109 protein-coding genes, 3 tRNA genes, 3 pseudogenes and 1 riboswitch (2 of these 116 only partly in view) are annotated in these 115,343 nt (G+C 47.0%); of the genes and pseudogenes, 48 read left to right on the forward strand and 67 right to left on the reverse strand.

Going from position 1 to position 115,343, the window contains the following annotated elements; all coding sequences use genetic code 11:
• Positions 1-1,510, forward strand: the 3' portion of a protein-coding gene (locus tag AR383_RS14205) for a diguanylate cyclase domain-containing protein (protein WP_055733726.1). It extends 218 nt beyond the left edge of the window; the window shows 1,510 of its 1,728 coding nt (coding positions 219-1,728); the start codon falls outside the window, past its left edge; it ends in the stop codon at positions 1,508-1,510.
• On the opposite strand, the gene AR383_RS14210 is transcribed toward AR383_RS14205, so the two are convergent.
• From AR383_RS14210 to AR383_RS14250, 9 genes are all read right to left on the reverse strand, one after another.
• Positions 1,507-1,968: a hypothetical protein gene (locus tag AR383_RS14210; RefSeq protein WP_055733727.1), complete on the reverse strand. Its 462-nt coding sequence runs from the start codon at positions 1,966-1,968 to the stop codon at positions 1,507-1,509. The genes AR383_RS14205 and AR383_RS14210 overlap by 4 nt on opposite strands.
• Before the next feature lie 119 nt (positions 1,969-2,087).
• Positions 2,088-3,266, reverse strand: coding sequence for a sugar ABC transporter permease (locus tag AR383_RS14215; RefSeq protein ID WP_055733728.1), 1,179 nt, complete (start codon positions 3,264-3,266; stop codon positions 2,088-2,090).
• A 5-nt stretch (positions 3,267-3,271) separates the two neighbouring features.
• Positions 3,272-4,795 carry a xylose ABC transporter ATP-binding protein gene (locus AR383_RS14220; protein ID WP_055733729.1) on the reverse strand — a complete coding sequence of 508 codons (1,524 nt, stop codon included), beginning with the start codon at positions 4,793-4,795 and terminating at the stop codon, positions 3,272-3,274.
• Between the two features lie 74 nt (positions 4,796-4,869).
• A complete protein-coding gene (xylF, locus tag AR383_RS14225; RefSeq protein WP_055733730.1) occupies positions 4,870-5,862 on the reverse strand; it encodes a D-xylose ABC transporter substrate-binding protein in 993 nt (330 codons plus the stop codon).
• Between the two features lie 353 nt (positions 5,863-6,215).
• The gene (gene menC, locus AR383_RS14230; RefSeq protein ID WP_055733731.1) at positions 6,216-7,136 is read right to left on the reverse strand and encodes an o-succinylbenzoate synthase; all 921 of its coding nucleotides are present in this window, start codon (positions 7,134-7,136) and stop codon (positions 6,216-6,218) included.
• A 190-nt stretch (positions 7,137-7,326) separates the two neighbouring features.
• On the reverse strand, positions 7,327-8,172 hold the full coding sequence (menB, locus tag AR383_RS14235; protein ID WP_055733732.1) for a 1,4-dihydroxy-2-naphthoyl-CoA synthase: 846 nt from the start codon (positions 8,170-8,172) through the stop codon (positions 7,327-7,329).
• A complete protein-coding gene (gene menH, locus AR383_RS14240) occupies positions 8,169-8,960 on the reverse strand; it encodes a 2-succinyl-6-hydroxy-2,4-cyclohexadiene-1-carboxylate synthase (RefSeq protein ID WP_055733733.1) in 792 nt (263 codons plus the stop codon). Before menH ends, menB begins: the two co-directional genes overlap by 4 nt.
• Positions 8,950-10,680 carry a 2-succinyl-5-enolpyruvyl-6-hydroxy-3-cyclohexene-1-carboxylic-acid synthase gene (gene menD, locus AR383_RS14245; RefSeq protein WP_055733734.1) on the reverse strand — a complete coding sequence of 577 codons (1,731 nt, stop codon included), beginning with the start codon at positions 10,678-10,680 and terminating at the stop codon, positions 8,950-8,952. The genes menH and menD overlap by 11 nt, the downstream gene beginning before the upstream one ends.
• The gene (locus tag AR383_RS14250; RefSeq protein ID WP_055733735.1) at positions 10,673-11,995 is read right to left on the reverse strand and encodes an isochorismate synthase; all 1,323 of its coding nucleotides are present in this window, start codon (positions 11,993-11,995) and stop codon (positions 10,673-10,675) included. The genes menD and AR383_RS14250 overlap by 8 nt, the downstream gene beginning before the upstream one ends.
• Before the next feature lie 133 nt (positions 11,996-12,128).
• Here AR383_RS14250 and AR383_RS14255 point away from each other — a divergent pair, with 133 nt between their 5' ends.
• From AR383_RS14255 to AR383_RS14295, 9 genes are all read left to right on the forward strand, one after another.
• On the forward strand, positions 12,129-13,025 hold the full coding sequence (locus tag AR383_RS14255) for a 1,4-dihydroxy-2-naphthoate polyprenyltransferase (protein WP_232304745.1): 897 nt from the start codon (positions 12,129-12,131) through the stop codon (positions 13,023-13,025).
• Positions 13,026-13,126: 101 nt separating this feature from the next.
• Positions 13,127-14,314 (forward strand): outer membrane beta-barrel protein, encoded by a 1,188-nt coding sequence (locus AR383_RS14260; RefSeq protein WP_055733737.1) that lies wholly within the window; start codon positions 13,127-13,129, stop codon positions 14,312-14,314.
• Positions 14,315-14,436: 122 nt separating this feature from the next.
• Positions 14,437-14,552, forward strand: a riboswitch (TPP riboswitch).
• A gap of 107 nt (positions 14,553-14,659) precedes the next feature.
• Positions 14,660-16,597, forward strand: a complete 1,938-nt coding sequence (thiC, locus tag AR383_RS14265; protein ID WP_055733738.1) for a phosphomethylpyrimidine synthase ThiC — start codon at positions 14,660-14,662, stop codon at positions 16,595-16,597.
• Positions 16,587-18,122: a thiamine phosphate synthase gene (gene thiE / locus AR383_RS14270; RefSeq protein WP_055733739.1), complete on the forward strand. Its 1,536-nt coding sequence runs from the start codon at positions 16,587-16,589 to the stop codon at positions 18,120-18,122. The genes thiC and thiE overlap by 11 nt, the downstream gene beginning before the upstream one ends.
• 10 nt (positions 18,123-18,132) lie before the next feature.
• Positions 18,133-18,921, forward strand: coding sequence for a HesA/MoeB/ThiF family protein (locus AR383_RS14275; protein ID WP_055733740.1), 789 nt, complete (start codon positions 18,133-18,135; stop codon positions 18,919-18,921).
• Positions 18,918-19,121 carry a sulfur carrier protein ThiS gene (thiS, locus tag AR383_RS14280; protein ID WP_055733741.1) on the forward strand — a complete coding sequence of 68 codons (204 nt, stop codon included), beginning with the start codon at positions 18,918-18,920 and terminating at the stop codon, positions 19,119-19,121. The genes AR383_RS14275 and thiS overlap by 4 nt, the downstream gene beginning before the upstream one ends.
• A gap of 11 nt (positions 19,122-19,132) precedes the next feature.
• Complete coding sequence (locus tag AR383_RS14285) at positions 19,133-19,897, forward strand: thiazole synthase (RefSeq protein ID WP_055733742.1); 765 nt, start codon at positions 19,133-19,135, stop codon at positions 19,895-19,897.
• A gap of 12 nt (positions 19,898-19,909) precedes the next feature.
• On the forward strand, positions 19,910-21,022 hold the full coding sequence (gene thiH, locus AR383_RS14290) for a 2-iminoacetate synthase ThiH (RefSeq protein WP_055733743.1): 1,113 nt from the start codon (positions 19,910-19,912) through the stop codon (positions 21,020-21,022).
• Between the two features lie 109 nt (positions 21,023-21,131).
• Positions 21,132-21,665 carry an ATP-dependent zinc protease family protein gene (locus tag AR383_RS14295; RefSeq protein WP_055733744.1) on the forward strand — a complete coding sequence of 178 codons (534 nt, stop codon included), beginning with the start codon at positions 21,132-21,134 and terminating at the stop codon, positions 21,663-21,665.
• Between the two features lie 85 nt (positions 21,666-21,750).
• Here AR383_RS14295 and AR383_RS14300 read toward each other — a convergent pair whose 3' ends face one another.
• From AR383_RS14300 to xylB, 8 genes are all read right to left on the reverse strand, one after another.
• A complete protein-coding gene (locus AR383_RS14300; protein ID WP_083481624.1) occupies positions 21,751-22,434 on the reverse strand; it encodes a DNA ligase in 684 nt (227 codons plus the stop codon).
• Positions 22,404-22,598, reverse strand: coding sequence for a hypothetical protein (locus AR383_RS21330; protein ID WP_083481625.1), 195 nt, complete (start codon positions 22,596-22,598; stop codon positions 22,404-22,406). Before AR383_RS21330 ends, AR383_RS14300 begins: the two co-directional genes overlap by 31 nt.
• Before the next feature lie 408 nt (positions 22,599-23,006).
• Positions 23,007-24,329, reverse strand: coding sequence for a xylose isomerase (xylA, locus tag AR383_RS14305; RefSeq protein WP_055733745.1), 1,323 nt, complete (start codon positions 24,327-24,329; stop codon positions 23,007-23,009).
• Positions 24,330-24,584: 255 nt separating this feature from the next.
• The gene (locus AR383_RS14310; RefSeq protein ID WP_055733746.1) at positions 24,585-25,181 is read right to left on the reverse strand and encodes a type 2 periplasmic-binding domain-containing protein; all 597 of its coding nucleotides are present in this window, start codon (positions 25,179-25,181) and stop codon (positions 24,585-24,587) included.
• 357 nt (positions 25,182-25,538) lie between these two features.
• A complete protein-coding gene (gene tkt, locus AR383_RS14315) occupies positions 25,539-27,542 on the reverse strand; it encodes a transketolase (RefSeq protein ID WP_055733747.1) in 2,004 nt (667 codons plus the stop codon).
• A 21-nt stretch (positions 27,543-27,563) separates the two neighbouring features.
• A complete protein-coding gene (gene tal / locus AR383_RS21585) occupies positions 27,564-28,523 on the reverse strand; it encodes a transaldolase (RefSeq protein WP_055733748.1) in 960 nt (319 codons plus the stop codon).
• A 460-nt stretch (positions 28,524-28,983) separates the two neighbouring features.
• A complete protein-coding gene (locus tag AR383_RS14325; RefSeq protein WP_055733749.1) occupies positions 28,984-30,198 on the reverse strand; it encodes a XylR family transcriptional regulator in 1,215 nt (404 codons plus the stop codon).
• Positions 30,199-30,297: 99 nt separating this feature from the next.
• Positions 30,298-31,749, reverse strand: a complete 1,452-nt coding sequence (xylB, locus tag AR383_RS14330; RefSeq protein ID WP_055733750.1) for a xylulokinase — start codon at positions 31,747-31,749, stop codon at positions 30,298-30,300.
• A gap of 278 nt (positions 31,750-32,027) precedes the next feature.
• On the opposite strand from xylB, the gene AR383_RS14335 reads away from it, so the two are divergent.
• Both AR383_RS14335 and AR383_RS14340 read left to right on the forward strand, forming a co-directional pair.
• Positions 32,028-33,218: a XylR family transcriptional regulator gene (locus AR383_RS14335; protein WP_055733751.1), complete on the forward strand. Its 1,191-nt coding sequence runs from the start codon at positions 32,028-32,030 to the stop codon at positions 33,216-33,218.
• 104 nt (positions 33,219-33,322) lie between these two features.
• The gene (locus AR383_RS14340) at positions 33,323-34,213 is read left to right on the forward strand and encodes an aspartoacylase (protein WP_055733752.1); all 891 of its coding nucleotides are present in this window, start codon (positions 33,323-33,325) and stop codon (positions 34,211-34,213) included.
• Positions 34,214-34,260: 47 nt separating this feature from the next.
• Here the strand turns inward: AR383_RS14340 and AR383_RS14345 are convergent, their stop codons facing one another.
• The 7 genes and pseudogenes from AR383_RS14345 to AR383_RS14375 form a co-directional block, all read right to left on the reverse strand.
• The gene (locus AR383_RS14345; protein ID WP_055733753.1) at positions 34,261-35,232 is read right to left on the reverse strand and encodes a magnesium transporter CorA family protein; all 972 of its coding nucleotides are present in this window, start codon (positions 35,230-35,232) and stop codon (positions 34,261-34,263) included.
• A gap of 15 nt (positions 35,233-35,247) precedes the next feature.
• Positions 35,248-36,618 carry a magnesium transporter gene (locus AR383_RS14350; protein ID WP_055733754.1) on the reverse strand — a complete coding sequence of 457 codons (1,371 nt, stop codon included), beginning with the start codon at positions 36,616-36,618 and terminating at the stop codon, positions 35,248-35,250.
• Positions 36,619-36,674: 56 nt separating this feature from the next.
• The gene (locus AR383_RS14355; protein ID WP_055733755.1) at positions 36,675-37,100 is read right to left on the reverse strand and encodes an ATP-dependent zinc protease family protein; all 426 of its coding nucleotides are present in this window, start codon (positions 37,098-37,100) and stop codon (positions 36,675-36,677) included.
• 1 nt (position 37,101) lies between these two features.
• On the reverse strand, positions 37,102-37,635 hold the full coding sequence (locus AR383_RS14360) for a mechanosensitive ion channel domain-containing protein (protein WP_055733756.1): 534 nt from the start codon (positions 37,633-37,635) through the stop codon (positions 37,102-37,104).
• A gap of 1 nt (position 37,636) precedes the next feature.
• Positions 37,637-38,658: pseudogene (locus tag AR383_RS14365) on the reverse strand (succinylglutamate desuccinylase/aspartoacylase family protein).
• A 299-nt stretch (positions 38,659-38,957) separates the two neighbouring features.
• Positions 38,958-39,863 (reverse strand): 30S ribosomal protein S6--L-glutamate ligase, encoded by a 906-nt coding sequence (gene rimK / locus AR383_RS14370; RefSeq protein ID WP_055733757.1) that lies wholly within the window; start codon positions 39,861-39,863, stop codon positions 38,958-38,960.
• A 33-nt stretch (positions 39,864-39,896) separates the two neighbouring features.
• Entirely contained in the window at positions 39,897-40,259 is a 363-nt protein-coding gene (locus AR383_RS14375) for a MaoP family protein (RefSeq protein WP_055733758.1), read from the reverse strand.
• Positions 40,260-40,414: 155 nt separating this feature from the next.
• On the opposite strand from AR383_RS14375, the gene AR383_RS14380 reads away from it, so the two are divergent.
• The 3 genes from AR383_RS14380 to AR383_RS14390 all read left to right on the forward strand — a co-directional run bounded on the left by AR383_RS14380 (position 40,415) and on the right by AR383_RS14390 (position 44,729).
• Positions 40,415-41,305: a LysR family transcriptional regulator gene (locus tag AR383_RS14380; RefSeq protein WP_055733759.1), complete on the forward strand. Its 891-nt coding sequence runs from the start codon at positions 40,415-40,417 to the stop codon at positions 41,303-41,305.
• A 220-nt stretch (positions 41,306-41,525) separates the two neighbouring features.
• Positions 41,526-43,352: an ABC transporter ATP-binding protein gene (locus tag AR383_RS14385; protein WP_055733760.1), complete on the forward strand. Its 1,827-nt coding sequence runs from the start codon at positions 41,526-41,528 to the stop codon at positions 43,350-43,352.
• A 120-nt stretch (positions 43,353-43,472) separates the two neighbouring features.
• Positions 43,473-44,729: a sensor domain-containing diguanylate cyclase gene (locus AR383_RS14390; RefSeq protein WP_055733761.1), complete on the forward strand. Its 1,257-nt coding sequence runs from the start codon at positions 43,473-43,475 to the stop codon at positions 44,727-44,729.
• Between the two features lie 127 nt (positions 44,730-44,856).
• On the opposite strand, the gene yegD is transcribed toward AR383_RS14390, so the two are convergent.
• The 8 genes from yegD to AR383_RS14430 form a co-directional block, all read right to left on the reverse strand.
• Positions 44,857-46,116, reverse strand: a complete 1,260-nt coding sequence (gene yegD, locus AR383_RS14395) for a molecular chaperone (RefSeq protein WP_157051751.1) — start codon at positions 46,114-46,116, stop codon at positions 44,857-44,859.
• 540 nt (positions 46,117-46,656) lie between these two features.
• Positions 46,657-47,199 carry a cupin domain-containing protein gene (locus AR383_RS14400; RefSeq protein ID WP_055733762.1) on the reverse strand — a complete coding sequence of 181 codons (543 nt, stop codon included), beginning with the start codon at positions 47,197-47,199 and terminating at the stop codon, positions 46,657-46,659.
• 26 nt (positions 47,200-47,225) lie between these two features.
• Entirely contained in the window at positions 47,226-48,071 is an 846-nt protein-coding gene (locus AR383_RS14405; protein ID WP_055733763.1) for an ABC transporter permease subunit, read from the reverse strand.
• Complete coding sequence (gene potH / locus AR383_RS14410) at positions 48,071-48,997, reverse strand: putrescine ABC transporter permease PotH (RefSeq protein WP_055733764.1); 927 nt, start codon at positions 48,995-48,997, stop codon at positions 48,071-48,073. The genes AR383_RS14405 and potH overlap by 1 nt, the downstream gene beginning before the upstream one ends.
• Complete coding sequence (gene potG / locus AR383_RS14415; protein ID WP_055733765.1) at positions 48,994-50,133, reverse strand: putrescine ABC transporter ATP-binding subunit PotG; 1,140 nt, start codon at positions 50,131-50,133, stop codon at positions 48,994-48,996. The genes potH and potG overlap by 4 nt, the downstream gene beginning before the upstream one ends.
• Before the next feature lie 60 nt (positions 50,134-50,193).
• On the reverse strand, positions 50,194-51,303 hold the full coding sequence (locus AR383_RS14420; RefSeq protein ID WP_055733766.1) for an extracellular solute-binding protein: 1,110 nt from the start codon (positions 51,301-51,303) through the stop codon (positions 50,194-50,196).
• Positions 51,304-51,350: 47 nt separating this feature from the next.
• Entirely contained in the window at positions 51,351-52,706 is a 1,356-nt protein-coding gene (locus tag AR383_RS14425) for an aspartate aminotransferase family protein (RefSeq protein ID WP_055733767.1), read from the reverse strand.
• A gap of 33 nt (positions 52,707-52,739) precedes the next feature.
• A complete protein-coding gene (locus AR383_RS14430) occupies positions 52,740-54,074 on the reverse strand; it encodes a glutamine synthetase family protein (RefSeq protein ID WP_055733768.1) in 1,335 nt (444 codons plus the stop codon).
• Between the two features lie 233 nt (positions 54,075-54,307).
• Here AR383_RS14430 and AR383_RS14435 point away from each other — a divergent pair, with 233 nt between their 5' ends.
• The 3 genes from AR383_RS14435 to AR383_RS14445 all read left to right on the forward strand — a co-directional run bounded on the left by AR383_RS14435 (position 54,308) and on the right by AR383_RS14445 (position 58,194).
• Positions 54,308-55,678 (forward strand): glutamine synthetase family protein, encoded by a 1,371-nt coding sequence (locus AR383_RS14435; RefSeq protein WP_055733769.1) that lies wholly within the window; start codon positions 54,308-54,310, stop codon positions 55,676-55,678.
• Positions 55,679-55,769: 91 nt separating this feature from the next.
• On the forward strand, positions 55,770-57,047 hold the full coding sequence (locus AR383_RS14440) for an NAD(P)/FAD-dependent oxidoreductase (RefSeq protein WP_055733770.1): 1,278 nt from the start codon (positions 55,770-55,772) through the stop codon (positions 57,045-57,047).
• A 175-nt stretch (positions 57,048-57,222) separates the two neighbouring features.
• The gene (locus tag AR383_RS14445) at positions 57,223-58,194 is read left to right on the forward strand and encodes an aldo/keto reductase (protein ID WP_055733771.1); all 972 of its coding nucleotides are present in this window, start codon (positions 57,223-57,225) and stop codon (positions 58,192-58,194) included.
• A 16-nt stretch (positions 58,195-58,210) separates the two neighbouring features.
• Here AR383_RS14445 and AR383_RS21335 read toward each other — a convergent pair whose 3' ends face one another.
• Both AR383_RS21335 and AR383_RS21340 read right to left on the reverse strand, forming a co-directional pair.
• A complete protein-coding gene (locus AR383_RS21335) occupies positions 58,211-59,041 on the reverse strand; it encodes an MATE family efflux transporter (protein WP_083481626.1) in 831 nt (276 codons plus the stop codon).
• Positions 59,041-59,529: an MATE family efflux transporter gene (locus AR383_RS21340; protein ID WP_083481627.1), complete on the reverse strand. Its 489-nt coding sequence runs from the start codon at positions 59,527-59,529 to the stop codon at positions 59,041-59,043. The genes AR383_RS21335 and AR383_RS21340 overlap by 1 nt, the downstream gene beginning before the upstream one ends.
• A 343-nt stretch (positions 59,530-59,872) precedes the next feature.
• Here AR383_RS21340 and AR383_RS14455 point away from each other — a divergent pair.
• The 11 genes from AR383_RS14455 to AR383_RS14500 all read left to right on the forward strand — a co-directional run bounded on the left by AR383_RS14455 (position 59,873) and on the right by AR383_RS14500 (position 66,573).
• A tRNA-Arg gene (locus tag AR383_RS14455) sits at positions 59,873-59,949 on the forward strand.
• A gap of 30 nt (positions 59,950-59,979) precedes the next feature.
• A tRNA-His gene (locus AR383_RS14460) sits at positions 59,980-60,055 on the forward strand.
• A gap of 177 nt (positions 60,056-60,232) precedes the next feature.
• Positions 60,233-60,309: transfer RNA gene (locus tag AR383_RS14465), tRNA-Pro, on the forward strand.
• Between the two features lie 298 nt (positions 60,310-60,607).
• Complete coding sequence (locus AR383_RS14470) at positions 60,608-61,501, forward strand: substrate-binding periplasmic protein (RefSeq protein ID WP_083481628.1); 894 nt, start codon at positions 60,608-60,610, stop codon at positions 61,499-61,501.
• A 261-nt stretch (positions 61,502-61,762) separates the two neighbouring features.
• Positions 61,763-62,797, forward strand: coding sequence for a galactose-1-epimerase (gene galM, locus AR383_RS14475; protein ID WP_055733773.1), 1,035 nt, complete (start codon positions 61,763-61,765; stop codon positions 62,795-62,797).
• 91 nt (positions 62,798-62,888) lie between these two features.
• Entirely contained in the window at positions 62,889-63,434 is a 546-nt protein-coding gene (locus tag AR383_RS14480) for a YSC84-related protein (protein ID WP_055733774.1), read from the forward strand.
• A 153-nt stretch (positions 63,435-63,587) separates the two neighbouring features.
• Positions 63,588-64,031, forward strand: coding sequence for a LysR family transcriptional regulator (locus tag AR383_RS21785; protein ID WP_198150155.1), 444 nt, complete (start codon positions 63,588-63,590; stop codon positions 64,029-64,031).
• 11 nt (positions 64,032-64,042) lie between these two features.
• Positions 64,043-64,492, forward strand: a complete 450-nt coding sequence (locus AR383_RS21790; protein ID WP_257720947.1) for a substrate-binding domain-containing protein — start codon at positions 64,043-64,045, stop codon at positions 64,490-64,492.
• 98 nt (positions 64,493-64,590) lie between these two features.
• The gene (locus AR383_RS14490) at positions 64,591-65,670 is read left to right on the forward strand and encodes a linear amide C-N hydrolase (RefSeq protein WP_055733775.1); all 1,080 of its coding nucleotides are present in this window, start codon (positions 64,591-64,593) and stop codon (positions 65,668-65,670) included.
• 77 nt (positions 65,671-65,747) lie between these two features.
• A complete protein-coding gene (locus tag AR383_RS14495; protein ID WP_055733776.1) occupies positions 65,748-66,236 on the forward strand; it encodes a DUF1993 family protein in 489 nt (162 codons plus the stop codon).
• A complete protein-coding gene (locus AR383_RS14500) occupies positions 66,229-66,573 on the forward strand; it encodes a DUF4056 domain-containing protein (protein WP_055733777.1) in 345 nt (114 codons plus the stop codon). The genes AR383_RS14495 and AR383_RS14500 overlap by 8 nt, the downstream gene beginning before the upstream one ends.
• A gap of 227 nt (positions 66,574-66,800) precedes the next feature.
• Here the strand turns inward: AR383_RS14500 and codA are convergent, their stop codons facing one another.
• The 6 genes from codA to AR383_RS14525 form a co-directional block, all read right to left on the reverse strand.
• Positions 66,801-68,054 carry a cytosine deaminase gene (gene codA, locus AR383_RS14505; RefSeq protein WP_055733778.1) on the reverse strand — a complete coding sequence of 418 codons (1,254 nt, stop codon included), beginning with the start codon at positions 68,052-68,054 and terminating at the stop codon, positions 66,801-66,803.
• An 8-nt stretch (positions 68,055-68,062) separates the two neighbouring features.
• The gene (locus AR383_RS14510; protein WP_055733779.1) at positions 68,063-69,244 is read right to left on the reverse strand and encodes a PucR family transcriptional regulator; all 1,182 of its coding nucleotides are present in this window, start codon (positions 69,242-69,244) and stop codon (positions 68,063-68,065) included.
• 8 nt (positions 69,245-69,252) lie between these two features.
• On the reverse strand, positions 69,253-69,558 hold the full coding sequence (locus AR383_RS22160) for an SLC5/6 family protein (protein ID WP_232304747.1): 306 nt from the start codon (positions 69,556-69,558) through the stop codon (positions 69,253-69,255).
• Between the two features lie 2 nt (positions 69,559-69,560).
• On the reverse strand, positions 69,561-70,511 hold the full coding sequence (codB, locus tag AR383_RS14515) for a cytosine permease (RefSeq protein ID WP_232304748.1): 951 nt from the start codon (positions 70,509-70,511) through the stop codon (positions 69,561-69,563).
• A gap of 304 nt (positions 70,512-70,815) precedes the next feature.
• Complete coding sequence (locus tag AR383_RS14520) at positions 70,816-71,613, reverse strand: ABC transporter permease (RefSeq protein ID WP_055733780.1); 798 nt, start codon at positions 71,611-71,613, stop codon at positions 70,816-70,818.
• 82 nt (positions 71,614-71,695) lie between these two features.
• Complete coding sequence (locus AR383_RS14525; RefSeq protein WP_055733781.1) at positions 71,696-72,820, reverse strand: GGDEF domain-containing protein; 1,125 nt, start codon at positions 72,818-72,820, stop codon at positions 71,696-71,698.
• Positions 72,821-73,113: 293 nt separating this feature from the next.
• Here AR383_RS14525 and AR383_RS14530 point away from each other — a divergent pair, with 293 nt between their 5' ends.
• Entirely contained in the window at positions 73,114-73,749 is a 636-nt protein-coding gene (locus AR383_RS14530) for a YceH family protein (RefSeq protein ID WP_055733782.1), read from the forward strand.
• Positions 73,750-73,842: 93 nt separating this feature from the next.
• Here AR383_RS14530 and AR383_RS14535 read toward each other — a convergent pair whose 3' ends face one another.
• The 6 genes from AR383_RS14535 to AR383_RS14560 form a co-directional block, all read right to left on the reverse strand.
• Positions 73,843-74,985: an HlyD family secretion protein gene (locus tag AR383_RS14535; protein ID WP_055733783.1), complete on the reverse strand. Its 1,143-nt coding sequence runs from the start codon at positions 74,983-74,985 to the stop codon at positions 73,843-73,845.
• Positions 74,985-75,371, reverse strand: coding sequence for a DUF3302 domain-containing protein (locus tag AR383_RS14540; RefSeq protein WP_055733784.1), 387 nt, complete (start codon positions 75,369-75,371; stop codon positions 74,985-74,987). The genes AR383_RS14535 and AR383_RS14540 overlap by 1 nt, the downstream gene beginning before the upstream one ends.
• Positions 75,372-75,554: 183 nt before the next feature.
• Positions 75,555-76,556, reverse strand: coding sequence for a DUF2860 family protein (locus AR383_RS14545; RefSeq protein WP_055733785.1), 1,002 nt, complete (start codon positions 76,554-76,556; stop codon positions 75,555-75,557).
• A gap of 217 nt (positions 76,557-76,773) precedes the next feature.
• Positions 76,774-77,232 (reverse strand): aspartate carbamoyltransferase regulatory subunit, encoded by a 459-nt coding sequence (gene pyrI / locus AR383_RS14550; RefSeq protein ID WP_055733786.1) that lies wholly within the window; start codon positions 77,230-77,232, stop codon positions 76,774-76,776.
• A 2-nt stretch (positions 77,233-77,234) separates the two neighbouring features.
• Positions 77,235-78,164 carry an aspartate carbamoyltransferase gene (gene pyrB, locus AR383_RS14555; RefSeq protein ID WP_055733787.1) on the reverse strand — a complete coding sequence of 310 codons (930 nt, stop codon included), beginning with the start codon at positions 78,162-78,164 and terminating at the stop codon, positions 77,235-77,237.
• A gap of 105 nt (positions 78,165-78,269) precedes the next feature.
• Complete coding sequence (locus AR383_RS14560) at positions 78,270-78,629, reverse strand: TraR/DksA family transcriptional regulator (protein ID WP_055733788.1); 360 nt, start codon at positions 78,627-78,629, stop codon at positions 78,270-78,272.
• 305 nt (positions 78,630-78,934) lie between these two features.
• On the opposite strand from AR383_RS14560, the gene AR383_RS14565 reads away from it, so the two are divergent.
• Positions 78,935-80,032: an extracellular solute-binding protein gene (locus tag AR383_RS14565; RefSeq protein WP_373869480.1), complete on the forward strand. Its 1,098-nt coding sequence runs from the start codon at positions 78,935-78,937 to the stop codon at positions 80,030-80,032.
• 60 nt (positions 80,033-80,092) lie between these two features.
• On the opposite strand, the gene AR383_RS14570 is transcribed toward AR383_RS14565, so the two are convergent.
• The 19 genes and pseudogenes from AR383_RS14570 to hslR form a co-directional block, all read right to left on the reverse strand.
• Positions 80,093-80,494, reverse strand: coding sequence for a hypothetical protein (locus AR383_RS14570; RefSeq protein WP_055733790.1), 402 nt, complete (start codon positions 80,492-80,494; stop codon positions 80,093-80,095).
• Between the two features lie 123 nt (positions 80,495-80,617).
• A pseudogene (locus AR383_RS21345) lies at positions 80,618-81,535 on the reverse strand (IS5 family transposase).
• Between the two features lie 181 nt (positions 81,536-81,716).
• On the reverse strand, positions 81,717-82,346 hold the full coding sequence (locus AR383_RS14580) for a serine O-acetyltransferase (RefSeq protein ID WP_083481630.1): 630 nt from the start codon (positions 82,344-82,346) through the stop codon (positions 81,717-81,719).
• A gap of 67 nt (positions 82,347-82,413) precedes the next feature.
• Positions 82,414-83,163, reverse strand: coding sequence for a heparin lyase I family protein (locus AR383_RS14585; RefSeq protein WP_055733791.1), 750 nt, complete (start codon positions 83,161-83,163; stop codon positions 82,414-82,416).
• Positions 83,141-84,181, reverse strand: a complete 1,041-nt coding sequence (locus AR383_RS14590) for a glycosyltransferase family 4 protein (protein ID WP_055733792.1) — start codon at positions 84,179-84,181, stop codon at positions 83,141-83,143. Before AR383_RS14590 ends, AR383_RS14585 begins: the two co-directional genes overlap by 23 nt.
• Positions 84,182-84,184: 3 nt before the next feature.
• On the reverse strand, positions 84,185-84,742 hold the full coding sequence (locus tag AR383_RS14595) for a serine O-acetyltransferase (protein ID WP_055733793.1): 558 nt from the start codon (positions 84,740-84,742) through the stop codon (positions 84,185-84,187).
• Positions 84,735-85,835, reverse strand: coding sequence for a glycosyltransferase (locus AR383_RS14600; RefSeq protein ID WP_055733794.1), 1,101 nt, complete (start codon positions 85,833-85,835; stop codon positions 84,735-84,737). The genes AR383_RS14595 and AR383_RS14600 overlap by 8 nt, the downstream gene beginning before the upstream one ends.
• On the reverse strand, positions 85,819-86,793 hold the full coding sequence (locus tag AR383_RS14605) for a glycosyltransferase family 2 protein (protein ID WP_055733795.1): 975 nt from the start codon (positions 86,791-86,793) through the stop codon (positions 85,819-85,821). Before AR383_RS14605 ends, AR383_RS14600 begins: the two co-directional genes overlap by 17 nt.
• Positions 86,774-88,093, reverse strand: coding sequence for an oligosaccharide flippase family protein (locus AR383_RS14610; protein ID WP_055733796.1), 1,320 nt, complete (start codon positions 88,091-88,093; stop codon positions 86,774-86,776). Before AR383_RS14610 ends, AR383_RS14605 begins: the two co-directional genes overlap by 20 nt.
• Entirely contained in the window at positions 88,086-89,321 is a 1,236-nt protein-coding gene (locus AR383_RS14615; protein WP_083481631.1) for an O-antigen ligase family protein, read from the reverse strand. Before AR383_RS14615 ends, AR383_RS14610 begins: the two co-directional genes overlap by 8 nt.
• An 8-nt stretch (positions 89,322-89,329) precedes the next feature.
• On the reverse strand, positions 89,330-89,824 hold the full coding sequence (locus AR383_RS14620; RefSeq protein WP_055733798.1) for a glycosyltransferase: 495 nt from the start codon (positions 89,822-89,824) through the stop codon (positions 89,330-89,332).
• Entirely contained in the window at positions 89,821-90,264 is a 444-nt protein-coding gene (locus AR383_RS14625) for a glycosyltransferase family protein (protein WP_055733799.1), read from the reverse strand. Before AR383_RS14625 ends, AR383_RS14620 begins: the two co-directional genes overlap by 4 nt.
• A gap of 10 nt (positions 90,265-90,274) precedes the next feature.
• Entirely contained in the window at positions 90,275-91,126 is an 852-nt protein-coding gene (locus AR383_RS14630) for a CpsD/CapB family tyrosine-protein kinase (RefSeq protein WP_157051752.1), read from the reverse strand.
• Between the two features lie 155 nt (positions 91,127-91,281).
• A complete protein-coding gene (locus AR383_RS14635; RefSeq protein WP_055733801.1) occupies positions 91,282-92,469 on the reverse strand; it encodes a GumC family protein in 1,188 nt (395 codons plus the stop codon).
• Positions 92,470-92,493: 24 nt separating this feature from the next.
• Positions 92,494-93,021 (reverse strand): polysaccharide biosynthesis/export family protein, encoded by a 528-nt coding sequence (locus AR383_RS14640; protein WP_055733802.1) that lies wholly within the window; start codon positions 93,019-93,021, stop codon positions 92,494-92,496.
• Positions 93,022-93,038: 17 nt separating this feature from the next.
• Positions 93,039-94,451 carry an undecaprenyl-phosphate glucose phosphotransferase gene (locus AR383_RS14645; RefSeq protein WP_055733803.1) on the reverse strand — a complete coding sequence of 471 codons (1,413 nt, stop codon included), beginning with the start codon at positions 94,449-94,451 and terminating at the stop codon, positions 93,039-93,041.
• 702 nt (positions 94,452-95,153) lie between these two features.
• Positions 95,154-96,782 (reverse strand): phosphoenolpyruvate carboxykinase (ATP), encoded by a 1,629-nt coding sequence (gene pckA, locus AR383_RS14650; RefSeq protein WP_055733804.1) that lies wholly within the window; start codon positions 96,780-96,782, stop codon positions 95,154-95,156.
• 177 nt (positions 96,783-96,959) lie between these two features.
• Positions 96,960-97,841, reverse strand: a complete 882-nt coding sequence (gene hslO, locus AR383_RS14655; RefSeq protein WP_055733805.1) for an Hsp33 family molecular chaperone HslO — start codon at positions 97,839-97,841, stop codon at positions 96,960-96,962.
• A gap of 11 nt (positions 97,842-97,852) precedes the next feature.
• Positions 97,853-98,248, reverse strand: coding sequence for a ribosome-associated heat shock protein Hsp15 (hslR, locus tag AR383_RS14660; protein ID WP_055733806.1), 396 nt, complete (start codon positions 98,246-98,248; stop codon positions 97,853-97,855).
• Positions 98,249-98,550: 302 nt separating this feature from the next.
• Between hslR and gspC the strand changes: the two genes are divergently transcribed.
• The 12 genes and pseudogenes from gspC to AR383_RS14720 all read left to right on the forward strand — a co-directional run bounded on the left by gspC (position 98,551) and on the right by AR383_RS14720 (position 109,801).
• Positions 98,551-99,381, forward strand: a complete 831-nt coding sequence (gspC, locus tag AR383_RS14665) for a type II secretion system protein GspC (RefSeq protein ID WP_055733807.1) — start codon at positions 98,551-98,553, stop codon at positions 99,379-99,381.
• Positions 99,382-99,399: 18 nt separating this feature from the next.
• Complete coding sequence (gene gspD, locus AR383_RS14670) at positions 99,400-101,475, forward strand: type II secretion system secretin GspD (protein WP_055733808.1); 2,076 nt, start codon at positions 99,400-99,402, stop codon at positions 101,473-101,475.
• Positions 101,475-103,013 carry a type II secretion system ATPase GspE gene (gene gspE, locus AR383_RS14675; RefSeq protein WP_373869478.1) on the forward strand — a complete coding sequence of 513 codons (1,539 nt, stop codon included), beginning with the start codon at positions 101,475-101,477 and terminating at the stop codon, positions 103,011-103,013. The genes gspD and gspE overlap by 1 nt, the downstream gene beginning before the upstream one ends.
• Before the next feature lie 8 nt (positions 103,014-103,021).
• A complete protein-coding gene (gene gspF, locus AR383_RS14680; RefSeq protein WP_055733809.1) occupies positions 103,022-104,239 on the forward strand; it encodes a type II secretion system inner membrane protein GspF in 1,218 nt (405 codons plus the stop codon).
• Between the two features lie 28 nt (positions 104,240-104,267).
• The gene (gene gspG, locus AR383_RS14685) at positions 104,268-104,708 is read left to right on the forward strand and encodes a type II secretion system major pseudopilin GspG (protein WP_229711210.1); all 441 of its coding nucleotides are present in this window, start codon (positions 104,268-104,270) and stop codon (positions 104,706-104,708) included.
• A 10-nt stretch (positions 104,709-104,718) separates the two neighbouring features.
• Positions 104,719-105,300, forward strand: coding sequence for a type II secretion system minor pseudopilin GspH (gspH, locus tag AR383_RS14690; RefSeq protein WP_188407484.1), 582 nt, complete (start codon positions 104,719-104,721; stop codon positions 105,298-105,300).
• Positions 105,297-105,659 carry a type II secretion system minor pseudopilin GspI gene (gene gspI, locus AR383_RS14695; protein WP_055733811.1) on the forward strand — a complete coding sequence of 121 codons (363 nt, stop codon included), beginning with the start codon at positions 105,297-105,299 and terminating at the stop codon, positions 105,657-105,659. Before gspH ends, gspI begins: the two co-directional genes overlap by 4 nt.
• The gene (gene gspJ, locus AR383_RS14700) at positions 105,659-106,495 is read left to right on the forward strand and encodes a type II secretion system minor pseudopilin GspJ (protein ID WP_055733812.1); all 837 of its coding nucleotides are present in this window, start codon (positions 105,659-105,661) and stop codon (positions 106,493-106,495) included. Before gspI ends, gspJ begins: the two co-directional genes overlap by 1 nt.
• Positions 106,496-106,540: 45 nt before the next feature.
• Positions 106,541-107,383, forward strand: a pseudogene (gspK, locus tag AR383_RS14705) (type II secretion system minor pseudopilin GspK); the annotation flags it as partial.
• Positions 107,380-108,582, forward strand: a complete 1,203-nt coding sequence (gene gspL, locus AR383_RS14710) for a type II secretion system protein GspL (protein ID WP_055733814.1) — start codon at positions 107,380-107,382, stop codon at positions 108,580-108,582. The pseudogene gspK and the gene gspL, both read left to right, overlap by 4 nt.
• Entirely contained in the window at positions 108,579-109,049 is a 471-nt protein-coding gene (gene gspM / locus AR383_RS14715; protein ID WP_055733815.1) for a type II secretion system protein GspM, read from the forward strand. Before gspL ends, gspM begins: the two co-directional genes overlap by 4 nt.
• On the forward strand, positions 109,046-109,801 hold the full coding sequence (locus AR383_RS14720) for a type II secretion system protein N (RefSeq protein WP_055733816.1): 756 nt from the start codon (positions 109,046-109,048) through the stop codon (positions 109,799-109,801). The genes gspM and AR383_RS14720 overlap by 4 nt, the downstream gene beginning before the upstream one ends.
• 27 nt (positions 109,802-109,828) lie before the next feature.
• On the opposite strand, the gene yrfG is transcribed toward AR383_RS14720, so the two are convergent.
• Entirely contained in the window at positions 109,829-110,491 is a 663-nt protein-coding gene (gene yrfG / locus AR383_RS14725) for a GMP/IMP nucleotidase (protein ID WP_055733817.1), read from the reverse strand.
• A gap of 75 nt (positions 110,492-110,566) precedes the next feature.
• On the opposite strand from yrfG, the gene nudE reads away from it, so the two are divergent.
• The 3 genes from nudE to AR383_RS14740 all read left to right on the forward strand — a co-directional run bounded on the left by nudE (position 110,567) and on the right by AR383_RS14740 (position 112,500).
• Complete coding sequence (gene nudE / locus AR383_RS14730; protein ID WP_055733818.1) at positions 110,567-111,133, forward strand: ADP compounds hydrolase NudE; 567 nt, start codon at positions 110,567-110,569, stop codon at positions 111,131-111,133.
• A gap of 1 nt (position 111,134) precedes the next feature.
• Positions 111,135-111,950, forward strand: coding sequence for a 3'(2'),5'-bisphosphate nucleotidase CysQ (gene cysQ / locus AR383_RS14735; protein ID WP_055733819.1), 816 nt, complete (start codon positions 111,135-111,137; stop codon positions 111,948-111,950).
• 136 nt (positions 111,951-112,086) lie between these two features.
• On the forward strand, positions 112,087-112,500 hold the full coding sequence (locus AR383_RS14740) for a c-type cytochrome (protein ID WP_229711208.1): 414 nt from the start codon (positions 112,087-112,089) through the stop codon (positions 112,498-112,500).
• 76 nt (positions 112,501-112,576) lie between these two features.
• Here AR383_RS14740 and ylqF read toward each other — a convergent pair whose 3' ends face one another.
• The gene (gene ylqF / locus AR383_RS14745) at positions 112,577-113,509 is read right to left on the reverse strand and encodes a ribosome biogenesis GTPase YlqF (protein ID WP_055733821.1); all 933 of its coding nucleotides are present in this window, start codon (positions 113,507-113,509) and stop codon (positions 112,577-112,579) included.
• A 234-nt stretch (positions 113,510-113,743) separates the two neighbouring features.
• Here ylqF and AR383_RS14750 point away from each other — a divergent pair, with 234 nt between their 5' ends.
• Positions 113,744-114,445 carry a hypothetical protein gene (locus tag AR383_RS14750; protein ID WP_055733822.1) on the forward strand — a complete coding sequence of 234 codons (702 nt, stop codon included), beginning with the start codon at positions 113,744-113,746 and terminating at the stop codon, positions 114,443-114,445.
• Positions 114,446-114,525: 80 nt separating this feature from the next.
• Positions 114,526-115,343 carry the 5' portion of a M14 family metallopeptidase gene (locus AR383_RS14755; RefSeq protein ID WP_055733823.1) on the forward strand. 307 nt of this gene lie beyond the right edge of the window, so the window shows 818 of its 1,125 coding nt (coding positions 1-818); it begins with the start codon at positions 114,526-114,528; its stop codon lies off the right edge, out of view.

Here is a 115,343-nt window from a genome sequence, read left to right on the forward strand (position 1 = left end):
CGCTAAAACAGTATTCTCAGCCGACAATAGTCCCTTGGCGGCCCAGCATATGGCGGACATTTTCAAGCAAAAGCTACGTTTAAACCAAAGCTATTTTCAGCTGCGCTTAATTGGCGCGGCTAATTATGGCAGAGAAGTGGTCAGGGTAGAGCGCTCGGGCGCGGGCCTGCGCGAGGTGGAGCCAAGTGAGTTAGAAGAAAAATCTCACTACCCTTATGTGTTTCGCAGCCTACGTTTGCCACCAAATGGCAGTTATATCTCCGAGGTAGATGTACATAGTGAACAAGGTGTGAAGCTTGGCCAGCATCAGCCGACCTTAAAAATCGCCGCCCCGGTGTATGTTGACGATTTAGCGGTGGGGGTTGTCGTGGTCAACCTAGGTTTGGCTTCCCTATTTAGCCAACTGCAAGCCGACTTGCCAGAAGGGGTAGAAATCTACTTGGCTAACCAGCAAGGCGACTACTTACTGCACCCTGATCCGGAAAAACAGTTCGGTTTTCATTTTGGCCACCGCTATTTAATACAGCAGGATTTTCCTAAGTTAGCTGGCTTATTTGATGATTTAAGACCCCGAAGTTATGTGCTGGAAGCCTCTAGTGAGGTTGGGCATCAGCGGGCGGTATCGTTCATTCCGGTATTCTATGGGCCAGAGCAACAGTCGAAAATGGCAGTACTAGGTTTGGCCAGTCCGCTGCCAAGTTTAAGGCATATTATCGACAGTTTGGCTGGCTCCATGATCAAGGTGAGCTTGGGTTTAAGTTTAGCGGGGTTACTCACCTCATTATTGTTTGCTAAGTTTCTTTCCCAGCCTATTCGTAACATGGTGTTGGCGGTGAAATCCTTTTCCTCCGAGCAGGCCAGCAATACCCATTTACTACCCCGTCATCGGAACGATGAACTGGGTTTGTTGGCGCGCAGTTTTGAGGCAATGTCGTTACAGATTAATCGACAAATCAGTGAGCTTAAACGCAACGAAGCCAACCTCAGTTATATGGCCAATCACGACAGTCTAACCGGTTTGCCAACCCGTGCTTTGTTTATGGAACAGCTGCGTAAATTGATTGCCAAAGCGGCGGCGCAAAAGACTAAGCTGGCGGTGGTTTTTATTGATTTAGATAACTTTAAGCAGGTTAACGATAGCTTGGGCCATGAAGCAGGCGACCGCCTACTGCAAGAGGTCTCCAAGGTTTTGCATGAAACAATAAGGGTGGGTGACTTGTTAGCTCGCTTCGCCGGTGATGAGTTTTTGTTGGCTTTGGAAGATATCGGCGAAACTCAGCAGGCTGACGAGGTAGTCAATGCCGTATTACGGCGCTTGGCCAAAGAAGTGAATTTGGGGCTACACATTCAGCCGGTTTATGCCAGCGTTGGTATCAGCCTGTATCCCGATGACGGAGTGGAAGCCCAAGAGCTGATCCGTAAGGCCGATCATGCTATGTACAAGGCAAAATCCAATGGCCGAAATCAATTTAGTTATTATCAATTGCCTTCTTCGTCGTCGCTGGCCTAGGCGACTTTTTCAAAGTGACGTTGGATCATGCTGGGTTTGTGTTTCACGAAACAGAGTTTTTCAGCGCAACTAAAACCTTGTTCGCTGAGCCATTGGCTGGCTAAGTTAACGTCTTTAAAAACGCGCTTAGTATAACGCTGTTCATCGGGCAGCATTCGCTCTAATTGGTATTGTTTTAGCGGCGAGAAACTAAATACTTGAGCAACGTGGCTCATGCCTCGTTCGACACACCATTGTTGTAAGTGAGTAATGTGTTGCTCTGCTTCTGGAACGGTTAATTCCCATTGTTCTAACATCACAAGATGTGCCCAAGGTTTAACCAGCGGTTTTCCCAGTTGTGTAAACTCTTGGCAAAATTGTTTTATGAGCTCCAGATTGCAGCTGCCTTGCACACTGGCTAACAAAATATTGTTGTAGCGAAATAGTTGGTAGGCGCCATGAAGCCTTGCTGTGTTCATCGCTGTGCTAATTTGCCATCGGGTAGTATAAGCCTAGTGAATCGGTGGCTTGGTTGGCAAATAATATAGTGGAATAAAAAGTGGAAAAGAGTTGCTCCGAGGAGCAACTCTAGACGGTATTATGCGCGTTTTTTACTGGCCACATCCATCCATACAGCAAGTAGCAAGATGCTGCCTTTGATGATTGATTGCCAGTAGGTGGGAACGTCCATCATGCTCATGCCGTTATCAAGGCTAGCCATAATGAAGGCACCCATTACTGCGCCAAATACGGTACCCACACCACCAGCTAAACTGGTGCCACCAATAACACAGGCGGCAATTGCATCCAATTCGGCGATATTACCCGCTGAAGGAGAACCAGCGCCTAAGCGAGAGGCTAGGATGAGGCCGGCAACCCCTACCAATAAGCCATTAATTGCAAATACGCTAAGTTTAGTGCGCTCTACGTTAATCCCAGATAAACGGCTGGCTTCTAAGTTGCCACCAATGGCGTAGATACGACGACCGAAGGCGGTTTTCTTGGCCATGAAGGCAAAGGCAAACATCAATACCACTAATACCAATACCGGAGCAGGAACGCCGCGGTAATCGTTGAGTAGTAGCACTGAGCCCAAGGCAACAATGGCAATCAGGCCAAATTTTAAAATGTCGCTGCTAACCGGGGTATTGCTTAAGTTATGGGCGGTACGAGATTTACGCAGTTTACCCTGCCAAGCGAAGAACACCGCAAGCGCGCCCACGGTGGCAACCATTGAGAACATGTCGGGTAGGTAACTTTGACCAATCACGCCCATTTCTTGGCTGGTGGGAGCAACTGTGCTACCACCTGTAATACCGATCAAGATGCCACGGAAGGCAAGCAAACCGGCTAAGGTCACGATGAAAGAAGGCACTTTACGGTAAGCAACCCACCAACCGTTCCATAAACCCAGTAACAAGCCTGCGGTTAGAGTCAGCACTATGGTGAGTGGCAGAGGCAGTTGCCACCAAACGTCCATAATCGCCGCTGCGCCGCCTAATAGCCCCATCATCGAACCGACTGAGAGGTCAATTTCAGCAGAAATAATCACAAATACCATGCCTATGGCCAAAATTCCGGTAATCGCGGTTTGGCGTAATAGGTTAGAGATATTACGTGGGGTTAAGTAGCTGCCATCGGTGGCAAAGTAAAAGAACAGCATGATGACGGCGATGGCCGCAAACATTACTAGTACTTGTAGCTTCATTTTTTTCAGGCTGTCGATCAAACTGAGCTTGATCTCGGGGTTGTTTACTGTTGTATCTTGACTCGACATGGTTATTACTCCTCGGCCAACGCGCAATCCATTACCATCTCTTGGGTAAGATTTTGGTTGTCTAATAGGCCTTTTAATTTACCTTCATGCATGACTAAAACGCGGTCGCTAATGCCCAATACTTCAGGGAGTTCGGAAGACACCATGATGATACTGATCCCTTGTTTTACCAGTTGATACATCAGCTTGTAGATTTCATATTTGGCGCCAACATCAATGCCTCGAGTAGGTTCATCCAAAATAAGAATGCGTGGTTTTAGTAATAGAAATTTTGCTAGAATCGCTTTTTGCTGATTACCGCCGCTGAGGCTTTTGATTGCCAATTCAGGAGTGGCGGTTTTCACCTTAAGCCGTTTTATCGAATCGTTGATAGCCGTTTGTTCGGCCGATTCGTTGAGTGTTTGTCCCAAACCGATGAAGTGGTTTAAACCTGCCAAGGTAATGTTTTGGCCTACTCCCATAATCGGTACAATACCATGGCGTTTACGATCTTCAGGAACCATGGCAATACCATAGTTGAGAGCATCACGGTTGTGGCGGATCTTGATCGGTTTGCCGTCTAGCTCAACAGGGCATTGGTAAACACCTTCGTAAGAGCCAAATAGGCATTGCATCAGCTCGGTTCGACCGGAGCCTACCAAGCCAGCAACCCCTAATATTTCGCCTTTACGTAGGCTAAAGCTGAGGTTGTCGACTTGCTTAAGGTTTGCTGATTTGCTGATTTTGGCATTCACTGGGCCGACTTTTAGGAATTCCTCCCCAATCGGATGCTCCTCTCGCGGAAATAGCTGTTTAAGTTCGCGTCCTACCATCATGCCGATAATGTCATCGGTGCTCATGCGACTAGCTTCTTGAGTACCAATATGTTCACCGTCGCGAATGATGCAGATACGATCAGAAATTTCCTTTACTTCGTTGAGCTTGTGAGAAATGTAAACACAACTCACCCCCTCTGTACGTAGTTGCTTAACGATGTCTAATAGCACACGGGTTTCTGACTCGGTTAGGGGAGCACTAGGCTCATCTAATACTAATACTTCGGCGTTTTTAGACAGGGCTTTGGCAATCTCAACCAATTGCTGCTGGCCAACCCCGAGTTCTTTAATCACGGTATCGGGTGAAATATCCAGTTTTACTCGTTTTAACAATTCCGCGGTTTGTTTATACATGGCGCTATGGTCGAGTACGCCATAAGAGCTGATTTCGGCACCAAGAAAGATGTTTTCCAGAATGCTTAGTTCCTTCACCAGAGTGAGCTCTTGGTGAATAATTGCGATGCCCTTTTCTTCGCTGTCGCGCACGCTACGTGATTGCAGCGGCTCGCCTTTGTAAATAATTTGTCCTTCGTAACTACCATAGGGATGAACACCGGTGAGCACCTTCATTAAGGTGGACTTACCTGAACCATTTTCGCCGCAAAGCGACACGACTTCGCCGCGCTCCAGGCTGAAATTAACCCCATTAAGCGCAATCACGCCGGAGAATTTTTTAACGATGTCTGACATCGTTAATAAGCTACTATCGCTCATAAATACTCCTGATAAAGGGCGGCCTTAGCTCGCCCTTAATACTGCTGTTATGAATTTACTGTGGATACGTAGGCTTATTGGTAAACGTCGGCTTTGCTATGGAAACCGTCGGCAATAACGGTTTGATCGATATTGGTTTTATCGACAGCAATTGGCGTTAATAGGTAAGCGGGTACGTCTTTGGTGCCGTTGTTTAAGCTAGCGTTAGATGTCGGGGTTTGGCCTTTACCCAGTTGCACAGCCAGTTCGGCAGCGGTGGTAGCAAGCAGTTTAATTGGCTTGTAAATAGTCATGGTTTGGGTGCCTTCAACCACGCGGCGAGCGGCGGCTAGGTCGGCATCTTGACCTGAAATATAAACTTTACCGGCTAAACCTTGTGCTTCTAAGGCCTGAATGGCACCGCCAGCGGTAGAGTCGTTAGACGCCACTACTACATCGATGTCGTTGTGGTTTGCAGTTAAAGCATTTTCCATAATTTTTAATGCGTTTTCAGCTAACCAGCCATCAACCCATTGGTCACCCACTACTTTAATGTCGCCTTTGTCGATTAGCGGTTGTAGTACGTTCATTTGACCTTGACGGAATAGCTTGGCGTTGTTATCAACTGGCGAACCGCCCATTAAGAAGAAGTTACCGCTGGCTTTGTGCTTAATTAAGGCTTCAGCTTGCAGTTCACCTACTTTCTCGTTGTCGAAAGAAAGGTAGAAGTCGATATCGGCATTATTAATTAAACGGTCATAGGCCAATACCTTAATGCCTTCTGCTTTCGCTTCTGCGATCACGTTGGCCAGCACCATGCCGTTGTAAGGGATGATGACTAAGACATCGACACCGCGTGAAATCATGTTTTCAATTTGGGAAATTTGCGCCGTTTCGTTACCGTTGGCCGATTGAACGAAAACATCAGCACCTAGCTCTTCAGCTTTACCAACAAAAAAGTCTCGGTCTTTTTGCCAGCGCTCTAAACGAAGGTCGTCAATTGCCATACCAATTTTTACCGGTTTGGCAAAAACAGGTGCGGAAACCGCAATGGCTAGGGCGCACAGTAGGGTAGTCAGTTTTTTCATTATTAGCTCCTTGCTATTCAGCTTGTTATATATTTTTGGCTAAGGTTGGGGCGTTTAGGCCACCCCATAAATCATTCCTCGGCAACAGATTAGGCGCTAATGCAAAGCTGACCAATGATGCTTTTTCGTACACTTATGATGTTTATTAATTATGCTTCTCACTCTGTGAACCAGCGCAAGAAAACGTTTTCCTAAAGGTGTCGATTTTGAATTTAGTGCCATAGTTGGCATTATTGTTGAACAAGAAATGTTAGCGGAATGAGGCTTTTTGCGAGCCGGATGAAACTGACTAAAATGTTATTAAGGCGCCTTGGAATGACGCCGTTACGGTTCTCACCCAGTACTTTGCCACCTTAACTATTATGTTGAAAATGTTGGATAATTTCTATCTCTGGAGGCGCTTCGCTAAAGGCTCTAAGGGTGTCTAAACCGGCGGGCTGGTTCGGCGTATATTGTTGCGCCAGCGCCTTAATCCAGCTCAGCCCTAAGCGGCTTTCGTAAGCCGAGCTAAATACACAGGCTACTTGATCGGCGTGGGCTTGCTCCAATAAAGATAAACAGCGATGCCATGGCCCTAGCAAACTGGGTTTCATAATCAATGCTTTTAATCCCTTGAAGTAGCGATAGCGATAATTGCTGTCTTGCAAACTTTCATCAAGACCAATGCCCACACCGGTACGCTCGGCCAGCATGGCAGATTGTTGTGGGTTGTTTAGTGGCTCTTCGATGTATTCGATACGTGATAAATCGATATTCTCGATAATAAAGATCGCCTGATTCCAAATCCAACTGCGGTTGGCGTCTAGGCGCAGACGTAACTGGGGATAGTGTTTTTGTAGGGCTTGAATTAATTCAATATCTTGTTTTGGCGATTGTCGAGCGACTTTTAGTTTGGCTAAATCGCTAGGCTGTTGTTCTAGAATTTGCTGGCAGTGTTGCCAATCGCCTTTTAGCAGTAAGCAACTGTCGTTGAAGTTGGCTTCGGGAGGCTCTCCGGCCATGGCACAATCAAGGCCAAAGGCGACGCTGGGGTAGAGTCGATGTTGAGGATGGCCTTGCAGGCAGGCAATCACTTGCTGTTCAGCCTGAGCAAGTGTTTCTTCGCTGAAGCCGGGTAATGGAGCGATTTCACCACGGCCAAGGCGACCGTCTTGGAAACGTAATTCAAGGTATAGTCCCTGCCGCTGCTGTAACTGAAAGTTACCCAGTTGTAGTGGCTGAGCTAGTTGTTGAGTGTAACGGCTGAGAGTCGCACTGTGCCAATCGCAGAGCATGTCAGCTCCTTATTCATCGAAGATAAATACAAGTTACCCGATAAATCTATCACTTAGCCGTAGGCTGCTGCAATAGGCAATAAGTCTAGCGTAACGAGGTTTTTCTCTACTTTGCACACTGTTGGCTTAGCCAACAGTGTGTTGATGTCGAGTCAAATCCAGTTAGCTGGAGCCAAGCCGCAATTGCAAACTAGGGGTTACGTTTAAACTTATTAAATTCAGGAGGGCGCTTCTCATTGAAGGCGTTACGCCCTTCTTGACCCTCTTCTGTCATGTAAAACAGCATGGTGGCATTGCCAGCGAGCTCTTGAAGACCAGCTTGTCCGTCACAGTCGGCATTTAGCGCCGCTTTTAAGCAGCGCAGCGCCATTGGGCTGTTTTGCAGCATTTCTCGACACCATTGCACGGTTTCTTTCTCTAGCTCGGCGTAGGGCACCACGGTATTCACTAAACCCATGTCCAGCGCTTCTTGGGCATTATACATGCGGCATAAAAACCAAATTTCGCGGGCTTTTTTCTGACCGACGATGCGCGCCATATAGCTGGCACCCCAGCCTCCGTCAAAGGAACCCACTTTGGGGCCAGTTTGGCCAAACTTGGCGTTATCGGCAGCAATGGTTAGATCGCACATCATGTGTAATACATGGCCGCCGCCCACCGCATAACCAGCTACCATGGCCACTACTGGTTTAGGGCAGGTGCGAATTTGTCTTTGAAAATCAAGCACATTTAAATGATGAGTGCCTTGTTCATCTTGGTAGCCACCATAGTCGCCGCGAACCGATTGGTCACCGCCGGAACAGAAGGCCAATTCGCCTTCGCCGGTAAGAATGATTACCCCGATGTCGGGGTCGATGCGGGCATCGTTTAAGGCGTGCATCATTTCCTGTACGGTGAGTGGACGAAAGGCGTTGCGCACCTGCGGTCGGTTAATGGTAATTTTGGCGATGCCACACTCAGACTTATGGTAGCGAATATCTTGGTAGTCTTGGTTGGCGTCATGCCAAATTACGGCGGAACGGTCAATGTTAGTCATGGCTTTCTCTTTGTTGTTGCTAAGACACTGGACAATAGCTGAAGAAACAGTGTCGGTTGTTCAAAATGGCAGTTGTGGCCGGCTTGTTCGATGCTGTGCCAACGTAGACGCGGATGCTGCTGTTGTAGCCGTTTGGCTAAACCTTGGTATTTATTGTCTAGGCTACCACCGATAAAATCCAGTGGCATTTTTAGCTGCTCCAGCTGAGCGCTGAGGTCACTTTGTAAGCCTAGGCTACAGGCACGTAGTGTGGCGGCTAGGCCTGAGCGCTCTTGTTGGGCTCGGCGTTTAATGAGTTGTTGACGTTGCGCCGCAGTCAGGTTGGCAAATACTGGCTGTTGATACCACTCTTGCAGCAGTTCATCTAAGGGTTCTTTTAGCCAACGGTCGGCCCAACGGTTGTCGTGCACTAGGCGTTGTTGGCGGGCGTCGGGGTCGCTTAAGCCAGGGTGGGCCGACTCGATAATTAAGTGCTGCAGGCCTTTGGGTGCATATAAGGCGTGATGCAGCGCCAAGCGGCCACCAAGGCTGTAGCCCAGCAAGTAATACTGGTTGATCTTAAGGCGCTTTAAACACTGGCTTAACTGCTGGCTAAAGTCTTTAAAGGCATGTCGTGGCTTAAGGCCTTGCCGGGCACTCATGCCATGTCCGGGAATATCTACGGTGACACAATAATAGTGTTGGCTGAGCTGGCTGATCAGCTCCTGCCAATCACGGCCGCAGCCAAGGAAGCCGTGCAATAACACTAGGCAGGGGTGTTGAGCTTGTCCATAAACACTACAGTGCATCTTGCTGAATAACCTGATTAATTAAGCTTTGGTAGCGGGCGCTGGCATCGCCAGAGGGCACACAAACTTCAATTAAGTAGCTTTGCTTGCTTTGCTGAGCCAGCTTGAAGGCATCGCTAAATTGTTGTTTATCTTCTACTTTGGCATAGGCTAAACCAAAACAGGCGGCAGCGCTGGCAAACTGGGTTTGATGGGGTAACTGGAAAAAGTCCCGCGCCAGCTGTTGATGTTGTTCGCCGCTGGTTAAACGAGGCAGCAAATTAAAAATTTCACCGCCGTTGTTATTGATCAGCACAATGGTTAGTGCCTGACTGCTTTGTGCAACTAAGCTCAGCGAGTTTAAGTCGTGCAATAGCGAGGTATCGCCAATAACGAGGGTACAGCGTTGTTGCAGTCCTTCGGCCACTCCGCAGCTGCTCGCCACCAAGCCGTCGATGCCTGAGGCGCCGCGATTAGCTAAATAATGGCTGGCACGACAAGGCCGCCCGAGTAACTCAAATAGCCGTACACTCATGCTATTGCCCATAAATAGGGCTGTGTTTGGTGGCTGTAATGCTGACACTTGCGCCACAATTGCCAACTCTGAATAGTCGCTTATGGCTTGCTCTACTAGCGGTGCTAACTGCTGCTGGGCGTGTCGCCATAACGCAAAATAGTGGTTCTCAGCATTTGAAACAGCTAGTGGGTGAGCTTGCAACCAAGCTAGAGCAGCACAGTGCCAGCGTTGCTGAATGCGGTGAGAGGGGTTAATCACCTGGTGATGAGGGTCGATTAACCAATGCTCGGCTTGAGTGTCTGCCAGATATTGGCCAAGCCGTTTAGACACCAACTTACCCCCAAATTGAATCACCAGCTTGGCTTGACTGTTGGCGGAAAACCCAGGGTTGGCGAGCAGCAATTCTGCTTGGCTAATCATTTGCTGTTGAGAAGACAGCGCCTGCCAGTGGCTTTGGCAGTCGACTAACACCGGTAGCCCCGCCTGTTGCGCCCAATCGACAATTGCCTGGCTTTGCGCTAACGCTTGTTGGCCAAGCACTACCAAAATTTGTTGCTGCTGGCGCAGGGTTAACCAAGCGGGATGTTGCTGGCAATTTATCGTTTGAGCTTGCACGCGATAATATGCGTTATCGCTGGCTAGCCAAGCCAACAAGGGACGTGCGTGTTCACTTAAGTCTTGTTTAACTTGTTCTGGGTAAAAGGGCTCGCGATAAGGACAGTTGAGATGAATCGGCCCCGCTTGCTGCTGTTGTTGGGCCAAGGCATGGCCTAAGTGGGTGAGCATGGTTTGTGGCGGGCTGGCTAAACTGGGCTCGCTTAATTGCGCTTGATAGACCGGATAGTGGCTAAAAATGCCCTGCTGTTGAATCGCCTGATTGGCTCCCATGCCAATTAACTCGCTGGGGCGGTCGGCACTTAAAATCACCAAGGGTACGCCATTTTGCCTCGCTTCCACCACCGCCGGGTAAAGGTTGGCAACGGCACTGCCAGAGGTGGTGATAACGACCACCGGCTGTTGTTTGGCGCGGGCTAGCCCTAGGGCAAAAAAGCCTAAACCGCGTTCATCAAAATGACAATGGCTAATACAGTCGGGGTGCTGAGCCACCGCTAGGCTTAAGGGGGCTGAACGAGAACCGGGGGCGAGGCAAAAGTGCTTTATACCATGGCGAACACAGTCTTCTATTAGCCATTCGGCCCAAGCGATATTAATGTTTTTAATCAAGCAGTGCGTCCTCATCCACTAATTGCAAAATAGTGGCTATTTTGTGGTTTAGCTCTTGCCACTCTTGGGCTGCTTGCGAGCCCGCCACAATGCCCGCGCCAGCAAAACTACTGAGTTGCTGGGGGCTGACTAAGGCGCTACGGATGGCCACCGAAAATTCACTTTGAGCGCCGCTTAGCCAACCTACGGCGCCGGCATACCAGCCGCGGGCATAACCTTCATTTTTAAGAATAAACTCTACCGCAGAAGAACGCGGTAGGCCACCCACAGCTGGGGTTGGGTGCAGTGCTTGTAGTAGTGAACGGTCGGCTAGGGCGGGACTGATGCGCGCCTGAATGCGGCGTTTTAAATGCTGGACTCGGTCTAGTTTCACCAGCTCCAGTTGTTCTAGAGCATTAACATGCAGGCTTAACTCTTGCAGGCGGCGGCTTAAATCTTCTACCACCAATTGGTTTTCCAGTTGATTTTTCGCATCTTCCAGCAACAGTTGACCCAGCTGCTGGTCTTGTTCTGGGCTGACGCCTCGCGGCGCAGTACCAGCCAGCGCTTCGCTAACCAGTTGACTGCCTTCGCGTGAATATAAACGCTCTGGGCTGCAACCGAGAAAGCTGTTAATGCCATCAAACTGAAATAGAAAGCTATAACATTTAGGCTCCTTTTGCTGCCATTGTTGCAGCAGAGTAAAGGGGTTAATCTCGCCATTTAATTGAATAGAAGTTTGCCGTGACAAGACCACTTTGGCGGTGTGCTGCTGAAATTCATCACTGGTGACTTCATCAACCAGCTTTTGCCATTGTTGGGCATTGGGTTGATCTTGGCGGCTCAGCGCCTTGGTGGCATTTTCGGGTAAGGGGCGGCTGGGGCGCAGCGCAGCAAAGGCTTGTTTAATGCGCTGATATTCTAATTCGGGTTGTTGCTGGAAGTTGGCGTTAACGAACAGCCGCGTGTATTCACCATCACAGCGGATCTCAAAGCGCGGAAGAATGAAACGATGCTGCGGAAAGCTTGGCCACTGGGCACTTTGTTGGGAAAAGGCGATGCCACCGTAAAAGCGTAATTGGTTATTACTTTTATCTAGCTGCTCACTCACCGCTTGCAGTTGTTCAAGGTCTAATACCGATTTTGCCGCGCCAATAAAAGCAACTTGCTGGCGGTGTTTGTTCTTCCAATAGCCGCGGGTAGTGTGTTGTTGCTGATTTAACCAAGCCAGCAGATCAAGCTTGTTGAGCTGAATACAAGCTTGCTGAAAACCTTGTTGCGGTGCTTGCCGAAGCTGGTCAATTAAGAATTGAAATTGGCTAGCCGATAGTCTCACTTAAACCATTCCTGCGGGAGATTAGCGTTTCAATGTAGCGGTTTTTAGCGCAACATTATAGTTAGATTTGGCTCTGCCTTGATGCTGAGCAATAATAGGCGCTAAGTTGTTATCGTTAATGTTGAATATTACTTTGAAATCATGGCTTCATGCGGCTCGTTTACGAACTCTGCCTTTGGCGAGCGCTTCGATTATTTTGGGTTCGGCTTTGGCCTATGCTCAACAGCAGTTTTTTTGGACGGTACTGGTTTTGGCCTTAGTCACCGCCTTGTTGCTGCAAATTTTATCCAATCTCGCTAACGATTACGGTGATGCCGAAAAGGGTCTCGACGACGATACTCGGCTTGGTCCCCAGCGGGCAATCCAAGCAGGCTTGTTATCGCGCCAGCAGATGCTGCGGGCGATTATTAGCGTGGCGGGCTTATCCATCGTTGCTGGCTTAGCGCTACTTAGCGTCAGCTTGGGTAACAATGTTACCGCGTGGTTAGGTTTTATCGGACTAGGTGGGCTTTCCATCATTGCGGCCATTGCCTATACCATGGGTTCTAAGCCCTACGGCTATCGCGGTTTTGGCGACATTAGCGTATTTATCTTCTTTGGTTTGCTGGGCGTGTTGGGTAGCTATTATCTACATACTCACCAGTTTGACCAGCGGGTGTTGATGCTGGCCGCGGCTAACGGCTTGTTAGCTACCGCGGTGCTAAATATTAATAATCTACGAGATTTCAAACCCGACCAACAAGCTGGCAAGCATACTCTAGCGGTACGTTTAGGCGAATACCGAGCCCGCTGTTACCATTTGGCCTTGGTGTACTTTGCCCTAGTATTGTTTGCACTGGTCACTTGGTTGCAGGCTCCCCTTAGCTTGGCTTGGTTATTCATCTTGCCTGCGCTGGCCTTAATTAAAGTGAGCCATGCGGTGTTTGTGGGTTATCAGGCGCAAGATCTTGATCAACAGTTACAAGCCACCGCAAAGTTGAGCTTTATCATTGCCTTAGTGTTTAGCGCCGGGATTCAAATCAGCTGGTAGCTAACTAAGCTGTGAGCTTATTTGCGCACTATAAAGAAAAAGCATTGAGCCAAGTCCTATAGCTTTGCTAAGGTAGTGACAGAGACTTGGGAGGATCGCCAATGCGCAAGATAGGGAGTGTCTTGTTGCCAGCGTTGTTATGCTCGGTTCCGGTTATGGCGGCTATTCAGCCGGCAAAATGGTATACCGCAGATGGCGTTGGCATTGTGCCCAGCATCGAAGTGATGGGCTTGTACGACAGCAATTTGACCAACAGGGAAAGCGATCAAATAGCCTCTTGGGGAACCATCGTTTCCCCGGCCATTAGCGCTATTTCCGAACAACAAAAAAGTGCCTACTATGCCAGTTACCGCCTGATTTGGGGGGACTACGCCGACAGTAGCGCGGATAATTTTGTTGACCATAAGTTCGGTTTAACCGGTGACTGGAAGTTTAGCGTCAGGCATCACTTGAATCTGCGTTATGACTTTCAGCGCAACCATGACCAACGTGGTGAGGGTATATCCTCAGGGGTGGGTGGCACCATCGACGAGCCAGTACGTTACCGCTTAAATGCGCTGCGTGGCCTTTATGACTTTGGTGCAGCCAGCGCTAGCGCTCAAGTCCAGCTAGAGGCGCTGCTGCGGCGTATCGACTATGAAAATTTCCGCGACTTCACTCAATTCCGAGATCGTAATGCCCTGCAAGGCAATGCCCGCTTTTTCTATCGGCTCTCTTCGGCGACGCGAATACTGGCCGAGCTGGGGGCGCTTAGCAGTGACTACCAACAACAGCAGGCTGGCGTAGCCAGTCGAGACTTTAACGACCTAGCCGGGTTTGTGGGAGCCGACTGGGAAATCAGCGGTAAAACTAAGGGGCGAGCCAAATTAGGTTGGCAACGGCGTAAGTTTGATCAAGGCGAGCGGGAACAGTTTAGCGGCTTGAGTTGGTCGCTGGCGGCCGACTGGTCACCACGCAGTTATTCCCATTTCACTCTGGCAGGGAGCCGTCAAGCTAAGGCGCCAGAGCAAGGCGGCGATGTTATCGACAATGACAAGCTGAGCGTTGATTGGGAGCATTATTGGTTACAGCGCTTAGCCACCGATCTCACCTTGACTTACAGTAATGACGATTATGTCGGCTTAGAGCGTAAAGATACAGTCTACGAAGGACGAGTGGGAATTCGCTATCAATTTCGCCGCTGGTTAGAAGTGTCCTTATGGCAATTATGGCGCGATAAAGACTCAAACCAGAGCGGTGTGAGTTACGACAAGCAAGTCACCAGCTTAAAGATTCGCATGAGTTTATAAGCTAGGTGTAACTCAAGCGGCAAGCCGCGGCGGCTAACAATGCTTAGCCTTGGTGGGTTAGTTTTATCGCGCCGTTTGTGAGATTTCGCTATTGTGGTTTAGTTTTATAGCTCCTATACTCGGCTCTCTTGTCGGAGTGCCGAAAGGCTGAGACCGCGGTTAGTAATAGCTACGTAGTGCGGGATCCGTATAACTTGATCAGGGTAATGCCTGCGCAGGGAACAAGATGAGTAATCCTATCTGTTTACTTTAGTTGCATCGCTTTTTGCTTAATGCAGCAGAGTGTCCGATTACTTTTCCTACATCCGACAAGCCTCATTGTTAAATTTTATTAAGAGGCCAGTCATGTCAAGACGCGAAAATCGAGCTGCAGCAGAGCAATACATCAATAATCTGCAAGGCCAACCCTTTCCTAATTCAGAAAAAATCTATGTTCAAGGTAGCCGAGACGATATTCAAGTGGCAATGCGCCAAATCAATCTCTCCGACAGCTTAGTCGGCGGTACCAAAGAGCAACCTCAATTTGAAGCCAACGAACCGGTACGAGTATATGACTCTTCAGGCATTTACAGCGACGAGCAGGCCGAGCTAGACGTACATAAGGGCTTGCCGCAGTTGCGTAAGGCTTGGATTGACGAGCGCGGCGATACTGAAGAACTCAGCGGCTTAAGTTCTAAGTTTTCTCAGCAGCGCCTCGCCGATGAAGGCTTAGATCATATTCGTTTTGAAAACCTACCTACCCCACGTAAGGCCAAGCTCGGAAAAACTGTTACTCAGTTGCACTATGCTCGCCAAGGCATTGTGACGCCAGAAATGGAATACATTGCGATCCGTGAAAACATGGGCCGCGAAAAAATCCGCCAAGACTTGCTGGAGCAGCAACAACCCGGTCACTCCTTTGGTGCGGCCTTGCCTGAGTACATTACCCCAGAATTTGTGCGTGACGAAGTGGCGCGCGGCCGAGCGATTATTCCGGCCAACATTAACCACGCCGAAGCCGAGCCGATGATCATTGGCCGTAACTTCTTGGTGAAGGTAAACGCCAATATCGGTAACTCGGCGGTCACCTCGTCGATTGAAGAAGAAGTAGAGAAGTTGGTATGGGCTACCCGCTGGGGCGCGGACACGGTGATGGACTTATCCACCGGTCGTTATATTCACGAAACCCGCGAATGGGTGATCCGTAACTCGCCGGTGCCGATTGGTACGGTGCCGATTTATCAGGCTCTAGAAAAAGTCAACGGCATTGCCGAAGATCTCACTTGGGAAGTATTTCGCGACACCCTGATTGAGCAAGCCGAGCAAGGGGTGGACTATTTCACCATTCATGCGGGGGTGTTACTGCGTTACGTGCCTATGACCGCCAAACGGGTGACCGGCATTGTGTCGCGAGGTGGTTCGATTATGGCTAAGTGGTGTTTGGCTCATCACCAAGAAAGCTTCCTCTATGAGCATTTCCGCGATATTTGTGAAATTTGTGCCGCCTATGATGTATCGCTATCCTTGGGTGACGGCATGCGCCCTGGTTCGATTGCCGATGCCAACGATGAAGCGCAATTTGCCGAATTGGAAACCCTGGGCGAGCTGACCAAGGTTGCTTGGGAATACGATGTGCAGGTGATCATCGAAGGCCCTGGTCACGTGCCGATGCAAATGATCAAAGAGAACATGGAGAAGCAGTTAGAAGAGTGTCATGAAGCGCCGTTCTACACCCTTGGCCCGCTAATTACCGATATTTCTCCTGGTTACGACCACTTCTCTTCGGGGATTGGTGCGGCGATGATCGGCTGGTTTGGTTGCGCCATGCTGTGTTACGTGACCCCTAAAGAACATCTGGGTCTACCCAATAAAGACGATGTTAAACAGGGTCTGATTGCCTACAAAATTGCTGCTCATGCGGCCGATTTAGCCAAAGGCCACAGTGGCGCGCAAATTCGCGATAACGCCATGAGTAAGGCGCGTTTCGAGTTCCGTTGGGAAGATCAATTCAACCTAGCGCTAGACCCCGATACGGCGCGTGCTTATCACGACGAAACCCTGCCGCAAGATTCAGCCAAGGTGGCGCATTTCTGCTCGATGTGTGGGCCTAAGTTCTGCTCGATGAAGATTTCTCAGGAAGTACGCGATTACGCTAACGACTTAGAAATAAAGTTGTTAGACGAGCCGCTAGCCGACTTGAGCTACGTAGCCGAAGGCATGGCGGAAAAGTCTGCCGAGTTTAGAGGCAAGGGCGCAGAAATTTATCACTCACCGCTACGCTCCGAGACCGCCGATGAACAATAAGTTTGCCGAGCAGCCCAGCCTGCGCCCGCAAATTTGGAGCATCGCCGGCAGCGATAGCTGCGGAGGTGCCGGTTTGCAGGCCGACTTGCTCACCGCCCACGATTTTGCGGTGGACTGCGCCACGGCAGTGACCGCAATTACCGCGCAAAACATTCAAGGGGTGAGGGCGATACAGGCCTCGTCGCTGGAACTGTTAGCTGCTCAATTAGATGCCTTAGCTGAAACTAACCCGGCCAAGGTGATCAAAATTGGCATGTTAGGCAGCGCCGAACTCGTGCACTTAGTGGCGGATAAAATCGCCAGCTACAAGGCTAACTGGGCGGAGCCGCCACTGGTGATTTGTGACCCAGTGCTGGTGGCCAGCTCCGGTGCTAGTTTAGCGCTAGAGGGAGTAATTGCTGCCTTACCAGCTTTGTTTGCGCAAAGCGATGTAGTCACGCCCAATGCCAGTGAGCTAGCCAGTTTAAGCGGCATCGAGCTAAACAGCGTAGCGGCACTTAAGCAGGCGTGTCAGCAGCTGTTAGCGCAGGGAGCAAAAGCGGTGTGGGCTAAGGGCGGTCACAGCACCATTACCCCAGAGCTTGCCGTGGACTATTACAGCGACGGGCTGCGCGAGATTCTGCTATCCAGCCCTCGCTTGAATGCGCCGCACACTCACGGTACTGGCTGCACGTTGGCCTCGGCCTTGGCTTCGGCGCTAGCGCACGATTTTGCCATGGAAGATGCCTTGGTATTGGCCAAGGCCTATGTATTTCAAGGGCTGAAACAGCTACAGGGGCGGGGCAACCTAGCTCACCTTGGCTGGCCGCAGCAGCGTAGTGATTTTCCGCGTGTGGAGTCGGCGCAAACCGCGCTAGGCCAAGATTTTGGTTTAGGCGAATCTTGGCCAGAAGCGGTGCCCTTTGCTCGCTGTGATACCAATCAGCTGGGTATTTACCCGGTGGTAGACAGCCTAGAGTGGATAGCGCGTTTGCTTAAATTAGGCGTGAAAACTCTGCAACTGCGGATCAAAGATAAAGCCGACAGTGAAGTGGAGGCCGATATTCAAGCCGCGATTGCACTGGGTCGGGATTATCAGGCGCGGCTGTTTATTAACGACTATTGGCAATTAGCGGTGAAACATGGCGCCTACGGGGTGCACTTGGGGCAAGAGGATCTAGAGGTAGCCGACTTAAGCGCCATTGCCGCGGCGGGTTTGCGCTTAGGTATTAGCACTCACGGTTATTTTGAATTGCTACGTGCCAGCCAGTTGCAACCCAGTTATATTGCTCTTGGGCATATTTTCCCCACTACCACCAAACAAATGCCGTCCAAGCCGCAGGGCTTGGCCAAGCTAAGCCGTTATGCGGCGCTAATGCAAGACTACCCCTTGGTAGCCATTGGCGGCATTGATCTGGAGCGCGCCAAGCAAGTATGGCAGTGTGGAGTAGGCAGTGTGGCGGTGGTACGAGCGATTACCGAAGCCAGTGATCCCGCTATTGCGCTAGCGGCGCTGCAGGCCATTGTTGAGCAGCCAAACCAGTAAAGGAAACACTATGAGTCGAAGCACATCCAAACCAGCAGCATTAAGCGATCAGGAATGCCTGCGCTACAGCCGTCACCTGTTATTAAAAGAATTAGGTGAGGCGGGGCAATTGAAACTGAAAAACGCTCAGGTCTTGCTAGTGGGGATGGGTGGCTTAGGCGCACCGGCGGCGCTGTATTTAGCCGCCGCTGGAGTAGGCAAATTGGTGATCGCCGATTTTGACCAGCTTGAGAGTTCTAACTTGCAGCGCCAGGTGTTATACCGCGAAGCCGATGTGGAGCAGCCTAAGGTAGTGGCCGCAAAACAGCAGCTACAGGCGCTTAATTCCAGCGTACAAGTGCGTACCGTGCAGCGCAAAATGGATGCAATGTTGTTAGCGATGGAAGTGGCGCAGGCCGATGTGGTGCTTGATTGTAGCGACAATATCGTCACTCGCTATGCGGTGAACCAAGCCTGTGTCGAGGCCAAGGTGCCCTTGGTCAGTGGCGCCGCAGTGGCCTTCGATGGTCAGCTAATGGTATTTGACTTTCGCCAAGCGCAGCAAGGCTGTTATCACTGCCTGTTTCCTGATGCCAGTGAGCAACAGCTTAACTGCAGCAACGCCGGGATTTTAGGCCCGGTGGTGGGCACCATCGGCAGCTTACAGGCCTTGGAAACGTTGAAACTGCTGGCCGATATTCCGTCTGCTCAAGTGGGCCGTTTTTCCAGCTTTGATGCGCATAGTCTGGAGTGGTTCCATCTTAAGGTGAATGCCGATAGCGCCTGCCCAGTATGTGGAGAAGAGAAACAAGCATCATGATTACTATCGAATTTAATGGTGAGCGCCTAGAGCTTGCAGCTGCGCTCACTCTGCAACAGCTGCTAGAGCAGCAACAACAAAACCCCAACGGCATCGCTGTGGTAGTCAACGGCAACATCGTTAGCCGCAGTGACTGGGCCAATACGCCGCTCAGCGAGCAGGCGAAAGTCAAAGTTTTTCGCGCAATTGCTGGCGGTTAGGAGAAGTACAGATGTTAAACATTGCAGATAAAAGTTTTACGAGTCGCTTGTTTACCGGAACCGGCAAATTTGCTACTTCCGAGTTAATGAGCCAAAGCATTCAAGCCAGTGGTAGCCAGTTGGTCACCATGGCGATGAAGCGTGTCGATGTGCAAGACCAAGACGACGATATCCTTGCGCCCTTGCTTAAAGCTGGGGTGAATCTATTGCCCAATACTTCCGGTGCGCGTAATGCCGAGGAAGCGATATTTGCCGCCCAGTTAGCGCGTGAGGCGCTGGGCACCAACTGGGTAAAATTGGAAATCCACCCCGATCCTAAATACCTCATGCCAGATCCGATTGAAACGCTAAAGGCCGCCGCCACTTTGGTGGAGCAGGGCTTTGTGGTATTGCCCTACGTGCATGCCGATCCGGTGCTGTGTAAGCGCTTAGAAGATCTAGGCTGCGCCGCGGTGATGCCGCTAGGCGCACCAATTGGCAGCAACAAGGGCTTACGAAGCCGCGATTTTCTGGAAATCATCATCGAGCAAGCTCGCGTGCCAGTGGTGGTGGATGCAGGCATCGGCGCACCTTCGGATGCCGCCTTGGCGATGGAGCTAGGAGCAGATGCGGTATTGGTGAATACCGCGATGGCGGTGGCCAAAGATCCGGTGGCCATGGCCAAGGCCTTTGCCCAAGCGGTTGAGGCAGGGCGCAGCGCCTACTTGGCCGGTTTAGGCGGCCAGCAACAGCAGGCTATGGCTTCGAGCCCTTTAACCGCCTTTCTGGATGACTGATAAGGAGCCGACATGAGCTTTTCTGAGCTATTGGCGCAGTATGATAGTGCCGAGGTACATCTGGCGATTAACAGCAAGTCGGCGGCCGATGTGGAGCGGGCGTTGGCCAAAGATAAGTTAGACTTAGACGATTTTCAGGCGCTGATCTCGCCCGCCGCGGAAGCCTACCTAGAGCAAATGGCGCAGCGCAGCCAGCGTATTACCCAACAGCGCTTTGGTAAAAATCAGCAGTTTTATATTCCCTTGTACTTAAGCAATATGTGCAGCAATGTTTGCGAGTATTGCGGCTTTTCCATGGGCAATAAAATTCGCCGAGTAACCTTGGATGAACAAGCCATCGATGCCGAGTTAGAAGCGATTAAACAACTGGGTTTTGATCATATTCTGCTGGTGACCGGAGAGTCGGAGCGGCTTACCGGCATGCCGTATTTTCGTAAGGTGCTACCGCGAGTCAAGGCGCGTTTTAACCATGTGTCCATGGAAGTGCAGCCCTTGGAGCAAGCCGAGTATGAAGAGCTCGTTAGCCTAGGCGTAGATGCGGTGATGGTTTATCAAGAAACCTATAACCGTCGGCGTTATGCCGAAGTACATCACAAGGGCAAGAAGTGCGATTTTGATTTTCGTTTGGCCACACCAGAGCGTTTAGGTGAAGCCGGGATCAGAAAGATTGGCATCGGGGCTTTGATCGGTTTAGATGAATGGCGCAATGATTGTTTCTTTGCTGCCGCCCACCTACAGTATTTAGAGCGCCGTTACTGGCAGAGCAAGTTCTCTATTTCGTTTCCGCGCCTGCGCCCCTGTGAAGGCAGCTTTCAGCCCAAATCTTTGATGACAGATAAGCAGTTGGTACAGCTTATCTGCGCCTATCGCTTATTTAATCACGATGTAGAACTGTCGCTGTCGACCCGTGAATCGGAGCATTTTCGCAATCACGCCATTCCACTGGGTATTACCAGCATGAGCGCTTTTTCTAGCACCCAGCCCGGTGGTTATGCAGACACTTCCTCTAAGGCTTTAGAGCAGTTTGAAATTAGCGACGATAGGCGCCCTGAAGAGGTGGCTGCCGCGGTGCGTAAGGCCGGTTACCAAGTGGTGTGGAAAGACTGGGACAGGGTGATGGGCTAACTTGCTTTGGTCGGGCTCGGCTAGATGTAGCTAAAATCGAAAAAATCGTGTTAGGCTAAGCGGCGCAATGCGCTCTGGCGCTAGAACGCGATAATTGAAGAGGTGAACGATGTTGAAAAACCTATTGCTGGTATTCACGTTGCTGATGGCGAGCCATGCGGCGATGGCCGACAAGCAAGTGGTAGGCGCCGCCGAATATGTCAAAGTACTGGAAGCCGATTTGGCTTTTTTGAGTCGAGTGGATACCGGGGCCGCCAGTACTTCTTTGCATGCGGTGGAGATGCATGTGCTAGATGGGGTAAACATCAACCCTGCTGATTACAGTGAGGCTGAGCAAAAGTCGGTGGTGCGGCCGAAGATGCGCAGCAACATTGGTAAGTACCTGCAATTTACTACCGAAAACGAGCAAGGCGAGCGACATCAGGGCAAGGCCAAAATTACCGATGTGGTGGCGGTGCGTAATTCGCAAGGTTTAGAGGTGCGTTATAAAGTGGCGCTGGCTGTGGCTTGGCAGGGGCAGGCGAAAACCGTAGAAGTGAACCTGCGTAACCGCAGTAAAATGCACTATAAAATGCTGCTGGGACGCAACTGGTTGGAAGGTGACTACTTAGTGGATGTAGAGCGCAATAAAAACTTAAAGTAGCTTAGGTTTTGAGAGAAAAGGGGCGAAGGCCCCTTTTTTGTTGCCGTGTAATTCACTTGCTCTAGTCCGTTCAGCGACTTTGTTCTTATAGCGCTTGGTATTGCCGCACAAAGCGGGCAAAGCGCGGTTTGCCCTTGCTGGTCAGCCCGTTATAACGATAGTGCACCATGCTGCCTATGGCGGGTGGAGTGGCACGCTGCTGCTCAGTTAAGCCACTACCCAATTTAAATAGCCGGCCTTGAGCGTCTTTTACCACCAGAGCACCCACCATGTTTTGGTATTTACCTTGCCCTTGGCTGTAAGCAACGACCTCGGCCTCGCCATCTTGATAGCTTTTATACTTAATCAAGGCCTTGCTGCGGGTCGCCAGATAGAGCGCGTCGGGATCGCGCAACATCAGCCCTTCTCCGCCATTATCGCTTAGTTCGGCCAGCTGGCGCTCGAGTGCCAATTGGTTGGAGTATGGCTGGTAAGTGGGTAACTGCAGAAAGGGTTTACCCTCAATTAGCTGCTGTAAGCGCTGATAACGCTGGCGATAACTGCCAGCAGCTTCGGGCAAATCAAACACCATAAATTGCAGAGCTTGCCATTGTTCAGCGGAGGGGTTTTGCTGCTGGATTAAACTCTGTAGTGCGCCAAACTGACCACGCCCCAACCAGAGCTCTCCTTCGATAGGAATACTCGGGAGTTGCTGGCGTAAGGTAGCGGGCAGAGAAATTATCAGACCGTTGCGGCTGATTAATTGTTGGCCATTCCAATAGGCTCTAATGCCATCGTATTTTCACACACCCAATAGCCTTGCAGCGGAATATCTTGAGAATATTCGCTAGCTAATAACAGGGCTGGTGGGGAGGTTTGCTGAGCAAGCGCCGCCTGCGGTGAAGACAGCAGTAACAAACACAAACTTAAAGGTGTGGCAGGGTTTGGTTTCATTAGTTTTTACCATTTAATGATTTTTTTATCATTAAATGGTAGGGCATAAGTTTTAGTTGCGCTAGCAACAGTCAGATTTTTGTTGTTACTGAAATAAGTTTGTATTGAGGGAATAGCATTAGCCATTAATGTTAGCAGCAGAGCGTTTAGGTTTAGTTTAGCGAGTTGTGTGTGCCAGCTGTTCGAGGTAATAGCAGTCTGTGTAATGTACTCATGGTGAGTGCAGCAGAAAATGGTTTTTAGGACGGGTATAACTTGAGCTTAAGCAAAGGCATAGACAGGTGGGGGGCGCTTCACACCGGAGTTAGTTCGGCTTGCTTAGCGGTCACTCCTTGTCGCGGCAGCTAAATAAAAAAAACCGACGCAGAGCGTCGGCAAATTAGTACCAATTAGCGATCGGTTTTCAGCTTATTTGCTGTAAATGTATTTGTTGACGATGTTTTCCAACTCTTCTTGACGGCCTGATACATGGGCAGGGTCAATATTTTCAGCAAGGGAGTGTTGTGCTAAAGACTCTAGGCTGTAATCACCAGACATAATGGCTTTACCAAAGTCACCGCTCCAACCGGCGTAACGCTCTGCTACGATTTTGCTAATTTCTTCGCTTTCGATCAGTTTGGCCGCTTTTTCTAGTGCTAGTGCACAAGTGTCCATACCGCCAATGTGACCGTGGAAGTAGTCAGCTGGATCGATACTTTGACGACGTAGTTTAGTATCAAACATCAAACCACCCGTAGCAAAGCCGCCATTGCGTAGAATGTCGTACATCACTGGTGTCCACTCTTCAACACTGTTCGGGAATTGGTCGGTATCCCAGCCAAGTTGAGCATCACCGCGGTTTGCATCAATAGAGCCAAATAGGCCTAGTGAAATGGCGGTGGCAATTTCGTGATGGAAAGAATGGCCAGCTAGGGTGGCGTGGTTTACTTCGATGTTAACTTTTACTTCGTTCTCTAGGCCAAATTGCTTCAAGAAGCCATATACCGTGGCGGTATCGTAATCGTATTGGTGTTTAGTGGGCTCTGCTGGTTTAGGCTCGATTAACAAGGTGCCTTTAAAGCCAATTTTATGCTTGTGCTCAACTACCATTTGGAAGAAGCGGCCTAGTTGCTCGCGTTCTTGACGTAGGTCGGTATTGAGTAACGTTTCATAACCTTCACGGCCACCCCATAATACGTAGTTTTCACCGCCTAGCATCTTAGTGGCGTTCATTGCTGTGAACACTTGAGTCGCTGCATAGGCAAATACTTCTGGATTAGGGTTAGAGCCTGCACCAGACATGAAGCGAGGGTTAGAGAAGGCGTTGGCGGTGCCCCACAATAGTTTCATGCCTGTTTCGTCTTGTTTCTGAGCTAGCACGTCCATCATGATTTTCATGTTTTCGGCGTACTCTTTAATTGAGTTGCCTTGTGGAGCCACATCTACATCGTGGAATGAGTAGTATGGAGTGCCAATTTTAGAGAAGAAATCGAAAGCTACATCGGCTTTTAGCTTGGCGTTTTCTAGTGTATCGCCACCTTGGTGCCAAGGACGGTCGAAGGTGCCTGCACCAAAGATGTCGTAGCCGTTCCAGCAGAAGTTATGCCAGTAACAAGCACCAAAGCGTAGGTGTTCGGCCATGGTTTTACCCATGATTACTTTATTGGCATCGTAATGGCGGAAAGCCAAGGGGTTAGTGGACTCAGGTCCTTCGTATGCGATTTTTTCAAATTGGTCAAAATATTGAGCCATGGTACTACTCCTAAAAAGAATGCGTTTTCATCCGGAGAACCTGTCTCCTGGTGAGTTTCATTGTTAGCTCTGGCAGGCTTTCCCTCAATTACGAAAAATGCAGGGTTTTTTCAGCTATTTACTTTTCGTGCGCTGACTCGCGTTTTTTCAGCGTGCTTTTTCAGGAAAATCAAAAAAAATAGCTGAAATAGGTTTCGATGTGAAATTTCGTAACAAGCTTATTCATGCTTAACGAAAAACATAAGTAGTGAGGGGCTATCGGGCTGCGGCGTCGCGTTTAAAACCAGAGAGCGAGTAGGAATTATTTAAGTATTGTTTCTGTACAGTATTGATGGTCTGGTTTAAGCGAGCCATAAAGTCTGGGTGCTGGCTTAAATACTGCTTGGAGATATAAATACCAAAAGGTCTAGCACTTTGTACTACTTCAATGTATTCGTCGTTAATCAAGTTAGGGTGCTCGGCGCTTTCTTTAAATACGTCAGCTGACAAAAAAGCCGCATCGATGCGTTTAACGTCGAACAGCATTTGCGCCAGTTTTTTTACATTGTGTTGTTTACCGATAACCTGATAGTGGTTTTGTAACAGCCAAAAATGGGTATTTGTTCCTTCAATTGAGGCGACTTTGGCTTGGCTTTTAAATGCCGCTGAATAAGGGTCTAAGAAGGTGTCGTAGCGAAAAAACCAGCTCCAATTGTTATACAGTAAAGGGCTAGAAAATTCGGCGAACTCATCACGTTGGCTATTTTGCGAGGCCAAGAAAAAACCATCCGCTTTATTGTGTTCAATTTCACTAAGTGCTCGCTTAAAATTGGGCACTATACTGGCTTGGTAGTCTTGCCCCATGCTTTGCATGATTTTCTCCAGCAAGAAATTGCCAACCGCTTGGGGAGCTTCGCTATTGGTGGTATAGGGGGGAAATCGGGATAAACCAAACGCAACGGCTCTGCTTGAGCGTTAGCAAGCCATAGCCCGACGAAAGCCGCCAGCAAGCGTGCTACTTTACCCATTCGCTATGGCTCCTTTTTACTCGCTATCCTTGCAGTATAGATTTCATTGTAAGCGGGTAGCTTGGCGAATAGCAAAATTATTTGAAAAAGCCTGAGCGCGCAGACTTTAGCTGAGTAGCTGCATAGTTAGCGCGAGTTTGCTTGGTGCTAGAGCGTAAACAAAAAAAAGCGCTATAAATAGCGCTTTTTAAGGTTGTTAGGCTTACTTGGCTAATAAGCTAAGGCTTTTATCCACTACATTGTCTACGGTGAAACCAAACAGTTTAAACAATTCACCAGCCGGAGCTGATTCACCAAAACTGGTCATGCCCACAGTGATACCGTCTAAACCAACGTATTTGCCCCAGTAGTCGGCTTGTAGCGCTTCTACTGCGACTCGTGCGCGTACTGCGTTGGGTAATACGGCTTCGCGGTAGTCGGCATCTTGCTTGTCGAAGCGCTCACAACAAGGCATCGAAACAACTCTCACTTGCTTACCTTGCTCGCTCAACTTGGCGGCTGCCGCTACGGCTAGTTCTACCTCGGATCCGGTAGCAATTAAGATCAACTCTGGCGTGCCACTGCAGTCTTTTAATACGTAAGCACCACGGCTAATTTGTTCTAATTGCTCAGTGCTGCGTTTTTGCTGCTCAAGTGCCTGACGAGAGAAGATTAACGCGCTAGGTCCGTCTTGACGCTCAATGGCGTTGATCCAAGACGCCGCCGATTCAACTTGGTCACAAGGGCGCCAAGTTTCCATGTTGGGAGTCAGGCGCAGACTCGCCACTTGCTCGACCGGTTGGTGAGTGGGGCCGTCTTCACCCAAACCGATGGAATCGTGGGTATAAACAAAAATTGAGCGCTGCTTCATTAGCGCCGCCATGCGCACAGCGTTACGCGCATATTCCATAAACATCAGGAAGGTGGCTGAATAAGGAATAAAGCCGCCATGTAAGGCGATGCCGTTTTGCATGGCTGACATACCAAACTCTCGCACCCCGTAGTGAATGTAGTTACCCGAAGCATCTTCGGCACTCACTGATTTAGAGCTAGCGTGGAAAGTTAAATTAGACGGTGCTAAATCGGCGGAACCACCGAGTAGCTCGGGCAACAACTTACCCACCACATCCAAGGTATTTTTAGACGCTTGGCGGCTAGCAATGTTAGCGGGTTGATTTTGTAAACCTTGCAACAAGGCTAGGCTTTCAGCTTGCCAGTTTTCTGGCAACTCACCTTGAACCCGGCGCGAGTATTCTCTGGCCAATTCTGGGTAGGCTTTTTTATAGGCGGCAAACAGGTCATTCCAAGCATTTTCTTGTTCACTGCCCTTGGCTTTGTGGTCCCAAGCTTGATAAATATGGCTGGGAACTTCAAAAGCAGGGTACTGCCAGCCAAGAAACTCGCGGGCGGCTTTGATTTCGTCTTCGCCTAGTGGTGCGCCGTGACAGTCGTGAGAACCCGATTTATTGGGTGAACCAAAACCAATAATGGTTTTAGTACAAATTAAGGTGGGTTTGCTTAGCTCGGCTTTAGCTGCAACAATGGCGGCATTAATTTGCTCTGGATCGTGGCCGTCTACGTCACGGATTACTTGCCAGCCGTAGGCTTCAAAGCGAGCTGGGGTATCGTCGGTGAACCAGCCTTCTACGTGGCCATCAATAGAAATGCCGTTATCATCCCAGAAGGCAATCAGTTTGCCTAAGCCTAGAGTACCGGCCAGTGAACAAACTTCGTGCGAGATACCTTCCATTAAACAGCCATCGCCCATGAAGGCGTAGCTGAAGTGGTCGACCACAGCAAAGTCGTCGCGGTTAAATTGGGCAGCGAGCATTTTTTCTGCCAGTGCCATACCCACCGCATTGGCGATCCCTTGACCCAGTGGGCCAGTGGTGGTTTCTACGCCGGGAGCGTAACCGTACTCTGGGTGACCGGGCGTTTTAGAATGCAGCTGGCGGAAGTTTTTCAATTCTTCAATGGGTAGCTCATACCCGCTTAGGTGAAGCAGAGAATAGAGCAGCATCGAGCCATGGCCGTTAGATAGTACGAAGCGGTCGCGGTTGCTCCAGCTAGGGTTGCTAGGGTTGTGAACTAAGTGGTCACGCCATAGTACTTCGGCGATATCGGCCATGCCCATGGGCGCACCAGGGTGGCCTGATTTTGCTTGCTGCACGCCATCCATGCTTAGCGCACGGATCGCGTTGGCGTATTGTTGACGAGGGTGAGACATCTTTTGCTTCCTAATAGTGGCTTAAGCTTGTAATGCTTCAACTAGCATTTTGTCGAGTTTGACTTGATCAACGGCAAAGGCACGAATACCTTCCGCGAGTTTTTCTGTGGCCATGGCATCTTCGTTATGAGCCCAGTAAAACTCGGCTTCGGTCATTGGCTCGGGGCGTGTTTTAGTGACGCCTTGGTCTTGTAAGCGCGGTTCTAGCACTTGTTCAGTTTGATCAAGTTCTTCTAGTAGTGCTGGCCCAATGGTGAGGCGATCACAACCGGCAAGCTCAATAATTTCCCCAATATTGCGGAAGCTCGCTCCCATTACCACGGTGTTGTAACCGTGATCTTTGTAGTAACGGTAAATCTCGGTGACCGAAATAACACCGGGGTCATTCACGCCGCTGTAGTCGATGCTGGCGTCTTTGGCTTTGTACCAATCTAGGATCCGTCCAACGAAGGGCGAAATTAAGAATACGCCAGCTTCGGCACAGGCGCGTGCTTGGGCGAATGAAAATAATAGGGTTAGGTTACAGTTAATCCCTTCTTTTTCTAATTGTTCGGCGGCGCGAATACCTTGCCAAGTTGAGGCCAACTTAATCAACACGCGTTCTTTGCTTACGCCAGCGGCTTGATATAACTCTATTAGGCGGCGCGCCTTGGCAATACTGGCTTCGGTATCAAACGATAAGCGGGCATCTACTTCGGTAGAGATACGTCCAGGAACCAGTTCTAGCACCTTGCAACCAATGGTTACCACCACTTTGTCGGCAGCCATAGCTAGTTGTTCGGCGGGATCATCGCTTTGGGTTTTCGCCCAAGCTGCTACTTCTTTTAACAGTTCGGAGTATTCCGGTAAGGCAAGTGCTTTGACGATCAGTGAAGGATTGGTGGTAGCGTCTTCAGGTGAAAATTTACGCATGGTGTCTAAGTCACCGGTATCGGCCACCACGGTGGTGTATTGTTTCAGCTGTTGTAGTAGAGAACTCATAAAAAGTATCGACCCTTAGTAATGAAATCATATTCCTAGGCTTGTTGGTTTGCCTGCATTATCAGTTGCAGGTCAAGCTTCCAACTAAGCTCCATATCCGTATAAAGTGCCAGACTGGCAGTTAAGTACAATTACGCTTTTTTTAGCGCTTATGTTGAATTTTCGCAGTGTCGATCAAGATCACGTTGTATTGGTGTGTTTGGCTTGCCTCACCGCGACAAGATGTTGCCTTGTTGTACTTATTCAAAGCAGCATGCGCCCATCGGCTAAAAAAAGATACGCAATAAAGTGGCAGATATATAGTAAGGTGAATCATGTTTTTTCATTGTTCACCGTATTTGTTGGTTGATTTTTATACTTAAACTCACGCTGTTTGCGGAGAGCTTGCTTGGCAATAAAACACCAGCTTTTAGTCAGTTATGCTGTGTTTATCGCCTAGTCAAGTTCGTTTATTGGCCACTTAGGCCTGTTTTAATGGTTGCTTTGTTTGCTCAATAAACGGAGCTAGCTCTCGGTTTGTCATGCCTTTTTGCTCACGTAGCATGCCGGGGGCCATTCCCCAGCGTTTTTTGACCGCGCAGGAGAGATATTGTGGACTGCTGAAACCCACGGTTTGGGCTATTTGGCTCAAGGTTTGATCGGTATCAACCAATAATTCTAGGGCTAGGTTGAGTTGGCAATCCAGTAAATAGGCATGTAGGGACATACCCAGCTCATGGTGAAACTTGTTGTCGATGGCACCGCGCGAGCAGCCCAGCTCGGCCAAGATGTGTTTTACTTTGATATTGCCCTGATTAATCCGTATCAGGTTAAGCGCCCCACGTACCAAGTTATCTTTAAAATGGAAGAAGTCGGTGGAGTCGCGAGCAATCACCCGTTCTGGCTGCACATAATGTTGATGCTGAATCAGCTGTTTGCCTTCCATTAAGGGCTGCAGTAAGGAAGCGGCCAAGTAACCCATGGCTCGGGTACCCTGGCGCACCGAGGTTAAGCTGGGTAGGCTGAGGGTACAGTTGAGTTCATCATCGTCGATGCCCATGATCGACACATCTTCAGGAATGCTAATTTTTGCCAGTTTGCAGGCATAGCTCAGCTGGCGCGCACGCACGTCATTGGCGGCAATAATGCCCACTGGTTTGGGCAGGCGAGTTAACCATTCACATAAACAGGCTAGGTCACTGTCCCAAGTATCGGCATTGTCTCTAGCGGTAAATTCGCTATAACTGCATTGATTGTCAACGCACCATTGACGCAGCAGGGTTTGTCGATTGGCCGACCAATTATTAAAGGGGCGGTTAGGGTAGCCGCAGAAGGCCAGATGAGTGTAACGGCGCATTTTTAAAAAACGCGCCGCCATATTGATGATCTGTTTGTTATCCGACATCACTAGCGGATAGCCCTGCATTTGTTTGGCTACAGTTTCACTACTGGCAACCCCCACCACTGGAATATCTCGTGATTGGATGGCGTCACGAATGTCGGGGTGATCAAAATCGGCGATCACGCCATCTCCTTGCCACTTATTAAAATCGTCCACCGAAAATAGGTTTTGTTCGCCGATGAATAGATTCCACGGGCTGCCTTTTTTCACAAATGAAGAGATGCCCGTGATGATGCCGCGGTCATAGGCCATGTTGGCGTTAAGTAACAGTGCAACGCGGTAGTTTTCGGTCATCGTCGGTTTCCAATGGCTAAGGGAAATAAATAAACAGTATTGCAGTCATACACGTAGTGAACGCCAGCCTGTTGGCTGGCGCAGAGCAGAGCTAAGTGCTTAAAACAAACCAAGCAACTGCGGGTAAAGCGCTTGATAACAGGCGCGGCGTTGGGCGTAATTAGCATGGCGCTCGGCATTGCTTTGGTGTACTTCAACCAACTCGGGAACCGGACAAACCTGTTCTAAACTGGCTTCAGGATTAACCGCCAATTGAGCCAAGCGAGCCGCACCTAGGGCTGGGCCAACTTCACCGCCTAGGCGGTAGCTCATTGCTTGACCGAATACATCGGCCAGCATTTGCCGCCAGTAACGGCTACGTGCGCCGCCGCCAATCAAAGTGATTTCCTCAGGTTTTAAGCCAGTGGCATGCAGCGCATCCAAACCATCGGCAAAGGCAAAGGCTACCCCTTCTAGAACGGCTCGGCATAGGTCTAGCGGGCCAGTTGAGTGAGTCATGCCAAAGAACACGCCTTTGGCTTCGGGGTTGTTATGAGGTGTGCGCTCGCCCGATAAGTAAGGTAGGAACACCACAGGGTTGTCACTTTCTGGAGCGGCTTCTACTGCCTCTAACATGCTCGGTACATCGGCTTGTCCAGTGAGCTTAACCACCCAGTCTAAGCAAGAGGCCGCGCTAAGAATCACCGACATTTGGTGCCAAGTGCCGGGTAAGGCATGACAGAAGCTGTGCAAGGCAGACTCTGGGTTGCTGAGGTAGCCATCGCTAACCGCAAAATAAACCCCCGAGGTACCTAAAGACAGCATGGCTTGTCCGGGTTTGGTGATACCTACGCCCACCGCACCCGCGGCGTTGTCACCACCACCCGCTACCAGTGGTACTGCAGGCATGCCCCAGCGCTCGGCTAATTCGGCTTTTAGTTGACCGGTAATTTGGTTGCCTTCAAACAAGGCGGGCATGTGCTCACGAGTGAGGCCAGTGGCGGCGAGGATTTGCTCGCTCCAATCACGTTTTGCCACATCGAGCCACATGGTGCCAGCGGCATCAGACATATCTGAAGCGAACTCACCAGATAACAAATAACGTAGGTAATCTTTAGGTAATAGTACTTTGTCGACCTTGGCGAAGATCTCTGGCTCGTTTTGTTTCACCCAAAGCAATTTGGGGGCAGTGAAGCCCGGCATCATGATGTTGCCCACTATGTCGCGAGACTCTGGCACCAAGCGTTCTAATTCTTCACACTGGGCGGCGCTGCGGCCGTCATTCCACAAAATGGCTGGGCGTAGCACTTCACCTTGCTTATCTAATAGGGTCGCTCCGTGCATTTGCCCGCTTAAACCGATGGCTTTTACCGTGGCTAAAGAGTGCTGCTGGCTGAGCGCGGTGAGTGCATCTTGAGTGGCTTGCCACCAATCTTCAGGTGCTTGCTCTGAACACAGTGGCGCAGGACGCGATACCGTTAAGCTCTCGCTTGCTTGGCCTAGTAGCTCGCCGTTTTCGGCTAGCAAAACTACTTTGACGCCAGAGGTGCCTAAATCAATACCAATATACATAAATTTTCCTTCATGGAAGCGAGCTGCTTGATTTAGCACAACGCTAAGGATGGCAGCCAATGATTAAACAATATGGCATAATCCTGCCGTGGATTAGAAAGCGCTCTCAATTACGAAAATTGCTAGCGGAGTAGCGTTTTTCTCTCGCGTGGTGAAGTTCACAATTTTGCCTAAAATGTACATGATCATAATCACATTACGATTTTTCACAGTGGCGCTTTCGAGTTTTTTTTTACATATTGAATTAATTCTCGAATGACCTAGCACTAGGATCCCAGATGTTTGATAAGCGTTTTAAAATTACTTTGTTGTTTAACGCCAACAAAGTTTATGACCGTCAAGTAATTAAGGGGATTGGAGATTACTTGCAAGCCTCCCAATGTGATTGGGATATTTTTTTGGAAGAAGACTTCCGATGCAGGATCAGCAAGTTACAACATTGGGTTGGTGATGGCATTATCGCCGATTTTGACGATCCTGAAATAGAGCAAGCTTTAAAGGGCTTGCGAGTGCCGATAGTGGCAGTGGGCAGCTCCTATGAAAACCCCGAAAACTATCCCGAAGTTCCCTATGTGGCGACCGATAACCGCGCCTTGGTGAGCTCTGCCTACGAGCATTTAAAAGCCAAGGGTTTAGAATATTTTGCCTATTATGGTATGCCCAAGAGCGAAGACTGTCGTTGGGCGATGGAGCGCGAGTCGGTATTTCAACAACTTGTCGCCAACGATGGTTATGAATGTGCGGTTTATCGCGGCTTAGAAACCAACGCTGAATCTTGGCAGTATGCGATGAACCGTTTGGCCGATTGGATCCAGTCCATGCCTAAGCCAGTGGGCATTGTGGCAGTATCAGATGCGCGGGCGCGCCACTTACTACAGGTGTGTGACCATTTAGGCATTATAGTGCCAGACAAGGTCTCCATCATCGGTATCGACGATGAAGACTTAACCCGCCATTTAAGCCGCGTATCTTTGAGTTCGGTGGCGCAGGGCTGTCGTAAAATGGGCTTTCAGGCGGCAAAAATGCTACATCGTCAGCTGCAAGGCCACGACTTGGGTAAACCACGTTTGTTGGTTGGGCCCGAGCAAGTGGTAGAGCGTCAATCTACCGATTATAAAGCCTTGAAAGACCCTTATGTGATTCAAGCCATGCACTACATTCGCCATAATGCGTGTAAGGGCATTAAGGTGGAACAGGTACTGGATTACGTGAAAGTATCACGCTCTAATCTAGAGAAGCGCTTTAAAGATGATATTGGCCACTCGGTTCACCAAGAGATTCACTGCGCTAAACTTGAACAAGCCATGAGCTTGCTGCGTAATACCGAGCTGTCCACTGCCGACATCGCTGAGCTGTGTGGTTATCCTTCTCTGCAATACATGTATGCGGTATTCAAGAAAGACTTAGAACTGACCCCTAAGGCTTATAGGCAGAACCAGCAACAGCAAGACGAGGATGAAGATGAATAGCTAGTGGTTTAGGCTTGAGTCATAAAGTGGCTTTGGCTTGAGTCATAAGTGATTTCCTTTTAAGCTCAATGCTTGCAGCATTGAGCTTAAAAGGAGCAACAAGCTTGTCTAAGATCTCTAAAGTCGCGATTGTTGGCGGCACTCACGGAAACGAATTCAGCGGTATCTACCTGATTAAGAAATGGCAACAGCAGCCTCAGTTACTGGCGCGTGCGAGCCTGCAGGTGGAAACCGTATTTGCTAACCCCAAAGCCCATGCAGAAAATAAGCGTTACATCGACGCCGACTTAAATCGCCAGTTTAGCGCCCAGTCTCTGGCCGATTATGATTTGGCTAACTATGAGCAGTCTCGTGCCAAGGCGCTGCATCAGCAGTTGGGGCCTAAGGCTAATCCCAATATGGATTTGGTGATTGATTTACACAATACCACCTCCAATATGGGGCCAACCCTGATCCTACTTGAACAAACACCATTTTATAAACAGTTAGCGGCTTACGTGAAAATGCAGATGCCAGAGGCGGTGATCTTCTTGGAAGAAGCCGAAGACGACATGGCGCAGCATCGTTTCTTAGCCAGCTGTGGTAAGTACGGGGTATTGATTGAAGTGGGGCCGCAGCCACAATCGGCCTTACGCCAAGATATTCTTGAGCAAATGGAGCGAATGACCGGCTACATTCTCGACTTCGTTGATTTATATAATCAGCAAGCCGTACCTGAATTGCCAAAACTGCTAGAAGCGTTTTTGTATCTCGATACCATTACCCTGCCAATGGATGAACAGGGCGAACGCTTGGCCATGGTTCACCAGCATGTGCAAGACAATGACTTTAAACCCTTAAATCCGGGCGAGCCTTTGTTCCGTACTTTTAACGGGGAAGATATTTATTACGAAGGCAATAAAACCGTTTATCCGGCGTTTATCAATGAAGCGGCTTATTACGATAATAACCTCGCCATGTCGTTTTTAGACAAGGTGTATATTGAAGTAAACTAAGCCTAGCGGCCAGCCACAAAGGCCCGCCGTGTATTAGTTGGCGCTGCTTAAAACCAGCGCTTCCATTTAAACAGGCCGATCAGGCCTAGTGCGATGCAGGCCATCACTCCCAACAGAATAAAGTAGCCGTCGGGGTGGTGTAGCTCTGGAATCACCTCAAAATTCATACCATAAATCCCTGCCAAAAAACTCAAGGGAACAAAAATGGCGGTAATCAGCGTCAGTACTCGCATAGTATTGTTCAGCTTGTGCGAGCTAATCGACAGATAACCATCGACTAAGTCACCACAAATCTCGTAGTACATTCGGCTCAAGCTTTGCAGCCGCTCAAAACGTTCGTGTAGATCCTGCATCACCGGTTGATCGATGCTGATGTTACTGGGCTCGTCTTGATGCTGTAGCTCTATTAAGGTTTGGCTGAGGTTGAGGTGGTAGTTGAAGATCCGGTTTAGCCGTAGCAAATCGGTTTTCTTACGAGTAATGGCTGCCAGAATGTGGTCGTCGCCATGTTCATGAATTTGTTCTTCTAGCTCGCTGAGTTTGTCTTCAAATTCTAATAATTGGTTTAAGTACAAATTGGATGAAGTATGCATGATGCGACTGGCCAAACTCAGCGGCGCATTAAGGTATTTGGCAAAGCCTTGCTCCAGCAAGTTCTCGATGCCCTGCGAGCGTCCCTGATGTAAGGTGATTAAGTAATTGGGGCCAATAAACATAGCCAGCTGCATGTGCTCAAATTTAAGCTCGCCTAAGCTTTGTTGAATGCCGCGATAAAGCAGGAATACTTGGTCGTTAAACAGCTCTATTTTCGGCGGATGACGATGGCGGAATACGTCAACAATCGACAACGCATGGCAATTAAACTGCTTTAAAATTTGTTCTGCTTCCAATTGCAGATAGTTACTTAAGTCGATATCTATCCATATTTTGGCATCAGCCTGAGCAGACCAGCTAGCGATTTGCTGCTGGTCACCAAATTGGGGGGCTTGTCCGTTAATACTGAGCCAAGTTCTAAGCATGCTAGCATCCTTAAATTAATGCATAAGAAACAGTGAGGCTAAGCCCAAAAAGGCCACAAAGCCTACGATGTCGGTCACCGTGGTCAGGATTACTGAACCTGCCACTGCGGGGTCTATCTTCATTTTTTTCAGCAAGAACGGGATCAGCGTAGCTGAGGCCGCCGCCGCTAAGCTGTTTAATACAATCGCAATGAAAATCACCAAGCCCAGTGGTATTGAGCTAAACCAATAACTGACCACCCCCGCAATCACTATGCCCAGCAATAGGCCGTTCCATGCGGCAATTTTGAGCTCTTTGTTTAATAACAGCTTTAAGTTACTTTGTTGTAAGTGGTTCAGGGCAATACCGCGCAGCGCTACGGCCAAGGTTTGGCTACCGGCAATACCGCCCATGCTGGCCACTACCGGCATTAAAATCGCTAAGGCCACCAGTTGTTGTAGCGCGCCTTCAAATAAACCAATCACCCAAGAAGCTAAGAACGCGGTGGCCAAGTTGGTGGTGAGCCAAATGGCTCGCATCTTGGCGGCGGTGCGCACCGGGGTAAATAGATCTTCTTCGTTAGACGGTGCCTCACTAATTGCCACTTCCAAACTACGTTCTTGCAACCATTGCACGAGGTTGGATACCGCAATCGCGCCAATAATTTTGCCGTCACGTTGCACTGGGTGCCAGGCGTGGCCAGCCAATACATTGACCGACAAGGCGACTTCACTGAGCATTTGCTGGTGGTCAAACACCTCGATGCTAAAGCTCAGCTCTTTTAAGCGAGTGTGATCGTCAGCATTGATAATATCGGTCATGCTGCAGGCACCTTGGAATTGCCCTTGGGCGTCTACCAAGTAAACCGCCACATGTTTATCCTGCTTGTCTAGCAGGCGTTGTTTGATTCGATGTACGGTTGAGTTGGGACGGGCACGCAGTATGTGCAGATCGGTATAACGACCAATTTGCTCATCTTCATAACTTAAGGCGTCTTGTAGTTGGGTGGCACTTAACTCGTCTTGTTGTTCAAGATAAGTGTCCACCATTTGCTCGGGAAGAAAGTCGGCAAATTCAACAATTTCAGTATCGCCAATATGGCGTTGTAAAGCGTTTATTTGCTGCGCTGTAAACAAGTCAAATAAGTGTTTAACCGTTTCATACTGCATTAAATGCAAAATTGGCCAAAAGCGCTGTTCGCTCAAATATGGCCAAATTTGTTGCCGATATTGGTCGGGTAAAGACTCGATCAAGTTGGCTAAGATGGCATTGTCGTAATCTTCAACAAAGCTTAAGTCTACCGGCTGTTCTTCTTGCTTGAGTAGCTTGAGGATCCGGTTTAGTGCGTCATCGTGATGACCATCAAAGGTTTGTAACGGAGGGCTTTCGTTGACTTCGTTGGTCATGTTCTATCCTTTGTAGTGCGTGGCCTTGGCTTGGGCCAAGGCCGGTCGGCAGCTAACTAGCTGCTGACTAAAAAGCTTTGTGAGGGGTCAACCAAAACTTTGTCCCCCATTCCTTGACGTCCTAACAACATTAGGTAGCTCATATCTTGACGATTACTCAAGGAAATTTCTATAGGCCAGATTAATTCACCCAATTGAAAACTGGTTTGAATGACGTAACGCTGTTCCACTTCGCCATTGGACGATTTAATTTTACGGGTATCCACTATTGGCGCGGTACAACGACATACTTGCTCTAAATTATAGATGTCGGGGTGCAAGTCGAAGCTGATATGCGGTTTGCCATTTTTCTTGGTGCGCTCCATGTTATCAACGTGCAGTGACGAGGTTTTTGCACCAGTGTCGATACGCACCGGTAAATCGTGGATCCCTAAGTCGGGTAGGTGGCAGGTTTCCAAATTGCCAATCAGCAACTTAGTCATCTTAGTTGTCCTCTTGTTCATCGGCGGATTTAGCCGCGCGAGTGGGTTGGTGTTCGCCAATTACCACGGCTTTTTGAAATACCATGGCGTTGGGGAAGGTGAGTTTAGCGCCGTTATCGGCCAGTAAAATCACGTGAAATAAGGTGATTTCTTCCAATTGCCCTTCGATGGAGTTATCGCCATCTAAGATTTTTACCTGATGGCCTACTCGGTAGGGAAAGAAGAAAAACACAATAATGCTCGCGGTGACGTTGCTAAGAATCGACCACTGGGCAAATAACGCTACCCCAATCACGGCAAACATCGACGAGAAAAACAGCCCAAAGTCATTAAAGCCGAGATCGCTCAGCATGCTAATGACCATCAAGGCTAGCAGCGCCAATATAGCCCGCAATACCCAAGTCACATAGTGGATCCGAGTTTTTGCGATGTTACGGTTTTCACCAAAGGCTAGCACCACTTGGGCGAGCTTTTTCTGGCCATAAATAAAGCTCACCACCACTAGGGCGATCAGCAATAAGCTGTTGATACTCATATTATTGTTTCTCCGTTAAGCCGTTGTCGAAGGGCTTAATCGATTCTTGCAGGCTTTCAATCTGCTCGGCGACTTCATCTTGCTCAGCCCCAAAATAGGCCAGGTGATACATGGCGTCACCCTCTTGCACCAAGGAATGTTCTGTTTGCCAATAATAATGCCTGAGCGTTTGGCAAATACTTGGTTAATTAACTTGCCAAAGGGGCTGTTAATGTCGGCTAGTCGATCACCGGCTTCGACTAAGTCGCCCAGCTTGGCATATTCGCTAACAATGCCACTGGCTGAGGCGCGTAACCAAGAACTGCTATAAGCGATATAGGGCGCTAGTTTTCTTCGCGAGCTACGTTTTTTCACCATTTTTAGGTGGGATAGCACTTTTAGAATGCCTTTCACGCCACTTTGAATCGACAACTCATCAAAGCGCAGCGCTTCCCCCGCTTCGTAAAGCAAGATTTTGGTATCTTTGTTTACCGCCGCTTCACGCAAGGAGCCATCGCGCAGGTCGGAATTGAGGATAACCGGTACGCCAAAGGCTTCGGCCAATTGCTTGGTTTCGGGATCATTCAAGTTTCCGCGGATCTGCGGCAAGTTGGAGCGATGAATCGCCCCTGTATGCAAGTCGATACCGTAGTTACAGTGTGCTACCACCTCGTTAAGAAAGATGTGTGCTAAGCGCCCTGCTAAGGAGCCCTTTTCTGAGCCGGGAAAGCTGCGGTTAAGGTCGCGCCGGTCGGGCATGTAGCGGCTTTGGTTTAATACTCCGTAAATATTCACCATGGGCACGGCAATTAAGCAGCCACGAATAATATTAAACTTGGGAGAGTGGATCAGTCGGCGAATAATCTCGATACCATTTAACTCATCACCATGCACCGCGGCGCTAATAAACACCGTAGGCCCCGCGCGCTTGGCGCGGGTAATGTGTACCGGAATGGAAATGTTAGTATCGGTATAAAGCTTCGCTACCGGGATTTCTATTTGCTTTTGTTGTCCCGGTTTTATTTCAGTGCCTGCAATAATCATCGACTGCCTCGTGATTCGACATCGCTAATTTGTAACTAGGGTCTGGTGACCTTTCGCGGTTAATCTTTGTTCGAGATAAACGCGTCTTAATCTCGGCGAGAACTGGTCGCCTAGTATCCTAAGCAAAACATCTCTCCATTAAGAGTAAAACGCTTGTGGGCGAAACCTTCGGGCAGCGTTTGTGGGGGCGGTCTCCTGGGTTATCGGCTGAGCCAGCAGAATAACTGCATTTAAAAGCCTTTGCCCGGTATAAAAAACCACAAACTGCTGCAAAATACCTCTCGAAAGATCAGCCCGCTTTAGCCTTTACCCCGTGTTTTGGTAGCAAAAGGTTTCGCGTTCTTTTCAATAAACTGATAAACCATTCCTGCCACATCTTTATTGGTGGCGTTTTCGATACCTTCTAAGCCGGGTGAGGAGTTTACTTCCATTACCACTGGGCCATTGTTGGATTGCAGTATATCCACGCCACATAGGTTTAAGCCCATGGCTTTAGCGGCATTAATCGCAGTAGCGCGCTCTTCTTTACTTAGCCTGACTAATTGCGCAGCACCGCCACGGTGTAAGTTAGAGCGAAACTCGCCTTCGGCCGCTTGACGTTTCATGGCTGCTACCACTTTGCCGCCAATCACGAAGCAACGAATGTCGGCGCCACCGGCTTCTTTAATAAATTCTTGCACTAAAATGTTAGCTTTTAGCCCCATAAAGGCTTCAATTACACTCTCGGCGGCCTTGTTGGTTTCGGCTAATACCACGCCAATACCTTGGGTGCCTTCGAGTAATTTAATCACCACTGGCGCACCACCGACGTTTTTGATCAAATCCTGAATTTTATCGGGTTTGCTGGCAAAGCCAGTACGCGGTAAGCCAATGCCTTTACGCGACAACAACTGTAACGAACGCAATTTATCGCGTGAGCGGCTAATTGCTACCGATTCGTTGACACAGAAGGTGCCCATCATTTCAAACTGGCGCACCACCGCTGTACCGTAAAAAGTAATGGATGAGCCAATGCGCGGAATCACTGCATCGTAGGTCGGCAACACTTTTCCGTGGTAACGAACCGTTGGATTGCTACTGGTAATGTCCATGTAGCAATGTAGGGTATCGATAATGTCGACTTCGTGGCCTCTTTGTTCCCCTGCTTCTTTTAGACGGCGGGTGGAGTAGAGGGTTTCGCCTCGTGATAAAATGGCTACGCGCATGCTTGGGTCCTAGTTGTCGTTGGATTAAAAAATTTAGTCATCGTCAGAGATGAAGCTCTCGTCTTCGCTCTCATCATCAGTTTCATAGCTGGCTGCTTTACAGCGGCTATTTAAGGTATGAAAGGCGCGTCTAGATCGAGTTAAACGCTGGTACTTCATCCATACCTTTTCTAATTTGCTTTCTGGCTCTAGTTGTTGGCTACAAACCAGTAGAAAATGCTGCTCTTCAGCGTTTTCTGGCATTATTTCGCCGCTATTTAAGGCTTGCATGGTGTCTCCATATAAGCTTAGTAGCTCTGACTCGAGTAGGGTAAATTCTCCCGATTTACTAAAGCCTCTCTTAAAGCGTTGATCATCGTAGAAACGTTTTTTACCAAAGCGAAATTCAGTGTTCATGGTTATCACTCCAAGTCTTGATTGATGTGGCTTTAGGCGCCGGGCTAATTTGCCTGCACGGTAGTGATTATCGAATCAAAGTGAAAACGAATAGTTTTTGTCGTAAGAACAAAATTTGTTTGTTAACCTCAGCTTAGAGTTAAAGGGGTGAAGCAATGGACGTCAAAGTTTTTCGAACGTTTTTAGAAGTAGCAAAAGTGAAGCATTTTGGCCGTGCCGCGGAGAACCTATACATCACTCAAGCCGCGGTGAGCGCGCGTATCAAACAGCTAGAAAGCTTCTTCGATACTCAATTATTTATTCGTGATCGTAATGCGATAAAACTCACCAGTTCGGGTGAGCGTTTAATCGCCTATGCCGAAAACATGGTGCGTACGCTAGAGCAATCTAAGGCCGAATTATTGTTGACCAAGGCGCATTCAATACAGTTAGCCTTGGCGGGCACCCCCAATGTTTGGGATGCCTATCTACAACATTGTTTGGGCGTGGTGGTGGATGCCTTTAGTGGTTATGCCTTTAGTGCCGAAACCCTAAGTCGTGGTCAAATGCACCGCGCCTTATTAGAGCGCACCTTAGACATTGCGGTGGGTTTAGACCCGCTGAAGTCTGACGAGTTAAACTGCATCAAGGTGGCCGACTTAGAGTTGGTATTGGTATCAACCGAGCCAACCCTTCAGCAACAGGCGATGCAGCAAGGCTACGTGTATGTGGACTGGGGCACTCGTTTTGCTTCCGAACATGCGGCGCGCCACAGCAAAATGCCCCCGCCGTTTTTACGCACCTCAACCGGCCGTATTGCCTTGGATTTTATCTTGCAAAAAGGCGGTGCCAGTTACTTGCCTGCGTCTATGGTGGAAGGTTTCATCGACACTCAGCAGCTGTATGTGGTGGAAGATGCAGAGCCTTGGTTTAGACCGGTTTACCTGAGCTACCGTAAAGATGCCGCCTCTTTGGAGCAAATAACTCAGGTAAAACGACTGTTAGATAAAACCGAACCGGCGATGCCATTTTTGCTGCAACAAGCTGGTGAGCAAAGCAAATCTTAGCTGGGCTTTGTTTATGCCGCTTTGCTGTTAACTCCTTATAATTTATAAGCTTTAATTTTTCTTTCGATTAAACAACAGTTTGCCTTAGGTGGCCAGACTGCGGCTTGGCAGGCTTAGATTTATTGTTAAGCAGCACTGCGTTTCTTGGGCAAATTGGGTTAAAGTAGCCGCCGTGTAGCAATACACGGTATTGCTTAGGTCGACCACAAGGAATCTTCAGATGTTTAGTTTTTTTGAACGGCTCACCGTTGCCTTTCCCTCCGCAGAACCACAACAACCCCCCAAAGGTTTATATCAGTTCTGCCGCCATTACTGTCAAGGTATGGGCAAGCCCTTATTACTGATGTCGCTGTTTGCTGCCAGTATTGCAATTTGTGAGGTGAGTTTGTTTGGCTTTATGGGGCGCTTGGTCGATTGGCTAGGTAATAAAGATCCCGCCACCTTCTTTAGTGAAGAAGCGAGCACCTTGTGGGGTATGGGTTTGTTGTTACTGGTAGTGATGCCGCTGCTGGTATTGCTGTATTCGCTGCTGATCCATCAGGCCTTATTGGGCAATTTCCCGATGGCGATCCGCTGGCAGGGCCACCGTTATTTATTACGCCAAAGCGTGTCGTTTTTTGCTAATGATTTTGCTGGCCGAGTCGCCACCAAACTAATGCAAACCTCGCTAGCGGTGCGTGAAACGGTGATGAAATTGCTCGACTTGTCGGTATACATCGTGGTTTATTTCACCGCCATGGTAGCGCTGGTGGCCCAAGCCGACGTGCGTTTGATTTGGCCAATGCTGCTATGGTTGCTGGTTTATATTGGTATTCAGTTTTACTTTGTACCCAAGCTGAAGAAGGTCTCTACCGAGCAAGCTAACGCGCGTTCTTTAATGAGCGGGCGAATTGTTGACAGCTATACCAACATTGCCACGGTTAAGTTGTTTTCGCATAGCAAGCGTGAAGCCGCCTACGCCCAAGAAGGCATGGATGGCTTTTTAGAGACCGTATATAAACAGATGCGCTTGGTGACTTGGCTGAACGTATCGGTACAGCTGTCTAACTACTTGCTTACTTTCAGCATTGCTGCGCTGTCTATTTACCTATGGACTTTGGGTGATGTGTCGGTGGGCGCGATTGCCATTGCCATTGCCTTGGTATTGCGCCTTAACGGTATGGCGCAGTGGATCATGTTTGAAGTGGGTGCGCTATTTGAAAACATTGGCACGGTAGTCGATGGCATGAATACCCTGTCTACCGAGCAAAGCATTGTAGACAAACCCGGCGCCAAAGAGTTGCAAATTAGCCATAGCCATATTCATTATCGCGATATTCGTTTTCACTATGGTGAAGCGAGCGGGGTGATCGACAAGCTTAACTTAGAGATTAAAGCAGGTGAAAAAATTGGCTTGGTGGGTCGCTCGGGGGCGGGTAAAACCACTCTGGTTAACCTGTTGCTGCGCTTCCATGACGTAGAAGGTGGTGCGATCTTAATTGATGGCCAGAACATCAGTGAAGTGACTCAGGAAAGCTTACGCGCCAATATCGGCATGGTGACTCAAGATACCTCGTTGCTCCACCGCTCGGTGCGCGACAACATTCTTTATGGCCGCCCCGATGCCACTGAACAAGAAATGATAGCAGCGGCCAAACAGGCCGAAGCCCATGAGTTTATTCTAAAACTCAGTGACCCCGATGGCCGTACCGGTTACGACGCCCATGTGGGTGAGCGTGGGGTGAAGCTGTCGGGCGGACAACGCCAGCGTATCGCGATTACTCGAGTATTGCTTAAAGACGCGCCTATTTTGGTCTTGGACGAAGCCACCTCGGCGCTGGATTCAGAAGTGGAAGCGGCCATTCAGGCCAGCCTAAATAAACTCATGGAAGGAAAAACCGTTATTGCGATTGCTCACCGCCTTTCTACCATTGCTGCCATGGACCGCTTAATCGTGCTTGATAAGGGCGAGATAGTAGAGCAAGGCACTCACAGTGAGTTAATTCAGGGTAAGGGCATTTATAGTCAACTGTGGGCGCACCAAACCGGTGGCTTCCTCGGCGAATAAGTTTGCACTGATGTAAATATTTAAAGGTTAGCTTTTTTATGATTATTGATAAATGGCATTATTGAGTTAGCTAAGGACAGTGACTACGCTTTAATTAATCCCCCTTCCGTTTGGAGTGGCATGACTAAAGTTGCTGAAATAAGCGCGGATTACGGTGTGGTGATTCATCGAGACTTTGTTCCCCTGTATGCCGACGATGCCTATGCCCACTTGTTTGGTTACCGCAGCGCCGAACAGATCATGGCTTTGCCTTCGTTATTGCCTCTGTTTGGTGAAGCCGACCGAGTGCGTGCGGTTGAAGATTATCAGGCTTTAATGAAAGGCTCGGCTCGCCCCAAGGCGCGGGTATTTAGCAATATTAAATGCAATGGTGAAGCCTTTTTCGCCCTCAGTATCGACCATCTTATCGACTGGCAAGGCGAGCCTGCTTTACAGATCACCTTGGTGGATTTTTCCCAGCAAATCGCTACCGAGCAACGCCTTAGCGAGAGTGAGCAGCGTTACCGTTGCTTATTAGAAACATCACTGCAGGGGATTGTGGTTCATCATAATTTTGTGCCGCTTTATTGTAACCAAGCCTTAGCGGAATTATTGGCTTACGACAGGGCGGAAGAACTAATGGCCTTGCCCAGTTTGCTGGTTTTGATACCCGAAGAGCGGCAGCAGCGAGCGATTCATCAACATGAGCTGTTATTAAAAGGTGAGCAAAGCGAGCGCAGTCTGGTGACCGAGTATGTACGCCGCGATGGCAGTACAGCGTGGTTGCATATTAGCGAAACCGTGGTTTGCTGGGGCGAGCGTCAAGTGGTGCAGTCGGTATTTATGGATGTGACCCAACAGTACCACAATCAACGCCGTTTGGAGTTTCAGGCCAATCATGACGCGCTGACTGGTTTGATTAATCGCCGCGCCATGAGTGAAGTGCTGGTGGAGACCTTTGCTTTGAGTAAGCGCAGTAACAAAGCCCTAGGCTGCATCATGTTAGATATTGATGACTTCAAACAAATCAATGATTGTCATGGCCACTTGGCCGGAGACGAGGTGCTGCGCAGCCTTGCCTTTGAAAGCTTAAAAGTGTTACGCACCGACGACTACTTGTCGCGTTGGGGCGGGGAAGAGTTTCTATTGTTACTGCCCAATACCGAGCAACAACAGGCCTTGGATATTGCTAATCGGGTACGCCAACACATAGCCGCATTTGTTATTCAACGCGGGGAACTGCGCTTTAGCGCGACCGTAAGCATGGGACTAGCCATGTTAAGTGAGCAAGATAGCAGCCCGGAAGCTTTGGTTTCACGGGCCGATGTCGCCTTATATTTAGCCAAAGAAAACGGCAAGAATCGGGTTGAGTTAGCTCCCACTGTTTATCAACTGTAAGCCTGCCTTTTCCATGCTGCTTAAGCAAAAATATGCTCAGCCCATAGGGCTAAACCACCGGTAACACTGCCGAAGTTATCGCCGCTGACTAGCGGTGCTTGATAACGCTGGCTAAGAAAATCGCGAATCAGTGGCGAATTAGCGCTCCCCCTGTTAAGAAAATTACATCGGGTTGCGCTTGCGCTTGGCGGATCACTTCATCGCTAAGCATGGCAATATTATTTAATAAACGCTCACACGCCTGCTGATAGGCGCTTAGCTCCACCCTTACTTGTAATTCATCGAGCAAATAACTCAAATCGACTTGGCTACTGCTCGCCGAGCTTAAGGCGATCTTAGCTTGCTCGGCGGCTGCGCTAAGTTGGTAAGTTTGTCGTTCTTTATGTAACTGCAACAAGCCTTTGAGTGGGCTAAGTTGGGCTTGTTTTAGTAAGCGCTGTAATAAGTTGCGAGTATCGGCCCCATAAAAACGGGTCTGCGCCGGAAAATCATTAATCGCGGCGGCATCCCAAAAGGGTTTAATCGGCATTGGTTGGCCACCTTCCAGTTCAAGGCGAGAACCCAATGCCGGCATCAGCGTTTCAAAGTTAAGCGCAATGTCGAAGTCATTACCGCCGATACGTTCACCGTTGTAACCCAGCACTAAGTCTTGATGCTCACGAGTCGCCAAGTAATTTGGCCCCATAATCAACATCGACACATCGCTAGTACCGCCTCCAATGTCGATTACCAATACCCGTTGCTCTTGTTCTAGTTGCTGTTGGTAACTTAAACCAGCAGCCATTGGCTCGTAGAGAAATTCAGTTTGTTTGAAACCAGCAAACTTGGCGGCATTGCTTAGAATGTTCAGCGCCTGCTGGTTGCTTAGCTCACTGTTTAAGCCTTGAAAGTTAACCGGGCGACCAATCACTACCTTTTCTAACTCGGCTTGGCCACTTTGTCTGACTTGCTCGGCAAGGTGCCACATCATCGCTGCGGCGATGTCTTCAAACTGTTGCTGCTGGCGCTGGCTAATGCCACTGGCACCCAAGAACGACTTAGGCGAGCGCACGTAATAACAGTCGGCAGGATCAACCAGATATTCCTTAAGGGCTTGTTTACCAAAGCTTAGGTGTTCGTCGTAGCCGTCGAGTTTCAGTTCTTTTAGGGCGCGCAAACTGCTCGCTAGTTGTTGGTTGCGAGCTTGGCGGTAGGCCTCGGCCTTACCTTGGGCATTCAATTGTTGATATAGCCAGCCGCAAATCATTTCCGATTGCGGAGCAAATAGGGTGGATGGCATGTAAGTGCCGTGCTCAGGAAAGTTCAGCAGTTGCACTTGCTGCTGTGGCGCAATGCCAATCGCACAGTTGGAGGTACCAAAATCAAAACCGGCAATGGAGTGAGTCATGCTGAGGCCTCTAAGCTAAAAAGGTCGCGAAGGGTAGCAGATTTGTTGTTTGCTGAGAACCGTGCGGTGTATATCTTTACTTTTTGTGTCTGTGAACGGTGTGGTTTTTCGTTCAACGATGATTTGATATGGAGCTTTTGTTTGTGAGATTAAGAACAAGATCAAGAGCGAGAGCTTTCGCCTACGGCGACGTCATTTTTCTTTTGCGAGAAAAGAAAAACGAAGCAAAAAGAAAGCTCGCCCTGCATTATCTTCATCCTGCGCGACTTGTTTCCAAGCGCGCCTGCGCAACTCGCTACGCTCAAACAGTGCTCGGCTTCATCGCTTGTCAACGGCGTTGCTCGGCGATAATGAAGGGGTTGAAAGGCTTGTACTTTGCATCCCCATATTATTAGCAACAAAAAACAGCTTGAAAGTTGGTGTATTAAATAATGTGCAATGCATATAACAAGCCGCACAATCGGATATTCGCGCTAAAGATAACTTAGCTCAAAAACTAAAAAAGCCGCAGTAGCGGCTTTTTATTATTAACAATGGAGCTTAGAAAGTGGGCGGGGTCGCCGCACTAATTAACTCACACTCTTCTTTGCTTTTATTGCGGAAACGATGTGGTCTACGTGTTTCAAAGTAGTAGGAATCGCCGGCCTTGAGTACCTTAGACTTGCTGCCTACGGTGATCTCGATTTCTCCACGAATGATGATGCCGCCTTCTTCACCTTCGTGTTGAATAAACTCGGTGCCGGTATCGGCGCCAGCGGGGTAAACTTCGCGTAATATGGCGAGTTTACGGCCATTGTGCTTACTACCCACTAATAGCATCTTTACCAAGCCATCACCTAAATCGGTCAGTTCTTCCTCGGTGTAGAAAATCTTGTCGTCACTTTCCATTTCCAGAGTAAAAAACTCACCCATGGAAATGGGGATAGCGTCGAGGATCTTCTTCAACGAGCCCACCGAGGGGTTCACTTGATTCTGTTCGATTTGCGAGATCATGCTGTTGGTGACTCCGCTAATTTTGGCGAGTTCTCGTTGAGAAATCCCACGCATTAAGCGAATACTTTTTAAGCGTTTTCCAACATCCATTAATTTTTTTTCCTCAATATAAGCGCTTAGCTGCCATTGGCTGTTTTCAGCTCCTGCATGCGGCGTTTTTCGGCTTTGGCCATTACCCACCAGGCGATAAATGTTGCCACCGATACTACCGCAATAATCAATGTCGCAAGGGCGTTAATTTTGGGACTTACTCCCAACCTTACGCTAGAAAATACCACCATGGGTAAGGTGGTTGCGCTAGGCCCAGACACAAAGCTGGCGATAACTAGGTCGTCTAAAGATAGCGTGAAGGCGAGTAGCCACCCCGCTACCAAGGCAGGCAAAATAGTCGGTAAGGTTATCACAAAAAACACCTTAAAAGGGGTTGCGCCTAAGTCCATTGCCGCTTCTTCGATACTTTTGTCTAGCTCTCTAAGGCGAGAGCTTACTACCACCGATACATAGGCGGTACAAAAGGTCACATGAGCAATCCAAATGGTCAGCATGCCGCGTTGGCTAAATAGGTCAAACACTTGACCTAGAGAGATGAACAAAAGTAGCAGGCTTAAACCAGTTATCACCTCGGGCATTACCAACGGTGCGGTAATCATAAAGGCGAAGCTAGTTTCACCGCGAAACTTCTTAAAGCGGGTCATCACAAAGGCGGCTAAAGTGCCTAAGACTACCGCGGCACTGGCCGACAGAAAACCGATGGTTAAACTGAGGGTAATGCCGTTCATTAATAGGGTGTCTTCAAACAGCGCGCCGTACCACTGGGTAGAAAAGCCGCTCCATACGGTCACCAAACGGTTAGCGTTAAATGAATAAATAACTAGGCTAAGAATCGGCACATAAAGGAAGGATAAGCCTAAACCTAAAATTAGCCACTTCCACTTGGTTTTATAGACTGGTATTGCGTCCATTAAGCCGCCTCCAACTCACGTTTTTGATAACGATAGAACAACAATATCGGTACCATTAATAGTAATAACATCACCGATGCAACGGCGGCGGCCACTGGCCAGTCTCGGTTATTGAAGAATTCTTGCCAGAGGATCTTACCGATAAGGATCGAGTCTGGGCCACCAAGTAATTCAGGAATAACAAATTCACCCACAGCTGGAATAAATACCAACATCGAACCGGCGATAACCCCTGCCTTAGTTAGTGGCAATAGCACCTTAAACAGTACGGTGGCGGTGGATGCACCGAGGTCTCGCGCCGCTTCAACTAAAGAATAATCGACTCGCATTAGTGCGGTGTACAGTGGCAATATCATGAAGGGCAAGTAGGTGTATACAATGCCAATGTATACCGCTGTATCGGTGTGCAAAATTTGTAATGGCTCGTCGATGAGGCCTAGGTAAAGCAGGATGTTATTGAGAAAACCATTGTTTTTCAGAATGCCTATCCATGCATAAACGCGGATCAGAAAGCTGGTCCAAGAAGGCAAAATAATTAGCATCAGCAGAATATTACGGTTGGCCGGGCTAGAGTGCACAATCGCCCAAGCCATCGGAAAACCAATGATCAAGCACAGCAGGGTGGAAATCGACGCGATCCGTACCGACTCTAAGTAGGAGCTGATGTAGAGATCATCACTAATCAGATAAGCGTAGTTGCCTAGATTTAGCAGAATTTGCACCTGCTCATCCACCATGGTAACCAATTGGCTATAGGGTGGAATGGCGATCATCGCTTCAGAGAAACTAATCTTGAAAACGATGAAAAACGGCATTAAGAAAAATAAAAATAACCAAAAATAGGGCAGCGATAATATCGCGCAGCGCCCGCTGGGAATAAGCCGCGCCAAGCGCTGCTTAAACTTATGCTTTGCTTGAGTTGTCATATCTTCAGTACCACGCAGCTATCGGCTTGCCAGCATAGATAAACTTGATCTTCCCAGGTAGGCATATTATTGCGATGGCGGCTGCTGTTCGGCATGGCTACGGTTACCCGTTTGCCACTGGCCAATCGCACGTAATAGATAGATTGTTCACCCAAGTAGGCGATATCTTCTACCTTACCCTGACAGACGTTGTTATTGCGGCCTTTTAAGGTTTTAAAGATGCTCATTTTTTCCGGACGAACTGCCACCATGAAGGGCACGCCAGGAGCGGCTGAAACACCATGATTGAGGCTGATAGGATAACCCAAGTCTGGACAGTCGATGGTCGCGCTGTCGTTGTCGTTATCGCTCACGACTCCTTCAAAAACGTTTACCGAACCAATAAACTCGGCACTGAAACGCGAGTTGGGGTATTCGTAAATCTCTTCCGGTTCGCCCACTTGCACGAATTGGCCACGGTTCATAATGGCGATACGGCTGGCCATGGTCATAGCTTCTTCTTGGTCGTGGGTTACCATTACACAGGTTACGCCCACTTTTTCCAGAATGTCGACCACTTCTAGCTGCATTTGCCCACGAAGATTTTTATCTAGTGCGCCCATCGGTTCGTCTAGTAGCAACAGTTTGGGGCGTTTGGCGAGGCTACGTGCCAAGGCTACCCGCTGGCGTTGCCCACCAGAAAGTTGATGAGGCTTGCGGCGGGCGTAGTCTTTCATGCGCACTAGCTCTAGCATGCGCGCCACTGTGTCGCCAATCTCGTCTTTGGGGAGCTTATCTTGCTTCAAACCAAAGGCGATGTTTTGCTCCACCGTCATATGTGGGAATAAAGCATAAGATTGGAACATCATATTAACTGGGCGCTGATGTGGCGGAACACCAATTAATTCCTGCTTATCAAGAATGATTTTACCCGCGCTAGGCTTTTCAAAGCCGGCTAACATGCGTAATAGGGTGGATTTACCACAACCCGATGCGCCTAACAGGGCAAATATTTCGCCTTTGTTAATGGTTAGGCTTACGTTATCTACCGCGATGGCTCCATCGTAATCTTTACTAATATTTTCAATCTGTAACAAAGGCTCTGGAGCCGTTTCACCGTCTACCGGAAGCTTTTGTATGTGTGACACCGCAGCCATTGCGGATCCTCCATAAAGAAACAAAAACGTGCTTGCCACCCGAAGGTGGCAAGCGACTAGTTAGTTTTGAAGAAACTTCGTCCAAGAACGAGTCAGTGTTCTAGACACCTTAGCTTGCATCAGCTTAGCGCCATATAGCTTCGCTAGTGTCTCGTCGCTAGGGTAAATACCAGGGTGGTTAATAATTTCAGGGTCGATAAACTCTTTTGATGCGGGAGTTGGGTTGGCATACCACACATAGTTAGAGACTTCTGAAATTACCTTAGGCTGCAATAAGAAGTTAATGAATTTATGGGCGTTGTCTTTATGTGGAGCATCAGCAGGAATGGCCATTAAGTCAAACCACGCCAAAGCACCCTCTTGAGGTATCACGTATTCTACTTCAACACCGTTATCAGCTTCGGCGGCGCGGTCAGAGGCCTGTAATACGTCACCCGACCAACCTACAGCAACACAAATATCGCCATTGGCGAGGTCGTTGATGTACTGAGAGGAGTGGAAGTAGGTGATGTAAGGTCGCACAGCTTTTAGCAGTTTATAGGCTTCGCCATCGTCTTTATAATCGTTGACATCGGTACTGTTGGGATCTTTACCCAAATAGTGCAGAGCCGCAGAAAATATTTCGGTTGGTGCATTTAAGAAGGCCACGCCACACTGTTGGAGTTTTTCCATATTTTCTGGTTTAAACACCAAATCCCAGCTGTTGAGAGGGGCATCTTCGCCTAATACTTCTTTAACTTTATTTGCGTTATAACCTAAGCCAGTGGTTCCCCATAAATAAGGCACTGCGTACTGATTTCCAGGATCGGCAGTTTCGTCAAGCATGGCCATGATTTTAGCATCTAAATTGCTGTAATTGGTGAGTTTTGTTTTGTCTAATTTCATAAACGCGCCGGCTTGAACTTGGCGAGCTAGAAAGTCTGAAGTGGGGACAACAATATCAAAGCCAGTTGAACCTGATAAAATTTTAGCTTCGAGTACTTCGTTTGAGTCAAATACGTCGTAAACCACTTTAATACCGGTTTCCGCTTCAAATTGAGCGATGGTATCTTCGGCAATATAATCTGACCAGTTGTATACGTTCAGTACTTTTTCTTCTGCTGCCTGCAGATTCATCGCGCTGGCAGTTAACAGGGAAGCTAGGGTTAGCTTCAGGCTAGCGTTTTTCATCTTAATTCTCCAATTCCTTGTGGTGATTGCTCGTACTGCTTCGCGGATTAACTCAATGCCTGCAGAGTGTCATCCAAACTTTGTTTTGCCAGTGTAACTAACTGGTCTACTTGTTGTTTTGTAATTACTAATGGTGGTGAAATAATCATGGTTTGGCCACAGGCGCGCATGATTAAGCCATTGTTTATACATATATCACGGCAAACTTCGCCAGCGTTAACTTCTTTGGCAAAGCGTTGCTTAGTTTGCTTATCGGCCACTAATTCTAAAGCTGCAACCATACCTTTAGAGCGGGCTTCACCCACTAGCGGATGCTCGGCCAACTCCTGCCAGCGTTGAGCTAAATAAGGCGCAACTTCATCACGCACTCGGCTAACGATGTTTTCCTGTTGCATGATGCGAATATTTTCGATGGCTACCGCACAGGCGGCGGGGTGACCGGAATAGGTGAAGCCGTGGGCAAACTCACTATTGGCATCGGTAATCACTTTAGCCACTTCATCAGACACCATCACCGCACCAAGAGGCAGGTAACCAGAGGTAATGCCCTTGGCTAAACACAGTAGATCGGGTTTGATGTTGAAGGTTTGACTAGCAAACCATTCACCGGTACGGCCGAAACCGCAGATCACTTCGTCTACTACCAACAAAATATCGTACTTATCGCAGATCCGTTGAATTTCTGGCCAGTAACTGTCGGGTGGAATAATGACTCCACCGGCGCCTTGAATCGGCTCGGCAATAAAGGCCGCTACCTTATCTTCGCCCAATTCCAATATTTTCTGTTCTAACTGACGAGCGCGTTCTAAGCCAAATTCTTGAGGATCTTGACCTTGGCCTTCTTCAAACCAGTAGGGTTGATCAATATGACAAATATTGGGGATGGGTAAACCGCCTTGCTGATGCATAAAGGCCATGCCACCTAAGCTGGCCCCAGCCATGGTGCTGCCGTGATAGGCATTTTTACGGCTAATGATTTCCAGCTTTTGTGGTTGGCCTTTGCTGGCCCAGTAATGGCGAACCATGCGCACTACGGTGTCGTTACACTCAGAACCCGAGCCGGTAAAGAAGGCATGGTTTAAACCTTCTGGGGTTAATTCGGCTAAGAGAGTGGATAATTCCACGGCGGGTGTGTGAGTGGTTTGAAAAAACAGGTTGTAATAAGGAAGTTGTTGCATTTGTTTAGCGGCCGCGTCCACTAGCTCCTGACGGCCATAGCCTAAGTTTACGCACCATAAACCAGCCATGGCATCGAGCAACTTATTGCCCTCACTGTCGTATACAAAAACACCTTCGCCTCGTTCTATCACTCGTGCTCCTTTAGCATTTAACTCCTTAAAGTTAGTAAAGGGATGTAAGCAATGGGCGCTGTCCTGTTGTTGTATCGTCAATGTTGTGCTCATTTCGCCTCCTTGTGGCCTGAGTTTGTTCTGTGGCTAAACGTTAAGTAATAAAAACTCACGTTCCCATGAACTGATCACTTTGAAATAGGTTTGATATTCTTTGCGTTTTACTGCGACGTAGCAGTTTACGAAACGCTCGCCGAGGATCTCTTTTAGCTCTGCGCTCTGCTCTAACTCGGCTAGCGCTTCTTCTAGGGTGCCTGGCAGAATGTAACGGTCTTCACTCACATCACCGGTTTCTTGGGCAGAAGGTTGCAACTGTTGTTTCATACCAAGGTAACCACAGGCTAGAGTGAGCGCCATGGCTAAATAAGGATTGGCATCGGCGCCGGCAAAGCGGTTTTCTACGCGACGGTTGCGCGCATCACAATGTGGAATACGTAGCCCAACGGTGCGGTTGTCCACGCCCCATTGCAAATTGATGGGGGCAGATTCACCAAACATTAAACGACGGTAACTGTTCACGTTCGGTGCGTAGAAGGCAATGCTGGCTGGGGTGTATTTCTGCAAGCCGGCAATGTAGCTTAAAAACTGTTGGCTATTGCTGCCATCTGCATTGGAGAACAGGTTATTGCCCTCTGAGTCTTCTAAGCTTTGATGGATGTGCATGGCGCTGCCCGGCTCATCTTCCATCGGTTTGGCCATGAAGGTGGCATAAATATCGTGCTGCAAGGCCGCTTCACGCATGGTGCGTTTAAATAAGAAGACTTGATCGCAAAGTAGAGTCGGTTCGCCGTGGTCGAAGTTGATTTCCATTTGCGCCGCACCTGATTCATGCACCAGCGTATCGACTTCTAGTTGCTGAGCATCACAGTAGTCGTACATATCTTCGAAGACTGGGTCAAATTCGTTAACGGCGTCGATACTGAAAGATTGGCGGGCGGTTTCGGGGCGACCATTTCGGCCTATTGGCGGTTCCAGTGGGTAATCCCAATCGAGGTTTTTCTTGACCAAGAAAAACTCTAACTCTGGTGCCACTATGGGTTTCCAGCCTTCTTTTTCATACAAGGCTAAAACGCGTTTTAATACTGAGCGAGGCGCAATGTCGACCAGATTTCCTTCGCGGTCGTAGCAATCGTGAATAAGTTGGGCAGTAGGCTCTTTAGCCCAGGGAACGAAGCGGACACTTTCTGTGTCGGGTTCAAGGTTCATGTCCTTTTCAGTCCAGTCGAAGTGTTCTTCGCCTTCGTCTGGCCATTCACCCGTCACCGTTTGGTAGAAAATCGATTCGGGAAGGCGCATGCCACCTTCCTTGAGATATTTGTTTGCCGGGATAATTTTACCGCGAGCGTTACCTGTAATATCGGGAATCAAACACTCAACTTCGGTTATGTGGTTCTCCGTAAACCATTTCCTGACGTTTTCCATAATCACCTGTCATTTCTTGTTAAGTAAACAGGGACAAAAATCACAATTGGTGAATTTTCGCTCCGTGCTATTAAGGATTGTCAGAATTTGCGGCCAATGTCAATAAGGTGTTAAATAAAAACTAAATAAGAGCCTATTTTTCAGTTAATGAGCAAAATGGTTTGCATTATACTTAACACTGTGGTGTAAATTTAAGGGCTAAAAGGGACGCTTTTACCAAAGGACTGTTAATTATGTTGAAACACCAGCCTCAAATTGAGCCAGTCAGTTTACTGCAACAAGTCGAAGATTTTCTAGCGCTTCATCCGCAGCTAGAGAGTGTGGATTTGATGCTTTCTGATATGAATGGGGTGATTAGGGGCAAACGTATTGAAGCTGCGTCCCTCACCAAGATAGTTAAAGAAGGCATGTGTTTACCAGCATCGGTATTTGCTTTAGATATTTGCGGCGAGACCGTAGAAGAAACTGGGCTTGGCTTTGAGCAGGGCGATGGCGATAGGATTTGCCACATATTGCCTCACAGCTTGAGTTTGATTCCGTGGAAGAAGAATGCCGGACAAGCCTTAGTGACTATGCATGAAGTGAATGGCGAGCCATTTTTTGCAGATCCTCGGCAATTGCTGAGCAAAAAGCTAGCGGGTTTACACCAACAAGGTTTATTCCCCTGTGTGGCTATTGAGTGGGAATTTTACCTATTAGATGCGCGTAGCGAAAACCGCGAACCTAAAGCGCCCTTATTACCCAAATCACAACAACGCATGCAGCAAACGCAGGTCTATTCATTAGATGAGCTAGACGAATTTGCCGAGTTTATTCGAGATATTCAAGAATATTGCCATACCCAGAATATTCCCAGCGATAACGTTATTGCAGAATATGCACCGGGCCAATTTGAAGTCACCTTGCAGCATCAAACGGATCCGCTGTTGGCCTGTGACCAAGCGATATTGTTAAAACGTGCCATTAAGGCGGTGGCCAAACAGCATGGTTATGTGGCGACCTTTATGGCTAAGCCCTATGCCGAGCATTCTGGCAATGGCTGTCATGTGCACATTAGTATGCTGGATCAGCACGGCAAAAACCGTTTCTCTAATGACCAGCAGTTACTTGAGTTCGCCTTAGCTGGCTTGTTAGACACCATGCCACAGGCGATAGCCTTGCTGGCGCCTAATGCCAATTCTTATCGTCGTTTTCAGCCTGATATGTTTGTGCCGCTGCAAGCCAACTGGGGCTGGGATAACCGCACCGTAGCGCTACGTATTCCGTCGGGCAGTAAAGCCAATCGACGTATTGAGCACCGCGTATCGGGTGCAGACTGTAACCCATATATTGTCATGGCGGCCTTATTTGCTGGCATTGAGTATGGCATTAGCCAGCAATTAGTTTGCCCACCACCGATCGCCGGTGATGCCAGTAAGGTGCCTGCTCCAGCCTTACCTAGTTCTTGGGAACAAGCCTTGGAGACGTTCTCTCAATCTACCCTGTGGTCGCTATTGGGGGATGACTTTAGCCATGTTTATTACGCCAATAAACTGAATGAGCTGCAGCGCTTTGAGGCGCAGGTCACACCTTTAGAGCAACAGTGGTATCAGCAAATGGTATAGCAGCCAAACTCGGTCATAAACAGTCTCTGCGGGGGCTGTTTTTTCGGTTGCAGACAAACACAGATTTTATTTCACAACTAAAGGGGAGTGTATGAAAGAGCAACACGCAAATTCATATTACGCGGCCAGTGCTAACTTAAAGTTAGACTATCCGCAGTTGCAAGGAGAGCAGCAAGCAGATGTTTGTGTGGTTGGTGCGGGGATTACCGGAGCTACCACCGCCTTAGAATTAGCTGAAAAAGGCTATAAGGTGATTCTGCTAGAGGCCGAGCGCGTTGGTTGGGGGGCGTCGGGACGCAGTGGCGGTCAGGCTATTTTTGGCTGGGCGGCAGAGCAGTCCACCCTGGAAAAGCTAATGGGTAAAGAAGATGCCAAAATCATGTGGGATCTGTCGGTAGAGTCTTTAGCCGTTACCAAAGAAAACATCAAAAAACACAATATTGATTGTGATTGGCAAGATGGCCAAATGCATGTGGCGGTGAAGGAGCGGCAGGTAAAAGAGCTGAACTTCTGGCACCGACAGTTACGCGATGATTATGGCTATGAGCATTTGGAATACTGGGATCGCGATAAACTCAGCAGCCAACTTCACAGTCCTCGTTATCTTGGTGGTATGTTCGACCCAAATAGTGGCCACCTACACCCGCTAAATTACACCCTCGGCTTGGTTAAAGCCGCCGAGTTGGCCGGCGTGGAGATTTACGAAGAAAGTAAAGTCACCAAGTTGACTCACGGTAATAAAGTGACCCTAGAAACCGCGCAAGGCAAGGTGACTTGTTCGCATGTGGTATTGGCCTGTAACGCCTACATGCAAGGCTTAAATAGCAAACTTGAAAGTAAAGTGATGCCTGTGGGCACCTACATTTGTGCCACTAAACCTCTGGGCGAAGAGCGCGCTCGTGAGTTGATTGGTAATAACATGGCGGTGTGTGACATTAACTTTGTACTGGATTATTACCGCTGCTCTGCCGATCATCGCATGCTCTTTGGTGGTCGAGTGAGTTACTCGGGTATTGAACCGAGAAACCTTGCCGCGACCATGAAACAGCGTATGGATTGGGTATTCCCGCAGTTAGCCGATGAACAAGTGGAGTTTGCTTGGGGCGGTAATGTAGGTATTACCATTAATCGCGCGCCGCATTTTGGGCGGATTGCGCCTAACGTGTATTTTGCACAAGGCTTCTCGGGCCATGGTATTGCCGCTACTGGTTTGGCTGGGCGTATGATGGCCGAATCTATTAGTGCGACCTCGGAGCGCTTTGATATCTTTGAGAAGATCCCGCATATGCCATTCCCAGGAGGACGTCTATTCCGTACTCCGGCCTTGGTCTTGGCAATGACCTACTACCGAATTAGAGATTTACTCTAGTTAACACAAGGACCTGTTGTTGTTTGATGGTGATTTGCTTCGCTAAACAACAGTAGGTTCTACTTCTTCCTCTCATTCGTACCATAGTGCGGCTTTTCTCTGCTGCTAGGCTACGAGCTAGTTCTGGTTTCCCGCTATACTTGCGCCATTGTTGTTTCATTTAGGGTGCTAAGTTATGGCTGAATCGCCAATTAATCATTTTTTTCCACAAGCAAGCCGTTTAGTTTATGGTTGCATGGGCCTCGGTGGTTCATGGGACGCTAGCGAGCTAGAATCTCATCATTTGGCCCAAGCCCACGCGGTGGTTGATGCTGCGTTAGAGATAGGCATTAACTATTTTGACCACGCCGACATCTACACCCTTGGCAAGGCTGAACAAGTATTTGGCCGAGTATTGGCCGAGCGCCCTGAATTACGCCAACAAATTATTTTGCAAAGCAAATGTGCCATCCGTTTTGCCGATGAACAATGGTGTGGCCGTTATGATTGGTCGGCTGATTACATTCGTGAAAGCGTAGAAGGCTCATTGCGTCGCCTACAAACCGATAGCCTAGACGTATTATTATTGCACCGCCCCGACCCTTTAGCTGAAATGGACGAAGTCGCTGAAGTGTTAATGTCGCTTAAAAATAGTGGCAAGGTACAGCACTTTGGGGTGTCCAATATGAGTGGGGCGCAATGTGCTTACTTGCAATCAGCGCTGGGCATGCCGTTGGTGGCCAATCAGTTAGAGATGAGCTTGGCTAAGTTAGATTGGCTAGATCACAATATTGCGGTAAACGATGAGCAAGTGAAAGGCCATAGTTTTACTGCCGGTACGCTTGAATACTGTGCCATGAATAAGCTGCAAGTGCAGGCTTGGGGAAGTTTGGCCAAGGGCTTATTTAGTGGTGCGGATTTGGGTCAGGCAACTGAGGCTCAGCGCGCTACCTCCAACTTGGTTCGCCAATATGCCGAGCAGTTAAACAGCTCGCCAGAAGCGGTGGTGCTCGCCTTCTTGTTGCGCCATCCTGCGGGGATCCAGCCAGTTATTGGTAGCGTTAATATCGATAGGATCCGCGCCTGCGCCGATGCCTGCAAGCTAAGCTTAAGTCGTGAGCAATGGTATCAGTTGTACGTGAGCTCTCGTGGTAGAGCCTTGCCCTAGCTTTAACAGCGTTAGGCTAGTTGGAACGGAGCTGCTGGCGTAACTTGATTAGCCAGTAGCCCACCAAAACACTTAAAACAACTGTTGATACCGGCATCACTAACCAGATGCCGCTGATCCCCCACATCAGTGGTAGTAGTAGCATAAAGGGCAATTGAATGAGCATATTGCCTACCGAGATCACGTTGGCTCGAGAAGCTTGGTTTAGTGACTGAAAAACCACCGCGCCGGTGAAGATAAGACCATCTAAAGGCATCGCCCAGAGGTGTAAACGGATCCCCAATACGGTAGCGTCCAGCAAGGCTGGGTCGTTGTTATTAAACACCGCAACGCTCAGCTCGCTAAAGCTATTTAGCAACACCACGCAGACGATACCGCTGCCAATAATAATGCTAAAGCCTAGCCGCAGAACCTTTAGAACATTGTCATAACGTTTAGCACCATAGTTGTAGGAAATTAGCGGCTGCATGCCATTGGCAAAGCCTTCTGCAATAAAGTAATAAACCACGCTGATGTATAGCACGATGGCATAGGCACCGGTTTCCGTTACACTGCCAAACTTTAAGAATAAGTAGTTATGAATCACCGTAATAAAAGCGGTGTAGAGGGTCGTGAAAAAGCTGCTTAGGCCAAGGTTAGCGATGCGATAAAAGTAGCGTGGAGTAAACCTAAATTCACGGTTAACTAACTTAAGCTGACTACGAGCTGAACCAAAGTAAGCCAAGGCCAGCGTAAAGACTAAAGCCTGTGCGGCCAAGGTAGCGTAGGCCGCGCCTTTTAAGTCCCAATTCCATTGCACAATAAACAGATAATCTAGAGCAATATTGGCTAGTGCGCCAAGCACCATTAAGCCGGTGGCAACGTTAGGGCATTGTCGTTACGCACTAAGATAGGTAAGGCGCAGCTGACTATCACTAACAAGGAACCGTGTCCCATGATTGTTAAATAATGCTCGGCCATGACTTGGATATGACCAGAGGCTCCCTGCCAGCGAATTGGCGCGGCTTGTAAGTAGTAGAGGCTTAGGCTGATTAATGCAGCCAACACGAGCATCAAGAGTAGCGCGTGACTAAATAGGTTGTGGGCTTTTTCAGGGCGCTTTTGGCCGCTGGCAATGGAAATTAATGCTCCGCCTCCAACACCAATCATTAGGCCGATGCCGGTGACTAAAAACATGATCGGCCAAGCTAGGTTGATTGCGGCTAAGCCGTCGGCGCCAAGAACTTGGCCAATAAAAATCCCATCCACAATTAGGTAGATGCCACTCACGATCATCGCCATTACTGAAGGAATGGAAAAGCGCCAAAATTGGCGACTAATGTTTTGACTGAGCATGGCTTGCCGTTACTTAAGCGAAGTGATTAAAAAATAGTGCAAAAATTTGCGTCCGTTCCATCATAGGCATTTTTAAAGCAGAGGCAATCTACAATATTGCTATTTCTTATTAGCACTTGTTAGTTATTCACCAGATTGCTCTAGCTGCAGGGAATGCTGCTGTAAGCTCAACTATTTTCAGGGTATTTCTCCCAAGATTGAACTGAAAAAATACGCCGAGTTTTACTCAGCCTAAGCGGCGCTTTGATGGCGTTGTTGGAAAATTCTACAATCATCAGTTTTTTTATAAAATGTCTGGACAGGGCTGAGCTAAAACCCTAATATACGCCTCCGCCAGCATTGAGCACCCGTAGCTCAGCTGGATAGAGCGTCGCCCTCCGGAGGCGAAGGTCACAGGTTCGACTCCTGTCGGGTGCGCCATAGCTTCGGAAATGCTCGAAATACTCAGTGGTGGGTATAGCTCAGTTGGTAGAGCCCCGGATTGTGATTCCGGTTGTCGTGGGTTCAAATCCCATTACTCACCCCATTATTTTAAATATTAGACTCTGTCTGGTATTAATTAGATGCTGCAGCACTTGATAGCGCAGCATCGAAAGATTTAAAATAGCAAGACATCGGTGATGACGTTTCATGGTAGCGCATCGTCGCGAAGCTCATAGAGAGTGGGACCAGAGGGTTTAAGCTCTACAATATCAAGAAAAATCGGTGATTAGCGCAGCTTGGTAGCGCATCTGGTTTGGGACCAGAGGGTCGGGAGTTCGAATCTCTCATCACCGACCACATTTAGAAAGCCCCGTCATTAATGACGGGGCTTTTTTGTACTTGATAGTTAAGAAATCGGAGTTCGCCTTTTAATCTTGACTCATCACCGATCACTTTCAAAAGCCTGCTCATTTGAGCAGGCTTTTTTCGTTGCTCCGAATACTTGTTTGCGAACTTGTCCAATTCATTTATATACGCTTAGCTATAGCTAGGGCATGCGCTTAATGTTCAGGTAAATTTTCTGAGTAAATGGGGGGTAATTGCTGCCTATGCGTCAGTTTCTTTTGCATTGGCTTTGTACAATGCGCCTATGAATATGAATACTATATTTTGGAGTAAGTTCTCGCTGGCCATGTTGTTATTGTTTGGTTTGGGCCAAGTCAATGCTTCAGTGTTGGTGATTAAGCATGCTCAAGCTGAAAGCCAAAATGATCCGCGTAGTCATTACTTCTTAGATCTGCTTCGCTTAACTTTAGATAAAACCGTTGCTACAGATGGCCCTTACAGTATCCAAGAATGCGAGCAGCGTATGCCGCAGCGTCGAGCCCTGCAACAAATGCAAAAGCAGCGTTGTATTAACCTTGTGTGGACCATGACCAACACGGAGCGAGAACGGCAGGCCTTAGCGGTTCGTATTCCGTTGCTAAAAGGTTTGCTCGGCCAGCGGGTATTGTTGATTCGTAAGCATGATGCGGCGCGCTTTAAAGATATTAAAACTTTGAGTCAATTGGGGGAAATGTTAGCTGGTCAGGGAATGGGTTGGCCGGATGTGGATATTCTTAAGGCCAATCAGTTACCAGTAATTGAAGGTACCTTGTATGAGGGCTTGTTTGGCATGTTACATCGCGGTCGCTTCGACTATATGCCTCGAGGTTTGAATGAAACAGAGCAGGAATTACGGCAACATCCAGAATTAGACTTGATGGTAGAGCCTCACTTACTATTGAGTTATACCGCACCCATTTACTTCTTTGTTAGGCGCGATAACTATCACTTAGCTGCTCGCTTAGAAAAGGGGCTACGTTTAGCCATTGAGGATGGTAGCTTTGATGCCTTATTCAAACGCTACCGCTACCATGAGCTGTTAGCCCAGCTGGAGCAGCGACGAGTATTAAAACTTTATAATGTGAATTTGCCAGCTGAAACGCCGGTCAACGACGATAGCTTATGGGTTATCCCCGAGCGACAGCGAAGTTTTAGCCAAGACTAATTTACTAAACGTGCTTTACTGTTTGAAGTCGAGCTAACAATCCCCGTGGGATAGATGAAAACGTCATCACCATCGTCAAATTAACTGTGATTCAGTTCTGCTTTTTGTTGATAGGCCCATTATGATTTTTCACTGTTAAGTTGAATTGTGTGTAGCATCATGAACCTGCTCTGAAGCTCAGATACTATCGGCATATTTGCGGGTTTGCTGGGGCTTTTGCCTGCAAGTCTTCATCTTTTTTTATTACCAAGGAGTATTTTAATGCCACTCACACAGCCAACACAAAAAGTGGAAACGTTTACCCTCAAAAACAATCGAGGTAGTGAAGCGACTCTATTAGCTTGGGGGGCTACCTTAGCTAGCTTTAAAGTACAATTAGTCAGCGGTGAGCGCCGCGAAGTAGTATTGGGTTGCGATAGCATTGAAGACTATCAAAAACAAGAAGCCTACTTAGGCGCAACTGTGGGGCGTTACGCAAATCGGATTAAACAAGCCACGATTAGTCACCTAGGGAATGCGTTATCGTTAACAGCCAACCAAGGTGTGCACCAATTGCATGGAGCCGATGATTTCAGCCATCGAGAGTGGCAGGGTGAACAGTTGGCCAATAACAAGGTAAGTTTTACTCTGTTTTCGGCTGACGGCACTTGCGGCTACCCCGGCAATATGCAGGCTCGAGTGGACTATACCTTAGACGACGATAATCAGTTGATTATTGATTACTCTGCCAGTGTAGATAAAACCTGCCCGGTAAATTTAACTGACCATAGCTACTTTAATTTAAATGCAGCGGCAGATTCCACGATCAAACAACACCAACTGTACATTGCTGGAGACTATTATCTCCCTGTTGATAGTGAAGGCATTCCTCAAGCAGGCTTGAAGTCGGTAGAGAATACTGGTTTTGATTTCAGACAGGCAAAAACTATCGCAAAAGACTTAGGTAAAGACGACGATCAAAAACTGGTTGGCGGTTACGACCATAGCTTCTTACTGCAGCCAGCGGTGGTTGAACGTGGTGAGGCGGTGGCGCGCATCGTGGCCGATGACCAATCATTAGCCATGGAAGTGTATACCGATAAACCAGCTATTCAGTTGTATACTGGAAATTTCCTTACTGGCACACCGGCACGCAGTGGCGATAGCTATCAAGCGCATTCTGGGTTGGCCTTAGAGACTCAGTATTTACCTGACTCTCCCAACCGCCCAGACTGGCCCCATAAAAGCTGTTGGTTGGAACCCGGACAAGCCTATTACACGCAAACTCGTTATCGGGTGTATGAACCAAATAACTAACTTTGGCTGATTTCGTCAATGAGGCGGAAAATACCGCGAGTTGGCACTATAGTGTATGCTCAAAGTAGCTATTTGAAGGTAGGTAAAATTTATGAAACGCATATTGCTATTATTGCTGACTATGGTGGCTTTAAGTTTTCAAGCGGTAGCGGATGACTACCAGTCAACCATTAATACATTTAGACAAGCGCCAGAAACCCAACCGTTTTTTTCTAACGCTTATGCTTACGCTGTGTTTCCCACCATTGGTAAGGGGGGCATTGGTATTGGTGGCGCCTATGGCGAAGGTAAGGTGTATCGTGGTGGCAGTGTGACCGGTTCGGTTAACATGGCCCAGCTTACCCTTGGTTTTCAATTAGGTGGGCAAGCCTTTAGCCAAATTGTGTTTTTACAAGATAAACGCGCTTACAATGAGTTTACTAGTGGTAGTTTTGAATTTGGCGCGCAAGCCAGTGCCGTGGCGATTACTGCTGGTGCTTCTGCTCAAGCAGGTTCCACGGGGACGGGGGCGGCCGCTGGAAAGTCTCAAGCCAAAGCTAATTATGTGAGTGGTTACGCGGTGTTTACTGTGGCCAAAGGTGGACTGATGTACGAAGCCAGTATTGGCGGGCAAAAGTTCAGCTTTAAACCTAATTAAGCGGCTCATTAAGAGAACAAAACGGACCTTGTCGGTCCGTTTTTTGGTTTTAGCCTCCGGTTATGTGATACAAGTTTTAACACCGAGGACGGAACCAGGGTGTAAAGCTTGGTAAGCTTCAACATTAGTAGCCGTGCGTATTAAGGACAGACTATGATCATTACAACGGAACGACTCCAATATCTATGGGCGGTGGCTCAAAGTGGCTCATTTTCGGCGGCAGGGCGTATGCTGGGGGTGAGTGGTGCTGCCGTTCAGCAGGCTATTCAAGCCTTTGAATTTGACCTTGAAGCGAGTTTGTTTGAACGTCATGCCGGTAAAAAACCACAGTTAACTAGGCTAGGTCAGCAAATTTATTTACAAGCGCTGGACCTATTACCTAAGCTGCAAGGTATTGAAAAATACGCGCAGGCGGTCAGTCAAGGCCAAGAGCCACAACTGCGCATTGCCTTGCATGGCATGGTGATGTTTCCTCGTTTTAATCAGTTACTGGTGGAGCTTAAACAGCAGTTTCCTAGTCTCGACCTTGTGTTATTGGACGCCGAGAATACGGTATTGAGCAGTGACCAAACTCGCTTGGCCAATCAACGGGGGTAGAGCAAGCGGATATTAGTATAGCCTTGGGGCGTTTGCGTAATGACCATGGTGGTAACTCAATGATTATTGACCGTATTCAATGGAAAATTGTGGTCGCGCCCAGTCATCCCTTGAGCCGAATACGAGGACAATTAAGCGAAGCGGATCTGTTGCAACATACTCAACTATTCCCTCTGCCGGGGCTAAATAGTCCAGCCGAGCTGATTGAAGGATTGCGCTTAAGTAGCCATTTGGTTCATTACAGTCGTTTTTATCAGCTGCGCGAACTGCTACTAGCAGGTATGGGTTTCGCCTTTTTCCCGGCTCAATTACTCCAGCCATTGGCTGACGAAGGCCTACTCTGCGAGTTAGATTTAGATTTCGATGATAATGGCATGAACTGGGCTATCGAGCTGAGCTGGGTGAATGGTTTAGGCGCGGCTGGGCAGTGGTTAGTTGAGCAACTTACTGAAGCTGAGTAGTTTAACCTTAAAGTAATGCTTTGTAGTAATAAAAATACCTTAAATCGTTATTGCTTGATAATGGCTCTCGTCAACTAATCAACGATTTGAGGTGTACCATGAAAAAGACTTTACTTACTTTAGCTCTTAGCACTGTTTTAAGCGGCGCAGTTATGGCAACTGCTAATGCTTGTACCACTTGGGTAACAGATACCAGCCACGGCGTAACGGTGACTCGTAGTGTGGATTGGGGCACTCCCTTAGGCGGCATTGCTCACCTTGTTCCTAAAGGCAGCCAATTAACTAGTCCTGAGTTTACTCAGTATGCTCAATCAGCTAAGTGGACTAGTCGCTACCAAGTAATGAATATTGAAGAATATGAAAGTTTTCACGGCGCGGCGGTAAGCGCAATTAATCTCGATACTGGCATGAGTGCCAATGGTCAGTATATGGAAGACTCTCAGCCCTTCCTTAAGCAACACCAGGACTCTGGCGCTCCTGCGGTGGCCTTGGCTCAACTGACGTCTTACATTACCGGTAATTATGCCAATGTAGCCGAAGTGAAACAGGCTCTAGAGCAAGGTGAATTTCAAATCGCTTGGGCTGGCGGCTTAGCTGGCGGTGAACACGGGGTGCATTTCTCGGTGCAAGATAAAGACAATAACACCTTGTTGATTCAATTAGATGAGGGTGGTGAGCAAAAACTTTATCACAACCAAGACGATCTTCGTTCGATGGTGAATGCTCCTCTACAGCAATATCACCGAGAGTACGTAGCGGGTTTGGAAATGGATAAACCAGAGACCTTGACTAAAATGAGCGCTCATATTTCTTCAAAAGAACGTAATGCACGCTTATTGTTTTTATCAAATAATGCCAAGTTAGATAACAGTGAGGCTAGCTGGGCACAAACCGAAGGTAAGGTGTTAGGCTTATTTGACCGAGCCGTGTTAGTACCACAAGACATTATTGACCCTGATAACGGTGATACTTATGCAACTTGGGTGAGTTATGTGTACAACTTTGAACAAGCCAGTTTCAAGTTCCGTAACCACGATACTTACAATGACGTGCGAATTGACCTAAACGAGTTGAAAGATGCGCAGCAGCCGCTTTGTGCCGACTTGGTTGAGCAGTCAAATGCGGGTTATCAATATGCCCAGTGGAGTAGCTGCGAGCTGGAACTCGCCACTCACTAAGCTAAATAGTTTAGAAAACCGCCCTAGTTGGGGCGGTTTTGACTTGTCTCTTGTTATAAAAAAGGAATTTCCCCTAAATGATGGATTTACAACAGCGATTTAGTCATTACTTACAGCAGCTGAGAGTCATACTGTTGAAAGTGCCCGAGCCGCTATTCGACAGCAGTTTAGCGCCAGATATGTTTCCTTTGGCCACCCACGCCAAAATTGCCACTAACTTTAGTTTACGTGGTTATTGCCCCTTAATCGGCTGTGAGCCGGTGTCATTTATTCGCCCTGAGCAGACGCGAGCCGCAGTACTTCAGCAGATTGATGATAGTTTGCAATATCTGGCTAAGGCCAAGCCGGTTTCTCAGTTTGATGATAGCGTGATGTTAAGCGATAAAGTGGGCTTTAAGCAGCTAGAGCTGTGCCAGTCAGACTTCATTAATGTCTATATTTTTCCTAATTTTTTGTTTCATATCAGCATGGTGTATGCCATCGCTCGGGCTAATGGTGTGGCCTTAAGTAAGGGCGATTTCGATGGCTTACATAGTTACCCAGAAGGTTTTAGTTTCATTGAATAGTGATGATTTTAATCGCCATATGACCTTGTGGTTGGATCAAGCCTTACGTTACCTTGGTGCAGTCACTAAAGAACAAATTGCCTTAGCCTTCGAAGCGGTGGATGGATTATGGTGGGATTCTAGTGCTCGGATCCCGCAAAAGTATTTGGTGCTTAAACGTAATTACAATGTAACCCCAATTCAAACGCCTTTGGTGATTGATAGCCATAAGATGGCTGAGCAGAATTACGCTTTATTGGCGAACTTTGTTCCGCCGCAGCTTGAGCCCTTAACCATACCTTTACCAGTGGGTGACTATGGGGTTAACGTCAGTTTAATTTCGCGTTTCACCATGTAAGTCGATGAGAAGTACCGCGAGTCCTTTGCCCATATTCCCGAGCGCTATTATCCCAACTTTGAGTTAGACAGTGTTAATTCGGACACAGTGCCCAATACGACAAGGCCTTTGATCAGCAATAATATGCTGATTATCTAGTCGAACGTGAGGCGAAGCAGCAAGCTAAGTAGTCGACTTAACTAGGCCTGCCAATCTGCAGGCCTAGTGATTTAAAGCGCTAAGGCGGGCTAGCTTAAGTGAGTGGTTTTCAGCAAACTAGCGGGCTGGCGCTGTACCAGTATTTCCCCTTGGCGCACCGAATATAGCACTTCCCCCTGTTGCTGAATCACCGCTAAGTCGTCGCAGCCCTGCAAAATGATGAAATTGGCCGGTTTTCCCTCTTCGATACCATATTGCTGCTCTACTTGCAGGGTTTTGGCGCCGTTGATGGTGATTAAGTCCAGAGCGGTGGACAAGTCGCGATAACCCATCATGTGACAAATATGAAGGCCAGCATCGAGCACGCGAAGTAGCTTACCATTGCCGAGGGTATACCAAGGATCTTGGATCGAGTCTTGAGCAAAACAAACGTTCATGCCAGCTTCGCGTAACTCTTTGACGCGAGTGATGCCGCGACGCTTGGGATAAGTATCGAAGCGCCCTTGCAGGTGAATACTTTCGGTGGGGCAAGAAACAAAGTTAATTTTAGACTTTTTTAGTAGCCGGAATAACTTAGAGCAATAGGCATTGTTGTAAGAATGCATCGCTGTGGTGTGGCTGGCGGTGACGCGCTCGCCCATGCCTTGCTCTAAAGCAGCGGTGGCGAGCACTTCCAAGAAACGTGAGGCCTCATCATCAATTTCATCACAGTGTACATCTACCAACAGCCCATGTTGTTTGGCTAAAGCCACTACCCAGTGCATCGACTCCACGCCATATTCACGGGTAAATTCGAAGTGGGGAATGCCGCCAATCACATCGGCTCCATGCTCAATTGCTTGCTCCATTAGCTGTTTGCCATTAGGAAAAGAGCAGATCCCTTCTTGAGGAAAAGCCACAATTTGTAGCTCAATCACCTTAGAGAGTTTTTCTTTTAAACCGGCAATGGTTTTCAGTGCCGTTAGTGACGGATCGGTAACATCCACGTGAGTTCGAATATATTGCACGCCATTTTCTACTAATAGCTGCACCGTTTTTAACACCCGCTGTTCAATGTCTTCGGCGGTGAGCTGGGGTTTGCGTTCACTCCAGCGCTCAATTCCTTCAAACAAGGTGCCGCTTTGGTTCCACTTAGGCTGACCGGCGGTGAGGACCGCATCTAAATGGATGTGCGGCTCGACAAAAGGCGCGCAAACTAAGTTGCCTTGTGCGTCTATTTCCGATGCGTTCAGCGATGGGCTTAGCGTGGCGCTTTGCGGCTCAATGGCGGTAAATACGCCTTGCTCAACATGTATGCTGTATAACGAAGTTTGGCCACGCAGGCGAGCGTTAATGATGTTCATAATTATCCTTATTCTTTAGTTGCTTGGCGCTGAATAGCCAAAGGCTCCATCAACAAAGCATTTTGTAGCTCTAAACGTTGCTGAGCATGATTGAGCTGACAAGCGGTCAGCGCTTGCAGTTTGTTTAAGCGGTGATTCAGGGTATTACGGTGAATGTTGAGCTCTTTAGCGGTTTGCCGCAGTGACCCTAAGTTGTCGAAATAACAGCGTAGAGTATGTTTTAGCTGGCTCATGGCAGGTTGTGAATTGCCAAACAAGGGGCCCAACCTGAGCCGACAAAACTCCACCAGAAGTTGGCTGTCTTCTACCGCGGCAAATACCCGACTAATGCCTAAATCGAGATAGTGCACAATGGCACTATGCTGTTGCAGTTGGGCGAATTCGGCTGCTTGCTTAGCCTGTTGGGCGGCTTGCCCTAGCTGTAACCAGCCGCTTAAGCTGGCACTAATGCCTAAATTGAAGTTAAGCTGTTGTTGGTGCAAATGGCGCTTCAGCCCAAGCCAATGACTGCGCTGTTGTTCAATGGAATCTTGCGCAGTTAAGGGGAGCAACAAATACCAACCATGATGATACTCAAGCGGAGGGTAGGGGCTGTGCACATGATTTAGCCACTGCTTTAGCTGAAAAAGCCAGACGCTAAGATTGATGTCTTCATCTTGTTGCGGCTGGAGCAGGGCTACGCCCATCGCTTGATTTAAATTTATACCTAATTCTTGCCCTCGTTGTTGTGATAGCGATGACAGGGGTTTAGGGCTGCCTAGCACATCACTTACAAAGTGTTGCAGTGAGTGGCTAGAGAGATTGTCTTGAATTAAGGCGTTACAAATTAACTCGGTGACCTTTACCATGGGCAGCGAATAAGGCTGCTCTAAAATGGCAAAGTGTTTGCTGCGCGCGTAATCCAGCACTCCGGCGGGTATGTGGTCAATAAACTCCGAGTCGGTGAGGATCACGATACCGGCAGCTGATTTTTCCAAGGCTTCATCAATCAGCTGGCAGTATTCTTGTTCGCTGCGTTGTAAGTTAATGCCGGTGACAAACACCAGTTCGCCACCAACTAACCAAGGGGCTAGTTCGCGATTCTCCGCCAGATAAGGCCAGCGAATCGCTTGTTGTGAATGTTCGCCGGTGAGCAGCTTGATGCTGCCTAAACCGGCAATTAAAGGAATGTCACGAGCGCGTAAAGCCAAGTTCGCTCCTAGCTAGCTGAGGGTTTGGCCACCGGTTGAGCTGAACGGATGTATAGCAATAGCGCATAAACACTGGCTGATACAACAATCCCCACTAACGGTGCAATCCAAGGTGAGAAATAAGCAGCAGCAGAACCCACGGCATAAGCGCTCAAACCACAGGCATCAAAGGCTGGTAGTTTGATCTTATCTAAACTGGGTGGGTTGCTGCGATGTTTAAACCAAAAGTCAGCCATGATGATGGCGCCAATTGGCGGAATAAAGGTGCCGAGTAAAATTAGGAAGGGGATCAGCATGTTATACATACCAAACACGGCTAATACCGTACCAATGGCCGCCCCACAACGGTAATGGTGCGTCGTTTGTCGGTGCGTAATAGGTTACAGCCAGCGGCGGCAAAGTTGTAAATGGTATTGTCTTGGGTGGTCCAGATATTGGCAAATAACATCAGTACCGCAATCAGTATGAAGCCCTGAGCAACCAGTACATCAACGATGTCGGCTTGTTGATAAATCATCGCGCCGAAGGCTCCCACAAACACCATTAAACCGTTGCCAATAAAGAAGGCCAATAAGGTGGTCACTACCGCAATTCGTCCGCTTTTGGCAAAGCGGCTCCAGTTGGTGGCTTGAGTACCACCACTTACGAAGGTGCCAAATACCATGGTGATGGCAGCTGCGAAGGGCATGCTGTCAGTTGGCGAGATGTTGCTTAGCTGCGCTAAACCGCCGATGTCGATGCTGCCTTGGTAAATCGAAATACCAATAAACGCTAACATGGCGGGCACCGATATTTTAGATAGTAGCGCTAGGGCCTGATAACCGATGAAGGCGGTAATGCAAAAGCCGAAGCCGAATACGATCATCAGTGGAGTGGTATAAGCTTCGGGTAATTCTAATAACTTAACTAAAATAATGGCGATGGTTGCCGTGCCCCAGGCATACCAGCCAATTTGGGTGAAGCCCAATACAAAATCGGCCAACTTACTGCCTTGTTCACCGAAGCAATAACGCCCCAACAAGACCGAATTTAAACCGGTTTTATAGGCCACATAGGCAAGGCCAGCGGCGTAGCTGCCGAGTAATAGGTTACCAATTAAGATGATCCAGAGTAGCTCGCCAAAGCTAAAGGATGTGCCCAGTGTGCCACCGGCCCACATGGTAGAGGTGAAAAAGGTAAAACCTAACAGAACAAAAGCGGTAGACCAAAATCCTTTGCGGGCGCTTTGTGGCACCGCCGAAAGGGGATAATCATTGGTTTGGCTCATAGTGTTAACTCCATTTAGTTACGGCGACAAGCGAAACTGCGAGTTGTCACACCGTGTGATGTTAAAATCCTAGTTCTAACCCTCCAAATCCTATGCCAATGTTGCGCCTTCTTTCGACTCAGTAAACTTGTGCAGCGGGTGATTTTTGCTCAGCTAAAAATGTACCACTTGCACAGTGTAAATGAAATCAACGCGATCGTTGCTCTGCTTAGCCAAAATTGGGAAAAAAGCTGCACTAGATTGGCGCGCTCTTGCTAAGCAATGGGGCGTAACTAGCCTGTTCAAGGCCTAACAAAAGGGAACGTTAGGAAGCTATTTTACTGTGGCTAGTTGCTATGCGCACTAAACCGGAAGGGCTAATAGCCAAGCGAACGCATAAGCTGAGAGTACAAGCCAGTGACAAGCTCAGCATCACCAGAATAGCGATTAAAATCAGTATTTGGTATTTCACTGCGATTAGGGGATCGCTACCGCCAAGAATTTGCCCGGTCATCATGCCGGGCAGGGTTACCAGCCCCATGGTACTCATTGATGCAAGCAAGGGAGCCAGTGCTTGCTGCATGGCCGATTGCACAAAGCTTTCGGTGGCTTGTTGACGGTTTGCTCCCAGCGCTAGGTAGCCATAGTATTCGGTTTGCTTTTCACTGAGTGCGTTAAATAAGCGTTGCAGGGCGACGATATTTCCACTGAGGCTATTGCCTAGCAGCATGCCCGCCAGTGGAATTAGGTACTGGGTTTGGTACCAAGGCTGCAGCTGTAGTAAACCCAATAGCAAGATTAGCAATACTGGGCTTAAACCTACTACTAAGCCCGCCAATACGGGCAGTAATAACACTTTTTGTGGCAACTTGGCCTTGCCGACAATGGCGCTAGCTCCAACCAGTAACATTAAGGCCAGCCAGCCTAGATTGAGCCAAAGATTATTGAGTTCAAAGAGGTATTGTAAGTACAAACCCAGCAAACTGAGTTGTACCAGCATCCGTAGTAAGCTGCCAATTAAGTCCTTACCCAGAGCTAACTTGAAGTAGCGGTTTAAGCCTAGCGGCACTATTAGTATCAGAGAAAAGCCAGCCAAGGCCAGCCAGCTAATGTCGACGCTCATGTCTGAAGGCCCTCGGCGAAGAGAATGGGTTGCGGTGGCTCGCCACCATATACTAGCCTGAGCACACCGCCGAGTATAGCCCTTAGCCTACTTGTTGTTGGCTTGAGCTTTGATACACTCGGACACAGTTTTTACCGTCGGCTTTGGCTTGATAAACCGCTTTGTCGGCGGCTTTGATCAGCATCTCATGATGCTCCATGCTCTTATCTAGTGAGGCGATACCAATGCTCACACTGACCGAGTATTTGCTGTTGTTGAGCGGCATTTGGCTGATCCGTTCGCGTAATGAGTGGCCTAATTGATGGGCGTCTTGCAAGTTGGTATTAGGGCAGATTAACAGAAACTCGTCTCCTCCTAAGCGGGCCACCACATCGTCGTTTCGTACCGATTCTCGTAGGGCTCTCGCTAGTAACATTAATACTGCGTCACCTGCATCATGGCCATTGTTGTCATTGATTTGCTTGAAGTGGTCGGCATCTATCATCATGCAAGATAAAGGTTGCTGCAGTTGCGCGGCTTGTGTCCATAACTCCTTTAACTGCAGCATGGCGTGACGTCGATTGGGTAAGCCGGTGAGTACGTCGGTATGGGCTAAGGATTGTAAATGCCGGTTGGTTTTCTGCAAGGCTAGGGTGCGCTCTTGAACCTTCTTTTCCAGATTCTGGTTGAGCTCAACCAGTTCGTGGTTGCGAATGCTCACCTGATGGAACAGCCCGCGTAAGGCGCCAATTAAGGGTTCGGTAGCTAAGTCATTCGGTTGCTCACTGGCCTCATAAGCTTGGGCTGCTGAGTGGCCTTGTTGAATGGCTTGCAATTGCTTAGCCAGCACTTGGTCGATGCCCAAAATGTGGTAAGCCAACCACTGAATTAAGTAATCTAGTAGGTTTTTAACCTGTTGATATTTTACTGATTGGTCGAGTTGATTTAACTTGGATATTTCATTTAAAAACTCATGGTGGGCTTGCACATGCGGCTTAAGGTGGCGAATATCGACTTGATGTTGCGCCATTAACTGCTCTTCGGTTTGAAAGTGCTCTTTTACGTAAGTATGCAATTCGATGTTGAGCGCTTTTAGTTCGCTGCTTGAGGTTTGGTTTTCAGTGAGTAGCCGACCGATTTTGTTAATTAAGTTGATTAGCTGGCGATGCTGCTGGTCGACTTGAGTGATGCCTGTCTCAAAATCTGCAGTCCAACGAAATGATTCCATAGTGTGTTATATCCAGCTTACCATAAGACAAAAATTTCCATATTTAGCGATATCTATCGCAGTTATCGCTCAGCCTAGCTAGAAACCAATAGGGCTGTATCAATCTACATCAAATAAAGCTCATTTTAGAAGCTAAATTGTATAAAATTCACTCTATCATAGTGAAGATAAAAATTATCCATAATGATGATTTATAAACGAGTAAAGAATGGCTGTTTCGGAGCGGGCTTTGGCGTATTCTTTATCGCAGGTATCTAACGATAAAAACTATTTCTAGCTTCAAAGAGGTGAACGTGGAACAAAATTTAAGCCTTGAACAACTGCGAGTGATAGGAGCCCTATTAGAAAAGGAAACTACCACTCCAGATCAGTACCCCTTGTCGCTCAATGCGCTGACTTTAGCCTGTAATCAAAAAAGCAATCGAGAACCAGTCATGGCCTTAAGCGAAGCCGAGGTACAAGATGTTTTGCAGCAATTGCAAAATCTGCGTTTGGTTACCGAAGCGCCGATGTCGGGGCGAGTAGTGCGTTACCAGCATCGTTTTTGTAATACCCCGTTTGGTGGTTTACAACTGAGTGAGCAGCAGCGAGCGATTATTTGTTTATTGTTTTTACGTGGCCCGCAAACGCCGGGAGAGTTGCGTACCCGTAGCCAGCGTTTAGCTAACTTCGCCAGCGTTCAGCAAGTGGAGCAAAGCTTGAACGAGTTGGCCAACCATGCAACTGGAGCTTTGGTGGTAAAACTCGAGCGCGAGCCGGGTAAGCGTGAGTCGCGTTATGCACATTTGTTTTCTGCAGAGCAGCCACTAACAGTAGCGAGCGAGGTGCCGGTAAGCCCTGTAACTGAGGCCGATTTACAGGCGCAAATTGACCAGTTAAGGGCTGAGTTGGTGGCGCTGACTCAGCGGGTACAGGACTTGGAATCTTAATCGGGCTGGCTAAAGCTGGCTTAAGTATTGGCTCTGCGGGTGTAAGGCTTAGACGGTTAAATGGGCTAGCTAAGGCTAGCCCGTAGTGATGGCTTAATGGAAGGGGAAGATGTAGTTCAGCCAACCTTGCATTCTGAGTAAGACTTTACGCATCACCGAGAGGTGATGGAAGTGCTCGGTATAAATGGCCACTTGGCCACTGACTCCCATGGGAAAGTTAAATTCGTCAAAACGCGGTTCTGGGTCAATCAGTACTAGGCTGCGACTGTGTTTAAAAAATACCTCCGCGCCCAGTAGCCGGCCGTTAGCTTGAAATTCACCCTCGGCAATGGCTGGCAGCACTTGGCGCACCTTGCCTTTAAATACCATGCCCGGTTTGGCGTCGACTATAAACTCAGCAGGGTCGCCTTCTTTTAAGCGGTTGATAGAGTTTTCCCAAAAGGCACCCACAAACAGTGACTGCTCTTTGGGAATGAAGGTCATCACCGGACGCAGTGGCATCGGTACGGCTACCATGCCCACCCGTAAGCCTAGTTGTGTAACATAACCGTCGGTGGGAGCGCGAACAACGGTTTGCTCTAAGTCAAATAGGGCTTTGTCTAGTTGGCCGAGTAAGCTGGCAACAGTGGTATTTACGCCGTCAATTTGTGACTCATAGGCCATTCTGGCATTGCTCTCGTTGGCCTGAGCTACCTGCAATCTAGCCTCAGCACTCAAATAAGCTTGTTGTCTGTTTTCTACTTCTAAGTCGCTAAAGGGGCTATTGGCACCGCCTTTTCTGCGGCCTTCTGCGTAGCGTTGATAGACTTTTTGGCTGCGGTCTCGTTCGGCTTTCGCCGCATTGGTGGCCGCTTGAGCGCTGTTGAATTGTGCCAGTAGCTGAGGAACCAGTTGCTCAGCGGCGGCCAGTTCGGCGCGGCGCTGGTCGACTACCGCTTGAAAGGGTTCTGGGTCTAATTTAAATAATACATCACCTTGTTTTAATAGCTGATTAGCTTGAACCGGCACCTCAATTACTTTACCTCGTACTACAGGCATAATTGGTACCGAGGTATAAATTTGCCGACCATGGGCAGTGTAGGGGTGGTTGTAGTTCATTAAAATAATCAATGCCCCAACAATGATTACGCCTCCAAGTACGGCGGTTGGCACGGTCCACTTGGTGAGTGGGATATTAAATATTTTAAAGATAGCGATACAAACACTGGCGTAGCTAAGAATCAGTAATAAATCCACTATTTATCCTCCCCTTGTTCTAGCTGTTGAACGTGCTTGCTGATGATGGCCACCTGACGTTTTAGTTTGGCCACTTCTTCGCTCAGTTCTTGTTCTCGGGAAGCCAGTTGTTGTTCATCTTGTTCTAACTGTTGTTCTTTTTCCTGCAGTTGTTGAAAGCCCCAACCGCGCTCTTCGCGATAAAGCGTGGCCCAAATCCAAAGGAAGGGCCAAAGTACATGTAAGGTAAATAAGCTGACCCAGCCAGCAACATGGATGGCATCTTGGTGGGGGTGGTTGCGGTGTTTAGATATCTCATAGGGAATGTCGTGAATGGCAATGATCCCGTAAAACAGCGTTAGACCAACGAAAAATAGCATGCCGAGCGCGAAGAAATCCAAAAACATACTCCCTCCTTGGGGTATTTTTGCGATTAGTAAGATGGTTTATCTGATTGATAATAGCTGATTGTATGGCTAATTCATTAATAAATAAATTAAATGATAAAGGGAATATTATGGCTTGTTAGGCTTATTGAGCTCGACCTAAGCGAGGAACCGTATCGCTTAAGTCGAGTCGTCTATTCGGCCTTAGAAGTTGTAGCCAAAACCAAAGGCGGCAATGCTGCCTTTGCTGTCGTAAAAGCTAATGTTGGAGTCACTTTGGCTGTAGCCTGCGATGATATTGAAAAAAGCGTTTTTCCAGGCAAAAGGTTGGTTGTAGACATACAGGGCGAATAAGGAATAGCTATCATCTTGCTGAGTTTGATTGGCGAATACCGGGTTGCTAGCAGAATATTTGGTATAGCTATATTCGGCATTGAGGTTGAGCAAGTGTTGTCCTGAACGGTATAAGCCATTAAGTCGCAGCGCGTATTGGTTGAAGTCGTTAGCACTGCCTTGAGCCTTGGCGGTGGTATACGCTAGCGCTGGAGTAAAGGTCCACGTTTTCGAGAGAGGAACGAAGCCTTCGGCGATAATCCGATGTAAGTCGGCTTCACGGCGTAGCGCTTGGGCTTGAGTTGAGTTCGCGCCAAATAGCGCGTGACCGCTGGTTTCTTTGTCTATAGTGCGTTTAGCATAGATATACTCTAAGGTCACTGGACTATCGCCAATCGCTTCATAGCGCAGTCTGCCTCCTTGATAGTTTTCTTCGGTTTCCTGTCTGGCCACATTGGTCAGATAAGGATCGCTCCAGGTTTCATTCAACAGTGGAAGTTCGGGAAAGTAAGCCAGAGTCAGCTTGCTGCGCTGACTTAGCATGCGGCGGTAGCCTAGTTCGTATTGAAACTGAGCCCGGCCTAGGTTTTCGCGACTGTTCCCTAAAAAGAACTGGTTACGTAAGTCTGCTGTGGTGTAATTAATGGTAAGCAATGGGAAGAGTAGCGCAGAGTTAATGGTTTTACCGCTGTTATTCAAGTCGTTAGTGATTTGATTGTCGTCATCGGTAGAAAACTGATTCTGGCTATTGCTGTAGCCCAGGTTAAGGTTAATTGCCCCCGACCAGCCAGCAGGCTCAGATATTGGGCGAGCATGAGCTGTTATGCTAAGCAGTAGACTTAAACCGAGTGCGGGACTGAAGTATTTTGGCATCTTAACATCCTTATTAGATACGAGATTATCTAGCTATAAAAAGAATTTAATTACTAGCCATAGTAACGAAGTTTTTAGAAACTTGGATTACCATTGCTGAAAAAAAGCAAACTTTAGCCACTGAGTTTTGCTGAGATGTAAAGCGTTGTAGACATTAGCTTAGTGCGAGTCGCCTCACCGAGCTTACATACTCCGTGAGGCTGAGTGGATGTGGCGCTTAATCGAGCTCGGAGAATAGGCTGCGATCAAAGGATTTCTCGCAGTAATGGCATTTCAATTTAATCTCTTGCTGCTGGTGGCGCACATAGAAGTTACTGTCTATGGGTTCGTTATGGCTAATGCAATTACTGTTAGGGCAAGCAAAGACCCCTTTGATTTGTTCCGGGGTAGATACATGGAATTTACGTACTACTTCGAAATCTTCAATTACATTGATGGTGGCGTTAGGCGCGAACAAGGCCAGCTGATTGGCTTGGTTCTCGTCAAATACGGTATTTTCTACCTTGATAAGATCCTTCTGTTGGCGCTCGCCACTGGGTAAGTTAAGCCCTACGGTGATTCGCTCTTGTGCCGCAGACAGTTGGAAAAACTTTAAGATTTTAATGCCTTGGCCAGCCGGAACGTGGTCGATTACCGTACCATGAGCAATCGCTTCTACCTGTAGTTTTTTCTTCATGATTAGGCTCCAAATTCGTTGGTCATTACCAGTGCCAACAGGGCTTGGCGAGCATATACACCGTTTTCCGCTTGCTCAAAGTAGTAGGCGTAAGGGGTGCTATCAACATCGGTGGTGATTTCATCCACCCGTGGCAGCGGATGAAGAATTTTTAAATTGTCTTTTACTTCGCTCAGCATACTGGCGCGCAGAATGAAGCTCGATTTCATGTGCTGATATTCGGTCTCATCGAAGCGCTCTTTTTGTACACGCGTCATGTATAAAATATCTAGCTCGCCAACCACCTCTTCAATGCTGTCATGCAAGCTGTAGTTGATATTACGCTCATTCAGCTCTTCGATGATGTAGTCAGGCATCGCCAAGGCGCTTGGTGCAATGAAGTAGAACTCACAGCCAAACAAAGATAAGGCTTGGGTGAGAGAGTGAACCGTGCGGCCGTATTTTAAATCACCCACAAAGGCGACTTTTAGGCCTTCTAGCGAGCCTTGGGTTTCGTAGATGGTAAATAAATCTAACAAGGTTTGGGTAGGGTGTTGGTTAGAACCATCGCCGCCGTTAATCACCGGCACCGAAGAGAACTCGCTAGCCAACCTAGCAGCGCCTTCTTGCGGATGGCGCATAAAAAATGCGTCGCTGTAAGAAGATATCACTTTTACAGAGTCGACTAAGGTTTCGCCTTTTTTCCCTAAAGAGGTGTTCGCTCCATCGGCAAAGCCGATCACGCTGCCGCCTAAACGTTGTACTGCGGTTTCAAAAGACAAACGGGTACGGGTAGAGGCCTCAAAAAAACAGCTGGCAACCACTTTATTTTTCAGTAATTCAGGGCGGGGTTGTTGTTTAATACTCTGGGCGGTATCGACAATTAACTCTAGCTCCTGACGAGAAAAATCAGGGATGGAGATAATGTGCTTTTGATAAAGCGGGTTGTTCATGCTCGCTGATCCTAATCCGATGTGAAATCGGAGTGGAATTATAGCAGCGAGCAAGCCTAGTGAATATGATCTTAATAAGGAATACTAAGATTATTTATCAGTAGATTAAGCGTATTGACTATTTTTACGCTCTCGGTAATCTTGGCAGTCGATGCAGTAGCGAGATTCCGGCCGCGCGTTAAGGCGTGCAGCGCTAATGTCTTCGCCACAAGCTTCACAAAAACCATAGTCTTTATCTTCAATACGGCGCAGTGCGTCTTTAATGCTTTTCACATGGGCAAGATCATGTTGACGACGATTAAGCTGCAGTTGTTGAGACTCTTCTTGGTTGGCCCGGTCTACGTCATCGCCTAACTCGCTCTTATCTTTAATCAGATGATCGTCTTGTTCTAGGCGTTGTTGAATTTCACTGAGTTGTTGGCTCAATTGCTGACGTATGGTCTCGATTTGTTGGTCGCTAATCATTGTTTTTTAGGTCTTCCTTCCTGTTGTGTTAAGCGCTCTCTGTTCAGCTATGGCGCGGTTTATTGCCTTAAATTCAGGCTAATCGTCAATTTTAACGAGGAGTAAAGCCTTTTCAAAGGCCTTTTTTGGATAATTGTTAGCCAGCTAGCACTTGGGTTTCAGTTAATTACCCGTTACTATCTCGCGACGTTTTTTACTGACCAAAAGTCGTGTTTTGTCGGTCGAAAAACGTGACTTAAACTAAACTGAATATTTAACTATCACCGTGGTGAGTGAATCATCACCCGATATTGAGGATTGCATGAGTGAATAGAATAAACATGGCGCTAGTAAGCTTATTAGCCTTAAGCACTAGCGGAGTAATAGCTCAAGAAGAGAAAGTACTTAATGTTTACAATTGGACTGAGTACATCGCAGAAGACACTATTTCTGAGTTTGAAAAAGAAACCGGAATTAAGGTGATTTACGATGTATTTGATTCCAACGAAGTATTAGAAGCCAAACTACTTTCGGGTAGTACGGGTTTTGATATTGTTTCACCCTCTCACGATTTTTATGCGCGGCAAATTACCGCTGGGGTTTACCAAAAGCTAGACCGCAGTAAGCTGACTAACTGGGATAACCTTGACCCTAAGTTATTAGCGACCTTAGAAAATTACGACCCAGGTAATCAATACGGCATTCCTTATATGTGGGGAACCACCGGTATTGGTTATAACGTTAACAAAGTAAAAGAAATTCTGGGTGAAGACGCCGACTTAAACTCTTGGTCTTTAGTGTTTGACCCCGCTATCGTTAGCCAACTAAGCCAATGTGGCGTGGCCTTTTTGGATGCGCCTAGCGAAGTAGTGGCGGCGATGCTCAATTACATGGGTAAAAATCCCAACAGCAGCAAGCCTGGCGACTATCAAGGTGAAATTGAAGACTTGATGGAGCAATTGCGTCCCCATGTTCGCTACTTCCATAGCTCGCAGTACATTAATGACTTAGCCAGCGGTGATATCTGTGTGGCGATTGGTTGGTCGGGTGATGTATTGATGGCGGGTGACCGTGCGGCCGAGGCCGATAATGGTGTTGAGCTAGAATACATTATTCCTAAAGAGGGCGCCGGTGTTTGGTTTGATATGTTTGCCATTCCTAAAGATGCTAAACATCCTGAGAATGCGCATGCCTTTATTAACTACATTCTTCGCCCCGAAGTGATTGCCAAGGTGACCGACTATGTTTGGTACGCTAATCCTAATACTAAAGCGACGGCGCTAATTGACCCAGAAATCGCTGCTCACGAAGGCATTTACCCTAGCGAAGAAGCGGCAGAGCATCTTTACGGCTTTATGAGCATTCCACCACGAGTAGAACGTGTACGCACCCGTTTGTGGACTAAGTTTAAAACGGGTAGATAAGTTAACTTTCAGTGATAAAAATGCCGATGATTCATCGGCATTTTTTTTTCAGCCCTGGGCTTAAGGTATTTGACGACGACGCTGTTGATAATGTGCCCATAGGCTGGCAATAATAAATGAGCTAGTTAAGCCAAAGTAGTTAATCAGTAAGTCAGATAAATCAAAATCTCTAGTCGGTAGCGCGATTTGCGCTAGCTCATCGAGGGTGAAGATGACATAAAGTAAGTAATAAAGCCTTGGTAGACCGAGCCAACACTTGGCTCTGAAACTTGGCCAATAAGCCCATTGCAGAAGGGTGGCCACCATAAATGCGCTAAGCCAATGGATGACCCCGTCGCCACCCGCAAAATGTTCGATGTTTTGTAGCTCACTATCATAGATACTCGCTGACTTCATTATGCTGGTGATTAAAGGCAGCAGGCATAGAACAATAACAATGGCTCTTAGATGTTTGTCTTTCACTCGGAAAATTCCTATTGGTTGCTGCGAGTCTTCATCATTTTTTTACCTGCGGAGACTTACCATTAAAGGCCTTGTTGATCAATTCAGTGCAACGAACGCAGTAACCTCAAGGCGTTTTCCTCTTTATTCAGCTAGCTGACGAGCAGGCATACCTAGCCTGCTCATTTTGTTCAACGCGCACACTCCGGCCATGATTTCACCGACTTGGGCGTTGTAACAACGTAGACTCAACTTGTCGCTAAGCAGTTGTTTGAAACGATACATCGCCGTCTCCGATAGTGAACGAAGATGGTAAGCATTGTCCCGTTTCCAGTTTTCCAACTCACCTTACTTCAAGGCTTTTACTGCAACGTTCCGTGGGTGACCCGCTTCCCACATACCTGCATTCTTGCGTGGAGGGATTAGTGCAACAGCCTTCTTACGTTGTACTTCTTGATAGCTCTGCCGTGTGTCATAGGCACCATCAGCGCTTACTGCTTTCACTTTGCGCCGCAGCGGTCTCAACAAGGTGGGTAACACTTCACTATCGTGAACCCAGTCCATCGAGACCTCAGCACTCACTATCTGATGGCTCTGGGCATCTACTGCCATATGCAGTTTTCGCCAGACTCGACGCTTTTCAGCGCCGTGTTTACGCACCTTCCACTCTCCTTCGCCAAACACCTTAAGACCTGTAGCATCGATAACGAGGTGAGCCGCTTGACCTTGGCTAGGTAGGCGATAGTTGACTTCAACAGTCTTTGCTCGCTTGCTTATACAACTGTAATCGGGAGATTTTAAGTCGACCTTGAGCAGGCGAAACAATGAGTTGATGAAGCCTTCAAGAGCACGCAGTGGTAACTTGAATACGCCTTTAATCATCAGCGTAGTTGCGATAGCGGTGTCACTGTAAGTTTGGCTGCGCCCTCGACGACCACTGCGCTCAGTGTTATTCCATAGTTCTATGGCTTTCTCATCCATCCAGAAGGTCAATGAGCCGCGTTGCTTCAGTGCACTGTTGTACAGCTTCCAGTTGGTGATGTTGCCTTTCGCTTTACCCATGTTTGGTGACCCGACAGATATAGATACTGATCAGATCCGCGACTGCTGAGTTAGTTCAATCTGATTTAGGAAACAACGCCACCATTAAATACTAAACGACTGAAAGGGCGTTTCTTGATTCTTTATCGAATTTTATATTTTTAACATTGTTTATATTTTGATTCTGGAAATTATGGTGATTTTATTTTTTTAGATAGATATTGTATTCAGGATGAAGCTTAAAAAACTCTTTAGTTTTTGACTTGTTTGCTGAAACGCATATAGCTTCTGTACCTGTGTTTTTTATTATTTTTGAAGGTATTCCTGCAACAGTTGAGTTGTTAATTATATCTTTATTAACTACAGCGTTTGCTGCAATCTGAACCTCGTTTCCTACGGTTATAGCTCCAAATAACTTTGCTCCAGGTCCTATCCAAACATTGTCACCTATTTGTGGAACTAACGTGTCTCCATTTTCAGAATTATTGGAGCCAATATTAACGCCCTGGTGAATGTCACACCACATACCAACTTTTGCTGCTCCGTTTACAATGATATTACCATAATGGTTGATTCTTAGTCCGGGACCAAAGACATTACTAGGAATATGAAATCCTAGTTTTAGTGCTAGTCTATGTTTTTTAATCTGAAATATGCGAAGCTTTATTTTATTAAGTATTGATGGTTTTATGTTTTTGTAATATTCAACATGTCTTAGCGCAATTTGAAATTTCCATATTTCATCTGTTATTCCAGGCCTTTTTTTCTTTATTCCTAGTGCGAATTTATCTGCTGCCAAGAAGTAGTTTAATTCATTCTTGTTTTTTATCATGTCGTTTTCTTTTTTAATGTGTTGATAGCTGTAATTTGGTTTTTGTTTGGTGAGTGATTTTTATAACCTAGTTGGTGATGTTTATATTTGTTATCTTTATTTCTTTTATGCTTATAGTGTTTTTTGATGTTGTGTTTCTGTTTCTGTACTGGCCTATTTTAAAATAGTGTTGATAGTGGTTTAACATATTTCTTTCTATGATTTTAGGATGGCAATTTCCATCTATACAATACGTGACTTCTCCTGTTTCTTCTGTGCTCCACTTTATATTAAAGGCAATATCATACCAACGGTATGTTTCTATTTCTTGCCAGTAATAGAAATTTCCATTAATGAGTAGCGCAATACCCAACAGGTCACTTTTTGACTTTAATGCTAGAGATACTGGTGGAGAGTTTGATGGGAAGTTAATCCATGTTTCACCAAGGTTTCTATCGGGTTGATCGTGCCATTGAGCGAATAGCCACCAATAAAAACTTAAATTTTGATCAAAGCCTTCTTCGAAACGGATTTGAAAACGATATTCCAATTCATCTTCTTCCAAATAGGGGTTGTTAAACACCAATTCTGATCTAATACCATTATAGATCTCAGCTGTATCTTCCTCTAAAGTCATGCTGACATAATTATCGTGAATAAACAGGCTCTCATTAGGAGCTGCTTCAATGGAAAAATACTGGCTATGTTGTAGTGCATCTATAGTACTTAACACTTGCTGTTTTACTTGTGGGTCTTTGGCTAACGGCGGCGGTGCTGCGGCGTTAGTCTTAATACATAGGGTCAGTAAAAACAGACTAACTAGAGTATAAATTTTCATAGACAGCTCCTAAGTTGGGTAATACTTTTTCCGGCGTGTAGTCTTGATAGATTACAAATGCACGCTCGGATAATTGCCGCTGTAGTGAAGGGCTGGCTAACAATTGCGACAATTTTTGGCTTAAGCTTTCTATATCTCCTGGTGCATACAATAAGGCTGAGTCGCGGTCTTTCAATACTTCAGGAATTGCTCCTACCGTAGTGCTTACAATGGGGAGTTTGTAAGCCATTGCTTCAAGAATTACCATGGGTAACCCTTCGTTATAAGAGGGCAGCACGAGGGCTGTACAAGATTTTAGAAGTTGCTGTTTTTGCTCTGTATCAATCCAGCCGTGCATAACTATTTTATCGTCAATACCTAATTGAGCGATTAAATCAGTAAACGCCTGCTGTTTGTCGCCTGCACCACAGATATGTAGGGTGAAGCTTTTATCAGTTAAAGCAGCACAAGCATGCGCTAAATCAAAAATTCCTTTTCGATCAATTAATGCACCAAGAAATAATAGATCTTTAGTTTTACGCTCAATTGCTATTGAAGGGCGCACCTTTATGTAGTTTGGAATCACTGTGGCCGATACGCCTGAGATTGACTTAATATAATCTGCCCATCCTTGCGATAATACGACAAATTGGTCACAGTGCCGAACTAACCAGCGGATCCAATATTGAGTGAAGCGACTAGAGTGTTGATAAAAGTCTTTGAACTCACTGCCATGTAAATGGATGATCGTTTTCGCGCCACAAGCTTTTGCTAAAAGTAAGCAGATTAGCTTTCGCCAAAAACTACCCTTGTATGACATGTGGGCGTGAACAATTGAAAATTTAGTCGATAGGAGTTGAAATACGATTTTACTACAAGCCATAGGGAAGCGGAGGGCGTCTTTCCATTTGTTATCGCCGTGGTGGGTAGCAATACGTATATGTTGAACATTTGTTGCATAAAAACCATCTTCTTCGTAAGCCTTTATCACCGAGTCGATGCCACCCTGTTGCTTGGTTCCTAAACTTATTATTTTCATGATTTATTCCTCACTGTAGGGGTGCTCTATATAGTCGCGACTTCCTTTAGTCGAAACTAACTTCCCTGGGTTTCCGACCACCACACCACTCTCAGGCACATCTTTTGTTACTACTGCATTGCTGCCGATAATGGCGTTATTTGCGATGGTTATAGCGCCAAGAACAGAGGCTCCTGGGCCAATATAAACGTTGTCGCCAATTATTGGATAAGCCCCAAGGCGGCCACCAATTGTTACGTTATGCGTGATGGTGACATTCTTGCCTATGATGGCTTTGGCTCCGAAGGTGGTTCCAAATACATGTCGAATACAAAAACCAGGACCAATGGTGGCGCGATAATTTATATCCGAGACTAAACTGCGTTTTTGGTACATGAACATCAGCTTAGGTAACCAACGTATTATCGGTTTCTTATCCCAATGTGCTGCGAGTCTTAGCCAAAAAGTAAATCGGAAGCCCTTTTCCTTAAAATAAGCCATCACCGCCAGTTTGAGGTTTGCCTCTCCGTAGTAGCGGTATAGGTCGCTATATATTATCTGTTTGACACTGAGTCTACCCATGGCAGAGTCTCGTCATTTTTTGCCAGTATTTTTCTGCCACTATATCTACCGAAAATTGTTGAGCTCGGGCTATGCGACTATGGCTACTAGCAATGGGGTGTTGTAGTTGTTTGACGATATTATTGGCCAAGTGTTGGTAGTTTCCTACCGGAGAGAGTAAGCCAAATTCACCAGCCTTGAGGATCTCGGAAGGGCCATAGTTACAATCGGTACTCACCACTGGTAATCCAAAATTGAGAGCTTCAATTATTACATTGCCAAAGCCTTCAAAGGCAGAAGACAGTACAAATAAGTCAGCTTGTTGGTAGAACGTTTCGGGGGTATTTGAATAACCGACAAACTCAACATCGTGGTCTAGTTGTAGTTCAACTACCAATTTATCTAAGCTTAGTTTGTAGGCCTCGTCGAGTACACCGCCTACAATGACCAATTTACTATCTTGTTGTTGTCTGACTAAGGCAAAAGCTTTGAGGAGCGTTTCGTAATCTTTTTGCGCGGTAATTCTACCCATGGCAAGTATTGTTTTGGTTGTAGAGCGTTTGCTAGTCCTTTGCTTTGGTTTAGTTGGAAAAGTTCTGACCGGGTTGTGTATCACATCAATGGGAACCTTGTTTCCCAGCAGCTTGCGCACTTCTTGCTCCAAACCTTCAGAGACACAGACTACGGCATCGGCCAAGCGATACATAAACGCAACAAAGCAATAAAGTTTGGCTTTACGTAGCCAATTTGCTCGTTTCATCTGTTCATACAATGATAAGTGTTCGGTGACTAGTACTGGCACTCTGCTGGCGGCGATCTTTTTTGATAATAAGCATGCAACGTTGGTATCAGGATAGGCAGATATCACGAGATTACATGGCTGCTTTTTAAGGTAGTGAGCAAATGCCAAAATAGAGCGCTTGGTATCACGGGCATTAAGGGTATCAACTTGAAAACCTGCTTTACGGGCGTTTTCAATGTTGTCACCGTCTAGCCGGTCTACCACAAATATGATTTCTGCTTGATAGGTTTGTTGGAAATAACGAGCAATGGTGAGAAATACTTGTTCTGCTCCACCAAATCCTAACTTTGAAATTCTAAACACGATCCGCATCGACTTTTCCTTTTAAGCGTTGGAAAAACATAAATGGGTAAGGAAGTAAAAGAATTAGCTTTCTACGCATTCCAAGGCGTGATTCTGTGAGTAAGCGAAGGCCTATCAGGTTCGCATCTAATATAATTTTAAGAGGTATGCGGAAGCTATCTCCTAACTCTAAGGCGCAACGGTAAATAGCGTAAAAAACACCGCTTTTATAAAGTGTATTGCTGTAGCTTTTTGACTTTGGGATTGAACAATAGAAAGCGACTAAATGTTCCAAATAATCAGGTTTTACATTTAGTGTAGCGCCAGACTCATTAAGCCGGTAGGCATAGATGGCCTGGTTTATATGATAAATTGATTGCGCTTTTTGGTACGCTGTGGGGATAACCATCATATCTTCGCAAAAACGCACGCCCGCTGGGAAAAAGTTCTCGCAGAGCAAATTCCGCTTAAATACCCGCAGCCACGGATACCAGATAGAGCGGAGCATGATGGTGTTTATCACTGAGCTAAGTGGCATTAAGCCAAACTGTTGGTGTACAAAAATATCATCGTTTTGTATTTTCCCGTTTTTTAAGAACTTAAAACCAAACTCAATAATATCTGGCTGTTTTGTTTCGATCGCGTCCATGATGGTTGGTAGATAGTCTTCTAGAACTTTGTCGTCAGCGTCGATGAAACCAATGTAAGCTCCTTTTGCTGTCTTTATGCCAATATTTCTCGCGACGCTCACGCCTTGGTTAACTTGGTTGAGGAGCTTAAATTGAGAGGTTTTGAAATACTCAGGAAAATGAGTTTCAAGTAACTCATGCCCCTTATCTGTGGAACCATCGTTGACAAATATTATCTCTACAGCTTTATCTTGTAATTGCTGGGTGAGAGAATCGGCTAATTCCAATATATATTCTTTGGCATTATATAGTGGAATGATCAATGACAATTGAACATGCTCACTTGCTAGATAGGACATAGACCACCTTTTTGTAAGAGCTGATTGGTTTTAGTATTAGGTCTTTCAGCCCAACAACGGCTAACCAAAAAATAGAGCGCGTTTCTTTAAATACGCCATATAACAATAAATCTGCGCAGGCGAAGGAGAGTAGCGATACTAAAGCCGCTCCTTTTACACCAAAGATAGGGATGCATATAATATTGGCGGCAATACTGATAGCTGCGGCGATCAGTGATTTACTCAATTCGTACTTGGTTAATTGGTTTACTACTAATAAGCGACTATATAATGCGGCAGGAATAATAAATACCCATTTCCAAACTAAAATTTTTAATATCTCACTGGACTGAGAAAATTGCTCACCATAGAGCGTATTTACAATGGGGTCAGCTAAAAGAAACACCACTAATGCTAAAACTAGTGAGCAGGCTGATATTAACTGGCTAAGACCCGATAAAAAGTTTTGATAGTCATGCTCATTTTGTTGTTGCTTCCTAACTAATATATTAAAAAAGCTGAGAGTTAGAATGTTACCTACAAAAATAAACTGAGCCACTAACTTGGCTGCTGCTGAGTAAAGGCCAACACTCTTATCATCTAGCAAGGTTGAAATAATCAGAATGTCAGCTTGAGTAAACAAGGGGAATAGGGCTGAGGCTAATAAAATTGGCATTGCCGGTTTAAGCATTGATTTTATTTTATTAATACACAATTTAAACTGTCCTTCACCCTGCCCTTGACGAAGAAATGTAATGGCTAATAACAAGGTTTGCAGTAAAGCTTGTAGCGGCAAAAAGTATATAACCCATTGATATTCCAATCCTAAAAACAGAGCCAAGAGCATATAGAATAGAGCGAAGAACCTTGAGGTTATGGCTGCCCAAGCAATAAATTTAGGTAAGTTTACGGCTTGGAAGTAGAGCCTAAATATTGTGGCTCGAGTGAAATAAGTGTTGAGGGATACAGCAAATATAATAACTAAAACATCTGACGCTAAGAACTGCTCGCGCATGATATATACAGCCAGAAGCAGCAAAGGCAGATACATGCACCAGCCAATAGATTGTAGAATGAAGCAGGAAAATATGGTATCTCGCTGGGGCTTTTTAGCTAGCTCATGCAAAATGATATTGTCTAAGCCCAACACGACTAAAAATATAAGTAGTTCGCTGGTGGCTTGAACTTGACTCAGCTTACCTAAGCTTTCGGGGCCAAAATAACGCGCGACTAAAATAACGCTTAATAAACCAAAAGCGATTCGACTAAAATATTCTATTGCATGCCAAAGCATATTTTTTAAATTAATTGATTTAGCCAAGATTTTCCCCCTCGCTAAAAACTAATTTTGTAGAGAAAACGGAGGTTTCCACTGAGCTAGGTGGATTAGTCATGCTAAAAATAGCTAGTAAAAACATTAGCCAAAGTACATTGGTAGAAATCAATAAGGTTGATTCAGTAACATTGTGGCCTATGGTAAACAAGAAAATAGCAACGAAAGGCGCTAGCTCCGATCTCGACGGGTGGCGTAGTGCCAGTAGAAAGCAGTGAATAAACAAAAATAGGGTAAGGCCTAGGCCAACAAAGCCTGTCGAGACTAAAATGTCCACATAGCCGCCGTCGCTAGAAACGATTTGTTCAACCCAAAGAGGGGCTGATTCAACTAGTTCTGTGTAATAAATTTCAGAATTTTCACTTCCAACCCAAACGGCTTCAAAACCTAAACCATAATTTAGTTGTTCTTCTGCGTGTAACAACATGGTTGACCAAAGCTTACCTCGTCCTGTGAGCAGATCTTCATCAAGTTGGTAGTATACGTAGTTGAGTAACTCTTCTTGGTGGGTGCTTAAATATATGACTACGGTTAGCCCAATAGTTTGGCAGAACATATAAAAAAATAGCTGGCTTTTGGGGTCCTCCGTTGTACTGCTTAAAGTAAATAGCCAAGTAAGTAGTAAACACAAAATAAAGAGAACTAATGAAGTTTTTGAGTTAGTGGCAAGGAGCAGACTAAAGCTTAAACAGAATAACAACCACTTAAATTTTGTTTTATAAGAAAAAAATAACAATATTGAGCTAATAGCCATGACCAGACCAATATTATTTTTACTGTAGTAAAAACTTGTTAATCCTCTACTAGAAAATGCTGAGTTAGGGTGAGTAAGGATATAAACAAGGTTTATTATTATGGCTAAGATAGCAGCATTAATTAGTATTTTTTTGGTCTTTTCTGTGCCTAAACTTTCAACCAAGCTAAAACACATGATTAACATGAGTATTTGAATAAATACAGCCATAATCGTTTCTTCAGGCCATCTAGACCAGTATTGGCTTAATAAACACCAGCCAAGGAGAAGTAGTAGAGGCCACAGTTTTAAGCTGTTTTTTATGAGTGTTGTTAATTTGTGCCTACAGTTGTACACACCGATAATGAGCAGGATCAGCAGTGTTTTTCGATTGAACAGATTATTTCCTAGCATAGAAAAGCTAAGCAATATGGTGGTTATGCCATTTGTTACTATCGGGAGGTAATGATTAAATTTATTCATTTAACTGCCTAGCTAGCAACAAATTCACTAACAAAGTTGATTAGTGACTTTCTATCGTTGCTCTCTTGCTCACTAGCAGGGATGAGCTGGTCACGATTATCTAATAATTCAAAGAGTTGTTGATCGTTTTCCGCTATGTAAACTCCGGGATAGCTTGCGAATTGCTTGGCCGTTGCCAGTTGATGATCATTACGGTGTTCACCCTTGGCGAATAAACGCGGCATAATAATAAGCGGCTTTTGAAACTCTTGAGCTGTGAGTATTGAGCCCATGCCCGCGTGCGCAACTAATAACGAAGCCTGCTCGACTTTTTGTTTATATTCGTTAGGACTAAGAAATAGTTTAAAATCGAAGTGCTTAGCTTGATATTCGCCTTCACCTAGTTGTGCAAATACCTCCGTGTTATCGCTATTTTTTTTAGCCCATTCGTCCATTGCTTTCGCTAAACGGTCAAAAGGCAATTGAGTCCCTGTTGTAACGAATACGTAGGATTTATTCATCATACTACCGCTCCATGGAATTCGACATTTTTATCGCTTAGATGCTGCCATTGAGATAGAGTTTTATGTGCAATTTTTTTTGATAAGTTTCCGCACATTGATAGCTTTTCTCCATTGGCAATGCTATCGATCCAAAGGGTTTTGGCTCCTATTAGCCGACCAAGTAAAATACACATCAGGCCCGGAGCGGCTCCTGTAGATACAATATGACTAGGCCTCTGTTTTATAATGAGTTTACTGACTTTCCAAAAAAGTATTAACACTTGCCAAGGTTTGTCTCGGTTTGCGTCAATCAATAAGTAATGATTATTTATATTATTTTGTTCAGCCAGTCCCTTACCCGTTGTAACGTAAATAGTGGATTCACAAGGAAACGCAGATGCTAGTTTCATCATTTGTTTCCAATGGCCTCCTGCCGATGCAACCGCTAATATTTTTCCCATACTGATTTCCTTATGCTTGACCGGTTTGATAGTCATAGCCATAGCCGTACCCAACATTATATTGTCGTTGTTTTTTGAGTATTTGATTGAGTACCACACCGCTAACCGGGATTTTATGTTGTGTTAAGCGTGAGAGGGCTTGATGTACTTTCATCACCGGTGTTGAGTTGGTTTTGATAACAAAAAGAGCGCTATTTACATGTTGGCCAATAAGTAAGCTATCGGATACCGGGCCGATTGGAGAGCTATCAATAATAATGTGGTCATAGCGCTGCTCTAGTTTCTTAAGTAAAAGGCCAAATCGAGGAGAGGCTAAGAACTCTTGTGGGTTGTGGGTAACTAGTCCCGCAGGGATTAATGCAAGCCCCGACTCTGTATGATTGATAATCAGTTCATCTAAATTTATATCCATAACGATTAAATTTGATAGTCCGGGTTGAGAGGGCTTTAAGCCAAATGCTTTACCAATATTGGGATTCCTAAGATCTGCATCAATGAGTAACACTTTTTTTAGCTTGCTCATTGAAAGCGCTAAACTAATGGATAGCGATGTTTTACCCTCGCCAGAAAATGAAGAGGTTATTAGTATTCTTTTTTGTTGCTCTTCTGGTGTAAGAATCAGTGCGGTTCTTAAATCTTTTACTGCTTCGTTAAATTGAGGCTGTTGATTAAAGCCAGAAATAGTTGTACTCCAGTTTGTTAGCTGTAGGCTCTTAGGGGGTACTTTGGGCACTAAACCTATAGGATTGACCTCTAAATGCTGCTGTACATCTCCGGCATGACGAAAGTGAGAATAAAATAGATCTCGGGTAAAGAAACATATTGCGGCACAAAACATGCCTATTATCGAAAATACCGCCACCCATTTCTTTTTATTTGGTCCACTCGGTAATTTAGGCGCGATTGCATAATCGACAAACCGAGCAACGGCAGCAGTAAGACCCTGTGTAGCGGAAGTTTCCTTTTGTCTTGTCAGAAATAAATTATATAGTTTGCGGTTACTGGCTAACTCTTCTGTTAAAGCTTGGTAGCGAGCTCTTTTTTAGTGAATTCTTGGAATTCTGACTTTTTATTCTCAAGTTCTCTTTTTAAGGTTATTTCTTGCTGTTTGGTACTATTTAGTTCGTTTTCTATTCCTTGGGCTAAGGTGCTAATAATTTGCTTGGCTTTTTGGTTTAAAGCTTGGAGTTGCGCCTTAGCTTGAATAAGTTTGTCGTGCTTGGGACCATAACGTTTCGATAATTCGGAAACGTATTTTTCGGTCTCTAGCTGAGACACTCTAATGTCTCGTACTTGCGGGTGATTAGAAATGGCGGGAATTGTTGACAATTGGTCTACCGACACATTCTTATTGACTTTCAGCAGCTGATCAATTGATGCAGCGGCTATGCGGCGATTACGTACTTCCGCTAATTGCTCTGTTAGTCTGGTTAACTCAGCGTTGAGTAAGCTGTCAATGCCACTCGAATCCACTAATTTTTCGGACTCTAAAAAGTCAGCTAATTTAGTCTCAGAGAGGGTTACGGCGGAATTTAGCTCTGCCACCTTATCTGACAGCCAAAAGTAGGCCTGTTGAGTTACTTTTGTTTGAACATCTAGGCTTGATTCGATATATGCCTGACCAAGTGTATTTACTATATCGGCGGCTAACTGTGGAGTGCTTGCTTGATAGCTAATTACGACTAATTGGGTTTTTCTAATGGGGGAAATAGTAAGATTGCTTTGCAATTGTTTTACTAGATCTTGATTATCTGACTCTGGCTCATTAGTGGTTGATGAATATGATGGCTCTTCTAGGCCAAAAAAGGTGAGTAACTGACTTTTTAGTGCTTTAGCTTTATTTACAATGAGAACGATCCCTTCGGGATAAGATGGAGCCAAGAACGCAGGTGAATGTTTAAGATCTAATTTGTCGATAACTTTTTCTGCCAGCGCTCTTGATTTTAATAATTCAAATTGCGTTAAGTAATATTCTTTTTTGTTAGTATCAAAGTCGTATGCATCTTTAATTGAAACTGCTTTATTTGCTTGCGCTTCAATAAGTAAAGTTGCATTGGCACTGTATTGGACCGGTAAGGTTCTAGCGAGTAGGTAGCTTAAGGCACCTACTATAAAACCCACTAGGACAACATAATGACTGCGTTTTAACAGTACAGTCAAATAGACGCTTAGGTTTAGTGGTGCTTGCTCTGAAGCCTTTGTCATAGCCTTCACTCCTTTGATGATTTTTTAGAAAAAGCTTGCTTTAACGATGATAATATCGCCTGGGCCAACAATGGCTTTTAAGTCTTTTTCTTCACTTTGGCTTGGCTTAGATGCCCTTACCATCACTTTATTTTTGGTGGCTCGTTCGGTAAAACCGCCTGCTAGCGCGATGGCTTTTTCTACGGTTAAGCCGGGTTGAAAAGCATATCCTCCGGGCTTAGCTACTTCACCGTTCACATAGATCATGCGATATTGAACAACGTTTACTGATACCTTAGGGTCGATCAGGTAGTCATCTTCCAGTCCTTGGGTGATGGTTTGTTGCAGCTGCTCTGCTGTTTGCCCGAGAACTTCTAATTTACCCAGGTAGGGATACTCGATTTGCCCACTAGACGAAACCAGATATTCCATGGATAAATCTTCTTCGTTATAAACGTTGATGCGGATGGTATCGCCAGCGCCAAGTTTATAATTGCTGTTGGCATGGCTAGTTGCGCTATAAAGCATTAAAAATACTAGGGCAACCGAAAGTAGCTTGGTTAAATGTTGCATATTGACCTCTGTTGCTCTTAATAAGCGGCTTTGTTAACGAAGCCTTTGAAAATAGTCAGAAAAACAATTTTTACGTCCATCCATAGACTCCACGCTTGAATGTATTCAAGGTCGTAGGCGATGCGCCGCTCCATTTTGTCTAAGGTGTCGGTTTCGCCGCGACAGCCATTGATTTGTGCCCAGCCGGTAATGCCCGGTTTGACCTTATGCCGTAGCATGTAGCGGTCAACGACATGGCGATATTCTTCATTGTGCGCCACTGCATGTGGGCGAGGTCCAACGATCGACATGGAGCCCATTAAGACATTAAAAAACTGTGGTAGCTCGTCTAGAGAGGTGCGGCGTATAAAGGCGCCGAAGCGAGTCACTCTAGGGTCGTTCTGGGTGGCTTGAGTCACTTTGCCGCCATTTTCCATCACCTTCATTGAGCGAAACTTCCATACGCGGATCCGTTTTCCATCTAAACCGTAGCGGTCTTGTTTAAATATCACTGGGCCAGCAGAGCTGAGCTTCACACCTAAGCCTACCGCCAATAGCAGCGGGCTAATTAAGGTGATGATGACACTGGCCAAGAAGATGTCTTGAAGGCGTTTGACCATCACGCTGGTAAAACCGCGAAAGGGGCTATCAAATACACTGACGGTTTGAATGTTACCTAGGCTGCTCCAACGAGAGTGAATCAAGTTGTAAGTGAAAAAGTCGGGTACGATAAAAGTGGTACAGGTGGTATCGGATAGTTGTTTCAGGTAACTGCTAATACGGCTCTTAGCATGCATCGGCAGGGCAATGTAGACATGATCAACCTTGGCGCGCTTGGCTAATTCCAGGGCTTGATACACCGGGCGTACTTTGCCGCTATATTGCGTATCATCACTTAAACGCAGCGCATCTCTATCATCAAAAAAGCCTTTAAAGACAATGCCTAAATCGGCATTTTCGGTGAGCTCTTTTTGTAAGCGCAAGCCTGTTTCTGAAACGCCGATGATGATGGCTTTACGGGTGTTATAGCCGGTTTTTCTGAGTAAACCGAGGATTTCTCTAAATACGATGCGCCATACAATCAATAGCATTGGGGTGATGACTAACCAACCAGCAAATACGATTCTTGAATAGTTATCTGAAGCCTTCAGAAAGTAATTTATGGCTAAGATTACCGCTGCCGTAACCAACCAAACGCTGAGCGTGGTATTGGCCTGCTGTTTCACTGACGCTATTCGCCAAGAGCGATATAAGGTAAAAGATTCGGCGACGATCAGATAAACGATGCCTAGGCCAATAGCGAGCTGTTGGAAATCACTATCGACGTGCCCCGTTCTCCACCAAGCAAGCATGACTAAGGTTGAGAAAATTATCACCAGATCAGTTATTCGATAAACTATAGCTAGCTCAAATTCGTGACTACGTACCATTCCATTGTTTTCATTGCCCATAACATGCTTCCTTACCGTGGGGCCACCCCTTGTCGGCGTTATACAATTAACACGAACTAAATGAGATATTCGCTAGGTCGATAGCGGTATCTGCATCCAGAAGTTAATTTAAGTTGCAGCTAAGCGTTTGTAGCTTTGCCGGCACTACATAGCTAGCAATAAGCAAAGGTGGTCATACAGCAATAGTCTTTGCTGTTTAAACCTTTGTTCATTTCTAGATTTATGAGTAAAAACGTCACTTGTAACTGAGCAATCATTAGGCCAAAAGTGTTAACCTTGTCACATTTTTGTTAAGTTGTTGATTTGTATGTATTAATTTTTAGGGTGGAAGAGTTTTCAGAGAAGAGTAGTTTTTTATTCTGTAAATTAATTCGACAGGCTTTGTTTTAATTACTTAACTGTAACTTTTATTACATTCTAGCTTCTGCATTAAAGCTGGTATTTAACGCTTAGTAGGCTTGAATTGTTGTAGGAGTGTTAAATTTTTTAACTACTGCTTAGTTAATATATAGAGCATTGGTTTTTTTGCGGAGTTGTAAAGACTACTGACAGCGATTTAAACGTGATAGTCAAATATATAAGAGGCTAAGTGTTTAATATGTAATATAAAAACATGTTAGGTGCTGCTGCTGACTCGCCTAGTGAGTGTTGATAACAAAAAGCCAGCCCTAGAGTGGGGCTGGCTTTTTATATTAGCTTGGTCTATTCACCAAGTTGTGGGCCCGCTGCAACCAAGGCTTTGCCTTCGGCATTGTCGGTGTATTTGGCGAAGTTTTTAATGAAACGTTGCGCCAAATCATCGGCTTTGCTTTCCCATTGTAATGGATCTTGGTAGGTATCTCGTGGATCCAAAATTTCGGGGTCGGCGCCTGGTAGACTGGTGGGGATCTCTAAATTAAAGATTGGCAATTGTTTAGTTTCTTGCTTCTCAATAGAGCCATCGAGAATCGAATCAATAATCGCCCGAGTATCTTGAATAGAGATGCGCTTGCCGGTGCCATTCCAACCAGTGTTCACCAAATAGGCTTCAGCGCCTGCGGCTTCCATACGTTTCACCAATACTTCGGCATACTTGGTGGGGTGCAGAGTAAGGAAAGCTGCGCCGAAACAGGCCGAGAAGGTTGGAGTAGGTTCGGTAATACCTCGCTCAGTACCCGCCAATTTGGCGGTAAAGCCTGATAAGAAGTGATATTTGGTTTGTTCAGGTGTCAATTTCGCCACTGGAGGTAATACCCCAAACGCATCAGCGGTTAAGAAAATAACCTTCTTAGCATGGCCCGCTTTAGAGACCGGTTTAACGATATTCTCGATGTGGTAAATGGGGTAAGACACCCGTGTATTCTCGGTTTTTGAACCGTCGTCATAGTCTACACTGCCATCGTTTCGCACGGTCACGTTTTCTAACAAGGCGTCACGCTTGATTGCGTTGTAGATATCGGGCTCGGCTTCTTGGCTTAGTTTAATGGTTTTGGCGTAGCAGCCACCTTCGAAGTTGAATACACCTTCATCATCCCAGCCATGTTCGTCGTCACCAATTAACTTGCGTTTAGGATCGGTTGATAAGGTAGTTTTGCCGGTACCAGACAAGCCGAAGAAAATAGCGGTATCGCCGTCTTCGCCAACGTTGGCTGAACAGTGCATAGAAGCAATATCGTTAAGCGGTAAGTAGTAGTTCATCATGGCGAACATACCTTTCTTCATTTCGCCGCCGTACCAGGTTCCGCCAATTACCTGCATTTTTTCTGTCATGTTGAACACAGTGAAGTTTTCTGAGTTTAAACCGTGTTCTTCCCATTTAGGGTTGGTAGTTTTTGAGCCGTTCATCACGACAAAGTCTGGCTCATAATCTTCTAGTTCTTCAGGGCTAGGGCGAATGAACATATTGGTCACGAAGTGAGCCTGCCAAGCTACTTCCATAATGAAACGTACTTTCAAGCGAGTATCGGGGTTGGCTCCACAAAAGGTATCAACCACAAATAGGCGTTTACCGGAAAGCTGGTCGGTGACGGTTTTTTTGAGGTCGGCCCAAACCGCGGGACTAATCGGTTTGTTATCGTTTTTCGCTTGTTCCGATGTCCACCACATACTGTCGCGGGTGGTATCGTCTAGTACGATATATTTATCTTTGGGTGAGCGTCCGGTAAAAATACCAGTATCAACAGCAACAGCACCAGATTTGGTAACGACACCACGTTCGTAGCCTGTGAGTTCGGGGCGGGTTTCTTCTTTATAGAGAACTTCATAAGAGGGGTTGTACACCACTTTCGACACATCTTTGATGCCGTATTGAGCCAGGTCGATAACCTGATCTTTTTCTGCAACGTCAAGCATAGCAGTCTCCTGTAGGTAGAGAGGTAAGATTGTATTGTTTTATTATTGGTGTTGGTTTCGATTCTATCCCTTCAGTGGTAGCAAAAAGAGAGGGGGGTCAAATTACCAGCACTTTTTTTATGGTTATTGGAGTTGTATTTAGGAAATGCGATTTACACCGCATTTCCTTTAGTCAGTTTAATGAATTTTGGCAGGGTTTGTCGATAAATTGCGCGTGAAAATGTTTTCAATGTCGTTTTCTGTAAATTGATAATCATGTCCACAGTAGTCGCAATGCATTGATATATGGCCACGTTCATGGCAAATCTCTAACAATTCTTTACGGTCAATATTCTGTAATGCAGTTTCACAGCGTTCTTTAGAACAACTGCACTTAAAGCTCACTTGTTGTGGTTCATACAGCCTCACTTTGTGCTCATGATATAAACGGAACAGCAATTGTTCTGCGTCGAGTTCAAAGCTTTCTTGGGCGGTAGTGGTCTCACTTAGCGTTGCTATTAATTCAAAGCTTTCGTCATCTGATTCTGTTTGTGCGGGTAAGGCTTGAAGGAATAAGCCACTGGCGTAGGCTTTACCTTCAAGCATGCCTGTGTATAACCACAGGCGAGTATTAAGCTGTTCCGATTGTTGGAAATAGCTTTCAATACTGGCGGCAACGCCCTTGGGATCGATATTAACGATGCCTTGATAACGCTCACCTTGAGTAGGAGTAATGGTTATCACGATATGCCCCGTGCCCACTAGCTCGCTAAAGCTGGCACCATCTTTAATGTCGCCTTCATAACGTGCAGTGGCACGCATAGCTTGTTGGTCGGTACCGCTTACCGCGATCACAGCCAAAGGCCCATCGCCTTGTAATTGAACAGTAATATCACCTTCAAACTTAAGAGTAGCGGTAAGCAAACAGGTTGCTGCTAGCATTTCCCCAATTAAGCTTTTTACTGGCGTAGGGTAGTTTTTTTGTTCGATGATTTCTTGGTAACTTTGCTGAAGTTGCACAAGTTCACCGCGAAGATTGTATTCTTCGAAGATATAACGATTAAGAATATCTTGCTTCATATTAGGCCTGACTATTGTTGTTTAAACTGAATAATTTGCCGACGCTGTTTTTTATCGGGTCGACGTTGTGGGCTGGTTGATTCTGCCATCAGCTTGCGCTGAAGTGCATATTGTTCACGCTTGTGTAGGCTTTGCTCTGTCTCTTGATATAGCTGTTGGGCCTGTGGTGCAGGCCCTCGTTTGTCGCTGAGTTGAGCTACCACCACTTCTATTTGCTGATTTCCTTGCCATAAACTAATGGTAGCGCCGAGTTCGACTTGGCGGCTGGGCTTACAGCGCTGTTGGTTGTAATGCACCTTTCCTCCCATCACCATGTCACGGGCTAAGCCGCGGGTTTTATAAAACCGTGCTGCCCACAGCCACTTGTCGATGCGTGGCGCTTGCTTGTTAGAGTCTTGAGAATTCATGCTAAGTCTTAGCTGGGTTATGAGTTAACTGTTAAATTATATCAGTTTTAGAGCGGGCCGCTACGCTTGGGAAGCGTGTGTCAGGTTGCAGAAAAATGTAAATTTTGGAAGAAAACGCAATTTTTACACTTTCAGCTCTTGTTCTGTGCCTAACTCTCTTTAGAATGAATAACCTTTGGTTTCCGACGAGTTGCCATAGTTTTTTCATAAGGAAACCCGATAATCGGGGCTCAATGATAGATGTATTATAGCGAATAAATGGACATTAAATCTTTTCTACTCAACTCGTGCGGGTTCTTCCCTTGCAGAAAAGTAGCCTTTGGCTGTCTTTGTTGTTGCTTGGGCTTGCTGCTTATCAGCTCGCGTCGATCACTTGGTTACTGGTGCCCGAAGATAAACCTTCTTTTCGTTGGACACCGGAACCCGTGCAGGTTTCAAGTATAGTCACAAAAATCGACTTGAGTAGTTTAAACAAGCTACATTTGTTTGGAGAGTTCCAAGCCAAGAAGGCCGTCAAGACGCCAGAGAAAGTTGTCTCTGCAAACAACGCTCCCAAAACCAGTTTAAAACTCACTCTGTCTGGTTTGGTGGCCAGTAGCGATCAGTCAAAAGCCTTGGCCATTATTGAGCATCGTGGCAAGCAGCAAACCTATGGTATTGATGAGTCGATAGAAGGCACTCAAGCTGTCATAAAAGAAATTCAAGCTGAGCGTATCATCATCTTACACAAGGGTAATTATGAGAGCGTATTGCTTGACCCCGACAGCAAGCAGGCTAGCAACAATAGTAATCTTAGAACTCAGAGCCCAGCTGCTCAGCCCGAAGCGCCAATAGATGTGGCAGAGGTGCTCAAAGACCCGTCTAAGTTAACCGACTATATCCGCGTTTCGCCAGTTCGAGAAGATGGCGAACTAGTAGGGTATCGAGTTAATCCCGGCAAAGATGCCGCCTTATTTAAACAAGTGGGCTTAGAAGCTAATGATTTAGCAGTAGCCCTGAATGGATATGATTTGCGTGATAACGCGCAAGCCATGCAAGTGATGCAAGAATTGCCCGAGTTGAGCGATGTTACTGTAACCGTTGAGCGTGATGGACAATTGCAGGACGTGTTGTTTAGCCTGCCTGAAGAATAGTACCGGAGATTTATTTACATGAAGTTGCAAGCATTACGCTTAGTTCGTCGAAGCCTGATTGGTCTTATAGGGCTAGGTCTTTGTACTGTTGTTAGTGCTACCGAGTTTTCGGCGAATTTTAAAGGCGCAGACATCAGCGAATTTATTACTACGGTAGGGCGAAATCTCAATAAAACCATGATTGTTGACCCTGCGGTGCGTGGCAAAGTAAACGTTCGTAGTTACGATTTATTGAATGAAGAGCAGTACTATCAGTTTTTCCTCAGTGTGTTAGATGTTTATGGCTTCGCGGTAATTGATATGCCCAATGGCGTCACCAAGGTGGTGCGTGCTAAGGATGCTAAAGCCGGGGCGATTCCGGTGGTAGATAGTGATGCACAAGCCTTGGGTGATGAAATGGTCACTCGAGTGGTGCCTGTGCTCAATGTATCGGTGCGTGAGTTAGCCCCGTTATTACGCCAGTTAAATGATAATGCTGGTGGTGGCAATGTGGTGCACTACGATCCTTCCAACGTGATTATGCTTACCGGCCGAGCGGCGGTAGTGAATCGCCTAGTGGAAATTATTCGCCGAGTGGATAAAGCCGGTGACCAAGAAGTTGATATTGTGCGGCTGAAGTTTGCCTCTGCCGGTGAGTTAGTCAGAATCATCGAATCACTAACTAACGCTGGTGCCGCCAAGACTGGGGCCGCGAGTTCCTTGGTGCCTAAAGTGGTTGCCGACGAGCGCACTAATAGCGTGATTGTTTCTGGGGAACCAAGCGCTCGCGAACGCATTGCTCGTTTGGTTGCTAAATTAGATAGTGAATTAGAAACCTACGGTAATACTCGAGTATTTTATTTGAAGTATGCAAAAGCTGAAGATCTAGTGAGTGTGCTAAAAGGGGTCAGTGAAACCGTCGCTGCCGAAGCGGCTGGAGGCAGTAAGAAGTCTGGCGGAGCTTCGTCGCGTGGTAACTTCTCGATTGAGGCTCACGAAGATACCAATGCCCTAGTGATTACCGCCCAGCCGGATGCGATGCGTACCCTTGAAGGGGTAATTAGCCAATTAGATATTCGTCGCGCTCAAGTTAACGTGGAAGCCATTATCGTGGAAGTGGCCGAGGGTGACGGGGTCAGCCTTGGGGTGCAATGGGCCACTGCCGCTGGTGGTACCCAGTTTAATGACGTGGGAGTCTCCATCAGTGAGATTGGCGCCGGCATTTACGATGCTCAGCCAACCGACGGCTCTACCGTGTGTACTGGTGAAACGTGTACCATTAACCCTGAAACTCCGGGAGATATCTCCGGCTTGGCCAGCGCTCTGGCGAAAATTTCGGGAGCAGCCTTTGGCTTCTATGGCGCCGATTGGGGCGCCTTGATTCAAGCCGCCGCCAACGATTCACGCTCCAACCTATTGGCAACACCGTCTATCACTACCTTAGATAACAAAGAAGCCTTCTTCACCGTGGGTGAAGAGGTGCCGGTACTAACCGGTTCGGCCTCGGGTAGCAATAACGACAACCCCTTTACTACGGTAGACCGTAAAGAAGTGGGGATTAAGCTAAAAGTGACGCCACAAATCAACGAAGGTGATGCAGTGCAGCTCACCATTGAGCAGGAAGTGTCTAAGGTGCAAGGCCAAACCTCGGTAGACGTAGTTTTTGCCAAACGCCAATTGCAGACCACCGTGCTAGTAGACAGCGGCGATACTATTATTCTTGGTGGTTTATTGGATGATCAAATTGAAGAGAGTGAATCTAAAGTCCCTCTATTAGGTGATATTCCAGTATTAGGTCATTTATTCCGCTCTAGCAGCTCACGCAAAACCAAGCGTAACCTGATGATCTTTATTCGCCCAACTATTATTCGCGACTCGGTGACCATGCAAAGCGTGAGCTCGCGTAAGTACAGCCAAATTCGCGCCCAACAATTGTTGCGTGAAGAGCTAGGCGTGAACTTGATGCCTGAAACTAAAGTGCCGCTGTTGCCAGAGTTTAATGCTTTAGAAGATGTCTCACCGGAAGTGCAAGAGTACCTTGATTACTTGAAGGAGAAGAAGGCTAAAGAAAAACAGCAGGCGGATGAATCAGAGCAAGCAGTGAGTGCGGAATAATGGATCTAGAGGCTGAACTAAGCGTATTGGAAGATGAAAAGGCGCTAAGCTCTGATACGCCGCACCTCGAGGGCGTAGAAGGCTGGCAACTGCCTTACATGTTTGCCAAACACTATGGAGTGATGCTGGAGAAACAGCAAGGCGCTTGGGTGGTTTACCATAACTCAAAACTTGAGTTAGCAGCCTTATTGGAAATTCGTCGTATTCTGCAGCAAGAGTTTAGCTGCCAAGCACTATCTGATGAGGAGTTTGAACAGCACCTCACTGAGGCCTATCAGCGCGACTCTTCGCAAGCTCGTCAGTTAATGGAAGACATTGGCAATGACATGGACTTCTACACCTTGGCCGAAGAACTGCCAGAAAATGAAGACTTGTTAGAGAGTGAAGATGACGCGCCGATTATTAAGTTGATTAACGCCATGCTAGGTGAGGCGATCAAAGAAGGCGCCAGTGATATTCATATCGAAACCTTTGAAGCGGCCTTAGTGATTCGTTTTCGTATCGACGGGGTATTACGGGAAATTCTTCGCCCTCATCGCAAGTTGGCGGCTTTGTTAGTATCGCGGATTAAAGTGATGGCACGCCTCGACATCGCCGAAAAACGGGTGCCCCAAGATGGTCGAATTTCCTTACGGATTGCGGGGCGCGCGGTGGACGTGCGGGTATCTACCATGCCATCGAGTCATGGTGAGCGAGTGGTATTGCGTTTATTGGATAAGAATAATGCGCGTCTGAATCTCGCCAACCTAGGTTTAATGGAGCAGCATCGTGACGTGATTAGCGAATTGTTGAAGAAACCTCACGGGATTATTTTGGTGACCGGCCCCACCGGTTCCGGTAAAAGTACCACCTTGTATGCAGGTTTGAGCGAGATTAACAGTAAGGATCGCAACATTCTTACCGTGGAAGACCCGATTGAATATAACATCGAAGGTATTGGTCAAACCCAGGTGAACACCAAGGTAGATATGACTTTCGCGCGTGGCCTGCGGGCGATTTTGCGTCAAGATCCCGATGTGGTGATGATTGGTGAGATCCGAGACTTAGAAACAGCGCAAATCGCGGTGCAAGCCAGTTTAACCGGCCACTTAGTATTATCTACCCTGCATACCAATACCGCGATTGGCTCGGTCACTCGTTTGCGTGATATGGGGGTAGAGCCCTTCTTGTTATCATCAAGTTTGCTGGCGGTATTGGCTCAGCGTTTGGTACGAACCTTGTGCACCGAGTGCCGAGAACCACACCTAGTCAGTGAGCGTGAGCATCAGCTTTTGGGCATTGCCAAAGATGCTACTGTTTACCGTCCGGTAGGGTGTGAGCACTGCAATCACACCGGCTATCGCGGTCGTACCGGTATTCATGAATTGTTACCGATTAATGATCAGGTACGAGACATGATCCATGCTGGCAGTAGTGAGCAAGAGATTGAGCACGCGGTTCGCCCATTTTGTCCCAGTATTCGCCAAGACGGCGTTGATAAGGTCCTACAGGGTATCACTAGTCTAGAAGAAGTATTGCGAGTGACTCGCGAAGGATAGTTAGCGGTATGCCGGCATTTGAATATCAAGCCTTTAATAAAAAAGGGAAAAAGTCGAACGGAGTTCACGAAGCGGATACTGCGCGTCAAGTGCGGTCTTATTTACGTGAGCAAGGGCTTACCCCGCTTAAAATTGAGCAGGTAGCCGAACGCGCCAAACAAACGGGCTCGGGTTTGCGTTTTAAAAGTAAAGTGAGCACTACCGATCTTGCCTTATTAACTCGCCAATTGGCTACACTGGTGGCCGCCGCTATGCCAATTGAAGAATCACTGAAGGCGGTGGCGCAGCAATCTGAAAAGCCCAAATTAAAAAGCATTATTTTAGGGGTGCGCTCAAAAGTCGTTGAAGGTTATAGCCTCGCCGATAGCATGAAAGATTTCCCCGAAGTGTTTGAAAAACTCTACTGCGCGATGGTGGCAGCGGGAGAAAAGTCGGGCCATCTCGACAAGGTTCTAGAGCGCCTAGCCGACTATACCGAGCAGCGCCAAGCGATGCGCATGAAAACCATGCAGGCCTTAATCTATCCAGCGGTATTAACCTTTGTCTGTTTGGCGGTGATCGCCATCTTGCTGGTATCGGTAGTACCCAAGGTGGTGGCTCAATTTGAACACATGGGTCAAGAATTACCTGGGGCGACGCAGTTCTTGATTGCGCTGAGTGAACTGGTTAGTCACTACGGTTTATTTTTTCTTATTACCGTGATGTTAGCGTTGGTGGTTTGGCAACGGCTATTGCAAAAAGACAATATTCGGATGCAGTGGCACCAGCGTATCCTCAGTTTGCCGGTACTAGGCAAGGTGAGTAAGGGCTTAAACACCGCCCGTTTCGCCCGTACTCTGAGCATTTTAAATGCCAGTGCGGTGCCGCTGTTAGAAGGCATGGGCATCGCGGGCGAGGTCTTAACCAATGATTATGCGCGGGCCCAAGTGCTCGACGCGGCTTCTAAGGTGAGAGAAGGGGGCAGTTTGCATTCGTCGTTGGAGGCAACCCAGTTGTTTCCCCCGATGATGCTACACATGATTGCAAGTGGTGAACGCTCTGGCGAGCTAGAGAGCATGTTGGAACGGGCCGCGGATAATCAGGACCGTCAATTTGAGACTCAAGTAAACATAGCATTAGGGATATTCGAGCCAGCCTTGATCGTGACCATGGCTGGGGTCGTGCTATTTATTGTAATGGCAATTCTATTGCCGATTTTGGAACTTAATAACATGGTTGGGCTTTAGGTCTTACCGGTATTTTGGAGTAAGTAAAATGCAAAAATCGATGCACTCTCAAGCAACTAGCCGAGGTTTCACCTTGCTAGAAGTGATGGTGGTGATTGTTATTTTAGGGATCCTCGCGGGATTGGTGGTACCTAACCTACTAGGAAACAAAGAAAAAGCCGATATTCAAAAAGCCAAAACCGATATTGTGGCCTTGGAAAACGCTTTAGATATGTATCGTTTGGACAACTCTCGTTACCCTACCACCGAACAAGGCTTAGAGGCTTTGGTGACTAAGCCAACTTCCAGCCCAGAGCCACGTAACTACCCTGAAGATGGTTATTTGCGTCGCCTGCAAAAAGACCCATGGGGTAACGATTACATCCTCATTAGCCCCGGAGAAAAAGGCCGTATTGATATTTTCAGTGCCGGCCTAGATGGTGAAGAAGGCACCGCCGATGATATCGGTAACTGGAACCTAGACCAGTAAGTTGACTAGCTTGCCACCTGTCTTACGTTCGCGCCAGCAAGGTTTTACCTTGCTGGAAGTGATCTTGGTATTGCTGTTGATGTCGATTGGCATTTACTCGGTAGTGATGTCGGTGAGTGGCAGCAGTGAGCAGAAAATTGTAGAGCAACAAGCCAAGCGCTTAGCGGCTTTAGTGCAATATGCCCAAGAGCGAGCACTGTTAACTGGCTACGATTACGGCCTGTTTAGTGATGCCGAGAGTTACCAGTTTGTGCGTATGGAAAAACAGCGCTGGGTGGCACTAAATAATCGCATCTTTCAGCAGCAAAACTTTGAATTTCCCTATTATCTAGAATTGACATTGGAAGATGCCGAACTTGAAGAACAGGGCTTTGGCAGTGGTCGTTTGGGTTTTACCGAAGGTGATTTGTTTGAAAAAGACTTCATCACCGATGAACCTGAGCAGACGATAGTACCGCAGGTACTGGTGCTGAGTAGTGGAGAAGTGACGCCGTTTAAACTGAGTTTCGTTTATGAAAATAGCCAGTATTTTTGGCAGGTAGCCAGCGATGACCTTGGTCAGTTAACGATAAGCAGAGAAACGCTTGAATGAATAAGCAACGCGGCATGACCTTGCTAGAAGTGATGGTAGCCTTGGCGGTACTAGCCATTGCTGGCACCGCGGTGATGAAAAGCGCTTCGGAGAACCTGCGCAGTTTAAATTATATTCAAGAAAAGTCGTTTGCGTTGTGGGTGGCCGATAACCAAATGGCCGAATTGCTGCTTAGCAATACCTGGCCGGGTACTGCTAGTCGCAAGGGGACGGCTGAATTTGGCGAGCATGAATGGCATTGGCGCTCTCAAGGCATTGCCACTGCCGATCCTAATTTTGTTGCGGTCACCATTACCGTGTATCGCGATGAACAAGAAAAGTCGGCCTTGGCCGAAGTTACCAGTTATGTGAGCCGCTAATGAAACAGCGCGGTTTTACTTTACTCGAAATGCTGGTGGCGATTGTTATTTTCGCCTTGTTGACCATGGCGGCTTACCAAGTGCTGCAAGGGGTGATGCGCAGCGATGAAGTATCACAACAGCATGGAGAAAAGCTGCGTCAGTTACAACGCGCCATGTTCATTATGCAGCGCGACTTTAGCCAAATGGCGGCGCGTTCGGTGCGTGATGAAACCGGTGAGCAGCGCCCTTTATTGCGCGCCGAAAAGTATTACCTAGAAAGTGATGACATGGGTTTGGAAATGCTGGTATCGGGCTGGCGTAATCCGCAAGCGGTATTACGGCGCTCACAGTTACAGCGGGTCGCCTACTTAGTCAAAGACGAACAATTGATTAAGCGTTTTTACCGTTATCCTGATGCCGTAGTGGGTTATCAGCCACGCGATATGGTGTTATTAGACGGGGTAGAAGAGCTTAGTTTTAGGTTTCATGGTACCCGAGGTTGGAGCGACCAAGTGTCAGACACTAACCAGCTACCTCGCGGTGTAGAAGTCACTTTGCTACAACGTGATTTCGGTAAACTACGGCGGGTGTTTTTAACCCCGCAAGGTAGTCGAGCTGCGGTGGCCGGTCAGGCACAAGAAGATGTTAACCGCAATACTAACCAAGAAGGTAGCCGCAACGGTAACAGTTCTGGAAGTGGCAATAACTCGGGAAGCAGTAACAGCTCTGGTAGTCAGCCTAATCCGGGGGCAATTAATGCGCGCGGGTTGTTCTTTGCACAAGCAAACAGGCGTTGCGTTATTAACGATGATGCTGATCTTGGCGGTAATGGTGGTAGTGGCGGCTCAGTTTAGCCAGCGTTTGCAGCTAGATTTAGCGCGCGCCAACAACTTGCAACAGTCGATGCGTGGCAATTGGTTACTCATGGGGCCGAAGCCTTTGCCATGAAGGTGATCAAGCAAGATCTTGAAGATGATGACCGGGTACATCTTGGCCAGTATTGGGCTACCGAAGGCATGGTGTTTCCGGTGGAAGACTCGTTGATTAAAGGGCGCATTATCGATATGCAAGCCTGCTTTAATTTGAATGCTTTAGGTCAGCCTAATCGTCGCGATGGCCAACCACCCAAAGTGGTGGATCAGTTTATTGGTTTGCTGGTGGCTTTAGGGGTGGATGCCTATAGTGCAGAGCAAATTACCGATGCCACTCGAGACTGGATTGATGCCGACACTATTCCTCAGCCGCAAGGTGCTGAAGACAGTGTTTACGAGAGCTTAAATCCGCCTTATTTACCGGCCAACATGCCGATGGTGGACCGTAGTGAATTTCGCGCGGTGTATGGGGTTAGCGCCGCAATTTACCGGCGCGTCGAGCCTTTTATCTGTGCCTTGCCGGAGTCTAATTTGGCGGTAAATGTGAATACCATCGCGCTAGACCAGCCGCAGCTATTGGAAGCCTTGTTTTATCCGGATCTGGATAACACTGGGGCGCAGCAGGTCTTGAATGACCGTCCTGATGAAGGGTATCGTGTGTTAGATGAGATGATGACGCATCCGGCCTTGTCGGGTATTCCTCTGACACAAACCGGGTTAAAGCAGACTTTAGCGTTGCGCTCAAATTATTTTAAAGCGCAGCTGTTAGTAGAAAATGAACAAGGACAAGCACAAATGAGCAGCGTGTTTAAGCGCAGCGGAACTTCTGACTTACAAGTCATTCGACGCTCTTATGGAGACCAACCGTGAACGAACAACTTATCATTCGGCTTCCGAGTAGCGCCAAGGGAAGCGTGAATTGGCTGGTCTGGTCAGACAGTGAGCAGGAAGTTATCGCCACCGGCGAATTGGCCAGTACCGCCGAGTTGGGCTTGTTACAGGAAAAGGCTGAACAACGTAGAGTGATCACTTTGTTGCCTGCCAGTGATGTTGCCCAACATCGTGTCAGTTTACCCCGTTCGGCGCAGCGCTCATGGCAACAGGTGGCGCCGTTCATGCTCGAAGAGCAACTGGCCCAAGACCCCGATGAGCTACACATTGTATTGTTAGGCAAAGATAAAGAGGCGGTTGAACTTGCCTGTATTAGCCATAAGCAGATGGCAAGCTGGCAGGATATGCTGGAAACCGCGGGTATTAATAGTCGTTATTGGACTATTGATAGTCTTTGTTTGCCGCAAGCTGAAGCGGGTTGTGCTTCGGCAATTCAGCTTAATCAGCAATGGTTATTACGTTTTGCCGATGGCAAGGTAATGAACATTGATCAGCCATGGTTGGCCACTGCCTTAGCGCTGTTGGAGCAAGATTATCCTGAATTGGTGATTCAGCATTATAGTCCGGCACCAGATATTCACTTAGAGCACATACAATGGCAAGAAGCCTCACCTGAGCTGGCCATGAAACTGCTCAGCGATGGTCTTAAAAAATCACCGCTTAACTTATTACAAGGCCGCTACGCACCGAGTAATCCCTTAGCAAAAATTTGGCAACAGTGGCGTAAGGTGGCCGTGGCGGCTGGTATTTGTTTTGCTCTAGCGCTAGCTCAGCAAGTCATTGAAACGCATAAAACAGAGCAGCAAATTGCCGAGGTGAAAGATAATATCCGCGAAGTTTATAAGCAGGTGTTCCCGCAGGTGAGCCGAGTTAGAGATAGCAGTATTCGCCGTGACTTTCGACGTGCTTTAGCCGAACTCGACGCGGCGCCTCAACAAGACTTTGTCACAATGATGGTGCATTTGGCGGGAGCCTTTGAGCAGGAGCGTGATTTTGCGCCCTTGAGCTTGCGCTACGACCACCAGAAAGGGGAAATTCGCTTACAGGCTCAGGCCAAAAGTTATCAAAGTTTTGAAAAGTTTAGGCAAGCGGTTCAGCCCTATGTCACCGAGCAGGGCACCTTAAGCAATAAAGAGGGAGCTGTAGTGGGCACCTTGGTAATAAGGAAGGCATCATGAAGCAGTGGTGGCAAAGTTTAAATAAAAGAGAACAAAACTTAGTGAGCGTTGCGGCCTTGTTGGTGGCCATTGGAATACTTTACTGGGGTTTATGGTTACCGCTCAGCAATGCCAATCAGCAAGCCCAGCTGCGCCTGTTAAATCAGCAACAAACCCTGCAGTGGGCGCAGCAGCAAGGCTCGTTACTGATCGCCAGTGGCGGTAATGTGTCGGTGGATAGCCAAGTGAATGTGAGTCAAGCTGTTAGCAGTAGTGCTCGTCAGCAACGCATCACCATTAGTCGTATTCAACCGCAAGGTGAAGAAGTCGAGCTGTGGATAGAAAGCGTACCCTTCAACCAGCTAATGGCATGGTTAAAAATGCTTAGCCAGCGCTATGGCATTATCGTGCAACACGTGGATTTAAGTGAAGGTAAACAAGCAGGCATCGTGGGTGTGCGCCGTTTACGTTTAGGTAAAGCAGAATGAAGAAGTATATTGGTTTAGCGCTGCTGTTTATCACGGTTTATTTAGTTAGCTTGGTAGCGACAACGCCCTTATCGGTGGTATTAAACTGGGTAAACTTGCCCAGAGGCTTTAGCCTAGAGCAGCCTAGTGGAACAATTTGGCAAGGCCGAGTCGCCACGCTGAATACACCGCAACTGCAGTTGAATCAACTGAGCTGGGATTTTCAAGCCAGTGCCTTGTTGTTTGGCCGCGTAGAAGCCGAAGTCGAATTGTCTAGCGGTGGAGAGCTTTGGGGTAAAGGTTTGGCCGGCTTAAGTTTTTCTGGTTGGTATTTAAAAGATTGGCAAGTGGATGCACCAGCCTCATGGTTAACTAAGCAGTATCCCTTACCGGTACCAGCGGTGGTAGAAGGTGATTTTCAGTTACAATTAGAGCAGCTAAACCAAGGTGCGCCTTGGTGTCAGCAGCTTCAAGGGCAGTTAAGCTGGTTAGCTCCGGTATTACAAACCCCGCTTGGCGTATTACGTTTAGAAGACGTTAAGGGCCAATTGAGCTGTCAAGATGGTGAGCCGGCGCTGGAACTAAAACATAGCGATCAGCAATTGGCTTTAGAGTTGCTGGCCTCGGTCAATCAATCGACTTGGAGCGCCGAAGGCAAGATTAAAGCCGCGGCAGATATGCCGAAAGCTATCAGCGATAATTTGAAATATATTGGTCGCCCAGACCCTCAGGGCTTTTATCGTTTCAAAGAGCAGGGGCGCCTGCCTCGTTAATAGAGAAGCCAGCAAGAGCTGGCTTTTTTATTGCGTCAACTGTTGAGTGAAGTGGTGGTAATCATCAATCGCAGGAAAATGAGTAAAGGTTTTACTGGCTTGCTGCGAGTCTGGGTTGTTAATGCCCAACAAATATTTAACCCCAAACTGGGCTGCTTGTTGCAGTAGCTTTTCATTATCATCAATAAACAAGGTTCGTTCAGGCTCGAAGGGGTGATGTTCAATCAAGGCCTGCCAGAGTCGCGGGTCTTCCTTGGGATAACCAAATTGATGGGTGCTAAATACCTTATCTAAATAGCTATCTAAGCCGGTGACTCGGATCTTTGTGGCTAAACCATCGGGGTGACAATTGGTGAGTAAGATCCGTTGTTTAGAGGCGGCCGCAAGGGCTTCTAAAAAGGGTTTTACGTCGTCTCGCCACTGAATTTTGTGTTCAACTTCAGTTTTAAGCTGACGAATATCCATGTTGGTCTTATTGCTCCAGTAATCAAAGCAATACCAATCCAATGTGCCGGCAACGGTTTCGTAATCAGCAAATAAGCGCTGCTTGGCTTCGGCTAAGCTGATGTTGTTTTGGTGAGCATAAGAGATGGGCAGATAGTGCATCCAAAAATAATTGTCGTAATGCAAATCCAGTAAGGTGCCATCCATGTCCAGCAAAACTGTATCTATTTTATTCCAGTCGAACATTCTTGCTTGCTAATCCTTGAGTGAGCCTAACAGCAATGTAACAATGAGCCTAACTTAATCATAGCAGGAAGATCGATGAGCAAGCATCATCCGCCTCGAGTATTAGACAGTCACATTGCTGCCGAGAGCCGCTTCTTTAAGATTGAAGCCCTGCATCTGCAGTTCAGTAGTGGTGAAACGAGGATCTATGAACGCTTAGTGGGAGCGGGCCGTGGAGCGGTAATGGTTTTACCGATCACCGAACAAAATGAATTGTTACTTATTAGCGAATATGCTGCCGGAACGGAGCGTTATGAACTAGGCTTTGTTAAAGGTTTGGTTGACCCAGGCGAAACCCCTTTGCAAGCGGCGAACCGTGAGCTACAAGAAGAAGTGGGGCTGAAGGCGCAAGACTTACAATTGCTGACTGAACTGAGTGTCGCTCCGGGGTATTTTTCTAGTCATATGTCGGTATTTGTTGCTCATGATTTATTGCCCAGCGTACTTGAGGGCGATGAGCCCGAGCCACTAGAAATCATCAAGTGGCCGCTGAGCGATTTAGAAGCCTTATATACACGTAAAGACTTCAGCGAAGCGCGCAGTGTGGCTTCGTTACTGTTATTGGAAAAGTGGTTGAAGCAAAACAAGGTGAGAAAAAAATAGCATGTTAGACCCTGCTAGTGTGTTGCCGCAAGTGATAGAAATCGCCCGAGGTGCCGGCGATATTATTCGAAACATTTACCAGAAAGGTGATTTTGTCAGCGAGATAAAAGACGACGAAACGCCGGTGACTTCTGCCGATTATGCTGCTCATAATTTCATTATGGACGCCTTAGCTAAGCTCACGCCTGAGATCCCCATCTTGTCTGAAGAGCAGGCCGACATCAGTTTAGCCGAGCGAGAAGGCTGGCAAACCTATTGGTTGGTCGACCCCTTAGATGGTACTCAGGAGTTTGTTTCTGGCAGTGGCGATTTCGCCACAGAGATTGCGCTAGTACAAGACAACCAACCGGTATTGGGGGTGGTATACGGGCCCATCGTACAAATTCTTTATGCCGCAGTGAAAGGGCAAGGTGCCTTTAAAGAGCAGGGCGGCGAACGAATTAGCATCAAGAGCCGTCACTATCCGCAACAGCCAGAGCACATTCGAGTTGCTACTAGCAGAGTGCAGCGCCCCGCTTTATTACAAGCGATCCTTAATTGTGACTATCACTACAAGCTGTACCCCATGGGTAGCGCTAGCTTAAAAAGTTGCATGGTGGCAGAAGGGGCCGCCGATTGTTACATTCGAGTAGGACCGACCGGTGAATGGGATACCGGCGCACCGCAAATTATTTTGCAAGAAGCGGGTGGCTGCCTGAAAGATCTTCATTTACGCAGTCTTAGCTACAACCAACGAGAGTCTTTAGAGAATCCTAATTTTATTTCCTTAGGTGACCCACAATTACCTTGGCGAGATATACTAAAAAATCCGAGTTAGTTATTCGCTTGCGATCAGAAACTAACAATCGTTTTTACAATGGTTTAACCTCAGAGTAATAGCGGGTATAATTTTGCCAATAATGACAAGGATGCCTAATACTGCAGTCAGTAGGCACGATGAGGAGAGAATAAGGGTGAAGCTTTTGAACTGGAAAACATTAGTACTGTCTGTTTGTTTAAGCGTTATGCCACAAGCCTTTGCGGCCGATATGTCGGATGAAGCAATTATTGAACGTATCAAACCAGTAGGTGAAGTTTACCTAGATGGTGAGCTCGAAGTGGCTAAAGCCCCTGCCGCTAGCAGTGGACCTAGAGATGGCGAAACCATTTACAATACCTACTGTACTGCTTGTCATAGTACCGGTGTTTCTGGCGCACCTATAAAAGGCGATGCCGATGCTTGGGCTCCACGTATTGCGCAAGGTATGGATGTCTTGTTCGACCATGCTTGGAATGGTTTTAACAATGGTTTAATGCCACCTAAAGGTACTTGTGGCGATTGTAGTGAAGACGAACTTAAAGCGGCGATTGCTTACATTACAGAATAAACAGCTAGCTCTTTTAGCTGAAATAAAAACACCACGCTTGCGTGGTGTTTTTGTAACTAGCTTGTTAAGTTACTTATTAGCGTCGACGGCGTTTCTTGTTTTTTTGCAGTTCGGCGATTAATTTTTTCTTTTCTTCTTTTTCGGCCACCAGCTTTTCGGTTTCGATTTTTTCAATAGCGACCATTGCTGGGGTTTCTAGGCTGATCCGGCCAATGGTTGCGTCACGTAATTCATTCAAAATAATGGTTGCGGCTTTCACATAATCCACCTGCCCTCCACGCACCAAACAACCACGGCGGCGGCCGATTTCTTCCATTAGTTCAATTTCAGACTCGGGCAGTTGCTCTAGCTTGTAGCGTTGTTTTAAGGCTTCTGGGTAAGCCTGTAGCAGGTACTCGCAGGCAAAGGCCGCTACATCATCGTAGTCCATCGCGGTGTCTTTGACTGCGCCAGTGGCCGCTAGACGATAGCCGCTGGCGACATTGTCAAACTTAGGCCATAAGATCCCAGGGGTATCCGATAGTATGATATTGCCTTCTAAGCGGATCCGTTGCTGGGCTTTAGTCACTGCTGGCTCGTTACCGGTTTTGGCAATTTGTCGTCCGGCCAAGGCATTGATTAAGGTGGATTTACCCACATTAGGGATACCACAAATCATGGTGTGGATCGGTTTATCTACACCGCCCTTGTTGGGAAGCATGCTACGACACAGTGCGAGTAAGTCTTGAGTTTGATTACCTTGCAGGGTGCATAAGGGGATTGCTTTCACCCCTTGTTCTTGTTCAAAGTGAAGCTGCCACGCTGCGGTAATGTCTGGGTCTGCCAAGTCGCTTTTGTTAAGCACTTTAATACAGGGTTTGTCACCGCGTAAGCTGGCCACCATTGGGTTTTCACTACTGTAAGGAATGCGTGCATCCAAGACCTCAATAATTAGGTCGATTTTGGGCATCACTTCTTTAATTTGTTTTTGGGCTTTATGCATGTGCCCTGGATACCACTGAATGGCCATTTCACTCACCTTGAACGATCAAATTGCGCCCATTGTACTGATTGCTTAATGAAAGTGTAGCGCTTTGTGTTTGAGCTAAGCGCCTCGCGTAACGTGAACGAAGACTAATATCGCCTAAAATTATGCGGACTATACTAGTTAATATTGTACTTACTGCTATGTTATTAATACTCAATATTAGTTTTGTTTTAGCCCCACTTAGGGCTTGATATAGGCTGTCTTAGGGAAGAGATAATGTCTAATAGTGATCTGCTTAAAGAAGGGGCTTCGGCCTCAGTGACCAACCTAGATAGCGTGGCATCGGCTGAAGTTGAACCGCATCGCTCTGGAGTGAGCTTAGAAACTCGCTATCAGTATCATAAGGCGCGCCATCAACATTATAAAAAGGCGTATAAAAGGCTGCGCCCCTATCGCTGGATCAGTCTCGTCATGGGCGTGCTGTGTTTTAGTGCGGTATTCCCCTTAATAGCGGTATGGCCGTCTTATCATGACTTACAAGATAGTTATGAGGGAAGCTTGGCAGAGCTTAAAATTCTGGAAGATCAACACCAGCAATTAAAGGATGCCTTGCTGTTGGAGCGGCGTAATAATTTTGAACTTAATCGAGAGAACCAACCAGAATTGCGGATCTTTGTTTTTGATACGCTGATTGCCACCGATCAAAGCCAGATCCGATCGGCCTTTTTTGAAACCAACGAAAAAGTAGGCAAACACGTCAACGTTCATTATCAGCTCCTAGCCCAAGGCCCCATTGAGCAAAACCTTGCCTTAGTGTTGATTGACCAAACCGGAAAACAAATCTTCCAACAAACCATCGATTTTGCTAATAAACCACCTAAAGAGGCCGAGTCGGTTACGGTGGAGGGCACCATGACCTTGGATAAAAATATGGACGTGCGCTACTTTAGAATTATTGAGCTAAGCCAAGATAACTAACGAAATTTTTTGCCCTGTTCGCGCTAAGTAATTACACGCTATACTGGCGACATCATTGGATAAGGGCTTAAGAGGATAGCATGTACCTTAGCGATAAATTTGATAGTGGCAATATTGAGTCGGTGGATTTAAGCGACCCACAAAATCTGCAGTTAGCCATCAAGCGTGATAATCAATCAGACTTTTTTCAGTGGTTTCATTTTCGTTTTGAAGCAGAGCTTGATAAGCAATATCGCTTCAATATCATTAATGCTGGCCAATCGGCCTACCCCCAAGCTTGGAAAGGTTACCATGTAGTCGCTTCTTACGACCGCGAACAGTGGTTTCGTGTTGAGAGCGAGTTTGATGGTCAGCAACTCAGCTTTAGCGTGTTGTTGGAACAAAACAGCATCTATTTTGCTTATTTCACCCCCTATAGTTATGAACGCCATCAGGATCTCATTCATAGCTGCTTGGCTGATGAGCGGGTCAGCTTAAACACTTTGGGGCAAACCATAGATGGTCGCGACATGAGCCTATTAACTATTGGTGACGCCGAGCAGGCAAAACATAAGGTGTGGATGATTGCCCGTCAGCATCCTGGTGAAAGCATGGCCGAGTGGTTTATTGAAGGGATGTTAGAGCGTTTGTTGGACCAAGATAACCCTCTGGCAAACAGCTTACTAAAAGATACGGTGTTTTACGTGGTGCCTAACATGAACCCCGATGGCTCGGTGCGCGGCCACTTAAGAACCAATGCAGTAGGCACTAACCTAAACCGAGAGTGGCAAAATCCTAGCATGGAACGCAGTCCCGAAGTGTTTTTGGTAAGGCAAAAAATGTTGGAGCTAGGAGGCGACCTGTTCCTCGATATTCATGGTGACGAAGAGCTACCTTATAACTTTGTGGCGGGTTGTGA

Source organism: Agarivorans gilvus, from assembly GCF_001420915.1.
Taxonomy (GTDB): Bacteria; Pseudomonadota; Gammaproteobacteria; order Enterobacterales; family Celerinatantimonadaceae; genus Agarivorans; species Agarivorans gilvus.

Coding starts and splice junctions, on each gene's coding strand:
- AR383_RS14545 (WP_055733785.1), bottom strand. CDS start 76,556: ATGCCAAAATACTTCAGTCCCGCACTCGGTTTAAGTCTACTGCTTAGC.
- AR383_RS14220 (WP_055733729.1), bottom strand. CDS start 4,795: ATGAGCGATAGTAGCTTATTAACGATGTCAGACATCGTTAAAAAATTC.
- AR383_RS21335 (WP_083481626.1), bottom strand. CDS start 59,041: ATGGTGCTTGGCGCACTAGCCAATATTGCTCTAGATTATCTGTTTATT.
- gspG (WP_229711210.1), top strand. CDS start 104,268: ATGCAAAAATCGATGCACTCTCAAGCAACTAGCCGAGGTTTCACCTTG.
- AR383_RS14750 (WP_055733822.1), top strand. CDS start 113,744: ATGTCTAATAGTGATCTGCTTAAAGAAGGGGCTTCGGCCTCAGTGACC.
- AR383_RS14360 (WP_055733756.1), bottom strand. CDS start 37,635: ATGAGTATCAACAGCTTATTGCTGATCGCCCTAGTGGTGGTGAGCTTT.
- AR383_RS14540 (WP_055733784.1), bottom strand. CDS start 75,371: ATGTTTTTGGATTTCTTCGCGCTCGGCATGCTATTTTTCGTTGGTCTA.
- AR383_RS14285 (WP_055733742.1), top strand. CDS start 19,133: ATGTTAAACATTGCAGATAAAAGTTTTACGAGTCGCTTGTTTACCGGA.
- AR383_RS14325 (WP_055733749.1), bottom strand. CDS start 30,198: ATGACCGAAAACTACCGCGTTGCACTGTTACTTAACGCCAACATGGCC.
- AR383_RS14615 (WP_083481631.1), bottom strand. CDS start 89,321: ATGAATAAATTTAATCATTACCTCCCGATAGTAACAAATGGCATAACC.
- potH (WP_055733764.1), bottom strand. CDS start 48,997: ATGACAACTCAAGCAAAGCATAAGTTTAAGCAGCGCTTGGCGCGGCTT.
- pyrB (WP_055733787.1), bottom strand. CDS start 78,164: ATGAACAACCCGCTTTATCAAAAGCACATTATCTCCATCCCTGATTTT.
- ylqF (WP_055733821.1), bottom strand. CDS start 113,509: ATGGCCATTCAGTGGTATCCAGGGCACATGCATAAAGCCCAAAAACAA.
- AR383_RS14390 (WP_055733761.1), top strand. CDS start 43,473: ATGACTAAAGTTGCTGAAATAAGCGCGGATTACGGTGTGGTGATTCAT.
- yegD (WP_157051751.1), bottom strand. CDS start 46,116: ATGACTCACTCCATTGCCGGTTTTGATTTTGGTACCTCCAACTGTGCG.
- AR383_RS14435 (WP_055733769.1), top strand. CDS start 54,308: ATGTTGAAACACCAGCCTCAAATTGAGCCAGTCAGTTTACTGCAACAA.
- AR383_RS14420 (WP_055733766.1), bottom strand. CDS start 51,303: ATGAAAAACGCTAGCCTGAAGCTAACCCTAGCTTCCCTGTTAACTGCC.
- thiH (WP_055733743.1), top strand. CDS start 19,910: ATGAGCTTTTCTGAGCTATTGGCGCAGTATGATAGTGCCGAGGTACAT.
- AR383_RS14620 (WP_055733798.1), bottom strand. CDS start 89,824: ATGATGAATAAATCCTACGTATTCGTTACAACAGGGACTCAATTGCCT.
- AR383_RS14310 (WP_055733746.1), bottom strand. CDS start 25,181: ATGCAAAGCATGGGGCAAGACTACCAAGCCAGTATAGTGCCCAATTTT.
- AR383_RS14470 (WP_083481628.1), top strand. CDS start 60,608: ATGAATACTATATTTTGGAGTAAGTTCTCGCTGGCCATGTTGTTATTG.
- AR383_RS14400 (WP_055733762.1), bottom strand. CDS start 47,199: ATGGATGTTGGAAAACGCTTAAAAAGTATTCGCTTAATGCGTGGGATT.
- AR383_RS14720 (WP_055733816.1), top strand. CDS start 109,046: ATGAAGAAGTATATTGGTTTAGCGCTGCTGTTTATCACGGTTTATTTA.
- AR383_RS14595 (WP_055733793.1), bottom strand. CDS start 84,742: ATGGGTAGACTCAGTGTCAAACAGATAATATATAGCGACCTATACCGC.
- thiC (WP_055733738.1), top strand. CDS start 14,660: ATGTCAAGACGCGAAAATCGAGCTGCAGCAGAGCAATACATCAATAAT.
- AR383_RS14380 (WP_055733759.1), top strand. CDS start 40,415: ATGGACGTCAAAGTTTTTCGAACGTTTTTAGAAGTAGCAAAAGTGAAG.
- codA (WP_055733778.1), bottom strand. CDS start 68,054: ATGAACATCATTAACGCTCGCCTGCGTGGCCAAACTTCGTTATACAGC.
- cysQ (WP_055733819.1), top strand. CDS start 111,135: ATGTTAGACCCTGCTAGTGTGTTGCCGCAAGTGATAGAAATCGCCCGA.
- AR383_RS14385 (WP_055733760.1), top strand. CDS start 41,526: ATGTTTAGTTTTTTTGAACGGCTCACCGTTGCCTTTCCCTCCGCAGAA.
- AR383_RS14425 (WP_055733767.1), bottom strand. CDS start 52,706: ATGAGCACAACATTGACGATACAACAACAGGACAGCGCCCATTGCTTA.
- AR383_RS14590 (WP_055733792.1), bottom strand. CDS start 84,181: ATGAAAATAATAAGTTTAGGAACCAAGCAACAGGGTGGCATCGACTCG.
- gspI (WP_055733811.1), top strand. CDS start 105,297: ATGAATAAGCAACGCGGCATGACCTTGCTAGAAGTGATGGTAGCCTTG.
- AR383_RS14525 (WP_055733781.1), bottom strand. CDS start 72,820: ATGGAATCATTTCGTTGGACTGCAGATTTTGAGACAGGCATCACTCAA.
- AR383_RS14295 (WP_055733744.1), top strand. CDS start 21,132: ATGTTGAAAAACCTATTGCTGGTATTCACGTTGCTGATGGCGAGCCAT.
- AR383_RS14635 (WP_055733801.1), bottom strand. CDS start 92,469: ATGACAAAGGCTTCAGAGCAAGCACCACTAAACCTAAGCGTCTATTTG.
- AR383_RS14605 (WP_055733795.1), bottom strand. CDS start 86,793: ATGTCCTATCTAGCAAGTGAGCATGTTCAATTGTCATTGATCATTCCA.
- xylB (WP_055733750.1), bottom strand. CDS start 31,749: ATGTATATTGGTATTGATTTAGGCACCTCTGGCGTCAAAGTAGTTTTG.
- pckA (WP_055733804.1), bottom strand. CDS start 96,782: ATGCTTGACGTTGCAGAAAAAGATCAGGTTATCGACCTGGCTCAATAC.
- galM (WP_055733773.1), top strand. CDS start 61,763: ATGCCACTCACACAGCCAACACAAAAAGTGGAAACGTTTACCCTCAAA.
- AR383_RS14445 (WP_055733771.1), top strand. CDS start 57,223: ATGGCTGAATCGCCAATTAATCATTTTTTTCCACAAGCAAGCCGTTTA.
- AR383_RS14600 (WP_055733794.1), bottom strand. CDS start 85,835: ATGCGGATCGTGTTTAGAATTTCAAAGTTAGGATTTGGTGGAGCAGAA.
- gspF (WP_055733809.1), top strand. CDS start 103,022: ATGCCGGCATTTGAATATCAAGCCTTTAATAAAAAAGGGAAAAAGTCG.
- AR383_RS21340 (WP_083481627.1), bottom strand. CDS start 59,529: ATGCTCAGTCAAAACATTAGTCGCCAATTTTGGCGCTTTTCCATTCCT.
- gspE (WP_373869478.1), top strand. CDS start 101,475: ATGGATCTAGAGGCTGAACTAAGCGTATTGGAAGATGAAAAGGCGCTA.
- AR383_RS14625 (WP_055733799.1), bottom strand. CDS start 90,264: ATGGGAAAAATATTAGCGGTTGCATCGGCAGGAGGCCATTGGAAACAA.
- gspM (WP_055733815.1), top strand. CDS start 108,579: ATGAAGCAGTGGTGGCAAAGTTTAAATAAAAGAGAACAAAACTTAGTG.
- AR383_RS14215 (WP_055733728.1), bottom strand. CDS start 3,266: ATGTCGAGTCAAGATACAACAGTAAACAACCCCGAGATCAAGCTCAGT.
- nudE (WP_055733818.1), top strand. CDS start 110,567: ATGAGCAAGCATCATCCGCCTCGAGTATTAGACAGTCACATTGCTGCC.
- hslO (WP_055733805.1), bottom strand. CDS start 97,841: ATGAAGCAAGATATTCTTAATCGTTATATCTTCGAAGAATACAATCTT.
- AR383_RS14480 (WP_055733774.1), top strand. CDS start 62,889: ATGAAACGCATATTGCTATTATTGCTGACTATGGTGGCTTTAAGTTTT.
- AR383_RS14560 (WP_055733788.1), bottom strand. CDS start 78,629: ATGATTAGCGACCAACAAATCGAGACCATACGTCAGCAATTGAGCCAA.
- yrfG (WP_055733817.1), bottom strand. CDS start 110,491: ATGTTCGACTGGAATAAAATAGATACAGTTTTGCTGGACATGGATGGC.
- hslR (WP_055733806.1), bottom strand. CDS start 98,248: ATGAATTCTCAAGACTCTAACAAGCAAGCGCCACGCATCGACAAGTGG.
- AR383_RS14375 (WP_055733758.1), bottom strand. CDS start 40,259: ATGAACACTGAATTTCGCTTTGGTAAAAAACGTTTCTACGATGATCAA.
- AR383_RS14335 (WP_055733751.1), top strand. CDS start 32,028: ATGTTTGATAAGCGTTTTAAAATTACTTTGTTGTTTAACGCCAACAAA.
- AR383_RS14405 (WP_055733763.1), bottom strand. CDS start 48,071: ATGGACGCAATACCAGTCTATAAAACCAAGTGGAAGTGGCTAATTTTA.
- AR383_RS14275 (WP_055733740.1), top strand. CDS start 18,133: ATGAGTCGAAGCACATCCAAACCAGCAGCATTAAGCGATCAGGAATGC.
- pyrI (WP_055733786.1), bottom strand. CDS start 77,232: ATGAAGAAAAAACTACAGGTAGAAGCGATTGCTCATGGTACGGTAATC.
- AR383_RS14580 (WP_083481630.1), bottom strand. CDS start 82,346: ATGATAAAAAACAAGAATGAATTAAACTACTTCTTGGCAGCAGATAAA.
- AR383_RS14345 (WP_055733753.1), bottom strand. CDS start 35,232: ATGCTTAGAACTTGGCTCAGTATTAACGGACAAGCCCCCCAATTTGGT.
- AR383_RS14260 (WP_055733737.1), top strand. CDS start 13,127: ATGCGCAAGATAGGGAGTGTCTTGTTGCCAGCGTTGTTATGCTCGGTT.
- gspD (WP_055733808.1), top strand. CDS start 99,400: ATGAAGTTGCAAGCATTACGCTTAGTTCGTCGAAGCCTGATTGGTCTT.
- potG (WP_055733765.1), bottom strand. CDS start 50,133: ATGGCTGCGGTGTCACACATACAAAAGCTTCCGGTAGACGGTGAAACG.
- xylA (WP_055733745.1), bottom strand. CDS start 24,329: ATGGCTCAATATTTTGACCAATTTGAAAAAATCGCATACGAAGGACCT.
- AR383_RS14495 (WP_055733776.1), top strand. CDS start 65,748: ATGATGGATTTACAACAGCGATTTAGTCATTACTTACAGCAGCTGAGA.
- AR383_RS14355 (WP_055733755.1), bottom strand. CDS start 37,100: ATGACTAAGTTGCTGATTGGCAATTTGGAAACCTGCCACCTACCCGAC.
- rimK (WP_055733757.1), bottom strand. CDS start 39,863: ATGCGCGTAGCCATTTTATCACGAGGCGAAACCCTCTACTCCACCCGC.
- AR383_RS14645 (WP_055733803.1), bottom strand. CDS start 94,451: ATGGGCAATGAAAACAATGGAATGGTACGTAGTCACGAATTTGAGCTA.
- codB (WP_232304748.1), bottom strand. CDS start 70,511: ATGAGCCAAACCAATGATTATCCCCTTTCGGCGGTGCCACAAAGCGCC.
- AR383_RS14585 (WP_055733791.1), bottom strand. CDS start 83,163: ATGAAAATTTATACTCTAGTTAGTCTGTTTTTACTGACCCTATGTATT.
- gspJ (WP_055733812.1), top strand. CDS start 105,659: ATGAAACAGCGCGGTTTTACTTTACTCGAAATGCTGGTGGCGATTGTT.
- tkt (WP_055733747.1), bottom strand. CDS start 27,542: ATGTCTCACCCTCGTCAACAATACGCCAACGCGATCCGTGCGCTAAGC.
- AR383_RS14490 (WP_055733775.1), top strand. CDS start 64,591: ATGAAAAAGACTTTACTTACTTTAGCTCTTAGCACTGTTTTAAGCGGC.
- AR383_RS14430 (WP_055733768.1), bottom strand. CDS start 54,074: ATGGAAAACGTCAGGAAATGGTTTACGGAGAACCACATAACCGAAGTT.
- AR383_RS21785 (WP_198150155.1), top strand. CDS start 63,588: ATGATCATTACAACGGAACGACTCCAATATCTATGGGCGGTGGCTCAA.
- thiS (WP_055733741.1), top strand. CDS start 18,918: ATGATTACTATCGAATTTAATGGTGAGCGCCTAGAGCTTGCAGCTGCG.
- AR383_RS14350 (WP_055733754.1), bottom strand. CDS start 36,618: ATGACCAACGAAGTCAACGAAAGCCCTCCGTTACAAACCTTTGATGGT.
- menC (WP_055733731.1), bottom strand. CDS start 7,136: ATGCTCTGCGATTGGCACAGTGCGACTCTCAGCCGTTACACTCAACAA.
- thiE (WP_055733739.1), top strand. CDS start 16,587: ATGAACAATAAGTTTGCCGAGCAGCCCAGCCTGCGCCCGCAAATTTGG.
- xylF (WP_055733730.1), bottom strand. CDS start 5,862: ATGAAAAAACTGACTACCCTACTGTGCGCCCTAGCCATTGCGGTTTCC.
- menH (WP_055733733.1), bottom strand. CDS start 8,960: ATGCACTGTAGTGTTTATGGACAAGCTCAACACCCCTGCCTAGTGTTA.
- menB (WP_055733732.1), bottom strand. CDS start 8,172: ATGACTAACATTGACCGTTCCGCCGTAATTTGGCATGACGCCAACCAA.
- tal (WP_055733748.1), bottom strand. CDS start 28,523: ATGAGTTCTCTACTACAACAGCTGAAACAATACACCACCGTGGTGGCC.
- AR383_RS14210 (WP_055733727.1), bottom strand. CDS start 1,968: ATGAACACAGCAAGGCTTCATGGCGCCTACCAACTATTTCGCTACAAC.
- AR383_RS14640 (WP_055733802.1), bottom strand. CDS start 93,021: ATGCAACATTTAACCAAGCTACTTTCGGTTGCCCTAGTATTTTTAATG.
- AR383_RS21330 (WP_083481625.1), bottom strand. CDS start 22,598: ATGAAACCAAACCCTGCCACACCTTTAAGTTTGTGTTTGTTACTGCTG.
- AR383_RS14440 (WP_055733770.1), top strand. CDS start 55,770: ATGAAAGAGCAACACGCAAATTCATATTACGCGGCCAGTGCTAACTTA.
- AR383_RS14520 (WP_055733780.1), bottom strand. CDS start 71,613: ATGAGCGTCGACATTAGCTGGCTGGCCTTGGCTGGCTTTTCTCTGATA.